General features: G+C 60.3%; 98 protein-coding genes, 1 tRNA gene and 7 pseudogenes (2 of these 106 cut by a window edge). 67 read left to right on the forward strand and 39 right to left on the reverse strand.

Features of this window, described 5'->3' with window-relative positions:
• The 6 genes from ABIB06_RS00765 to ABIB06_RS00790 form a co-directional block, all read left to right on the forward strand.
• Positions 1 to 109, forward strand: the 3' portion of a protein-coding gene (locus tag ABIB06_RS00765; RefSeq protein ID WP_354047481.1) for an amidohydrolase family protein. Its footprint begins 737 nt before the window's first position; the window shows 109 of its 846 coding nt (coding positions 738-846); its start codon lies beyond the left edge, outside the window; it ends in the stop codon at positions 107 to 109.
• Between the two features lie 26 nt (positions 110 to 135).
• Positions 136 to 1,290, forward strand: a complete 1,155-nt coding sequence (locus ABIB06_RS00770) for an ABC transporter substrate-binding protein (protein ID WP_354047479.1) — start codon at positions 136 to 138, stop codon at positions 1,288 to 1,290.
• Between the two features lie 199 nt (positions 1,291 to 1,489).
• Positions 1,490 to 2,005, forward strand: coding sequence for a hypothetical protein (locus ABIB06_RS00775; RefSeq protein ID WP_354047477.1), 516 nt, complete (start codon positions 1,490 to 1,492; stop codon positions 2,003 to 2,005).
• Positions 2,006 to 2,049: 44 nt separating this feature from the next.
• Positions 2,050 to 2,634: a HutD/Ves family protein gene (locus ABIB06_RS00780; RefSeq protein ID WP_354047475.1), complete on the forward strand. Its 585-nt coding sequence runs from the start codon at positions 2,050 to 2,052 to the stop codon at positions 2,632 to 2,634.
• A gap of 114 nt (positions 2,635 to 2,748) precedes the next feature.
• Positions 2,749 to 3,939 carry an adenylate/guanylate cyclase domain-containing protein gene (locus ABIB06_RS00785; protein ID WP_354047473.1) on the forward strand — a complete coding sequence of 397 codons (1,191 nt, stop codon included), beginning with the start codon at positions 2,749 to 2,751 and terminating at the stop codon, positions 3,937 to 3,939.
• 159 nt (positions 3,940 to 4,098) lie between these two features.
• Positions 4,099 to 4,896 carry an adenylate/guanylate cyclase domain-containing protein gene (locus ABIB06_RS00790; protein ID WP_247441111.1) on the forward strand — a complete coding sequence of 266 codons (798 nt, stop codon included), beginning with the start codon at positions 4,099 to 4,101 and terminating at the stop codon, positions 4,894 to 4,896.
• Between the two features lie 22 nt (positions 4,897 to 4,918).
• Here ABIB06_RS00790 and ABIB06_RS00795 read toward each other — a convergent pair whose 3' ends face one another.
• The 3 genes from ABIB06_RS00795 to ABIB06_RS00805 form a co-directional block, all read right to left on the reverse strand.
• Complete coding sequence (locus ABIB06_RS00795) at positions 4,919 to 5,218, reverse strand: hypothetical protein (protein WP_247441109.1); 300 nt, start codon at positions 5,216 to 5,218, stop codon at positions 4,919 to 4,921.
• Positions 5,219 to 5,256: 38 nt separating this feature from the next.
• Entirely contained in the window at positions 5,257 to 5,385 is a 129-nt protein-coding gene (locus ABIB06_RS00800; RefSeq protein ID WP_018455653.1) for a hypothetical protein, read from the reverse strand.
• 78 nt (positions 5,386 to 5,463) lie between these two features.
• Positions 5,464 to 5,925: a universal stress protein gene (locus ABIB06_RS00805; protein ID WP_354047471.1), complete on the reverse strand. Its 462-nt coding sequence runs from the start codon at positions 5,923 to 5,925 to the stop codon at positions 5,464 to 5,466.
• Between the two features lie 326 nt (positions 5,926 to 6,251).
• Between ABIB06_RS00805 and ABIB06_RS00810 the strand changes: the two genes are divergently transcribed.
• From ABIB06_RS00810 to ABIB06_RS00820, 3 genes are all read left to right on the forward strand, one after another.
• Complete coding sequence (locus ABIB06_RS00810) at positions 6,252 to 6,479, forward strand: DUF3551 domain-containing protein (RefSeq protein ID WP_354047470.1); 228 nt, start codon at positions 6,252 to 6,254, stop codon at positions 6,477 to 6,479.
• Positions 6,480 to 6,592: 113 nt separating this feature from the next.
• A complete protein-coding gene (locus tag ABIB06_RS38845; RefSeq protein WP_502918118.1) occupies positions 6,593 to 6,820 on the forward strand; it encodes a glycine zipper domain-containing protein in 228 nt (75 codons plus the stop codon).
• 71 nt (positions 6,821 to 6,891) lie between these two features.
• Positions 6,892 to 7,275: a PLDc N-terminal domain-containing protein gene (locus ABIB06_RS00820; protein WP_247441105.1), complete on the forward strand. Its 384-nt coding sequence runs from the start codon at positions 6,892 to 6,894 to the stop codon at positions 7,273 to 7,275.
• A 487-nt stretch (positions 7,276 to 7,762) separates the two neighbouring features.
• Here ABIB06_RS00820 and ABIB06_RS00825 read toward each other — a convergent pair.
• The 5 genes and pseudogenes from ABIB06_RS00825 to ABIB06_RS00845 form a co-directional block, all read right to left on the reverse strand.
• Positions 7,763 to 7,934: pseudogene (locus tag ABIB06_RS00825) on the reverse strand (SOS response-associated peptidase); the annotation flags it as partial.
• A gap of 251 nt (positions 7,935 to 8,185) precedes the next feature.
• Positions 8,186 to 8,806, reverse strand: a complete 621-nt coding sequence (locus ABIB06_RS00830; RefSeq protein WP_354068809.1) for a cysteine hydrolase family protein — start codon at positions 8,804 to 8,806, stop codon at positions 8,186 to 8,188.
• A 44-nt stretch (positions 8,807 to 8,850) separates the two neighbouring features.
• Positions 8,851 to 10,437, reverse strand: a complete 1,587-nt coding sequence (locus ABIB06_RS00835) for an MFS transporter (RefSeq protein WP_354047466.1) — start codon at positions 10,435 to 10,437, stop codon at positions 8,851 to 8,853.
• Positions 10,438 to 11,529 carry an HlyD family secretion protein gene (locus ABIB06_RS00840; RefSeq protein WP_354047464.1) on the reverse strand — a complete coding sequence of 364 codons (1,092 nt, stop codon included), beginning with the start codon at positions 11,527 to 11,529 and terminating at the stop codon, positions 10,438 to 10,440. It lies immediately after the preceding gene.
• Positions 11,530 to 11,597: 68 nt separating this feature from the next.
• A complete protein-coding gene (locus ABIB06_RS00845; protein WP_354047462.1) occupies positions 11,598 to 12,218 on the reverse strand; it encodes a cysteine hydrolase family protein in 621 nt (206 codons plus the stop codon).
• Positions 12,219 to 12,588: 370 nt separating this feature from the next.
• Here ABIB06_RS00845 and ABIB06_RS00850 point away from each other — a divergent pair, with 370 nt between their 5' ends.
• Entirely contained in the window at positions 12,589 to 13,221 is a 633-nt protein-coding gene (locus ABIB06_RS00850; protein ID WP_354047461.1) for a TetR/AcrR family transcriptional regulator, read from the forward strand.
• A 208-nt stretch (positions 13,222 to 13,429) separates the two neighbouring features.
• Here the strand turns inward: ABIB06_RS00850 and ABIB06_RS00855 are convergent.
• Positions 13,430 to 13,505: transfer RNA gene (locus tag ABIB06_RS00855), tRNA-Ile, on the reverse strand.
• 346 nt (positions 13,506 to 13,851) lie between these two features.
• On the reverse strand, positions 13,852 to 14,829 hold the full coding sequence (locus ABIB06_RS00860) for a Bug family tripartite tricarboxylate transporter substrate binding protein (RefSeq protein WP_354047459.1): 978 nt from the start codon (positions 14,827 to 14,829) through the stop codon (positions 13,852 to 13,854).
• Between the two features lie 107 nt (positions 14,830 to 14,936).
• Here ABIB06_RS00860 and ABIB06_RS00865 point away from each other — a divergent pair, with 107 nt between their 5' ends.
• Positions 14,937 to 15,914 carry a TAXI family TRAP transporter solute-binding subunit gene (locus ABIB06_RS00865; RefSeq protein ID WP_354047457.1) on the forward strand — a complete coding sequence of 326 codons (978 nt, stop codon included), beginning with the start codon at positions 14,937 to 14,939 and terminating at the stop codon, positions 15,912 to 15,914.
• A 55-nt stretch (positions 15,915 to 15,969) separates the two neighbouring features.
• On the opposite strand, the gene ABIB06_RS00870 is transcribed toward ABIB06_RS00865, so the two are convergent.
• The 3 genes and pseudogenes from ABIB06_RS00870 to ABIB06_RS00880 all read right to left on the reverse strand — a co-directional run.
• The gene (locus tag ABIB06_RS00870; protein ID WP_354047703.1) at positions 15,970 to 17,121 is read right to left on the reverse strand and encodes an IS4 family transposase; all 1,152 of its coding nucleotides are present in this window, start codon (positions 17,119 to 17,121) and stop codon (positions 15,970 to 15,972) included.
• Positions 17,122 to 17,317: 196 nt separating this feature from the next.
• Complete coding sequence (locus tag ABIB06_RS00875) at positions 17,318 to 18,547, reverse strand: ABC transporter substrate-binding protein (RefSeq protein ID WP_247441098.1); 1,230 nt, start codon at positions 18,545 to 18,547, stop codon at positions 17,318 to 17,320.
• A gap of 101 nt (positions 18,548 to 18,648) precedes the next feature.
• Positions 18,649 to 19,192 (reverse strand): annotated as a pseudogene (locus ABIB06_RS00880) (substrate-binding domain-containing protein); the annotation flags it as partial.
• Between the two features lie 95 nt (positions 19,193 to 19,287).
• Between ABIB06_RS00880 and ABIB06_RS00885 the strand changes: the two are divergent.
• From ABIB06_RS00885 to ABIB06_RS00895, 3 genes are read left to right on the forward strand one after another with little or no spacing between them, the layout of a single operon-like run.
• Positions 19,288 to 20,121, forward strand: a complete 834-nt coding sequence (locus tag ABIB06_RS00885) for an ABC transporter substrate-binding protein (RefSeq protein ID WP_354047453.1) — start codon at positions 19,288 to 19,290, stop codon at positions 20,119 to 20,121.
• A gap of 54 nt (positions 20,122 to 20,175) precedes the next feature.
• Positions 20,176 to 21,282 (forward strand): molybdopterin-binding protein, encoded by a 1,107-nt coding sequence (locus tag ABIB06_RS00890; protein ID WP_354047452.1) that lies wholly within the window; start codon positions 20,176 to 20,178, stop codon positions 21,280 to 21,282.
• Between the two features lie 13 nt (positions 21,283 to 21,295).
• A complete protein-coding gene (locus ABIB06_RS00895) occupies positions 21,296 to 23,245 on the forward strand; it encodes a molybdopterin biosynthesis protein (protein ID WP_354047450.1) in 1,950 nt (649 codons plus the stop codon).
• A gap of 7 nt (positions 23,246 to 23,252) precedes the next feature.
• Here ABIB06_RS00895 and mobA read toward each other — a convergent pair whose 3' ends face one another.
• Positions 23,253 to 23,888 carry a molybdenum cofactor guanylyltransferase MobA gene (gene mobA, locus ABIB06_RS00900; protein WP_354047448.1) on the reverse strand — a complete coding sequence of 212 codons (636 nt, stop codon included), beginning with the start codon at positions 23,886 to 23,888 and terminating at the stop codon, positions 23,253 to 23,255.
• On the reverse strand, positions 23,875 to 24,765 hold the full coding sequence (gene fdhD, locus ABIB06_RS00905) for a formate dehydrogenase accessory sulfurtransferase FdhD (RefSeq protein WP_354047446.1): 891 nt from the start codon (positions 24,763 to 24,765) through the stop codon (positions 23,875 to 23,877). Before fdhD ends, mobA begins: the two co-directional genes overlap by 14 nt.
• A gap of 204 nt (positions 24,766 to 24,969) precedes the next feature.
• On the opposite strand from fdhD, the gene mobB reads away from it, so the two are divergent.
• The 8 genes from mobB (at position 24,970) to ybaK (ending at position 34,786) form a co-directional block, all read left to right on the forward strand.
• Entirely contained in the window at positions 24,970 to 25,497 is a 528-nt protein-coding gene (mobB, locus tag ABIB06_RS00910) for a molybdopterin-guanine dinucleotide biosynthesis protein B (RefSeq protein WP_354047701.1), read from the forward strand.
• A gap of 9 nt (positions 25,498 to 25,506) precedes the next feature.
• Positions 25,507 to 26,763, forward strand: coding sequence for a molybdopterin molybdotransferase MoeA (locus ABIB06_RS00915; RefSeq protein WP_354047445.1), 1,257 nt, complete (start codon positions 25,507 to 25,509; stop codon positions 26,761 to 26,763).
• Between the two features lie 88 nt (positions 26,764 to 26,851).
• On the forward strand, positions 26,852 to 27,115 hold the full coding sequence (locus tag ABIB06_RS00920) for a sulfurtransferase TusA family protein (RefSeq protein WP_354047443.1): 264 nt from the start codon (positions 26,852 to 26,854) through the stop codon (positions 27,113 to 27,115).
• 317 nt (positions 27,116 to 27,432) lie between these two features.
• Positions 27,433 to 29,085, forward strand: a complete 1,653-nt coding sequence (locus ABIB06_RS00925) for an OFA family MFS transporter (RefSeq protein WP_354047442.1) — start codon at positions 27,433 to 27,435, stop codon at positions 29,083 to 29,085.
• 92 nt (positions 29,086 to 29,177) lie between these two features.
• On the forward strand, positions 29,178 to 29,462 hold the full coding sequence (locus ABIB06_RS00930; protein WP_354047440.1) for a hypothetical protein: 285 nt from the start codon (positions 29,178 to 29,180) through the stop codon (positions 29,460 to 29,462).
• Positions 29,463 to 29,698: 236 nt separating this feature from the next.
• Complete coding sequence (locus tag ABIB06_RS00935) at positions 29,699 to 31,408, forward strand: NADH-ubiquinone oxidoreductase-F iron-sulfur binding region domain-containing protein (protein ID WP_354047438.1); 1,710 nt, start codon at positions 29,699 to 29,701, stop codon at positions 31,406 to 31,408.
• A complete protein-coding gene (gene fdhF, locus ABIB06_RS00940) occupies positions 31,405 to 34,173 on the forward strand; it encodes a formate dehydrogenase subunit alpha (protein ID WP_354047436.1) in 2,769 nt (922 codons plus the stop codon). The genes ABIB06_RS00935 and fdhF overlap by 4 nt, the downstream gene beginning before the upstream one ends.
• A gap of 139 nt (positions 34,174 to 34,312) precedes the next feature.
• Complete coding sequence (ybaK, locus tag ABIB06_RS00945; RefSeq protein WP_354047434.1) at positions 34,313 to 34,786, forward strand: Cys-tRNA(Pro) deacylase; 474 nt, start codon at positions 34,313 to 34,315, stop codon at positions 34,784 to 34,786.
• A gap of 11 nt (positions 34,787 to 34,797) precedes the next feature.
• On the opposite strand, the gene ABIB06_RS00950 is transcribed toward ybaK, so the two are convergent.
• Positions 34,798 to 35,493: a GntR family transcriptional regulator gene (locus tag ABIB06_RS00950; RefSeq protein ID WP_354047432.1), complete on the reverse strand. Its 696-nt coding sequence runs from the start codon at positions 35,491 to 35,493 to the stop codon at positions 34,798 to 34,800.
• Between ABIB06_RS00950 and ABIB06_RS00955 the strand changes: the two genes are divergently transcribed.
• From ABIB06_RS00955 to tcuB, 3 genes are read left to right on the forward strand one after another with little or no spacing between them, the layout of a single operon-like run.
• On the forward strand, positions 35,492 to 35,650 hold the full coding sequence (locus ABIB06_RS00955; protein ID WP_354047430.1) for a hypothetical protein: 159 nt from the start codon (positions 35,492 to 35,494) through the stop codon (positions 35,648 to 35,650). The two genes, ABIB06_RS00950 and ABIB06_RS00955, sit on opposite strands and share 2 nt — an antisense overlap.
• Positions 35,647 to 37,038 carry an FAD-dependent tricarballylate dehydrogenase TcuA gene (gene tcuA, locus ABIB06_RS00960; protein ID WP_354047428.1) on the forward strand — a complete coding sequence of 464 codons (1,392 nt, stop codon included), beginning with the start codon at positions 35,647 to 35,649 and terminating at the stop codon, positions 37,036 to 37,038. The genes ABIB06_RS00955 and tcuA overlap by 4 nt, the downstream gene beginning before the upstream one ends.
• A complete protein-coding gene (gene tcuB / locus ABIB06_RS00965) occupies positions 37,025 to 38,131 on the forward strand; it encodes a tricarballylate utilization 4Fe-4S protein TcuB (RefSeq protein WP_354047426.1) in 1,107 nt (368 codons plus the stop codon). Before tcuA ends, tcuB begins: the two co-directional genes overlap by 14 nt.
• Positions 38,132 to 38,134: 3 nt before the next feature.
• Here tcuB and ABIB06_RS00970 read toward each other — a convergent pair whose 3' ends face one another.
• Positions 38,135 to 38,809 (reverse strand): esterase/lipase family protein, encoded by a 675-nt coding sequence (locus ABIB06_RS00970; protein ID WP_354068804.1) that lies wholly within the window; start codon positions 38,807 to 38,809, stop codon positions 38,135 to 38,137.
• Positions 38,810 to 38,813: 4 nt separating this feature from the next.
• Complete coding sequence (locus ABIB06_RS00975) at positions 38,814 to 42,218, reverse strand: acyl-[ACP]--phospholipid O-acyltransferase (RefSeq protein ID WP_354047422.1); 3,405 nt, start codon at positions 42,216 to 42,218, stop codon at positions 38,814 to 38,816.
• Positions 42,219 to 42,764: 546 nt separating this feature from the next.
• Between ABIB06_RS00975 and ABIB06_RS00985 the strand changes: the two genes are divergently transcribed.
• The gene (locus ABIB06_RS00985; RefSeq protein ID WP_354047699.1) at positions 42,765 to 43,385 is read left to right on the forward strand and encodes a TetR/AcrR family transcriptional regulator; all 621 of its coding nucleotides are present in this window, start codon (positions 42,765 to 42,767) and stop codon (positions 43,383 to 43,385) included.
• A gap of 12 nt (positions 43,386 to 43,397) precedes the next feature.
• Here the strand turns inward: ABIB06_RS00985 and ABIB06_RS00990 are convergent, their stop codons facing one another.
• The 5 genes from ABIB06_RS00990 to ABIB06_RS01010 all read right to left on the reverse strand — a co-directional run bounded on the left by ABIB06_RS00990 (position 43,398) and on the right by ABIB06_RS01010 (position 50,579).
• Complete coding sequence (locus tag ABIB06_RS00990; RefSeq protein WP_354068802.1) at positions 43,398 to 44,705, reverse strand: GGDEF domain-containing protein; 1,308 nt, start codon at positions 44,703 to 44,705, stop codon at positions 43,398 to 43,400.
• A gap of 246 nt (positions 44,706 to 44,951) precedes the next feature.
• Positions 44,952 to 46,256 carry a nicotinate phosphoribosyltransferase gene (pncB, locus tag ABIB06_RS00995; protein ID WP_354047416.1) on the reverse strand — a complete coding sequence of 435 codons (1,305 nt, stop codon included), beginning with the start codon at positions 46,254 to 46,256 and terminating at the stop codon, positions 44,952 to 44,954.
• A 158-nt stretch (positions 46,257 to 46,414) separates the two neighbouring features.
• A complete protein-coding gene (locus ABIB06_RS01000) occupies positions 46,415 to 48,565 on the reverse strand; it encodes a CHASE2 domain-containing protein (RefSeq protein ID WP_354047414.1) in 2,151 nt (716 codons plus the stop codon).
• Between the two features lie 18 nt (positions 48,566 to 48,583).
• Positions 48,584 to 49,252, reverse strand: coding sequence for a hypothetical protein (locus tag ABIB06_RS01005; RefSeq protein WP_354068800.1), 669 nt, complete (start codon positions 49,250 to 49,252; stop codon positions 48,584 to 48,586).
• Between the two features lie 187 nt (positions 49,253 to 49,439).
• The gene (locus ABIB06_RS01010; protein WP_354068798.1) at positions 49,440 to 50,579 is read right to left on the reverse strand and encodes a response regulator; all 1,140 of its coding nucleotides are present in this window, start codon (positions 50,577 to 50,579) and stop codon (positions 49,440 to 49,442) included.
• A gap of 288 nt (positions 50,580 to 50,867) precedes the next feature.
• On the opposite strand from ABIB06_RS01010, the gene ABIB06_RS01015 reads away from it, so the two are divergent.
• The 11 genes from ABIB06_RS01015 (at position 50,868) to ABIB06_RS01065 (ending at position 63,028) form a co-directional block, all read left to right on the forward strand.
• Complete coding sequence (locus ABIB06_RS01015) at positions 50,868 to 51,191, forward strand: STAS domain-containing protein (protein ID WP_247441055.1); 324 nt, start codon at positions 50,868 to 50,870, stop codon at positions 51,189 to 51,191.
• Positions 51,191 to 51,556, forward strand: coding sequence for a response regulator (locus ABIB06_RS01020; protein WP_027562191.1), 366 nt, complete (start codon positions 51,191 to 51,193; stop codon positions 51,554 to 51,556). The genes ABIB06_RS01015 and ABIB06_RS01020 overlap by 1 nt, the downstream gene beginning before the upstream one ends.
• Complete coding sequence (locus ABIB06_RS01025; RefSeq protein ID WP_354068795.1) at positions 51,553 to 53,619, forward strand: chemotaxis protein CheA; 2,067 nt, start codon at positions 51,553 to 51,555, stop codon at positions 53,617 to 53,619. Before ABIB06_RS01020 ends, ABIB06_RS01025 begins: the two co-directional genes overlap by 4 nt.
• Positions 53,619 to 54,080, forward strand: a complete 462-nt coding sequence (locus ABIB06_RS01030; protein WP_354068793.1) for a chemotaxis protein CheW — start codon at positions 53,619 to 53,621, stop codon at positions 54,078 to 54,080. The genes ABIB06_RS01025 and ABIB06_RS01030 overlap by 1 nt, the downstream gene beginning before the upstream one ends.
• 34 nt (positions 54,081 to 54,114) lie before the next feature.
• Positions 54,115 to 55,812, forward strand: a complete 1,698-nt coding sequence (locus tag ABIB06_RS01035) for a methyl-accepting chemotaxis protein (RefSeq protein WP_247441050.1) — start codon at positions 54,115 to 54,117, stop codon at positions 55,810 to 55,812.
• A gap of 64 nt (positions 55,813 to 55,876) precedes the next feature.
• Entirely contained in the window at positions 55,877 to 56,365 is a 489-nt protein-coding gene (locus ABIB06_RS01040; protein WP_247441048.1) for a chemotaxis protein CheW, read from the forward strand.
• 50 nt (positions 56,366 to 56,415) lie between these two features.
• Entirely contained in the window at positions 56,416 to 58,590 is a 2,175-nt protein-coding gene (locus tag ABIB06_RS01045; protein WP_247441046.1) for a methyl-accepting chemotaxis protein, read from the forward strand.
• Between the two features lie 138 nt (positions 58,591 to 58,728).
• Positions 58,729 to 59,583, forward strand: coding sequence for a CheR family methyltransferase (locus ABIB06_RS01050; RefSeq protein ID WP_247441044.1), 855 nt, complete (start codon positions 58,729 to 58,731; stop codon positions 59,581 to 59,583).
• Positions 59,584 to 59,599: 16 nt separating this feature from the next.
• Positions 59,600 to 60,691, forward strand: a complete 1,092-nt coding sequence (locus ABIB06_RS01055) for a protein-glutamate methylesterase/protein-glutamine glutaminase (protein WP_247441042.1) — start codon at positions 59,600 to 59,602, stop codon at positions 60,689 to 60,691.
• A gap of 5 nt (positions 60,692 to 60,696) precedes the next feature.
• Complete coding sequence (locus ABIB06_RS01060) at positions 60,697 to 62,418, forward strand: chemotaxis protein (protein WP_247441040.1); 1,722 nt, start codon at positions 60,697 to 60,699, stop codon at positions 62,416 to 62,418.
• 154 nt (positions 62,419 to 62,572) lie between these two features.
• Positions 62,573 to 63,028 carry a hypothetical protein gene (locus ABIB06_RS01065; protein WP_247441039.1) on the forward strand — a complete coding sequence of 152 codons (456 nt, stop codon included), beginning with the start codon at positions 62,573 to 62,575 and terminating at the stop codon, positions 63,026 to 63,028.
• A 53-nt stretch (positions 63,029 to 63,081) separates the two neighbouring features.
• Here ABIB06_RS01065 and galE read toward each other — a convergent pair whose 3' ends face one another.
• The gene (gene galE, locus ABIB06_RS01070) at positions 63,082 to 64,074 is read right to left on the reverse strand and encodes a UDP-glucose 4-epimerase GalE (protein ID WP_247441037.1); all 993 of its coding nucleotides are present in this window, start codon (positions 64,072 to 64,074) and stop codon (positions 63,082 to 63,084) included.
• Between the two features lie 509 nt (positions 64,075 to 64,583).
• Here galE and ABIB06_RS01075 point away from each other — a divergent pair.
• Positions 64,584 to 64,799, forward strand: a complete 216-nt coding sequence (locus tag ABIB06_RS01075) for a hypothetical protein (protein ID WP_247347300.1) — start codon at positions 64,584 to 64,586, stop codon at positions 64,797 to 64,799.
• 157 nt (positions 64,800 to 64,956) lie between these two features.
• Positions 64,957 to 65,403, forward strand: a complete 447-nt coding sequence (locus ABIB06_RS01080; RefSeq protein ID WP_247441035.1) for a CHRD domain-containing protein — start codon at positions 64,957 to 64,959, stop codon at positions 65,401 to 65,403.
• 42 nt (positions 65,404 to 65,445) lie between these two features.
• Here ABIB06_RS01080 and ABIB06_RS01085 read toward each other — a convergent pair whose 3' ends face one another.
• The 3 genes from ABIB06_RS01085 to ABIB06_RS01095 form a co-directional block, all read right to left on the reverse strand.
• Positions 65,446 to 65,811, reverse strand: a complete 366-nt coding sequence (locus ABIB06_RS01085; RefSeq protein ID WP_345946813.1) for a VanZ family protein — start codon at positions 65,809 to 65,811, stop codon at positions 65,446 to 65,448.
• A 158-nt stretch (positions 65,812 to 65,969) separates the two neighbouring features.
• Complete coding sequence (locus ABIB06_RS01090) at positions 65,970 to 67,562, reverse strand: EAL domain-containing protein (RefSeq protein WP_354068787.1); 1,593 nt, start codon at positions 67,560 to 67,562, stop codon at positions 65,970 to 65,972.
• A gap of 231 nt (positions 67,563 to 67,793) precedes the next feature.
• Positions 67,794 to 67,967 (reverse strand): hypothetical protein, encoded by a 174-nt coding sequence (locus ABIB06_RS01095; protein ID WP_247441029.1) that lies wholly within the window; start codon positions 67,965 to 67,967, stop codon positions 67,794 to 67,796.
• 1,073 nt (positions 67,968 to 69,040) lie between these two features.
• Here ABIB06_RS01095 and ABIB06_RS01100 point away from each other — a divergent pair.
• The 3 genes from ABIB06_RS01100 (at position 69,041) to ABIB06_RS01110 (ending at position 70,272) form a co-directional block, all read left to right on the forward strand.
• Positions 69,041 to 69,328 (forward strand): hypothetical protein, encoded by a 288-nt coding sequence (locus ABIB06_RS01100; protein ID WP_354068784.1) that lies wholly within the window; start codon positions 69,041 to 69,043, stop codon positions 69,326 to 69,328.
• 42 nt (positions 69,329 to 69,370) lie between these two features.
• Positions 69,371 to 69,787, forward strand: a complete 417-nt coding sequence (locus ABIB06_RS01105) for a hypothetical protein (protein ID WP_247347289.1) — start codon at positions 69,371 to 69,373, stop codon at positions 69,785 to 69,787.
• A gap of 134 nt (positions 69,788 to 69,921) precedes the next feature.
• Entirely contained in the window at positions 69,922 to 70,272 is a 351-nt protein-coding gene (locus ABIB06_RS01110; RefSeq protein WP_354068781.1) for a hypothetical protein, read from the forward strand.
• 39 nt (positions 70,273 to 70,311) lie between these two features.
• Here ABIB06_RS01110 and ABIB06_RS01115 read toward each other — a convergent pair whose 3' ends face one another.
• Positions 70,312 to 71,313 (reverse strand): hypothetical protein, encoded by a 1,002-nt coding sequence (locus ABIB06_RS01115; protein ID WP_354125552.1) that lies wholly within the window; start codon positions 71,311 to 71,313, stop codon positions 70,312 to 70,314.
• 1,915 nt (positions 71,314 to 73,228) lie between these two features.
• Between ABIB06_RS01115 and ABIB06_RS01120 the strand changes: the two genes are divergently transcribed.
• On the forward strand, positions 73,229 to 73,708 hold the full coding sequence (locus ABIB06_RS01120) for a hypothetical protein (protein WP_354068779.1): 480 nt from the start codon (positions 73,229 to 73,231) through the stop codon (positions 73,706 to 73,708).
• 46 nt (positions 73,709 to 73,754) lie between these two features.
• Here ABIB06_RS01120 and ABIB06_RS01125 read toward each other — a convergent pair whose 3' ends face one another.
• Together ABIB06_RS01125 and ABIB06_RS01130 are read right to left on the reverse strand one after the other, a co-directional pair.
• Positions 73,755 to 74,417, reverse strand: coding sequence for a hypothetical protein (locus ABIB06_RS01125; RefSeq protein WP_354068777.1), 663 nt, complete (start codon positions 74,415 to 74,417; stop codon positions 73,755 to 73,757).
• 60 nt (positions 74,418 to 74,477) lie between these two features.
• Positions 74,478 to 75,215 (reverse strand): metallophosphoesterase family protein, encoded by a 738-nt coding sequence (locus tag ABIB06_RS01130; protein ID WP_354047385.1) that lies wholly within the window; start codon positions 75,213 to 75,215, stop codon positions 74,478 to 74,480.
• Between the two features lie 193 nt (positions 75,216 to 75,408).
• Between ABIB06_RS01130 and ABIB06_RS01135 the strand changes: the two genes are divergently transcribed.
• Both ABIB06_RS01135 and ABIB06_RS01140 read left to right on the forward strand, forming a co-directional pair.
• Complete coding sequence (locus ABIB06_RS01135; protein ID WP_354068775.1) at positions 75,409 to 76,035, forward strand: transglutaminase-like cysteine peptidase; 627 nt, start codon at positions 75,409 to 75,411, stop codon at positions 76,033 to 76,035.
• Positions 76,036 to 76,431: 396 nt separating this feature from the next.
• Entirely contained in the window at positions 76,432 to 77,049 is a 618-nt protein-coding gene (locus ABIB06_RS01140; protein WP_354068773.1) for a transglutaminase-like cysteine peptidase, read from the forward strand.
• 9 nt (positions 77,050 to 77,058) lie between these two features.
• On the opposite strand, the gene ABIB06_RS01145 is transcribed toward ABIB06_RS01140, so the two are convergent.
• The 3 genes from ABIB06_RS01145 to ABIB06_RS01155 all read right to left on the reverse strand — a co-directional run bounded on the left by ABIB06_RS01145 (position 77,059) and on the right by ABIB06_RS01155 (position 79,290).
• Entirely contained in the window at positions 77,059 to 78,327 is a 1,269-nt protein-coding gene (locus ABIB06_RS01145; protein ID WP_354068771.1) for a hypothetical protein, read from the reverse strand.
• A 151-nt stretch (positions 78,328 to 78,478) separates the two neighbouring features.
• A complete protein-coding gene (locus ABIB06_RS01150; RefSeq protein WP_354068769.1) occupies positions 78,479 to 78,754 on the reverse strand; it encodes a hypothetical protein in 276 nt (91 codons plus the stop codon).
• 74 nt (positions 78,755 to 78,828) lie between these two features.
• A complete protein-coding gene (locus ABIB06_RS01155; protein ID WP_354068767.1) occupies positions 78,829 to 79,290 on the reverse strand; it encodes a hypothetical protein in 462 nt (153 codons plus the stop codon).
• A gap of 372 nt (positions 79,291 to 79,662) precedes the next feature.
• On the opposite strand from ABIB06_RS01155, the gene ABIB06_RS01160 reads away from it, so the two are divergent.
• Positions 79,663 to 80,865 (forward strand): polysaccharide biosynthesis/export family protein, encoded by a 1,203-nt coding sequence (locus ABIB06_RS01160; RefSeq protein WP_354068826.1) that lies wholly within the window; start codon positions 79,663 to 79,665, stop codon positions 80,863 to 80,865.
• Between the two features lie 161 nt (positions 80,866 to 81,026).
• Positions 81,027 to 81,608 (forward strand): hypothetical protein, encoded by a 582-nt coding sequence (locus ABIB06_RS01165; RefSeq protein WP_354068765.1) that lies wholly within the window; start codon positions 81,027 to 81,029, stop codon positions 81,606 to 81,608.
• Between the two features lie 154 nt (positions 81,609 to 81,762).
• On the opposite strand, the gene ABIB06_RS01170 is transcribed toward ABIB06_RS01165, so the two are convergent.
• Complete coding sequence (locus ABIB06_RS01170; RefSeq protein WP_354068575.1) at positions 81,763 to 81,912, reverse strand: hypothetical protein; 150 nt, start codon at positions 81,910 to 81,912, stop codon at positions 81,763 to 81,765.
• 428 nt (positions 81,913 to 82,340) lie between these two features.
• On the opposite strand from ABIB06_RS01170, the gene ABIB06_RS01175 reads away from it, so the two are divergent.
• The 7 genes from ABIB06_RS01175 to ABIB06_RS01205 all read left to right on the forward strand — a co-directional run bounded on the left by ABIB06_RS01175 (position 82,341) and on the right by ABIB06_RS01205 (position 90,840).
• Positions 82,341 to 82,919, forward strand: coding sequence for a hypothetical protein (locus tag ABIB06_RS01175; protein ID WP_354068573.1), 579 nt, complete (start codon positions 82,341 to 82,343; stop codon positions 82,917 to 82,919).
• A 61-nt stretch (positions 82,920 to 82,980) separates the two neighbouring features.
• Positions 82,981 to 84,441, forward strand: coding sequence for an O-antigen ligase family protein (locus tag ABIB06_RS01180; protein WP_354068571.1), 1,461 nt, complete (start codon positions 82,981 to 82,983; stop codon positions 84,439 to 84,441).
• A gap of 166 nt (positions 84,442 to 84,607) precedes the next feature.
• Positions 84,608 to 86,929: a polysaccharide biosynthesis tyrosine autokinase gene (locus ABIB06_RS01185; protein ID WP_354068569.1), complete on the forward strand. Its 2,322-nt coding sequence runs from the start codon at positions 84,608 to 84,610 to the stop codon at positions 86,927 to 86,929.
• Positions 86,930 to 86,985: 56 nt separating this feature from the next.
• A complete protein-coding gene (locus tag ABIB06_RS01190) occupies positions 86,986 to 87,654 on the forward strand; it encodes a hypothetical protein (protein WP_354068567.1) in 669 nt (222 codons plus the stop codon).
• Between the two features lie 115 nt (positions 87,655 to 87,769).
• The gene (locus ABIB06_RS01195) at positions 87,770 to 88,564 is read left to right on the forward strand and encodes a WecB/TagA/CpsF family glycosyltransferase (RefSeq protein WP_354068565.1); all 795 of its coding nucleotides are present in this window, start codon (positions 87,770 to 87,772) and stop codon (positions 88,562 to 88,564) included.
• Between the two features lie 52 nt (positions 88,565 to 88,616).
• Positions 88,617 to 89,576 carry an acyltransferase family protein gene (locus tag ABIB06_RS01200; protein ID WP_354068563.1) on the forward strand — a complete coding sequence of 320 codons (960 nt, stop codon included), beginning with the start codon at positions 88,617 to 88,619 and terminating at the stop codon, positions 89,574 to 89,576.
• 22 nt (positions 89,577 to 89,598) lie between these two features.
• Positions 89,599 to 90,840, forward strand: a complete 1,242-nt coding sequence (locus tag ABIB06_RS01205) for a glycosyltransferase family 4 protein (protein WP_354068561.1) — start codon at positions 89,599 to 89,601, stop codon at positions 90,838 to 90,840.
• Positions 90,841 to 91,779: 939 nt separating this feature from the next.
• Here the strand turns inward: ABIB06_RS01205 and ABIB06_RS01215 are convergent.
• Positions 91,780 to 92,754: a GDP-L-fucose synthase family protein gene (locus ABIB06_RS01215; protein WP_354068559.1), complete on the reverse strand. Its 975-nt coding sequence runs from the start codon at positions 92,752 to 92,754 to the stop codon at positions 91,780 to 91,782.
• Between the two features lie 1,013 nt (positions 92,755 to 93,767).
• Between ABIB06_RS01215 and ABIB06_RS01220 the strand changes: the two genes are divergently transcribed.
• The 3 genes from ABIB06_RS01220 (at position 93,768) to ABIB06_RS01230 (ending at position 97,910) form a co-directional block, all read left to right on the forward strand.
• Positions 93,768 to 94,100, forward strand: coding sequence for a hypothetical protein (locus ABIB06_RS01220; RefSeq protein WP_354068557.1), 333 nt, complete (start codon positions 93,768 to 93,770; stop codon positions 94,098 to 94,100).
• 206 nt (positions 94,101 to 94,306) lie between these two features.
• The gene (locus ABIB06_RS01225) at positions 94,307 to 95,806 is read left to right on the forward strand and encodes an undecaprenyl-phosphate glucose phosphotransferase (protein WP_354068555.1); all 1,500 of its coding nucleotides are present in this window, start codon (positions 94,307 to 94,309) and stop codon (positions 95,804 to 95,806) included.
• A 1,297-nt stretch (positions 95,807 to 97,103) separates the two neighbouring features.
• Positions 97,104 to 97,910: a glycosyltransferase family 4 protein gene (locus tag ABIB06_RS01230; RefSeq protein ID WP_354068553.1), complete on the forward strand. Its 807-nt coding sequence runs from the start codon at positions 97,104 to 97,106 to the stop codon at positions 97,908 to 97,910.
• On the opposite strand, the gene ABIB06_RS01235 is transcribed toward ABIB06_RS01230, so the two are convergent.
• Entirely contained in the window at positions 97,905 to 99,188 is a 1,284-nt protein-coding gene (locus tag ABIB06_RS01235) for an MATE family efflux transporter (RefSeq protein WP_354068551.1), read from the reverse strand. The genes ABIB06_RS01230 and ABIB06_RS01235 overlap by 6 nt on opposite strands.
• Before the next feature lie 12 nt (positions 99,189 to 99,200).
• Entirely contained in the window at positions 99,201 to 100,580 is a 1,380-nt protein-coding gene (locus ABIB06_RS01240; RefSeq protein WP_354068549.1) for an O-antigen ligase family protein, read from the reverse strand.
• A gap of 380 nt (positions 100,581 to 100,960) precedes the next feature.
• On the opposite strand from ABIB06_RS01240, the gene ABIB06_RS01245 reads away from it, so the two are divergent.
• Both ABIB06_RS01245 and ABIB06_RS01250 read left to right on the forward strand, forming a co-directional pair.
• Positions 100,961 to 101,473 (forward strand): acyltransferase, encoded by a 513-nt coding sequence (locus tag ABIB06_RS01245; RefSeq protein WP_354068547.1) that lies wholly within the window; start codon positions 100,961 to 100,963, stop codon positions 101,471 to 101,473.
• 83 nt (positions 101,474 to 101,556) lie between these two features.
• Positions 101,557 to 102,906 (forward strand): hypothetical protein, encoded by a 1,350-nt coding sequence (locus tag ABIB06_RS01250; RefSeq protein ID WP_354068545.1) that lies wholly within the window; start codon positions 101,557 to 101,559, stop codon positions 102,904 to 102,906.
• 115 nt (positions 102,907 to 103,021) lie between these two features.
• Here the strand turns inward: ABIB06_RS01250 and ABIB06_RS01255 are convergent, their stop codons facing one another.
• On the reverse strand, positions 103,022 to 105,649 hold the full coding sequence (locus ABIB06_RS01255) for a carbohydrate-binding domain-containing protein (RefSeq protein ID WP_354068543.1): 2,628 nt from the start codon (positions 105,647 to 105,649) through the stop codon (positions 103,022 to 103,024).
• A gap of 371 nt (positions 105,650 to 106,020) precedes the next feature.
• Here ABIB06_RS01255 and ABIB06_RS01260 point away from each other — a divergent pair.
• A pseudogene (locus ABIB06_RS01260) lies at positions 106,021 to 106,278 on the forward strand (transposase); the annotation flags it as partial.
• Between the two features lie 2 nt (positions 106,279 to 106,280).
• On the opposite strand, the gene ABIB06_RS01265 reads toward ABIB06_RS01260, so the two are convergent.
• Positions 106,281 to 107,663 carry an IS110 family RNA-guided transposase gene (locus ABIB06_RS01265; protein WP_502916517.1) on the reverse strand — a complete coding sequence of 461 codons (1,383 nt, stop codon included), beginning with the start codon at positions 107,661 to 107,663 and terminating at the stop codon, positions 106,281 to 106,283.
• 227 nt (positions 107,664 to 107,890) lie between these two features.
• Here ABIB06_RS01265 and ABIB06_RS01270 point away from each other — a divergent pair.
• From ABIB06_RS01270 to tnpC, 7 genes and pseudogenes are all read left to right on the forward strand, one after another.
• Positions 107,891 to 108,766, forward strand: a pseudogene (locus tag ABIB06_RS01270) (IS3 family transposase); the annotation flags it as partial.
• A 707-nt stretch (positions 108,767 to 109,473) separates the two neighbouring features.
• Positions 109,474 to 109,935, forward strand: a pseudogene (locus tag ABIB06_RS01275) (transposase); the annotation flags it as partial.
• A gap of 951 nt (positions 109,936 to 110,886) precedes the next feature.
• Positions 110,887 to 111,957, forward strand: a complete 1,071-nt coding sequence (gmd, locus tag ABIB06_RS01280; RefSeq protein ID WP_354068539.1) for a GDP-mannose 4,6-dehydratase — start codon at positions 110,887 to 110,889, stop codon at positions 111,955 to 111,957.
• A gap of 603 nt (positions 111,958 to 112,560) precedes the next feature.
• The gene (locus ABIB06_RS01285; protein WP_354068537.1) at positions 112,561 to 113,658 is read left to right on the forward strand and encodes an acyltransferase family protein; all 1,098 of its coding nucleotides are present in this window, start codon (positions 112,561 to 112,563) and stop codon (positions 113,656 to 113,658) included.
• 230 nt (positions 113,659 to 113,888) lie between these two features.
• Positions 113,889 to 114,266, forward strand: a pseudogene (gene tnpA / locus ABIB06_RS38850) (IS66-like element accessory protein TnpA); the annotation flags it as partial.
• Positions 114,267 to 114,282: 16 nt separating this feature from the next.
• The gene (tnpB, locus tag ABIB06_RS01295) at positions 114,283 to 114,750 is read left to right on the forward strand and encodes an IS66 family insertion sequence element accessory protein TnpB (protein ID WP_354068535.1); all 468 of its coding nucleotides are present in this window, start codon (positions 114,283 to 114,285) and stop codon (positions 114,748 to 114,750) included.
• A gap of 14 nt (positions 114,751 to 114,764) precedes the next feature.
• Positions 114,765 to 114,975 (forward strand): annotated as a pseudogene (gene tnpC / locus ABIB06_RS01300) (IS66 family transposase) (it continues 1,314 nt past the right edge of the window).

The raw sequence follows: 114,975 nt of genomic DNA on the forward strand, positions 1-114,975 counted from the left end.
GCTCGCGGTGCTGACAAAACTGTTTCCGGATCCGGACGACCAGCACCGCCTGCTCTGGCGCACGCCGGCAAGGCTGCTCGGCTTCGACGGCGCGGCAGATCAAGCATAACAAGACAACAAAGGGGAGGAGACATCATGAGGCACCTTGCAGGGACGGCCGTCGTGGCGATCGCGGCAGCGCTAGGCGCAAATGGCGCGCAGGCGCAGAGCACGGTCTACATCCCCGATGTCATCGAGCTCTCCGGCCCCGGCGCGGTGTCGGGCACCAACTGGCGCGACGGGGTCGCACTCGCCGTTGACGAGATCAACACTGCCGGCGGCATCCTGGGCCGAAAGATCCAGACCGAGCATCTGGATACCCAGAGCAACCCCGGCGTCTCGCGTGCGCAGGTGCAGAAGGTTTTGGACAGGGATCCCTATGTCGTGCTCGGGCCGATCTATTCCGGCTCGGTCAAGGTCAACATGGCGCTGACGCAACAAGCCGAGATCCCGCAGATCGTCGGCGCCGAGGCGGCCGACATCACCACGCAAGGAAACCCCTGGGTGTTCCGCACCGCCTTCGGCCAGCAATTCTCGATGCCGAAGATCGCCAACTATCTGCACGACAAGCTCAAGGTGAAGACAGTTGCGCTGGTCTGGGTCAACAATGATTTCGGCAAGGGCGGCCACGACAATTTCGCCAAGGAGATGAAGGCGCGCAACATCGAGATCGCGGCCGACATCTCCACCGAGCAGGGCCAGGTCGATTTCGGCTCCGATGTGATCAAGCTCAAGGGCGCCAAGGCCGACGCCGTTTTCGTCTACACCAACGAGGAGGAGAGCGCCCGCTTCCTGATCGAGGCGAAGCGGCAGGGTCTTTCGACCCCGCTGTTCGGCGAGACCACGCTGCTCAGCCAGAAGGTGGTCGAGCTCGCCGGTCCCGCCGCCAACGGCGTGCGCGGCCATGTCGGCCTTTCCGCCGATGCACCGGTGCAGGCGATCGAGGATTTCACCAGGAAGTTCAGCGAGCGCTACAAATACCGGCCCGACCATAACGGCATCAAGGGCTACACCGCCGTCTATCTCGTCAAATACGTGACCGAGAAAGTCGGAAAGTTCGACAGCAAGGCGTTTGGCGCCGCGATGAAGGGCCTGACGCTGGCGCCGGAGAAGGCGCCTGGCATGCTGATGGAGGCAAGCTGGGACCAGAACGGCGACATCGACCGCGCCAGTTTTCTCGCCGAGATCGTCGACGGCAAGCAGAAGATCGTCGAGACGCTGCCGAAGCTGAAGAGCGGAAAGGGCGAGTGAGCAGCCCTCCCGCTGCAATGACGCAAGCCTCGCGCAATCGCGCGATGGGATCAAACTGCCGGGCATTTTTTGCAGCGTTGCACGACGCGGCAACGTCTGCCCGCCAGCTCCGGAGAAGAAAGTCGAGGCAAATCAACTGATCCTTCGCTGGCACAAAAATTGCTGAATGTTTCCGCGCAATGAACACAGGAATGACGACGTGACCAGCGTCAGCTACACCGTCCCGCCGAACTGGACCGCAGGCTCCGACAAATCAGGGGCAAGCAAGAGCAAGAATCCGAACGATCCGAACATGCTGACGACGGGAGCCTATGGCAGCGCGTTCGAGCTGATGCTCGACAGCAAGGCCAATGCCGACGGCACCAGCACGGAGACGCTGACCTACAAGAGCTATTCCGGCAAGACCAACGGCACCTTCTCCGCCACGGCCGAGAGCGGTACGGGAGCCGATCTCGGCAGTGCCTATCAGTCGCTGCTTGCCACGCTTCACGCCAATGGTGAGATGGACGACAAGACCTCCGCGCAGCTCAACGACGCTATGGGCCAGCTCGATGCCAAGTCCGAAGGCGGAGCCAAGGATGCCGCCATCTCCGGCGGCGGCATGCTGGTGCAAGCCGGCGGCCCCGTCTATTTCAGCGGCATCTCGGCCTATCAGAACCAGTTCGTGGATTCGCTCGTCAACGAGCTGAGCAGCAGGCTCGACGCGAAGGCGTGAGACGATTAATGATGTGCGGGTGATCCCCGTCGGACGCCCATACCATGAAAACCACGCTGCTGAAATCCGAAGACTACGCCCGTTCGCCCTGGAAGAACGGCGGCGGCATCTTTACCGATATCGCGGATGCGCATCGCCCAGGCAGCCCGGTGAAGGATTGGGACAGCCTGCTGTGGCGCTTCGCATCCACGCCGATCGTGGCGCCCGGGCCGTTCTCCCATATGTCCGGCATCGACCGCTTGCAGATGGTGATCGGCGGGCGCGGGCTGGTGCTCAAAGCTCCGGGGCGGGAGTTCGACGAGCGCGAGCCGTTCACGACCGTGCGCTTCACCGGCGAGATGGAGATCGTCACCGAGCTCGAGGCCGGCCCGGTCGAGGTCGTCAATCTGATGGCGCGACGCGGTGCGGCGGAGATCGAACTGTTGGCACTCCGGGAGCCCGGTGAGCGGCAACTGCCCGCCGGCACGCATCTCATCCATGCGGTGTCCGGCGATTGCAGCATTCGTCTCGACGGTGTGGGTTTTGCGATTTCGCACGAAAACACGTTGAAGGTCGAACTGACCGGGGCATCGACGCTCGTGCTCGTTTCGGGGCTGGCCGTGCTGGGGTCTATCCGGATCGTCGGTTGAACGGCGATCCTGCCCACCGAGCGATGCGCACAATCCGTGCATCTGGCCAGGTTGACGCCGCAGCGTCGGAGCACGATATCTGGCCTGATGCAGACCGCCGCTGAAGGGCAGGATATGACCGCGCCAGACAAAAACTCCGCCACGCTGTCCGACGGCGTCGTCGACTGGCTGACCAACGGCACGCGCGACCAGCGCTTCATCGACAACATCTTTGCCGAGATGTGCATCCGGCTCCAGCAGGCCGGCATTCCGCTGGCGCGGTCGACGCTTCACGTGCTGATCCAGCACCCGCAATGGCTCGGGGCCCGCTTCATGTGGTCCGACGGCATGCGCGAGGCGGAGATCGCGCGGGTCGACTATGACGTTCGCGAGCGGTCCGAATTTATCGGCAGTCCCGCCAACGAAATGTTCGACGGCGCAACCGAGGTGCGCGAGAATCTCGAACGCGACCCCTCGCTCGGCCGCAAGCACGCCCTCTACGACGAGATGCGCGCGAAAGGCCTGACCGAATACGTGGCTTGGCCGCTCTATCACACGCTCGGCAAGCGCCATCTCGTCACCTTCGCGACCGACCGGCCCGGCGGCTTCGACGCCGCGCATATCGCCGCACTCAATAACATATTGCCGGTGCTGTCGCTCGTCAGCGAAATCCGCGTCAAAAACCGCCTGGCGCGGACGCTGCTCGAGACCTATGTCGGCTCCCACGCCGGCGAGCTCATCCTGGCCGGCGCCACCAGGCGCGGCACCGGCACGACGGTACGCGCCGCGATCATGATCTGCGACCTGCGCGAGTTCACGAAAATCTCCGACAACTGGCCGCGCGACGACGTCATCGATCTGCTCAACGACTATTTCGACGCGATGTCGGAGCCGATCGCGCGGCACGGCGGCGAGATCCTGAAATTCATCGGCGACGGCCTGCTCGCCATCTTCCCGCTCAGCGAGCCCAACGCCTGCGCAAACCTGCTGCATGCCGTGACCGAAGGCCGTCGGGCCATGGTCGCCCTGAACGAACGGAATAACGGGACCGGCCGCGCGCCGCTGAATTACGGCATCGGCGTCCATGTCGGCGACGTCATGTACGGTAATATCGGATCGAGCACCCGGCTCGACTTCACCGTGATCGGCCCCGCCGTCAACATGGCCTCGCGGCTCGAAGCTTTGACCAAGCAATTGGGAAAGACGGTGCTGCTGTCGCGCGACTTCGCCGATCTAGTCGATCGCCAGTTCGATCTGGAGCGCTTGGGCGAGCACGAGGTGCGCGGCTTCAGTGAACCGATCGAGCTGTTTGCGTATCACGGCTGAGGCGGGATGCCCGCGGCCACGCAGGTGTCCCCAATCGCGGGAAGCAAGATTTGCTGGTCTCGCCGCACGCGTCAAGCGCGTCCTGTTGCCAACGCAGGATTGTGTGACTACGCTTGGCGCCAGGCCCGCCCAAGCGTTTGATCGATCGGCCGCACGTTCATGCCAAAATTCCTTCGCATCGGACTCCATCAGTCGAACATATCCGGATACACGTCGAAGGCGTGGTGTGTCCGGCGCGTGGGCACGGCAATCTTCCTGAAATGGGGCGCCGTCGAGGTCCAGGGCGCGGGCGACGGCCGGAAGGTCTACTGGACGCGTCTGCCGCAGGAGAAAACAATTCGCTGCGGCAGCGCGCAGCGTGCCCAGGATTATGCAAAGGCCGCGATCGCGCGGCGCCGCAACCATCGCTATGAGCCGCTGGTTGGCGCGATCGTGCTCCGGCGCCGACCCGCGGGGGGCAACACCGAACTCAAGCAAGCCCTCGCCACAATCCTGATCGTCGATATCGTCGGTTCCACCGCAAAAGCGGCAAAGCTCGGCGATATCCGCTGGACCAAGGTGATGGGCCATTATTACGCGGCGGTCCGCAAGGAGCTGAAGAGTTCGCGCGGCAAGGAAGTCGTGACGACGGGCGACGGCGTGCTGGCGACCTTCAAGAAGCCCGCCGCTGGCATCTCTTGCGCGACCGCGATCCGGAAGGCCGTGCGCACGCTCGGCCTCGAGATCAGGGTTGGTCTGCATGCCGGCGAATACACGGTGAGCGGCACTGAGGCGGTCGGCCTCGCCTTCCACATCGGCACCCGCGTCGCCGCCCAGGCGCGCGCCGGGGAGGTGCTGGTGTCGAGCGCGGTCAAGGAGCTCCTGGTGTCGCAGCCCGAGATCCGCTTCAGGGATCACGGCGTGCACCAGCTCAAGGGCGTGCCGGAGCGGTGGAGGCTGTGGCGGCTGGAAGGGTGAGGAGCTTGCGCGAGGGTCGGCGTCAATCCACTTCAACATGATCGCATTCGACGCACTGATACACACGCTGTCCCGTACTCAGCACGGTCGCGAGGCGCAGTTTCCGCACGGCCTGGAGAATGGAGACCGGAGAAAACCGCTTGTGCAGGAACGTCGCATGGGCGGGCAGGGGACCGGTGAGGCTGCCGGACATGACGAGGATATTGAGTTTCGGCACACGAGCGCCAGCTTCAAATCTCCCGTGCAGATGGCGCCCGCCCGGCGCAGGACCAGCCGCAGCATTTCGAGAGAGCCCGGCCTGGGAGCCCAGGCTATTGGTCAATCGACCTCACCTCGACAGTACAGGCCAGCAACTCAACATCACCGCACCCCCGTGCCCTTGCAGCGCTGGCACTTCACCACCTTGTCGCCCTTCTTGAGCAAGCCTTTGCCCTCGCAATTTTTGCATTTCTGCTTCTTCTTGATGTTCGGGCCTTTTTCATTCGTCATGAAATTCTCCTGCCGCCAGAGGGCGGTGTTGTGCGGCCGTTCAGCGGACCGCTGAGCGGGCTCGGATAAGCCCTACACTCATGCCGGCTTCGGCACCACCAGCACGGGTACGCTTCCGTCCACCAGGACCTCGGATGTCTGGCTGCCCAAAAACAGCTTCCTGAGGCCGCGACGCCCATGGGAGGCCATGACGATCAGGTCGCAGCCCCTGGACTTTGCGGTTTCAATGATCGCAGTCGCCGGGTGCGCATTCGGAACATGCAAGAATTCTGCAGACGTGCCGATCTGCTCCGACATCGCGCGTGCTTCGTCGAGCACCTTGCCCGCACGGGCCTTGCAGGCGGCGTCAAAACTATCGATCTCGTCCCGGCTCGGAATCCATCCCGAGTCGTGCCCGCCGCCATAGTCGACCGGCAGCGCTTCCGTCACGGTGATGATCGTCAGCCTGGCGTTCAAGGCCTTCGCCAGGGTGATGCCATGCTCAACGCCCTTTCTCGCGACGTCCGATCCATCCGTGCTCAAGAGAATGTTGGCGTACATTTGGTGGCTCCCTTGCTCCTCGAACAAAGTGATGCCTGGCCAATATGGTCCGGTACGCGCCGTGGGTCCACGCGCGTTTTCTTTGGCTTGCGCCGGCGATGCCGGGCCTGAATTGCTATTGAAACCTTACAGGCTCAACTTCGCTAGCGCCGCCATCATGCACTTTGCATCGTCCAGGCGCGTCAATTCGCCGGCCGCCGTCGCCCCGAGCACTTTTCGCGCCAAGCAGCATCAATAAACGCCCCAGCGTCTGGCAAGGGGTTTTACTGGCTGGATTGCCCCCGCGTCGCCAGTATATTCATCTTCATCTATCCATGGAGGTCGAGATGCATCGCCTCGTTCCGATGCTGGCGTTACTCACCACCGCTATATCCCTTGCTTTCTTGGAGCCGGTCCGGGCTGCCGAGACAGATCGATACTGCCTGCGAGGTCGCAATTGGGGCTTTCCGGGCAATTGTCAGTTCGCCACCCGCTCGCAATGCCTGGCTGCCGCTTCTGGCACGAACGCATATTGCGGCATCAATCCGCGCTATGCCGCTTCGCGGCGACGCTAATAACCGCTCGGAGCTAAGCCATTCGGCGCTACCGCATGGCAGAAGCGGTCAATCAAGGAAAACCCCCGATGCGAAAGCTTGCACTGTTCGTCATCCTGCTCTCGTTCGCAGGAATGGTTCCTTCCAGCGAGTCATTTGCTCAGAGTGCGCTTCGAGGTGCCGTCATTGGTGGTGCTGTCGGTGGTCGCCGCGGTGCTGCCATAGGAGCTACGGCCGGAGCCATCGCTGGCGCCCACCGGCGACATCAGCATTGGCATCGATATTATTGGAGGAACGGCAGCTGCTGGCATCGCTCGACCAGCGGAAGGTCGCACCGCGTGTCGCATCGGTACTGCCGTTGAGCCAGCGCGGAGTGGGTCGCGCGACTGGCGTGCGGCAAAGATCGAGAACGGCAACTCAATAGGGGATCGCAATGTTCTTCGCTCAGGAAGGATTCACATATCGAAATTTTCTGATGGATATGATTGCCGTATTCGCATTTGTCGTCTGGTTCTGGCTGCTCATCGTCATCTATGGCGACCTGTTCAGGCGCCACGACATTTCCGGATGGGGCAAGGCACTGTGGGTGCTCGCGCTGGTTCTAACCTCCTATCTGGGCATCTTTGCCTACCTCATCACCCAAGGCAGGGGGATGGCGGAACGCAGCGCCGAGCAGGCTCAGCGGGCGCGCGAGGAATTACGGCACGTCGTCGGCTTTAGTGTCGCCGACGAGCTTTCCAAGCTCGATCAGCTCAAACAATCGGGATCCATAACCGATATCGAGTACGGGCGCCTTCGCACCAAGCTGGTCTCTTAACCGTCGGTGCGCGACGCATGCGAAGCGGTGAGGGAAGCACGGAGGCCTGTGATGCTCGCAAAGCCTTTTGGCACCGTTGGAGCTTTTATAGCTGGCTTTGCGATTGCGTGGACTGAAAGCGCGCATGCGGAAATATTCATAACAACCGCCAACATATCGCAGGGCGAGCTGGTCATCGTCGGAAGAGTAAGACGACCCCGCGAGCCCAGCGTGGAGATCAGGATCGGTCCAAGCAAAACCGTGAAAGTCGAGAGCACTCCGACCGGAGGGTTTCGGTGGATTGGACCGGAGTTTCCGTCCACTTGTATCGTAAAGATCACGTCCGGACCGGATACGAGAGACGTGGTGATACAGAACTGCGGCCTCCCCGGACCGGCGGGTCCCCCAGGGCCGGCCGGACCTGCAGGCCCGATCGGACCGCCCGGGCCAAAAGGGAATTAGAAGGCAGATTTTCGTCTTCCAGGTTTGCAGGTTGCCCACCGGATCGCTCTCGCATCGCGAACCAGACGTCCCCGCCCTCGGCCTTGTTGAATTCGCGCAAGCTGTTGAATGGCACCACGCAGCGGTGCTCCGAACCCAGCCAGCGCGTCCAGTTGCTTGCTGTTCACGTTGCAGATGTTGGTCGTGCCGCCGTCGGGCTCCATCCGGAGCAATTGCTTGCGATAGCGCGGTTGAACAGATGGGCACGCATCTGTGGCGGTAACCGAGGCGGTCGATTGCTAAGGGCCGCGGATCTCTAGCCAAATATTTGAAAGCTCTGGTGGGCCCGGCAGGACTCGAACCTGCAACCAGACCGTTATGAGCGATAACGGACGTGGTTGTTGATTTTGCTGGGCGTTCGTTTGAGATCAATCGCATTCGGCGCGCTTTGTCGAGGTCGTTTCTGGTACGAAACGGGTGCGGTACCTGATCACGAAGGCAGCCGTTCCAGTAGCTCCTTCGTCGTCAGGATCGCATGGGCAAACATTGGGGCGTTAGTCTCGGCAGCCTTCATGCCTTCGGCGCTGAATGCGGCTGTCGCATCTTTCACAAGCGTGACGTGATACCCGAGTTCCATGCCGAAGCGGCCGGTCGACTCGATGCAACTATTCGCAATTAGGCCCACGAGGATGATCTTTTGGATTCCATGCTGCTTCAACTGGAGGTCGAGATCCGTATTTGCGAAGCCGCTTTGCGCCCAATGTTCCTTGACAACTACATCTCCTTCCTGGGGGCCAAATTCGGGATTGAACTCTCCGCCCCACGTCCCGGCTTCGAACGCCTTGGTTGGCAAGCCTGCCTTCTGGAACATGTTGATGTGCTCCCAGCCGTTGAAATCGTGCGGATGTGAGCGATGATGCGGCACAATGAAAACCTGGATCTTGGCTGAACGCACTTTAGGCAACAACCTGCGGAGATTTCCGAACATTCCTGACGCGTCGGCAGTTTCCTTGATGGCATTGAAGAGCTTTCCGCCTTCGCTCATGAAGTCGTTATACGGATCGACGACGAGAAGCGCAGTGCGGTCGGCGGCGTAGGTGTGGGTTGTCATATTGTCCTCGTTCTTTCATCATGATTGTTGGTGCGACAGGCTTGCTAGGTGCCCGATTTGGGAGAGAACGGTCCGACGGGCGGCGGATTCATGAAGGCAACGCAGACCAGGGCAAGGATGGCAAACCAGGTCGTGAGCCAGAATGCGTCGATATAGGCCAAGGTGTTGGCCTCCCGCTGCATGGCGGCTGCGAGCGTGCTTGTTGCGCGCGTTGCGGTGGCAGACGCGCCGTGTGAGACGAAGGGGGCTGCCATTTGCGACAGCGTGTGAACAAGGTCCGCGTCTCCGCGGGCAACATTCAAGCCAAGCAGATTGGACGAAACTTGTTCGCGTATCCTCAGCCAGGTCGCCATCAAGGAAACGCCAAATTCGGCACCACAGAGGCGCATCACTTGAATATATGCGGCGAAGGCTGTGGAGCGGTCAGGGTTCGAGTTGGCCAAGGCGAACATGACGGCGGCAAACAGGGCAAAGCACTGCCCAACGGATTGCAGCAACGCCATCGGAATGAAGTCGGCAAGCGACCACTCGTGCGTCAATTGCGTGCCGAGGAGGCCCGCCGCCGCAAACGCAGCAAGCCCGACGATCAAGGTGATCCGCAGGTCGTGTGTCTTGACCAGGTAGACCGACAGGGGCACGAGCACCAGCATTGGCAGCGTCGCGTAGATCAGGAACAGCGGACCTGACTGATCCAGCCGTAGTTGCGTTATGTTTGTGAGGAAGCCGGGCGCCAGGGAGGAATTAGAAAGGCTCGTCAGCGTGAACAGCAGCACCGTCAGCAAGGCGAGCCCGATGTTGCGGGACAAGAGGACGGTGGCGTACGCCCACGGCTTCTCGACGAGCGATTCGTTGACGAAGAATCCGACAGTCAATACGCCACCGCTCACCAGCAGTGAAACGACCGTACCCGAATTGAGCCAATCGAGACGGTTTCCCTGATCGAGACCGGCGAATATCATGGCCGCTCCGCAACCTAGCAGAAGCATTCCGCCCCAATCCGCGTCTTTTACGAGTTCCTCGTTGACGGCCTCGTGTGGGGTGCCCCAATAAGTGAGCAGCGCCATCAAAGGAGCTATCAGCGCGCCTTGCCAATAGATCCATTCCCAGCCGGCGTGCTCCAGATAAAAACCGACTAGCGCAACGCCCGAATTCATTGAGAACCCGACGCGGATACAATAGATCGCCAGCGCCGGCACCCACCATTGGATCGGGAGCGCACGGATGATTACCAGGAGCGTCGCTGGAACGAAGATGCCGAGAAGAAATCCGTGAACAATATTCAACGCCAGAAGCGCGTGAAAGTCGCGGACCAAGGGGATAAGGAGTGACACGACGGCGTAAATCAAGCTCGGAATTCCGAGAACCCGGCGCACGCCGAAGGCTGTCGCCAACCAAGCAACGGCGGGAGCGATCAGGATTTGTGGCGCGGTACCAGCCGTGTTGAACCAGGCGCCTTCGTCGAAGCTCATGGCCATGGCGCCACGGATATCGGGGAGCGCCAGCGAGAACAGCCGGGTGTCGAAGCTTGCGAGAAACGCCCCGAGCATGACAGCCGCAACCGCAACGAGAGGTCTCTGCGAGACGTTTCCGACCGAAATCGGGCCGCTTTCGATGACATTAGTTCGTGACATCTATTCACCGATCCCTTCGATATGGATCCGGGTCGTGGCCGACATGCCAGGCAGCAACCGTGCGAGGAGAGGCTGACCCGCGTCCAGTTCGATCCGCACCGGGATTCTTTGCACTACCTTCGTGAAGTTGCCCGTCGCGTTGTCTGGTGGAAGCAGCGCAAACTGTGATCCGCTTGCCGGCGCGATGCGCTCGACCCGGCCATGCAGGGTCTGGTCTCCGAAGGTGTCCACGATAATGTCGACGTTCTGACCGGCTCGGACCCGCCTGAGCTGGGTCTCCTTGTAATTCGCCATGACGTAGACGTTAGGCAGCGGAACCACGTTGATCAGGCTGCTGCCGATCGTGACGTAATCCCCCGGCTGCACCTGTCGTTCACTGACGACGCCGTCGAAGGGAGCCACGATGGTCGTGTAGCCGAACCGAAGCTTGGCTGCTTCCAGGGCCGCTTGAACTCCGAGCAGGTCGCCCGCGCGCTGCTGCCTGGTTCCTGCCAGCACTTCCAGTTGATGACGCTGGGCGGAGACGAGGGCCGTGCTTGCATTGACGTCGGCTTGGGCCTTGGCATAGGCGGCGATCGCCTGCTCAAGCTTCTGTCGAGTCCCCGAAGATGTCTGCGAGAGGGTCTGCTGACGCTCTTCCTCCTGCTGAGCCGCGAGCTCGAGCGCCTGCAGCGACGCGCGCTGGGCCCCCGCCTGGGCGATGGTCGCATTCTGAAGCTCGACCTGATTGCCGAGATTATCGAGGGCGGCTCTTGCGCTCACGACGGCTGCCTCGGCCTGGGAGACCTGAGCGTCGTAGTCGGCGGGATCAATTCGAATCAAAAGATCGCCAGCCTTCACACGCTGGAAATCGACGACGTCGACCGATTTGACTGCTCCGGCTACCCGGCTACTCAAGCGCGTCATCTCCGCTCTCACATAGGCGTCGTTCGTGGTTTGAAGCGACAGGCTCGCCATCCAGGAATCCCATCGAAGAGTTGCCAGCGCAACAAATCCAGTCGCGACGGCAATCGCTGCCAACGGAATAACCAGACGGCGCCACGTGTGAAGGGCTGGAATTCCTGAACGACCAATGGTGTTTGTCCGGGTCATTTCGTCCACTTGGCTGGACGGCGGCGGAGCGTCGGCGAAAAAGCCGCGCTTCGCCGCCGAGTGACCTTCTAGGCGAGCTCGATGGCCGCGAGGAAGCTGTCGATCGTCGTAACTTCGTGCCCGAAGGTTGGATACGAAAGCTTAAGAGCGGCGTTGTGAGCCTCTTCGGTGAACTCCGCGACCGCATCGGTCAGAAACGTCACGTGAAAGCCTTCCTCCAGGGCGTGGCGACCGGCGCTTTCGACGCAGGTGTGGGACGTCAGGCCCGCAAGCACGACCTTCTCGATCTTTGCCTCCCGTAGCTTGGCCAGCATGTCTGTATTGACGAAGCTGTCGAAACTTCGGTGTCTGCTGACGATCGTGTCGCCGTCACGGGGCGCGAAGGCTTCGTAGAAATCCCCGCCCCACTGGCCCTTCCAGAAGACCTTGTTTTCCATCGCCCACTGCCAGTTCGGATGCACGTGACGGACGTCGTCGAAGCTGTGCTCGTGAAGGCCATGCGGCACGTAGAAGATCTTGACGCCCGCAGCGCGCGCTCCCTTGATGAGGCGCGCGAGATGCGCCTTGAGGTCCGTCTTCCTGAGCATCGGGCCGATACGGCCGGCCAGCTTGCCCTTGTCGTCGAGGAAGTCGTTGAGCAGGTCGACCAGCAGGAGGGCCGTGTCCTTGGTTGAGTAGTTCTCTTTCATGGCAGCTTCTTTCCGATGTTGTGACCGGGGGAGCATTAATCCCGGCACCGGTCACTGAGCGGGATGGGTCGATAGAGTTTAATTTCGATACGTGACGTATTATATTACGAACGTCATTGCAATAGATTCGATACGATACGTAGTGATTTATTTTAGGGCGTTCCTAGGAGCCGGGGCGATGTTGCTCTGGTTCCGTCGGTCAAGAGCAGTGGCGGGGTGCGGCTACGGGGCAACGGACCATGCTGGGCGGCGGTCGACGTTGGGCTCGGGTCAATTCCGAGGACATTTAGTCGGGGGAAAGTCAGTCGCGGCGTGGGCCTGTCTTTCCCTGCGCAGGCAAGGTGTGATAACGATACGGATCGTATCATAAATGACGAGCCTGGACATGGTAAGAAATGGACCGCCTTCCGAGACAGCTTCACCTGGGCGCCCGCGCAGCGAAGCCTCGAGGCTGGCGGTTCTGGAAGCGACAATTTCGCTCTTGAATTCCACGACTGTTCGCGAGCTCACCATTGAAGCTATCGCGCACAAGGCGGGTGTCGGTAAGACAACGATCTACCGATGGTGGCCCAGCAAGACGGCAGTTGCCATTGAGGCCTTCATTGACGTCATGCTTCCAAATACGCCGGTCCCGCACACCAAGAGTGCCGGCGAAGACATCAGCAACCATCTTTCACTTCTGGTGCGACGATATAATGGAAAGCTTGGGCGGATCGTTGCCGAACTGCTCGCGGAAGGACAATCGGAGCCCGAAATGCTCGCAGATTTTCGCCAGCGCTTTTTTGCCGGGCGCCGCGTCGCGATACGCGAAGTCATCGAGCGTGGAATCAAAAGTGGTGAGTTCGACAGCAAGCTTGATGTCGAGATCGCACTGGATACTCTCTATGGCGCGATCTACTTCCGCCTGATTCTAGGTCATTTGCCGCTGGACCAGGAGTTTGGCAAGGCGTTAGCGCGGTTCGCGATGAATATCTTGAAGGCCAAGTCGAAGTCCGGACGGTGAAGTACGCGTTCCTCCAATCTTCGCCGATCTGACGTCTTTGTACGCCACGCTTTCTAATTTTGCGATCCGGGGCAAACAAACCTTTGTCATTTCGCCCATCACATATTGTGTTCCTGGCTAATAAGTGCGGTCAGCGGCACCTCTTCGGATAACTGGTGCGGCGTCCCCACACGGAGGAGGAAGAGAATCGATAAGCGATTGACTTCATTGGTGGGCCCGGCAGGACTCGAACCTGCAACCAGACCGTTATGAGCGGCCGGCTCTAACCATTGAGCTACAGGCCCCGCCGCGAGACGGCCGCGAGAAAGCGTGGCCGGCAACGGTGCGCGGTTCGTTTACAGGGATGGAGCCGGGGGTGCAATGCTGGCTCTGGCGGATGGAAACGTCGGCTCAGCATCGCCGGTAATTTTTGAATACCCGAAACTGCGACGATGCACTTATGCTCCTGTTTTGCCCGACAAGTCAAATTGCCATGCCTAGGGCTCGATTTTTCGCCGCCGTAACCCCTTGTGATCACTTGATCTTTCTACTGTGCATGGGGTTGTTTTCGCGGTTTTTGCTTTGAGGGGGACCAGCGGCTCCCCCTGACGTCTTGCCGGCGGGCTACAGCCCCTTGTCCGCGGGACGGCGCTAATCCACCGACACCCCGGCGAACTCCACCACCTTGCGCCACTTCTCGGTCTCATCGGTGACCAGCTTGCCGAACTCGGCCGGCGTCATTGGCTTGGGGATGCCGCCGGTTTCGGCGAGACGTGCGATCAGCTTCGGGTCCTTCAGCGCTTCGCCGACGGCCTTGTTGAGGATATCGATCACGTCCGGCGGCGTGCCCTTCGGCGCGGAGATGCCGTAAAAGCCGACCGCTTCGAAGCCGGGCACGGTTTCGGCGATCGCGGGCACATCGGGCACGCTCGGCCAGCGCTGCGGCGAGGTCACGCCGAGTGCGCGGACATTGCCGCCCTTGGCCTGCTCCAGCGCGGACGGAAGGTTGTCGAAGATCAGCTGCACCTTGTTGGAGATGATGTCGGGAAAGGCGATCGCCGAGCCGCGATAGGGCACGTGCACCATGTCGCATTTGGTCATCACCTTGAACAACTCGGCCGACATGTGCACCGAGGTGCCGTTGCCGGAGGAGGCGAAGGAGATTTTTCCGGGATTGGCCTTGCAGTAGTCGATGAACTCCTGAACCGTCTTCGCGGGGAACGCGTTGGAGACGACCAGCATGTTGGTGAGCTGCATGATGCTCGCGACCGGCACGGTGTCGCGCAGGAAGTCGAACGGCAGCTTCTTGTACAGCGAGGTCGAGATCGCGTTGTTGGGCGCGACGAACAGCAGCGTATAGCCGTCCGCCGGCGAGCTGATCGCGGCCGCGGCGGCGATGTTGCCGCCCGAGCCGGTGCGGTTCTCGACGATGAACTGCTGGCCGAGACGGTCCGACAGCCATTGCGCCATGATCCGCGCGACGATATCGACCGGGCCGCCGGCGGAGAAGCCGATGATCCAGTGCACGGGACGATCGGGATATCCGGCTGCGGAGGCGGGAGCTGCGGCGCTGAACAGGCCTGAAATGATCGCGAGCCCGAAAACAGCGCTCCGCAAAATTCGCAACATGACGTCTCCCATTGTTCTATTGTCGTTGGGCTGCATGCTTTCACAAAATCAGGGCGTTGCCTACATCGCCGCAAGTCGATGTTGACGCGCCCCCGCCGGGACCGACCATGAGATTCGCAATCACCATTGTTCTCGGCGCGGCGCTGCTTTCAAGCCCCGCCGCTGCTCAAACCGGAGGCAAGGCCATTTCGACCACGACAATCAGCTCTACGATCAGCCTGGGCACCGCGACGCCCGGCGGTGGCTTTCCCCTCTATGGCAACGCCTTCGCGCAAGCGATGAACGCGGCCGATCCGCAAGCCATTATCGTCCCGCGCAACACCAAGGGCAGCAACGAGAACATTCCGCTCTTGGAGAAAGGCGAGCTCGATCTCGCTTTGGTCGCGGGCGAGCCGGCCTATGAAGCCTTTGCCGGCATCGGCCGCGGGCCGGTCCGGCTGAAGATTCTCACTGCGATCTATTCCAACCCCGGCTTGTTCGTGGTGCGCGCGGACAGTCCGTACAAGACGATTCGCGATCTCGTCGGTCAGCCCGTCGCATTCGGCGCAAAAGGCTCGGGCCTGCCGATCCTGGCGCGCTACGTGCTGGATGGGCTCGGCCTGAAGCAGGACGAGGATTTCAAGGCTGTTTATCTCGACCGCGCCGGCGACGGTCCCGCGATGGTCGAGGATGGACGTGTCGCCGCACTCTGGGGCGCCGGCATCGGCTGGCCCGGCTTTGCGGCGGTGGCCTCGAGCGCGTCAGGCGCGCGCTTCATCGCGCCCAGTGCCGAAGAGATCGCGCGCATCCGCGCCAAACATGCGTTCCTGAAGCCGCTGACCGTGCCGGCGGGCAGCTATCCAAAACAGTCCGAGCCGATCGCCTCGCTCGGCTCCTGGAGTTTTGTCCTCACGCGCGAGGATTTGCCTGATGATGTCGCCTACCGGCTGGCGAAGACGCTGCACGGCGTCGAGGCAAATTTCTGCAAGCAGCTTGCACAAGCCTGCGAGACCACGGCCGCGAACACGGTCGCGGCCGCGCCGAAGCCGGAGCTGATCCATCCGGGCGTGATGAAGTATTTTCGCGAGATCGGAGTGGTGAAATAGGGCGCACAGTACACCCACAGCCGTCATGGCCGGGCTTGTCCCACGGCTGTCCGGTTTAGGTTTGAGGAAGACTTAGGCACATTTGCCGCTGATCTTGGATGGTCGGCGGTGGTTCGAGCAAGTTGTCGATACGGCGGCGTTGCATGAGATTGGCGCGGACCAGCCTGGCGAAGACGAGCGGGCTTCGAATGGCTTCCTGGGTGGCCTGAGCGAGGCGCAACAGCAGGAAGGCGATCAGGGCGACGGCAATTTGGACGCGCACGGCATTCTCGGAGGTGCCGACGAATCGGGTGATCTTGAGGGTCTGCTTGACCCAGCGGAAGAACAACTCGATGGCCCAGCGACGGCGGTAAAGATCGGCGATGTCCTCGGCGCGGGCATCGAGATCGTTCGACAGCAGGCGCAGCACCTTTCCTGTCTCGGTGGTGATGCGCACCTCGCGCACCGCATCCTGCAATGGGTTGCGACGGCTTCTGGCCTGGCGTGCCGGGAGAAAGCCGATGCGATCGGTCAGGATGTTGCTGCCTGGGAGGACCGGCAGGTCCTTGACCAGATCGAGCCGAGTGTTGGATTTGAACCGGCTGACAATGCGGCAGCCGGCGGTATCAAGCTCAGCCCACCAGGCATAATCGTAATAGCCGAGATCGAAGACATAGGTCGCGCCCGCCACGATCGGCATCTGGTGGGCAGCGGTGATGTCGTTGACATTGGCGGCACTGACCGCGGCATAGATCGGACGATCGGCGTCAGCATCGTAGATCACGTGCACTTTGGCGCCGCAGACCCCGGACGAGAACCGCGCCCAACCGGCGCTGTGCTCGTTCAACCGCACACTCGTGGAAACAATCAGATAGGTCGTCTCGGCGAGCTTGCGGCGCAACCCGCGATGGGCCTGCTTCATCATGACCTCCAGCAGTTCGCTGAACACCGCAAAAGGCCGCTTGGCGTTGGCATCCGACAGGGTTGACCGGCGCACCGGATCCGCACCCAGATGATAGAGCCGGGCCGCGTGGCTCGAAAGCCCGGTCACGATCTCGCGCAAGCCCGAAGCGCCCCACAGCTGGCCGTAGAGCAACGCCACAAACTGGCCCTTGGTCGAGAGCCGACGCACCCGCGCGTCGGCATCATGATCTTCCACAAGCGCCTCGAACCGATGCCACGGCACAAGCTTCAGCAGATCGCGAAATACTGTATTGTGGTGCGGCATGGCGCTGATCTCCATTCGTGTCCCGGAACGCTTCCAGACGTCCAGGATCGAGTAGAATCAACGCCATGCGCTTCGTCCAATGAATTTAAACCGGACAGCCGTGGGCTTGTCCCGGGCATCCACGTTCTTGGTGCCGTCTGAAAGATCGTGGATGGCCGGGACAAGCCCGGCCATGACGACCTCTCTCACTACACCGTCACTTCTTCACCATCGCACAGGCCGGGTCCGGCGGACCGAACGCCTTGTCGCCGGAGATCGTCGCGAGGATCTTGTAATAGTCCCACGGATATTTGCTCTCCTCCGGCGTCTTCACCTGCACCAGCCAGAGGTCGTGCACCATCAGATTGTCCTCGCGCAGTTTGCCGTTGCGGGCGAAGAAATCCTCGATCGGCTTTTCCCGCATCTTCGCGGCGACTTTGAGCGGATCGTCGGTGCCGGTTTCCTTGATGGCCTTGAGATAGTGCATCACGCTCGAATAGACGCCGGCCTGCCACATCGACGGCATCTTGTTCATCTTGGCGAAGTAGCGCTTCGACCATTCGCGGGTCTTGTCGTCCATGTCCCAATAGAACGACGTCGTCAGTAACAGGCCCTGGGCAGCCTGCAAGCCCAGGCCGTGGATGTCGGTGATCAGCGCCAGCAGCGCCGCCATCTGCTGGCCGCCCTTGAACACGCCGAACTCCGATCCGGTCTTGATCTCGTTCATGTTGTTGGGCGGACCGGCGGCGATGCCGATGATCTTGGCCTTGGAGGCCTGCGCCTGCAGCACGAACGAGGAGAGGTCGGGCGTTGCCAGCGGCGGCTTCACCGAGCCCAGCACCTTGCCGCCGTTGGCGGTCACGACCGCCGAGGCGTCGCGCTCCAGCGAATGGCCGAAGGCGTAGTCGTCGGTGATGAAGAACCAGCTGTCACCGCCGCGCTTGACCACGGCGTCCGCGGTGCCGACCGCGAGCGCGCGGGTGTCGAACACCCACTGGATCGCGTAGGGCGAGCAGAACTTGCCGTGGAAATCCGCGGTGCCGGTGGAGTGGGTGATGAACAGCCGCTTCTTCTCGTTGGCCATGTTCTGCACCGCGAGCCCGACCGCGGAGACCGGCACGTCGACGATCAGATCGACCTGGTCGACGTCGTACCAGCGCCGCGCGATGGCGCCGCCGATGTCGGCCTTGAGCTGGTGGTCGCCGACGACGATGCTGATCGGCTTGCCGAGCACGGTGCCGCCGAAATCGTCGATCGCCATCTGCGCCGCCGTCACCGAACCCTGGCCGGTCGGTGCCGAGGCCGGGCCGTTCATGTCGGTGAGCACGCCGATCTTGACGATGTCGTCGGAAACCTGCGCCATTGCGGCGCCCGGCAGCAGCGTTGCCGCCAGGAACGTCGCTGCAAAGCCGGCAGCGACCGGCAGTCCAAATCTCGTTGGCTTCACGCGTGTCCTCCCCTGATCCGGCGCGTTGGCCGGTGTTGCTTCCCGGGTATGGCCCGGCTGAATTGGTTTCTTTTGCAACTATTTGGGGGCGGGCGTCAACGTCAGGCCGCGAAGCGGATTTGGCCGGCCGGCGAGGGATCGTAGCCGGTCAGCTCCTCGGCGGGCTGCCGCAACCGTTTTTCGCTGAAGAACCGGATCAAGGCCTGCATGGTGGGGCGGAAATAGCTGCGCTGCCGCATCGCGAGGTCAAAATTCTCCCAGAGCAGCGGCACGAAATCGAGGCCGGCCGAGCGCGCCGCGGCACGCGTCGCGATCCGGCGCAAATCGCGCGTCGAGGCGCCGGCGCGCGTCAGCAGCACGTCGAGCAGCATCTGCGCGCCTGTGCCCTGTTGCCGCATCGCCATTCTGGCACCGAGCGCGAGCACGTCCGGAGAGGCCCCGCAGCCGTTTCGGATTGCCCGGCGGCAGCACGAGACGCTGCTCGCGGCGCACGAACGCGACCAGCAATGCATCACGCAGCTCCGGAGCGTCACGCAGCACCGTCGCACCGGCGGCAGCGGCAAGATTGCCGTCGGCATCGAGGCTGTGGAAGTGCATTGCCACGGCCGTCACCTCGTCGCGCTGCAGGCGCTCCAGCCCGCGTGCGCGCAGCGATTGGGCGCCGGAACGAGCAAACGCGTCACGAGTGCGGCGCAATCCATCATCATCATGCTCGCGTCATAGCCAATTGGAACCCGATCATGGCCGTCCGCCGCCTGTCCGTTGCACTCGCGCTTCTCTGCGGCCTCGCCGCGGGCGTTGCGGCCTCATCCGCGGAGGACCGCGCGATCGTGCTGGCCACGACCACGGCGACGCAGGAGTCCGGCCTGCTCGATTATCTGCTGCCGATCTTCCGCGAAAAGACCGGCATCGACGTGACGGTGATCGCGCGGCGCGCCGACGAGGTGCTCGACGGGGCGCGGAGGGGCGAAGTCGACGTCGTGCTGATGCATGCACGGCCGCAGGAGGAGAAATTCGTCGCGGACGGGTTTGCCGTGAAACGCTTTGACGTGATGTACAACGACTATGTGCTGATCGGGCCGAAGAGCGATCCCGCCGGCGTGAAAGGCAAGGACATCGCAACCGCGCTGAAAGCGATCGAGGCCAAGGGTGCGCCGTTCGTGACGCGCGGCGACCGCTCGGGCACGCATGCCGCAGAGCTCGCGCTCTGGATCGTCGCCGGTATCGACATCGCGAGCGTCAAGGGCGCTTGGTATCGCGAGTTCAAGCAGGGCATGATCTCCGCCCTCGACGCAGCGCGCACGGCGAACGCCTATGTACTGTCCGACCGCGGCAGCTGGATCGCATTTCGGGAGCGCGGCGATCTCGACGTCCTCGTCGAAGGCGACAAGCGGCTGCTCAACCAATACGGCGCAATGCTGGTGAACCCCGCGAAGTTTCCGAACGTGAATAAGGAGCTCGGGCAAGACTTCATCGACTGGCTGACCTCGCCGGAGGGGCAGGCGGCGATCGCCGGATACAAGGTCGACGGACAACAGCTGTTCTTCCCCAATGCGGACAAGTCAGGCGGCTGACGTTCGTATCGCCAACGGTTGCCAAACCTGGCGATGCATGGTCCATCATGGCGCATGACCCAGCGCCTGCCGCCATCGCTGACGCCGCTCGACACCGCGCTCGCTGCGTTGCTGAAGGGGCTTGATCCGCTCGCGCCGGTGGAGTTGCCACTGACTGAAGCGGCCGGCTGTATCGCGGCGGGCACGCCGCTGCTTGCGGCCCATCCGCCTCGCGACGTCGCTGCCGCGGACGGCTGGGCATTATGCGCCAATGATCTGGTCGGCGCGTCCTCCTATTCACCGCTGCCTCTCGCAACGGCGCCCGCCTGGGTCGATGCGGGGGACGCGATGCCGGCGGGATGCGACTGTGTGCTCGATGCCGACGCAGTCGAACTGTCCGGTCCGCTCGCCCAGGTGCTGGCGGAGGGCGTGCCGGGGCAGGGCATCAGGCGCGCCGGAGGTGACATCGACGGAGGCACGCCTGCCGCGGCAGAGGGGTATCCGGTCGGTCCTGCCGCTCTGCTGCTCGCGCGCGCCGCCGGACTGGACCGACTGAGCGTGCGCCGCCCGCGGCTGCGCATTGTCAATGTACCAGGCGCAACGGGGACCATGCATCTGATTGCGGACATCGCACGCGCCGCAGGGCTGGATGTGCAAACGCACGCGGCCGGTGCGCGAGATGCGGCATCGATCGCGGAGGCGTTCGTCGCTCCCACCTGCGATCTCCTGCTGACGGTCGGCGGCAGCGGCGTCGGTAGCAAGGATGCAGCTGTCACGGCGCTGGCCCGGCGTGGTGATGTGATCGCGCATGGTCTTGCGCTCCAGCCCGGACGCACCGCCGCGGCCGGGCGGCTCGGACAGGTTCCCGTCGTCGCCTTGCCCGGCTCGGCCGATCAGGCGCTTGCGGTCTGGCTCGCGCTCGCGCTGCCGCTCGTAGACCGGCTGTCGGCGCGGCTGCCGCGCCGACGGATAACCTTGCCGCTCGCGCGAAAAATCGCATCCTGCGTCGGCATCGCCGAAATTGGCCTGCTGGCCGAGGAACATCATGCGTGGGTGCCGCTTGCGGTAGGCGAATGGCCGCTCCAGGCAATTGCCCGCGCCGATGCATGGCTGGTTGTTCCCGCCAGCCACGAGGGATTCGCAGCGGGCGCGCCGGTCGATGCCTATCTGATGCGGGAATGATACGGGCTTTGGCATGACGATGATCCCGCAATCGCAAGTCCGCAGCGCCCTCGAACAGGAGCAGTTCCTCAAAATCCTGTCCCGCGAGGAGGCACTGGCACGCTTCGAGGCCGCGCTGTTCCCGCGCGCGGTCCCAAGCGAAAGCCGCAAGCTTGCCGATGCGCTCGGTGCGGCACTCGCCGAAGACATCACCGCGCCGATCGACGTGCCGCCGTTCGACCGTTCCAATGTCGACGGCTTTGCGGTGCGCTCGGCGGACCTTGCAGCGGCCGGCGAAGGCGCACCGGTTCGCATCGGGTTGAATGGCGAGATCATCCACTGCGGTACCGCACCGGCGCTGCAAGTGGTGGCGGGAACCGCAACGCCGATTGCCACCGGCGGTCCGCTGCCGCGCGGTGCCGATGCCGTCGTCATGGTCGAGCACACCCAGCCGGTGGAATCTGATGCGATCGACGTCCGTCGTGCGGTATCCCCCGGGCAATTCGTATCCTATGCGGGATCCGACATCGCGCGCGGCGAGGCGCTGCTGCGTGCCGGCACAATCATCGGCTCGCGCGAGATCGGCATGCTGGCAGCCTGCGGCATTGCAGATGTGACCGTCGCGCGCAAACCGCGGGTTGCCGTGATCTCCACCGGCGACGAGCTGGTCCAGCCCGGCGAGGTGCTCGCGCCCGCCGCGATCTACGATACCAACGGCGCGATCGTCACCGCTGCGATCGACGAGAACGGCGGCGATGCGGTTTTCCTCGGCGCGATTCCGGACGACGAAGCCAAGCTCGAAGCCGCCATGCGCCGCGCGCTTGCGGATGCCGACATGCTGGTGCTCTCCGGCGGCACGTCGAAAGGCGCGGGCGATCTCTCTCATCGCATCATCGGCCGGCTCGGCCAGCCCGGTATCGTCGCGCACGGTATTGCGCTCAAGCCCGGCAAGCCGTTGTGCCTTGCGGTCTGCGACGGCAAGCCGGTGGTGATCCTGCCGGGTTTTCCGACCTCGGCGATGTTCACCTTCCACGACATGATCGTGCCGGTGTTGCGCAAGATGGCCGGGCTGCCACCACGCTCCGATGCCAAGGTGAACGCGACTGTGCCGGTGCGCATTGCTTCCGAGCTCGGCCGCACCGAATTCGTCATGGTCTCGCTGGTCGAAGGCAAGGACGGCTTGATTGCCTATCCCTCCGGCAAGGGCTCCGGTGCGATCACGTCGTTCGCGCAGGCCGACGGCTTTTTGCGCATCGACGCGCTCGCCGAGCAGATGCCGGCCGGGACCGAGGCCGAGGTGACGCTGTTTACGCCGCATGTGCGGGTGCCCGATCTCGTCATCGTCGGCAGCCATTGCACCGGCCTCGATCTCGTCACCGCGCAACTCGCGCACGCCGGCCTGACCGTGCGCTCGATCGCGGTCGGCAGTCTCGGCGGGCTTGCAGCGGCGCGGCGCGGCGAATGCGATCTGGCGCCGATCCATCTGTTCGACGACAGGAGCGAGACCTACAATACGCCTTACCTCGTCGAAGGACTCGAGCTCGTGCCGGGATGGCGCCGGATGCAGGGCATCGTGTTTCGCCAGGGCGACAAGCGTTTCGAAGGCCTGGACGCGAAGCAGGCCGTCGCCGCCGCGCTCTCCGATCCCGTCTGCATCATGGTCAATCGCAACCAGGGCGCCGGCACGCGCATCCTGATCGACCGGCTGCTCGGTGGTGCGCGCCCGGAAGGGTATTGGAACCAGCCGCGCTCGCACAACGCAGTGGCCGCGGCCGTCGCACAGCACCGCGCCGACTGGGGCATGACCATTGCGCCGGTCGCCCATGCGGTCGGCCTCGGTTTCATTCCGCTCGCGGAAGAGCATTATGATTTCGCGCTGGTGACAGTGCGCAAGCAGCGGCCGGCGGTGCAGGCCTTTCTCGCCGCACTCGGCTCGGACGAGGCGCGCGCCGCGCTGGAGCGGGCCGGTTTCCGGCCAGCTTAGAGCTGGATTAAGACGCCGCATCCAGCGCGGCCAGCCGCTCGGCTTCCGCGATATCCTCGAACGTATTGGCGTTGAAGAACGGATCGAGCGGCTCGGTCGGCCACGTCACCGTCGCGAGCGGGTAGCGCGCGGTCCAGCGGTCGATCTTGCGGAGGTCTTCGACCACCAGCGCGTGACGCAGTTCGTCGCGCAAGCCAACGCGCCACAATCCGATCACCGGATGCGACTGGTCGCCTGACGCCGCAACGGCGAGCTCGGCATTCGCCGCGATGCGCTCTTCATGCAAGCGCGCGACCAGATCGCGCGGCAGGAAGGGGCAGTCGCCGGCGGCGCTGAGCACCCACTCCACCTCAGACCGGTTCGCTGCGGTCCAGTCGAGCGCGGCAAGGATGCCGGCGAGCGGGCCGGGAAAGCCGGGGACATCGTCGGCGACGACCTGCAATCCGAATGAATCAAAGCGGGCGGGATCGCCGTTGGCATTCAGGATCAGTCCGCTGCATTGGGGCGCAAGGCGTGCGATCACCCGCTCCAGGATGGTGCGCCCGCCGATGGTCCGCATCGGCTTGTCGCCGCCGCCCATGCGCCGCGCCAGGCCGCCGGCGAGCAGCACGCCTTGCGTCGTCGGAAAGCTAGTCTCCACCACCTTCACCCTTGCGCTTGTGCTTGGCCGATTCCTCCTCGATGTAAGCGAGGTTCTGGTCGTAGACGATGCGCTCTTCGCCCGCGAGTGCGATGAAGCGTTTTCCGCGCGCGCGTCCGACCAGCGTCAGCCCGACCTGGCGTGCGAGATCGACGCCCCAGGCCGTGAAGCCGGAGCGCGACACCAGGATCGGAATTCCCATGCGTACCGTCTTGATCACCATCTCCGAGGTGAGCCGTCCCGTGGTGTAGAGGATCTTGTCGGATGCATCGACACCGTGGCGGTACATCCAGCCCGCGATCTTGTCGACGGCGTTGTGACGGCCGACGTCCTCGGTGTAGCAGAGCGGTTCGCCCTCCCTGCACAGCACGCAGCCATGGATCGCACCGGCTTCCAGATATAGCGAGGGCATCGTGTTGATGGTCTGGGTCATCTGGTAGAGCCAGGAGGTGCGCAACTCGGCCTTCGGCAGCGCAACGCTCTCGACCGCTTCGAGAAGGTCGCCGAAGGCGGTGCCCTGCGCGCAGCCCGAAGTCTGCGTGCGCTTCTTCAGCTTGGCTTCGAAATTGGTGTGGTGTTCGGTGCGCACCACGACCACCTGGAGGTCGTCGTCGTATTCGACCTCGGTGACCTCGTCATTATATTTCAGCATGTTCTGGTTGAGCAAATAGCCCAGCGCCAGATATTCCGGGTAGTCGCCGATCGTCATCATGGTGACGATTTCCTGCGAATTCAGGTAGAGCGTCAGCGGCCGCTCCATCGGCACCTTGATCTCGATCCTGGCGCCGGACTGGTCGGTCCCGGTCACGGTCTGGGTCAGGCGCGGGTCGTCCGGGTTCGGCGCGATCACGGGCACCGGGGCTTTGTCGATCTTCATCATGGCCGCGAGGTTAGCATGACATTCGGGTCAAGCCGATATAAGCATGGCGGTGGAAAGCGAAAATGTCTCTCTTCTCGTCATTGCGAGCGCAGCGAAGCAATCCAGAATTTATCCGCGGAGGCACTCTGGATTGCTTCGCTGCGCTCGCAATGACGGAACGGGCGGTTCCAGCCGCGTGATACGGCTGGCGGAGATCACGTTGTGATGAAAGTCATCGGCCTTGCAGGCTGGAGCGGTGCGGGCAAGACCACGCTGTTGACGCGGCTGATCCCGCATTTCAACGCGCAGGGCTTGCGCGTCTCGGTCATCAAGCATGCGCATCACCAGTTCGACGTCGACGTGCCCGGCAAGGACTCCTGGCGCCATCGCGAGGCCGGCGCGGCCGAGGTGCTGGTGGCTTCGTCAAATCGCTGGGTCCTGATGCATGAGTTGCGCGGCGCGGCGGAGCCGCGACTGCCGGAACTGTTGAGCAAGCTGTCCGCGGTCGATCTCGTCGTGGTCGAAGGCTTCAAGCGCGAGCCGCATCGCAAGATCGAGGTGCATCGCGCCGCCAACGACAAGCCGTTGCTGTTTCCCGATGATCCCGGAATTTTCGGGATCGCGGCCGATGTCGCCATTGAAACGCGACTGCCCACCGTCCATCTCGATGATATCGAGGCTGCTGCGGCGCTGCTGCTCCGTGCGGCGATGCCGGTCGAGGAAGTGGTCGCGAAAAGCGCTGCGATGCGTTGACGAGGCACCATGGCGCAATTGTCCGACGATTGTTTTGCCTTCGGTGGACCGATGATGTCGGTCGGCGAGGCCGTTGGCCTGATCACGACGCGCGTCAGCGCGATTGCCGATCTCGAAACCGTGGCGCTGGTCGATGCGGACGGGCGTGTGCTGGCGCGCGACATTGCGGCGCCTCTGCCGCTGCCGCCGTTCACCAACTCGGCCGTCGATGGCTACGCCGTGCGCAACGCAGATGTTCCGGACAGCGCGGAACGGGCGCTCCCGCTCGACGGCCGCATCCAGGCCGGCGGCCTTGCGCAGGCGCAGATCAAGGCCGGTCACACCGCGCGCATCTTTACGGGCGCGCCGTTGCCGCCGGATGCCGAAACCGTCTTCATGCAGGAAGATGTCCGCATCGATGATTCCGGCCGGATTGTGCTGCCGCCGGGACTGAAGCCGGGTGCCAATGTCCGCCCTGCGGGCGAGGACATTCCCGAAGGGCACATCGCGCTGCGCGCAGGCCAGCGCTTGCTGCCGCAGCATGTCGCGCTCGCCGCGGCGTTCGGCCTTGTCAGGCTCGACGTCGTCAGGCGCATCCGCGTCGCGGTGTTCTCGACCGGCGACGAGCTGGCTTCGCCCGGCGAGCCGCGCGCGGCCTCGCAGCTCTTCGACTCCAACCGCTTCATGCTGATGGCGATGCTGCGCCGGCTCGGCTGCGAGGTCAGCGATCTCGGCATATTGCGCGACGAGCGCAACGCGCTCGCAAATGGCTTGAAGCAGGTGGCAAGCAGCCACGACCTGATCCTCACCACCGGCGGCGTCTCGACCGGGGAGGAGGATCACGTCAAGGCGGCGGTCGAAAGCGTCGGCTCGCTGGTGTTGTGGCGGATGGCGATCAAGCCGGGACGGCCGGTGGCGATGGGCATCATCGAGGGCACGCCGCTGATCGGATTACCGGGCAATCCCGTCGCGAGTTTCGTGACTTTCGTGCATGTGGTGCGGCCGACGGTGCTGGCGCTCGCGGGCAGCCTGGCCGAGCCGCTGTTGCCGATCCCGGTGCGCGCGGCATTCACGTACAAGAAAAAGATCGGCCGGCGCGAATATGTTCGGGCGTCCTTGCGGCGCGGGCAGGACGGCGCACTCGAGGCTATCAAGTTCCCGCGCGAAGGCGCCGGCCTGTTGTCGTCGCTGGTCGAGACCGACGGTCTCATTGAACTCGGCGAAGACATCACCCAGGTCGAGCCGGGGCAGGGTGTAGGTTTCCTATCCTATGCCGATCTGCTCTGAGGCTTGGCGTTGTCTTGGCGTTGTCTTGGCGTTGTCTTGGCATTGTCTTGGCGTTGACGCCATCAACCCAGCCCTCCATGTTGCGCCCATGACCAGAACGACGCTCGATCTCACCGGGTTGAAATGCCCGCTGCCCGCCCTGAAGACGCGCAAGGCGTTGAAACCCTTGCAGGCGGGCGATCAGCTTGAGGTGTACTGCACGGATCCCTTGTCGGTGATTGACATCCCGAACCTGATCCGCGAGACCGGCGGCACGGTGGAGATCACCGAGCGCAACGACACGCGCATCGTGTTTTTGATAGAGAAGACCGATAGGCCGATAAAAAAAATCAATGGTGCGCCGCCCACTTAGCCAGCGGTCACTCGGTTGATACCTACCTTTTGTCTATCGACATCGCTCATCACTTCTGCCCCAATCGACTTCCTCCGCCGAGACGCGGAGGTCGAGTCTTGCCCGCGATACGCGGAGCAACGGGACATCGCATGAAGCCTGAACGCGGCGTCGGGCATAGATCTCGGGGTTGAGGGGTTAACGTTTGGATGTGCGTGACAATCCTGGCGCGCATCGTGTGATTGTGCGGAGCAGCAGGGACAGGCTGCACCGCAATGGGCTGAGGAACAGGATCTAGCGGCGGGCCGCTCAGAAGGGCGTCCGCAGGGGAGGAACGCATGACGACAATCGAGAGCGCTGGAACGATTTCAGGCGCCGGCGCGGGTTTTCTTGATCGCGAGCGCACGATCGCCAAGGCCGGGTTCAATCGCTGGCTGGTGCCGCCGGCTGCGCTGTGCATCCATCTCTGCATCGGCATGGCCTACGGCTTCTCGGTGTTCTGGCTGCCGCTGTCGCGCGCGATCGGCATCACGGCGCCGAAAGCCTGTCCGGACATGTCGCTGTGGCAGGAGCTCTTCACCACCAGTTGCGACTGGAAGGTCGCAAGCCTTGGCTGGATGTTCACCCTGTTCTTCGTCGTGCTCGGCGTTTCCGCTGCTGTCTGGGGCGGCTGGCTCGAACGGGCTGGTCCGCGCAAGGCCGGTTTCGTCGCGGCGATCTGCTGGTGCGGCGGCCTGTTCCTCGGTGCGATCGGAATCTACACCCACCAGCTCTGGCTGATGTGGCTGGGGTCCGGCGTGATCGGCGGCATCGGCCTTGGCCTCGGCTACATCTCGCCTGTGTCCACGCTGATCAAATGGTTTCCCGATCGCCGCGGCATGGCGACCGGCATGGCGATCATGGGTTTCGGCGGCGGCGCCATGATCGGCGCACCGTTTGCCAACATCCTGATCAACTACTTCAAGACACCGACCGATGTCGGCGTGTGGAAGTCCTTCCTCGTGATGGGCATCGTCTATTTCGTCTTCATGACAATCGGCGCTTTCGCCTACCGCGTGACGCCGGCCGGCTGGAAGCCTGACGGCTGGACGCCGCCGAGCGAGAAGAAGACAATGATCTCCGAGCATCACGTCCATCTCGACAACGCGCACAAGACGCCGCAGTTCTGGCTGATCTGGTGGGTGCTGTGCCTGAACGTGTCGGCCGGCATCGGCGTGATCGGCATGGCCTCTCCGATGCTGCAGGAGATCTTCGCCGGCAAGCTGATCGGCCATCCGGAGCTCGCCTTTGGTCAGCTCTCGGTCGAGCAGAAGACTGTCATCGCCGGGATCGCGGCGGGCTTCGCGGGCCTGCTGTCACTGTTCAACATCGGCGGCCGCTTCGTCTGGGCGTCGTTGTCTGACTATATCGGCCGCAAGAATACGTATTACACGTTCTTTATCCTCGGCATCGTGCTCTACGCACTGGCGCCGACGTTTGCGGCGATGGGCTCGAAGATGCTCTTCGTGCTCGGCTTCGGCGTCATCCTGTCGATGTATGGCGGCGGCTTCTCCACGGTGCCGGCCTATCTGGCCGATATGTTCGGCACTCAGTTCGTCGGCGCGATCCACGGCCGGCTGCTGACGGCGTGGTCCACCGCGGGCATCATCGGCCCCGTTGTCGTGAACTACATCCGCGAGTTCCAGCTCGCAGCGGGCGTGCCGCGTGACCAGCTCTACAACACGACCATGTACATTCTCTGTGCGATGCTGATCGCCGGCATCATCTGCAACTACCTGATCAAGCCGGTCGCCCCGAAATGGTACATGAGCGAAGCCGAAGTCGCGAAGCTGCAGGCGGCGGGCGCCGGCGCCAATACGGTTCAGACGGGCTCGTTCGGGATCGGAACCGGCGGCCTCGATATCAAGGCTGCGCTGTTCTGGCTGTTCGTCGGCGTCCCGCTGGCGTGGGGCGTGTACAAGACGCTCGAGAGCGCGGTTAAGATCCTGTAATCGCAAACCCACATCGTCGCGGGATGCCTGACTGCTCAGCATCCCGCGACGCTCGTCTTTCAAGTCAAGAATGGGATCTAGGGGGATTCTTTATGCTCAGCACTCGTATCTGCCTTGCCGCCATGCTGCTGGCCGCAAGCCTTCATACCGCGTCGGCGCAAACCGCCACGACGCCTGCCACCACAGCGCCCGCCGCGACGACCAATGCCAAGCCGGCTGGCAAGATCAAGCTCTCCATGCAGAAGCTGAAAGACATGAAGGCGAAATGGGCAGCCAACAAGCCGAAGCTCAAGGCCTGCCGCGCCGAGGTAAAGTCCAAGGGCCTCGCTGGCGACGACCGCTGGTTCTACATCGAAGAGTGCATGAGCAAGACCTGAGATCGGGTTCCGCCTGGCATTTGCGTACGGGGCATGGCGGGCGACCGCCCGCCTCCTAAATCATTATAGAGACTTTCTAAATTGTCTTGCATCTGGCATACCAGGAGCTAGAGTTGCGTCGAATTTGGCTTGGTCAGCGGGAACTGGTTTCGCTGATCGAGTCGGAAAATGAAGGCAGATCGCATTGGCGATCTGGCCTAAACTCATCGCGCATTTGAGGAGAACGCGACGTCTCCATGAGCAGCAACGACGACGTTCACAAGGTAAGAGAATTCGAGCATCCGGGCGAGGGACGTCGGCGCGCCAAGTCCACGCCCAAGGGGCGGCAGGTCGATCCTACCGCCGCGCACGAGATCGAGCAGCTGCTCGGCGACAGGCCGCGGCGGCGCGATCTGTTGATCGAATATCTGCATCTGATCCAGGATAAGTACCGCCAGATCTCGGCCGCGCATCTTGCCGCGCTCGCCGACGAGATGAAGCTCGCGTTCGCCGAGGTGTTCGAGACCGCAACGTTCTACGCGCATTTCGACGTGGTGAAGGAAGGCGAGCCTGACATCCCGCCGCTGACGATCCGCGTCTGCGATTCGCTGACCTGCGCGATGCTCGGGGCCGACAAGCTGCTCGCCGATTTGCAAGACGCGTCGGGTCCCGGCATCCGCGTGGTGCGTGCGCCCTGCGTCGGCCGTTGTGACACCGCACCGGCCGCGGAAGTCGGCCACAACTTCGTCGATCACGCGACCGTCGCCAATGTCATGGCGGCCGCGAAGGCCGGCGACACCCACGCGCATCTGCCCAAATATATCGGCTACGAGGCCTATGTTGCGGACGGCGGCTACAAGCTGCTCAACCGCTTGCGCTCGGGCGAACTGCCGACAGACGATCTGTTGAAGGCGCTCGACGACGCCTCGTTGCGCGGTCTCGGCGGCGCCGGCTTCCCGACGGGACGCAAATGGCGCGCAGTCCTCGGCGAGCCCGGCCCGCGACTGATGGCGATCAACGGCGACGAGGGCGAGCCCGGCACGTTCAAGGACCGCTTCTATCTCGAAAGCGATCCGCATCGCTTCCTCGAGGGCATGCTGATCGGCGCGCATGTGGTGCAGGCCTCGGATATCTACATCTACCTGCGCGACGAATATCCGGCATCGCGCGAGATCATCGAGCGCGAGATCGCAAAGCTCCCGCCGGGCGGCCCGACGCTGCACATTCGCCGCGGCGCCGGCGCCTATATCTGCGGTGAGGAATCCTCGCTGCTAGAAAGCATCGAGGGCAAGCGCGGCCTGCCCAGGCACAAACCGCCGTATCCGTTCCAGGTCGGCCTGTTCGGCCTGCCGACGCTGATCAACAACATCGAGACGTTGTGGTGGGTGCGCGACATCGTCGAGAAGGGCGCCGACTGGTGGAAGGGCAACGGTCGCCATGAGCGGCACGGCCTGCGCAGCTTCTCGGTGTCGGGCCGCGTCAAGAACCCCGGCATGAAGCTCGCGCCTGCTGGCATCACCGTGCGCGAGCTGATCGACGAATATTGCGGCGGCATGGCCGACGGCCATCAGTTCTATGCATACCTGCCGGGCGGTGCGTCCGGCGGCATCCTGCCGGCGGCGATGGACGACATCCCGCTCGACTTCGGCACGCTTGAAAAATACGGCTGCTTCATCGGCTCGGCCGCGATCGTGATCCTGTCGCAAAAGGACAGCGTGCGCGCGGCCGCGTTGAACCTCATGAAATTCTTCGAGGACGAGAGCTGCGGCCAGTGCACGCCGTGCCGCGTCGGAACCCAGAAGGCCGTGCAGCTGATGCAGAAACCGGTCTGGAACCGCGCCCTTCTGGAAGAATTGAGCCAGGCGATGCGCGATGCTTCGATCTGCGGTCTCGGTCAGGCGGCATCGAATCCGCTGTCCACCGTGATCAAATATTTCCCTGACGAGTTCAAGGAAGCGGCCGAATGACGAAGATTACGTTCGAGCTCGACGGCAAGCAGGTCGAGGCCAACGCCGGCGAGACGATCTGGCAGGTCGCGAAACGCGGGGGTCGCGAGATTCCGCATCTGTGCTATACGCCGGCGCCGGATTATCGCCCTGACGGCAATTGCCGCGCCTGCATGGTCGAGATCGAGGGCGAGCGCGTGCTTGCGGCGTCCTGCAAGCGCACGCCATCGGTCGGCATGAAGGTGAAGACTGAGAGCGCGCGCGCGGTTTCCGCGCAAAAAATGGTCATGGAGCTGCTGGTCGCCGATCAGCCGGCGCGCGAGACCTCGCACGATCCGGAGTCCAAATTCTGGCACTGGGCCGAGGCCACCGGCGTCACCGAAAGCCGCTTCCCCGCCGCCGAGCGTTGGGCGACCGATGCCAGCCATCCGGCGATGCGCGTCAATCTCGATGCCTGCATCCAGTGCGGCCTGTGCGTGCGTGCCTGCCGCGAGGTCCAGGTCAACGACGTCATCGGCATGGCCTATCGCAACCATGGTTCGAAAATCGTCTTCGACTTCGACGATCCCATGGGCGAGTCCACTTGCGTCGCCTGCGGCGAATGCGTGCAGGCCTGTCCGACCGGGGCTCTGATGCCGGCCGTAATGCTGGACGAGAAGCAGACCCGCGTCACCTATGCGGACAAGAAGGTGGATTCGCTCTGCCCGTTCTGCGGCGTCGGCTGCCAGGTGACCTATGAGGTCAAGGATGAGAAGGTGATCTATGCCGAAGGCCGCGACGGCCCGGCCAACCGCAACCGTCTTTGCGTCAAGGGCCGCTTCGGCTTCGACTACATCCACCATCCGCATCGGCTGACCAAGCCGCTGGTGCGGCTGCCGAACGCGAAGAAGGATTCCAACGACCAGGTTGATCCGGCCAATCCCTTCACGCATTTCCGCGAAGCGAGCTGGGAAGAAGCGCTCGACATCGCGGCCAAGGGCCTGGTCAAGATCCGCGACGAGAAGGGCGTGAAGGCGCTGGCCGGCTTCGGTTCAGCGAAGGGCTCCAACGAGGAGGCCTATCTGTTCCAGAAGCTGGTGCGCACCGGCTTCGGTTCGAACAATGTCGACCATTGCACGCGTCTGTGCCACGCCTCGTCGGTCGCGGCGCTGTTCGAAGGCCTGAGCTCTGGCGCGGTGTCGGCGCCATTCTCGGCGGCGATGGACGCCGAGGTGATCATCGTGATCGGCGCCAATCCGACTGTGAATCATCCGGTCGCCGCAACCTTCATCAAGAATGCGGTCAAGCAGAATGGCGCAAAGCTGATCGTCATGGACCCGCGCCGGCAGTCGCTGTCGCGCCATGCGACTAAGCATTTGCAGTTCAAGCCGGGCTCCGACGTCGCCATGCTGAACGCGATGATCCACACGATCATCACCGAGGGGCTGACCGACGACCAATACATCGCCGGCTACACTGAGGGTTTTGAGGACCTCAAAGAGAAGATCAAGGAGTTCACGCCGGAGAAGATGGAGGCGATCTGCGGCATCTCTGCGCAGACCCTGCGTGAGGTCGCGCGGACCTATGCGCGAGCGAAATCGTCGATCATCTTCTGGGGCATGGGCATCAGCCAGCATGTCCACGGCACCGACAATGCGCGCTGCCTGATTGCGCTGGCGCTGATCACCGGCCAGGTCGGTCGCCCCGGCACCGGCCTGCATCCGCTGCGCGGTCAGAACAACGTGCAGGGTGCCTCCGACGCCGGCCTGATCCCGATGTTCCTGCCGGATTATCAGCCGGTCGATCGTGACGATCTGCGCGTGAACTTCGAGAAGGTCTGGCAGAAGGAGATCGATCCCGTCCGTGGCCTGACCGTGGTCGAGATCATGAACGCGGTCCATGCCGGCGAGATCACGGGCATGTATATCGAGGGCGAGAACCCCGCGATGTCCGATCCGGATCTGCAGCATGCGCGCGGAGCGCTCGCGAAGCTCGATCATCTCGTCGTGCAGGATCTCTTCGTCACGGAGACCGCTTTCCACGCCGACGTCATCCTGCCGGCCTCGGCCTTCGCGGAGAAGGACGGCTCCTTCACCAACACCGATCGCCGCGTGCAGCTGGCGCGCCAGGTGATCAAGCCGCCGGGCGATGCGCGGCAGGATCTCTGGATCATCCAGGAGATCGGCAAGCGCATGGGTCTGCCCTGGAATTACGCCGGTCCCGGCGACGTCTACACCGAGATGGCGGAGCTGATGCCGTCGCTCAAGAACATCAGCTGGGAACGGCTGGTGCGTGAAGGTGCCGTCACCTATCCGGCGGACGATCCGAACAAGCCCGGCAACGAGATCATCTTCACCACGGGCTTCCCGACCGCGAGCGGCCGCGGCAAGATCGTGCCGGCCAAGGTGATCCCGCCGGACGAGCTTCCCGACGCGGAATACCCGATGGTGCTCTCGACCGGCCGTGTGCTCGAGCATTGGCACACCGGCTCGATGACCCGCCGCGCGCAGGTGCTCGACCAGATCGAGCCCGAGGCTGTGGCCTTCATGTCGCCGAAGGACATGCACAGGAAGAAGCTTGCGCCCGGCGATTTCATTCGGCTCGAGACCCGCCGCGGCGCGGTCGAGGTCAAGGTCCGCTCGGACCGCGACGTTCCCGAGAACATGGTCTTCATGCCGTTCTGCTACGCGGAAGCGGCAGCGAATTTGTTGACCAACCCGGCGCTCGATCCGTTCGGCAAGATCCCGGAGTTCAAGTTCTGCGCGGCCAGGGCCGAGCGCGCGGAAATGCGCAACGCGGCGGAGTAAAGCTCCGCCGCGTGTGCGGCGCCTCTGCGTACCCGCACCGTCATTGCGAACGTCGCGAAGTAATCCAGGATCCTTCCCCGGAATGCTCGGGATTGCTTCGTCGCTTCGCTCCTCGCAATGACGGTGGTAAACGTGATCTATGTCCAAAATCACCCCAGCCACGCGCGCGCTTGAAGCTGCCGGCATTGCTTTCACCGTCCACACCTACGACTACCATCCCGATGCCGAGAGCATCGGACTCCAGGCCGCATCGGCGCTCGGCGAGGACCCCGCGCGCGTCCTGAAGACGCTGATGGCGCTGGTCGACGGCAAGCCGGTCTGTGTCATTGTCCCGTCCGACCGCGAAGTCTCGATGAAGAAGCTCGCCGCGGCCGCGAGCGGCAAGTCGGCGCAAATGATGAAGCCGCTCGAAGCCGAGCGAGTCACCGGCTTCAAGGTCGGTGGCATCAGCCCATTCGGGCAGCGGAAGCCCGTGCGCACCGTGATCGAGCAAAGTGCGCTCGTGCATGGTCAGGTTTACATCAACGGCGGTCAGCGCGGATTGCAAGTGCGGCTCAAACCGGATGATGCGCGGGTCGTGTTGAAGGCGGTAGTCGCGGATGTGGTAGCCTGAGCGTCTCGCCGTTACTGCTTTTGCAAAAGCTTCAGCCGGCAGCGCAGCGCTTCGCGGATATGTGCGCGCGCGAGTTGCTCCGACTTATCGCCGTTGCGAGCCGCGATGGCGTCGATGATGGCCTGGTGCTCGCCGTGGCTGGTCGAGGGGCGACCCGATACGGAGAAGGTGGTGGGACCGAGCAGTGCGATCCAGTCCTGCAATTCGCCTGACGCGTTGTCGAGATAGCGGTTGCGCGCTGCGCGGCAGATCGCCTCGTGGAACGCGCGGTTCAGCCTTGCCATTTCTCCTGCCATCTCGGCGGCGTCGGCCGCAGACGCTTGGACAAAAGCCTGTTCGATATCCCTGAGCGCGTCGACCTCGGTCGCTGAGGCGTGCTCCGCGGCCAGGCGCGCGGCGGCGCCTTCCATGATCTCGCGCATGGCATAGAGTTCGAGCACCTCGGAGATGTCGAGGTTGCGCACGATGAGGCCGCGGCCGCCGGCGGGTTCGACGAACCCGCGCGCCGCGAGCCGGCCCAGAGCCTCCCGCACCGGCGTGCGGCTGACCTTCAGCCGCTTGGCGACCTCCTCTTCGCGCAGGCGGTCGCCGGCGCGGTAGCTGCCGGCCTGCAGCGCCTCGCAGAGCGAGCGGAACACCGCTTCGCCCAGCGCGACACCGCCGCCGCGCGCGATCGATCCGCCTGCCTTTGCCGGGCGTCTGGCCATGTTTTCCCTCGCGGCGCATCCTGCCCATGCAGAGATGCCGCTTGCAACGTTGATGTATATCTTTGTATACAAAGGTACGCAATGGCGGCCGGGATTGACCGAGGCGGCCGGCGGGCGGAATGTCTCTAACTTCGTCGGCATCGGGCAGACGGCATGAGCAGTAAATACGACGTGCTGGTGATCGGCGGCGGCAATGCGGCGCTGTGTGCGGCGATCAGCGCCCGGCGTGGCGGCGCCGCCGTCCTCGTGCTGGAGGGCGCGCCAAAGTTCTATCGCGGCGGCAACACCCGCCATACCCGCAACATGCGCTGCGCCCATGATTCCGCGACCGACATCCTGACCGGCCCCTACACCGAGGAAGAGTTCTGGGAGGATCTGCTGCGCGTCACCGGCGGGCAGACCGACGAGGTGCTCGCCCGTCACATGATCCGGGAATCCAAGGACATTTTGAGCTGGATCGTGGAGCAGGGCGTGCGCTGGCAGCCCTCGCTTGGCGGCACGCTGAGCCTCGGCCGCACCAACTCCTTCTTCCTCGGTGGCGGCCGCGCGATGCTCAACGCGCTCTATCTCACTGCCGAGCGGCTCGGCGTCGAGGTCGAATACGACGCCGAGGTCACCGACCTCATGATCGAGGACGGCATGTTTCTCGCCGCGCGCCTCAAGCGGCCGATCAATGGCGAGACCGAGATCCGCGCGACGGCGCTGGTCGCCGCGGCCGGCGGGTTCGAGGCCAACATCGAATGGCTGAAGCAATATTGGGGCGAGGCCGCCGACAATTTCCTGATCCGCGGCACGCCCTATAATCGCGGTTCGATCCTGAAGATGCTGCTCGACAAGGGCGTGCAGGAGGTCGGCGACCCCACGCAGTGCCATGCGGTCGCGATCGACGCCCGCGCGCCGAAGTTCGACGGCGGCATCATCACGCGTCACGACTCGGTCGTATTCGGCATCGTCGTCAACAAGCACGCCCAGCGTTTCTACGACGAGGGCGAGGACATCTGGCCGAAGCGCTACGCTATCTGGGGCCGGCTGGTCGCGGCGCAGCCGGACCAGATCGCCTACATCATCTTCGATTCGACCGTCGTCACCTCATTCATGCCGACACTGTTCCCGCCAATCGCCGGGCAGACCGTGGCTGAGCTCGCCGGAAAGCTCGAGCTCGATCCAGTTGCGCTGGACAAGACCATCACGGAGTTCAATGCCGCAGTGCGGCCCGGCACCTTCGACCATACTGTTCTGGACGATTGCCGCACCGAAGGCATCACACCGCAGAAGACGCATTGGGCGCGGCGGATCGAGGCGCCGCCTTATCTCGCTTATCCGGTGCGGCCCGGCATAACCTTCACCTATCTCGGCACGCGCGTGACCAGGGAGGCGCGGATGCTGATGGCTGACGGCAAGCCGTCGGCCAACATGTTCGCAGCCGGTGAGATCATGGCCGGCAACGTGCTCGGCAAGGGCTATGCCGCCGGCATGGGCATGACCATCGGCAGCGTGTTCGGGCGGATCGCAGGACGGGAAGCGGCGAAACATGCACGGAACTAGGATTCTCGACGAAGCCGACCGCCTGATGACGGTCTGCAATTCCTGCCGCTACTGCGAGGGACTGTGCGCGGTATTTCCCGCCATGGAAATGCGCCGTGCCTTCTCCGACGGCGACCTCAATTATCTCGCCAATCTCTGCCATTCCTGCGGCGCCTGCTACGTCGACTGCCAGTTCTCGCCGCCGCATGAATTCAACGTCAACGTCCCGCAGACGCTGGCGATCGCGCGCGCCGAATCCTATGCCGCCTATGCCTGGCCACAGGCGCTGTCCGGTGCGTTCGCGCGCAACGGCCTCGTCATCAGTGTCATCGCCGCGCTCAGCATGGCCGCCTTCATTCTCGGCTTCGCCGTCCTGAACGACCGCAGCGTGCTGTTCGGCGTGCACACCGGTCCCGGCGCGTTCTACAGACTGATGCCGCACAACGCGATGGCTGCATTATTCAGCGCCGCCTTCCTCTATGCGATCCTCGCGCTGGTCATGAGCGTGCGTGCGTTCTGGCGCGACATCGGCACGCCGATCGGCGGCTGTGCCGATGGGGGCTCGATCTTCCAGGCGATCCGCGATGCGGGCGAGCTGCGCTATCTCCACGGCGGCGGCGTCGGCTGCTACAACGAGGACGAGAAGCCGACCGACCGGCGCAAGCTGTATCATCACCTGACCTTCTACGGCTTCCTGCTCTGCTTCGCCGCGACCTCGATCGCCACGCTGTATCACTATCTGCTCGGCCGCGAGGCGCCGTATCCGTGGTGGGATCTGCCGGTCGTGCTTGGTACGCTTGGCGGCATCGGTCTCATCATCGGGTCGATCGGCCTGTTCGCGGCCAAGATGCGGCGCGATCCGGCGTTGCTCGACGAGCAGCGCTACGGCATGGATGTCGGTTTCATCGCCATGTTGTTCCTGACCGGCTTCACCGGCATGCTGCTTCTGCTCCTGCGCGAGACCGCCGCCATGGGGCCGCTGCTGGCGTTGCATCTCGGCGCGGTATTCGCGCTGTTCATCACGATGCCCTATGGCAAGTTCGTGCACGGCATCTATCGCTTCGCGGCGCTGGTGCGTTACGCGCAGGAGCGGCGCAGCGAAGCCGGCTCTTGAGATTCAGATGGTGCGGAAGCGGCCGTCGCGCAGGAAAGCAATGGTCTGTTCGATCGCAGCGGCGTGACGCGGAAGCCCGGCATGGGACGCCTTGACGACGACATGGTCGGCCATGCCGGCCACCATCGCGCTTTGCACTGAGACCCGTCCGTCATTCGGCTTCGGCAGAACGAAGAGACCTGCGGCGGGATCGATGAAGCGGTTTCCCGCGATCACGCCGACGGGATAATCCACGGCGGGCAGGGCGTCAGACCCGGTCGCAGCCGTGGTGGTGAGCTCGAGCCCGGCCGGGCCGTAGATTGCACGGTAGAGCCGAGATCCGCGCAGGAGATCGGCGACTTCGCTACCGCCGTTTGGCGTACCCAGCATCACCACGCCGGCAAGCCGATCCGGCCGGTATTTTGCGATATAGGCACGCGTCACGAGACCGCCCATTGAATGCGCGACGAAATGCAGCGGCGCATCACGTTCGGCGAACCGGGCGACCTCCGGGTGGATATCGTCCGCGAGCGCTGTGATCGATTTGCGGCGGCTGGCGTAGTCGATGTTCAGCGTCGCGAACCCGGTCGTCTGGAGCGCCCGTTCAAGTCGTTTCAGGGATGCCGAGGTTCGCGCGATGCCGTGAAGCAGAACCACTCCCGGGCATCGCGCCTCGCCTGATTGAGGCGCCTCGTGCATCTCTCTACGCCACCTCGCGCTCCGGCGCGGACGCCTGCTCGCGGGCCATCGTCGTTGCGGTGACGTAGTCGGTCTTGCCGCTGCCGAGCAGCGGCACCTTGTCGACCACCAAGATCGCCGCGGGAACGGTCAGCTCGGACGCGCCGATCGTCTTTGCCTGACCCAGCATCGCGCTACGCTCGGCACCCTTCTCCGTCGTTAGCAGCACAATGCGCTCGCCCTTGCGCGGATCCGGGATCGACACGGCAACCGATGCGGCCTGCGGCCACAGCGTCGTCGCGATGCTCTCGACCGCTGACAGCGAGACCATTTCGCCCGCGATCTTGGCAAAGCGCTTGGCGCGGCCCTTGATGGTGATAAAGCCGGCGGCGTCGATCGCCACGATGTCGCCGGTGTCGTGCCAGCCCTCGGCGAGCGGTTCGAGCACGCCGGGATTTTCGGCCCGCAAGTATCCAAGCATCACGTTCGGTCCGCGCACCGAGAGGCGTCCACCTTCCTCGATGCCGGGGACCGGGTCGAGGCGGCTTTCCATCAGCGGCGACAGGCGGCCGACGGTGCCGGGACGATTGGCCATCGGCGTGTTCATCGCCAGCACCGGCGCGGTCTCGGTGACTCCATAGCCTTCGAGGATGCGGATGCCGTAGCGCTCCATGAACACCTGGCGTGTCCGATCCTTGACCGCCTCGGCGCCGGCGATCACCAGGCGCAGCGTACGGAAGTCGTAGGCATGCGCCGAGCGCGCGTAGCCGGTGAGGAACGTGTCGGTGCCGAACAGGATCGTGGCGCCGGTCTGGTAGATCAGCTCCGGCACGATCCGATAGTGCAGCGGCGAGGGGTACATGTAGATCGGAATGCCCGCGAGCAGCGGCATTATCATTCCGCCGGTCAGTCCGAAGGAGTGGAACACCGGCAGCACGTTGAACACCTTGTCATTGGCGTTGGCATCGACCCGCGCCAGCGCCTGCGCGGCGTTGGCAAGGATATTGCGGTGGGACAGCACGACGCCCTTGGGCGTGCCTTCCGAGCCCGATGTGAACAGCACGACGGCCGGATCATTCGCCTGGCGCGTGACGCGCGGCGCGGTGCCGGCGAGCAGGCCCTTGATCTTGTCGGCCGTGCCGATCGAGGCGCGGACATCCTCGAGATAGACGACGCGGACTTGCGCGGAGATCGCCGCCATCAGCTTGTCGAGCTTGCCCTTCTCGATGAAGGCCTTCGACGTCAGCACCGTCTTGACCTGCGCGGCCTTCATGGCGGCGAGCACGTTGACCGGGCCCGCGGAGAAGTTGAGCATCGCCGGCACCCGGCCGATGTTTTGCAGCGCCATGAAGACGACGGCGACGCCTGCGGAATTCGGCAGCAGCACGCCGACATTCTCACCGACGGCGGTGCCGCTCTCCAGCTTCCGACTCAAGACCTGCGCGCCCAGGATCAGCTTGCGATAGGTCAGCTTGGTGCCGAGCGCGTCCTCGACGATGACCTTGCCGGTGTCGCGGTCGCGATAGGCGTGTCCGAGCGCTTCGAACAGCGTGTGATCGAGCATGGCGTTCTTCACCATGGCGTCAATCATCACGTCCTGAAGCGCTGCGCCCGCAGCGTTGCGGCGCGCCTTGCCCTTCAGCGACGGATCGACCGGAAGCTTGACCGGCGGCAGGATGGTGACGGTCACCCGCGGAAACCACGAGCGCTTGATCTGGCTGCCGTTGAGATAGCTGAGATGCGAGCGTTGCGCGCCTTCGATGCGGATCGGGACGACGACCGCATCGGCCTTGTCCGCGATCATCGCGGTGCCGTCATAGACCTTCATCAGCGACCCGGAGACGGTGATGCGTCCCTCCGGGAAAATCACGACCGGCTCGCCGGCGGCGACAAGCCTGATCAGGTCGCGCGCGGCCAGCGGCTTGCTGGGGTCCATGGTGTAGTGCTTGACCACGCGCAGGAACGGCTTGGCCCACCAGGCCTTGGAGATGCCGGTATCGACCGCGAAGCTCGCGTCGATCGGCAGCACGGCGTGCAGCAGCGGGCCGTCGATCAGGCTGACATGGTTGGGCGCGATCAGCATGCGCGTGCCGGCGGGCGGCAGATTCTCGAGCCCACGGATTTCCGTGCGGAACAATGCGCGGAACAGCAGCCCACCGAAATCGCGCACGCCTTCCTTGCCCCACTTCGTCAGCACGAACCAGACTGCGCCGAAGCTTGCGATGCCGAGGCCGAAGAAGATCCAGCCGACATGCAATCCGGCCGCCTGCAGCAGCGCGACGAACAGCGAGCCCGCTACCATGAAAGCGGCCTGCAGCACATTGCCGGCGGCGATGATGCGGGCACGCTCGGACGGTGCCGACCAGGCCTGGACGGCAGCGAAGGACGGCACGACGAACAAGCCGCCGCCGAATGCGAAGGCGACGAAGTCGATCAACATGCGCAGGCCGGCGAACGACGTCGCGAAGTCGACCGCGGCGATGTCCTGACCCTTGCTGGTCGCGCCGATCGCCCAGGCGAGATCGAGGCCGGCAAACCCCATGATGATGGCGCCGATCGGCACCAGCGCGAGGTTCGGGCGAACGTGGCTCAGGCTAGCGGCGAACAGCGAGCCGATGGCAATGCCGATTGCGAAGACCGCGAGACACAGCGTTACCACGCCCTCGGTGCCACCGACGACGTCCTTGACCAGCGCCGGCAGCAGCGAGAGCACGATGGCGCCCACCAGCCAGAACCAGGAGACGATCACGGTGCCGTCCCACAGCCGGTGGTCGGCGTGCAGCGTCTTCAACAGGCCGAGCGTCGAGGTCCAGGGATTGGCGTTGACGGACAGATCGGGTGCAGAGGGCGTTGTTGCCGGAATGCGGGAGGCGACGGCCCAGGACAGCAGGGCCAGCACGACCACGGCCGATGCGACCCAGCCCATATGCGCGGAGCCGGCCACGAACTGGCCGCCGGCGACGGTGCCGAGCAGGATCGCCATGAAGGTCGCGCCTTCGACCAGCGCGTTGCCCGTCGCGAGCTCGCCGAGCGCGAGCTGGTCCGGCAGCATCGAATATTTCACGGGGCCGAACAGGGCGGCGATGACGCCAAACAGTGCGAGCGCTGCGAACAGCAGCGGCACCGAATGCAGCAAGAAGCCGGCGGCGGCAAAGCCCGCGGCGAAGATCTCGGCGAATTTGAGCCGCCTCGCGACGACGGATTTGACGTATTTGTCGGCGAGCTGCCCGCCGAGCCCGGACAGAATGAAATAGGGGAAGATGAAGACGGCGCCCGCGATCGTCACCAGCGCATCTCCGCTGGCGGTCGCGACACTGTAAAGCAGGATGATGACGAGTGCGTTCTTGAGCACGTTGTCGTTCAGCGCCGAGAAGAATTGCGCCCAGAACAGGGGCGCAAAGCGGCGTGACGACATCAAATCCCTGATCATGACTAGTCCTGTTTTGGAAACGCTGTCTGAGGTTGTTTCATTGTCGGTTGGGCGTCGGGACCGGAGGAGATGCGACGGGCAATTGCGGGTTGACGACGATCGTCCCGGCCTGCGCTGCGCCTTGGCATTCCGATCCTGTTGGTCTCCGCGTAGCGACGTTTGGTTCGCAAATGGTTTGGTCGCGGCCCTATCAAGCTCTCGCAGGGAGGCGTGCCGGCTGCGCCCGCCTCAGGTGAGGTGGGCAAGGCGGCGAAAGGGCGAGAAGCGGCCGAGCAGGCTGAAGCGGCGGCCCTCATCACGGGCACGCGCGCGGTTGGCTCGCCACATCCGGAAGGTCGCGCGGCGCTCGGTCAGGACGCCGGCGATGTCGCAGGCATTTGCGATGCGATCGATCGGCGCCATCGCGAACCGCAGGAGCGCGCGGCCAATTCCGGCAACGAGAGCGGTGGCGTCATCGATGAAGGTGGAGGCGATATCAACAGCGAGGGTTTGCATTTTGCAGGTCTCCGAGATAGCTTGAACATTGTTCAAATGAGTATCCTGAAAATGAACAATGTTCAAGACGAATCGCTACGAGATCAAAAAAAAGGTCGCCGACGGTTTCAGATCCTGGAGATCGCCCGTCGTATTATTGCGACTAAGGGTTTGAGATCGCTAAAGGTTCGGGATGTTGCCGAAGCCGCCGGCTGCTCGATCGGAAGTGTCTATAACGAGTTCGGCGACTTCGACGGGGTCATTTTGACCGTGAATCGGGAGACCGTTCAGGCGCTGACCGTGCGACTTGGCGGAGTTCCCGCCGCGGATCCCGTTCGCCAGCTCTATGGGCTTGCCGCGACCTATCTCGAGTTCTTCGCGGAGCACGCCAACCTGCTGCGCGCGCTGTTCGAGCATCGGATGGAGGACGATCGTCCTTACCCCGATGACATCCTTCAGCTGGTGATGGACGCGTTCGCGCTGATGCATCCACCCCTGGTGCGGCTGCTTCCGAATGCAGACGACGTGCAGATCGCGTTGCTGTCACGCACCCTGTTTTCCGCCGTGCACGGGATCATCTCGCTTGGCCTGGAAGAGCGCATGGTGGCCGTGCCGCCGCAGATGCTGCGCCAGCAGGTTGAACAGTTCCTCGACGCACATCTCGCCGGTCTCGGGATTTTGCCCGTACGCTGACGGGCGCCGTCGTCACGCGCGCGCAGCTTCGCGTCGTCGCGAGGCTACGAGGACGGCGTCCGGCCGCACGCTGTCGACCTGAACCCGGTTGCGTCCCTTCTCCTTGGCGCAGTAGCAGGCCGCATCCGCACGCCGCATCGCGCCTTCGAGCGTGGTGCAGCGATCGGCAATACAGGTCACGCCGATGCTGGCGGTTACCGCGAAGCAACGATCGTCCCAGGTGAAGCTGAACAATTCGAGCGATCGTCGCAGCCGTTCGGCGATATCGACGGCGCCTGAAGGCGAGCATTGCGGCAAGATCAGGCCGAATTCATCGCCGCCGAGCCGCGCCACCAGATCGTGCGGCCGCCGTTCCTGCTGCAACAGTTGTGCGACCTGGCAGAGCAGGCGGTCGCCCGCGAGATGGCCGCAGCTGTCGTTAACGTTCTTGAACTGGTCGAGGTCGAGCAGGATCAGGCCGAGCGAACCTGTCGCGATGTTGTCGAGCTCGCTTTGCAGGCGCGCCTCGAAGGCGCGGCGGTTGGACAAGCCGGTCAGCCAGTCATGTGATGCCTGCCAGGCCAGGCGCTCCTTCTCGGCATGCAAGGCATCCTCGAACGCCTGTCGTTGCAGCACCAATCGCCGCGTGTGCCAGATCAGGAGCAGGATCAACGTCAAGGCGGTGACGATATTGACGCAAGTCAGCGTCATCTTGATGGCGCGGGAGCCTTCGCCTAGGACGGTGGAGAACCGGTTGGCGTGCACCGTGAACTGAGCGTTGAGCTCCGAGAGCCGCGACGACAATAATTGCAGGCGGTTGCCGTCCTGAACGGGCCCGTTCTCCAGTTCTGACCGGATGACCTCGCCGAACACGTTCAGCTCCAGCAGCATGGGGTCGGTGGCGGCCCATTCGCGGATCGCTTCCTTGAGAAAGCTGACCTGTTTGAAGTAGCGGAAAAGCCAGATCAATCCCGGCACGTCATCGGGATGGTTGCCGCCTTGCAGAAAGCCGATGCGGACGACCTCGACGTCGACCGGATCGCGCTCGAGCGCCCAGCGTGCGAACTCGTCGCCGATGGGAACAGCCAGCGAGGTCTGGTATTGCGCGAACTGGCTGGCACCTCCCGAATGCAGATAGAGATTGAGGAAATAGACGGCGTTTTTCTGCGAGCGCGACCACATCGCCTCGCCCGCGACGTAAGCTCGGACCGAGGACATCACCTCCAGGCTGAATCCGGCGATCGCCGCCTGCAGCACGACGACCATGACGAAAGGCGAGACGAGCTTGATGACATGAAGGAAACTGCGTCCCTTCGTCGACGTCGTTGTTCTGCGAAACACTTTGCGTTCCCCAAGTCACTCGACGGCCCCAGCGGAGTGATCCGCTCATAACGCGGATTACGCGTGAGGGGTTCTAAACTCGACTTGAAAATGCCGGGAGACTGCGTCGCAGAGTGAAGACGTTGTGAAACGGATGTTCGCAGATCGTTGCAAATGCCGTCGAACCGGAACTGACGCGGCATCGACGAGCCGATGTCTTGCATTCGACTTGCGCGGTTTACTCGATCGAGAGAGTTTGCGCTGGCGCTACACCAACACCGGCTTGCGTACCCGACCGGCGTCGCCGAAAACCCGCAAATAACGCTCGATCTCCGAGGGCAGGCCGGTCGCTTTCTCGGGATTGTCAGAGAGCTTGACGGCCGGATGTCCGTCGACCGACGACACCTTGCAGACCAGGGAGATCGGATCGAGATTGAACGAGCCGTCCGGCGGGCAGCCGACGAAATCGTTGGTGAGGTTGGTGCCCCAGCCGAAGGAGAGCCGCACGCGGCCGGTGAAGTGATGATAGGTCTCCTCGATCGAGCCGACGTCCATGGCGTCGGAGAACACGAGCAACTTGTCCCTGGGATTGCGGCCCTTCTTCTCCCACCAGGCGACGATCTCCTCGCCGGCCTCGATCGGCGGCGCACTGTCGGGGCGGAAGCCGGTCCAGTCGGCGACCCATTCCGGCGCATCGCGCAGGAAGGCCTTGGTGCCGAAGGCGTCGGGCAGAGCGATCAGGAGGTTGCCGCCATAGGTCTGGCGCCACTGGTCGAGGATGCGATAGGGCGCCCAGCGCAATTCCTCGTCGTCCTTGGCGAGCCCGGCGGCGACCATCGGCAGCTCATGGGCGTTGGTGCCGATGGCTTCGAGATCATTGTCCATCGCGAGCAGGACGTTGGATGTGCCGATGAAGGACGGGCCCAGGCCTTCCTTCACCGCCTCCACGCACCAGCGCTGCCAGAGGAATCCGTGGCGGCGGCGGGTGCCGAAATCGGAGAGCCGGAGGTTCTCCAGCTTGCGCAGCCGCTCCACCTTGGTCCACAGCTTGGCCTTGGCGCGGGCATAGAGCACGTCGAGCTCGAAGCGGCCGCGGCCCTTGATCGCCGCGCGCGAGCGCAATTCGTTGAGGATGGCGAGCGCGGGAATCTCCCACATCGTGGTGTGGCTCCACGGCCCATGGAAATGCAGCTCGTACTGGCCTTCGACCTTGCGCAGCTCGTATTCGGGCAGCCGGAATTCGGCCAGCCAGCGGATGAAGTCCGCCGAGAACATGTGGGTCTTGCCGTAGAAGGTGTTACCGGCAAGCCAGATCAACTCTTTCTTGGTGAAGCGGATGGTACGGGCGTGGTCGAGCTGGGCGCGCAGCTCGCCCTCGTCGATGATCTCGGCGAGCCGGACATGGCGCGAACGGTTGATGACCGAGAATGTTACCTTCTGATCCGGGTAAGATTCCCGAATCATTTGTAACATCAACAGCTTGTAGAAATCGGTATCGAGCAGGCTGCGGATGATGGGATCCAGCCGCCAGCTGTGATTGTAGGTCCGGCTCGCAATGTCGGTCACTGTCATGGGGGAATTCTAGCGTGGCTGCGGCGACGCAACCAGTGGATTTGGGGAGGGGCAGGCCACCGCCCGGCACCGGTCGCGGGGCAGCCGCAGGGCGGGTCAAGTCAGGGGAAATAGTCCCTGGTCCAGCGCAGTAGCGCCGGTATCTTTGGCTGACGCCGCTACTTCCCTTCTAACGTATTGACCGGCGTCCACTCGTTCGGCGGTGGATTTGCCGCGAGCCTTCTGGCGCGTTTCGCGAACAGCGCTGATGCCAGATCGCTCGCTGCCGCGTCCTCGAACGCCTCGACTGCCTTCGCAAACTCGCGCACCCGCCAACACGCGAGCCCTTCCGCATACGCCGTCGCCGCCTTAGTCTGATCGACGCTCTCCGCGCCCTTATCGGCCAGCGGCTCGAATACCTTGATCGCCTCACCGCGCCCTAACACCCTGATCGCATCGAGCTCGCGCCAGGCGAAGCTGTCGCCGGTCTGCGTGACCGTCGCTTCCGAGGCCATGATCGCGGTGCCGTAATATTTGTTGGCGCCTTCGAGTCGCGAGGCGACGTTCACGGTGTCGCTCATCACAGTGTAGTTGAAGCGGCGGCGGGAGCCGATATTGCCGACCACGGCTTCACCACTGTTGAGCCCAATGCGATGCGACAGGCCGCGGCCGGCGAAGGCGGCACTGCCGGCGTTGAGCTCTGCCAGCTTTTCGTGGCATTTCAGCGCGGCGTGGACGGCGTTGCGCGCGTGCGCGGGATCATCGGCTGGCGCACCGAACATCGCGACGATGGAATCGCCGATATATTTGTCGACATAGCCGCGGTGGCTTTCGATGATGTCGGTCATGGCGGAGAGATATTCGTTCATCAGCGTCACCAGCTCGCCCGGCGTCATCGTCTCGGCGATGGAGGAGAAGCCGCTGAGGTCGGAGAAGAACATGGTGACGTTGCGCATCTCGCCGCCGAGTGCCGGCATCTTGCCGGAGGTCACCATGGTGTCGATCACTTCAGGGGCGAGATAGAACGCAAAGCTCTTGCGCAGGAAACGCTCGTCACGATCGGCCAGCACGAAACGGTAGCCGACCATCATCGCGAGCGCGGCAAGGCTCGCGAGTGCTGGCTCCGTCAAGGGCAGCGCCAGCGCGTGAACGAACGCGCCGACGGTCACGGCGGCATAAGCGGCGGTGAGAATGATCCAGGCGATCACGGCGCCACCCGGTGCGAGCATGCAGGCCGCGCAGGCGATGATCGCTGCGAAGGCGATCGTGAGAATGGTCCGCGCTGGAAAGCCCAGTTCTGTCACGGCATCGTGCTCGATCAGATTGCGGGCGGCGGTGGCATGCACGAAGACACCGGCGACGTCGCTGCGGGCCTTTTGTGCGGTGCTTGCCGGGGCGGGCAGGGCGCATCGTGGCCCGGGCGTTCCGTCATATCCGCCGGACAGTCGCATCGAGGTGAGCTTGCGGTCCTCGAAATTCAGGGCGGTGCCGAGCAGCACGACCTTGCCGTCGAAGGCGCGGCGGAAGAAATCGCGGTCGCCTTTTTCGACGCAGGCGCGCAGATCGGCGAAGGAGAAGGTCGGAACATCGCGGCCCAGCCCGCGAAAATTGAGCGTCAGTGTATTCGGAACCGCGCTCGGAATTGCATAACCGGACAATTCGGTCGTACCGGACGGTGCATTCCCGGGCTTTCCGCCGAGCGCGCGCGCGGCGAGCTCGATCGCCATCGTGGCGACCGGCTTGCTGTCGATGGAAAAGCTCAACGGCATCCGCCGGATCACGTCGTCGGTGTCGGTGTGGACGTTGAGGGCGCGGATATTGTTTCTCACCGCCAATTGCTGCGCGCGGTCGGGCCTTTCCTGATGGTCGTCGCTCAGGATCTCGCCGAGCACCAGTTTTCCGTTGTCGGAGAGTTGCCGCAGCGCGATCAGGTAGTCCCGGTCAAACCCCCTCATGCGCGTGCCGAGCGGCGCATCGCCAAACGGGATTTGCGATTGCTCGATCGAGCTTGGAAAGATCACGTCGAAGCCGATCACCTTGGCGCCGCCGTCGGAGATGCTCCCAAGCACCCGGCCGATCTCGCGCGTCCAGGTCTGCGTCGGCGAGCCCTTGAACGGCGGCGTGTCGTAGGTCTCACCGTCGATCGCCACGACGACGACCGGCGATGTCGCGGGATCGCGGTGGTCGCCGACGAGCTTGCCGCGCAGCGCCGTGAGGATGTCGAGTGAAAGGCCTTGCAGCGTACCAAGCGGCGGGGACGTGAAGACCGCGCCCGCAACGAGCGCGATCAGGATCGCTGCAACGATGTCCCGCCTGCCGATCCGCCGCATCGCCCCGTCGCTAGCTGCCTATTCGAGCCGCAGCAGGCGGCCGACGATCGGCGTCGACGACGACGTGGCGCTGGCATCGACCTGGAAGGCGTAGCGCTTGGCGCCGAGAATGGCCAGATAGCTGCCGCCCGGGGTCAGCGACTTTCCGGCCTTGGCGAAGTCGTAGAATTTGCCGCCGATCATGTTGTCATTCCTCAGCGGGATGCTGATCGTGGGTTCCTTGCCGTCGGTGCGTTCGATCACCAGCGTGCTGCCGCTCTTGGCCTGCACCAGCGGCGCGACGCCGTAGAGCGTCGGCAGCTTGGCCGGCGCGCCCTTGGCGTCCGAGCGCATGGTGCGGAAGGTCGTAGCCGCACTTTGGTTCGCCTCGCGCTCGGACAGTTTGGCCGCATTGGTATCGCAGGGTACTTTTTCCCGCTTGACCTCGCCGAGCTGCACGGTGCTCTGCTCGGCGCCGACCAGGACGACGCCTTCGCTGATGGTCTCGCGCTGGCAGGATTTGAGATAGCTGAGCGTAATGCTCGCCTTCGGCCCGAGCTTGATGATCTTGCCCGGCGCGACATAGTCCATGAACGCGATGCCATCGACCTTGCCTTGCACGTCCTCGACGATGGCGGCGGGGGTCTCCGCCAGGGCGGGGGCGGCAAGACAGAACGCGCCGACAAATGCGCCGATGAGGCTTTTCATGGGAATTCTCATTCGCTTCGACCGATGGATGACCGGTCCCATCCTGGGCCGATGCTTAGCAGAGCAGCGCCCAGGCAAGTGTGACCAGAATCACTCTTAGATATTGGTGCCACTTTAGCAGGAACCGGTTCAAACCGGCGACCGGAGAAAGCAGAGCCCAGGCAAGCTGTTGGCCGGATGGATAATGTCAGGCGGCCGGGACCGCCTCAAGTGAATGGTTCTCGACCGGATGGCTCTCCGCCGCAGCCTCTATAATGGGAGCCAGCGTGGCCTCGGTCTTCTGATACGGCGTCGTCTGCTGACCGGCGGCGATCTCCACGACCTCGTCCCAGCGCGACAGGAAGGCCTCGACACAGGCCGGGTCGAACTGCCGGCCCTGGTTCTCGACCAGATAGTTGCGCGCCACGTCCAGCGGCATCGGCTCTTTATATGGCCGCCGCGTCGTCAGGGCGTCGAAGACGTCGGCGACCGCGACCACGCGCGCGGCGACGGGAATCTCGTCCGCCCTGAGGCCGTTCGGATAGCCCGCGCCGTCCCAGCGCTCATGATGACCTGCGGCAATTTGCGCACCGAGCTGGATCAGCTCGCAACTGGAGTCGGCCAGGATTTTCTCGCCGATCGTCGCGTGGGTGCGGATCACCGCCATCTCCTGGTCGGTCAGCTTGCCGGGCTTGAGCAGGATGTTGTCGGGAATGGCGACCTTGCCGACATCGTGCAGCGGCGCGGCCAGATAAATGTCGCGGCAGAGCCGGGCGGGCAGGCCGAGCTGCTCGGCGATGATGCGGCTGTAGCGGGCGACCCGCAACGTGTGCTCGCCGGTGTCGTTATCGCGGTACTCGACTGCAAGCGCGAGCCGCAGGATGATCTCCTCCTCGCGCTCGCCGAGCTTTCTTGTTGCCGCCGCGACTTCGCTGGCTAGATGCGCGGCACGATCGCTGAGCTTGCGTCCGGCTGCACCAAGCTGAATCAAATTCCGCAGGCGCACCGTCATTTCGACGTTCTGCGGCTGCTTGGGCAGGAAATCGGTCGCGCCGGCCTGCAGCGCTTCCATCTTGATGTCATCGGTCTGTCGCGAAGTGATCATCGCGATCGGGATGTCGGAGCAGCCGGGCAGGGTGCGGAAGGTGCGGATGAAGCTGATGCCGTCCATATGCGGCATCTCGTAGTCGACCAGCACGAGGTCGAAGACGCGCTCCCGCGCGCAAACCAGCGCGTCCACGGGATCGAGGAAGGTGGTGGCCTCGACCAGACCTTCGGCCTCGATGTGATGTTTCAGGAAGTTGAGGACGGAGCGGCTGTCATCAACCAGGAGCGCTTGGGTCAGCATCGGCGGCCGGGGCTCGTGCGGATGGCGGGGCGTGACTTCTACACATAGGCTCTGCGATTTAACGTGAAGCAAATGCCAGGACGGCGACGAACTGCCTTGAGACTGCGCGGGACGCATGAGATTTGGCCGCGCCATGCACGTCTGCATGCACACGCGAAGTTCTTCGGATTGTGACCCGTAGTTGTACGGACTCCCTCATTAGGAGTTTGAATACTCTCCGTTGCGAATAGTTGTCGCGCGGGATTCTCGCGATGCGTGCGGCGAATCCTGAGGAAATTTGGGGGACGAATGTCGTCTGATGTCACCGAGCCGAAATGGTCCCTTCGGCTGCCAGCTGATTGCAGCATCGCTGGGATCCGCAACGTCTATGACCTCATTCGCGAGGCGTTCGGCCGCCAGGAGCGGCTCGAGATCGACTGTTCGAGCGTCGACAAGGCCGATGTGACCTCGATCCAGCTTCTGCTGTCCACCGCCAAGACCGGTGAGGCCCAGGGTCGGCCTGTGGTCCTGACCTCCTTCTCGCAGTCTCTGCGCAACACCCTTCGTCGCGCCGGCTTCGCCAGCGACGCGATGATCGATCAGCACTTCCCGCAAAAGAAAGATGGCGCCTAATGGCCACGATTCTCACGGTCGACGATTCCCCCAGCATCCGGCAGATGATCAAGGTCGTGCTCGAGCCGGCCGGCCATAACGTGATCGAGGCCGGCGACGGCGCGCAAGGGCTCGCCAAGGCCCAGGCCGGCAAGCTCGACCTCGTCATCACCGACCTCAATATGCCCGTCATGAACGGGTTGGAGCTGATCCGGGCGCTCCGCAAGCTTCCGAGCGCGGTCGGCATGCCTATCGTGTTCCTGACGACCGAATCCAACGACGCGGTGAAGCAGGAAGCCAAGAGCGCCGGCGCCACCGGCTGGATCACCAAGCCCTTCAAGCCCGAGCAGTTGCTCGCCGTCGTCGGCAAGCTGGTGCGTGCATGAGCGCGATGGACCCGACCGAGGTCTTTCGTCAGGAAGCCAGCGAGCTCTTCGAAGTTCTTGAAGGGGCCCTGCTCGATCTCGGCCTGCGTCCTGACGATCGCGAACTGGTCGATTCCGCCTTCCGCGCCCTGCATACGATCAAGGGTTCGGGGGCCATGTTCGGCTTCGACAAGGTCGCCTCCTTCATCCACGAATTCGAGACCGCGTTCGACCGCGTCCGCAAAGGCGAGATCAAGCCGACGCAGGACCTGATCTCGGTCGCGCTCGCTGCCAAGGACTACATCCGCGCGCTGATCGAGGATCCGCAGTCGACCGACGACGTCATCGGCGAAGCCATTCTCGACGATCTCAAGCGCTACGTGTTTCCCGACCAGGCCACCACTGCGGCCGCTGAGATCATCGAGGCGCCGCTGGCACCGGCCGAGAGCAAGCAGGCCGGCTGGCATCTCTATCTGGAATTCGAATCCCACGTCCTGCGCAACGGCTCCAATCCACTCGACCTGCTGGAAGACCTCTGCAAGCTCGGCCCCTGCTTCGTCGTGCCTGTGACCGACGGCATTCCGTTCCTCGACGAGATGGAGCCGGAAGATTGCTATCTGAAGTGGGACGTCAAGCTGCACGCGGCCTGCGACAAGGACGCGATCGACGACGTCTTCATGTTCGTCTCGGACGAGATGAAGCTGACGCTCTCGCCGCTGGAGCAAGTCGAGGCGCCCGCGCCGATGCCGCTGTTCCAGCTGCTCGACGAGGAGCCGGCAGAGGTGGCCGAAATGCCTGCGCCGGTGGTCGAGGCTGCTGCGCCCGTCGCCGCGCCGCCCGCCGCAAAGACGGAACCCAAATCTCAATCGAAGCCGGAGCCGAAGTCCGAGGCCAAGCGCGACGATCGCGGCATCGCCACCGTCCGCGTTCAGGCCGAGCGTCTCGACGAACTGATGGACCGGGTTGGCGAGCTCGTCATCGCCCAGGCACGGTTGACCCAGCTCGCCGCTTCCGGCTCGGACCTCTCGATCAAGATGATCGCTGAGGAAATCGAACGCCTTGCCTCTTCCTTGCGCGACACCACGATGGGCGCGCGCATGGTGCCGATCGGTTCGCTGTTTGGCCGTTTCCGCCGCCTGATCCATGACCTGTCGCGCGATCTCTCAAAACCAGTCGAGTTCGTCACCACGGGCGAGGATACCGAGCTCGACAAGACCATGATCGAGTGCCTTGCCGATCCCTTGGTGCATTTTATTCGCAACGCCATCGATCACGGCATCGAGGACACAGTCACCCGCTCGGCCAACGGCAAGACCGAGCAGGGCCAGATCGAGCTCGCCGCCGTTCATTCCGGCGCGCAGGTGCTCGTCACCGTGAAGGACAATGGCGGCGGCCTCAACACCGCGCGCATCCGTGCGAAAGCGGAAGAGCAGGGGCTGATCGCTTCCGGCGCTGTGCTGACCGATCACGAAATCCATCAGTTCCTGTTCCATCCAGGCTTTTCGACCGCGCAGACCATCTCGGCGCTGTCCGGCCGCGGTGTCGGCATGGACGTGGTCAAGCGCACCATCGAGAACATGCGCGGCACGATCGATTTGTCCACCAGGCCGGGCCAAGGCACCACCGTGACGCTACGCCTGCCCCTGACGCTTGCGATCATCGAAGGTCTTTTGATCCGCGTCGGCGAAGGCCGCTACATCATTCCGCTGTCGGCGGTTGAGGAATGCATCGAGCTGACGGCCGAGGACGAGCGTTCACGCGGCCGCGACTTCCTCAATGTGCGCGGCAATCTCGTGCCCTTCCTCAGGCTGCGCGGGATCATGACCGCCTCGGGCATGCCCGATCGGCACCAGAAGACGATCATCATCTCGACCGGCGAGACTCACGTCGGTCTTGTCGCGGACCAGATCATCGGCAACCACCAGACCGTGATCAAATCGCTCTCCAAGCTGCATTCCGACGTCACGATCTTCTCGGGCGCGACGATCTTGGGTGACGGTACGGCGGCGCTGATCCTCGACGTCGCGCAGCTCGTCGCGCTGGCGCAGTCGAAGGTCGAGAAGCATATCAGCGAGGCTGCGTGATGGACGAGACGCATACGGGCGAACATCAGGTCGACGCGATGCAGGTTGTGATGATCGGTCTCGGCGAGGAAAAGTTCGCGCTCGACGCAGGCCTCGTGCGCGAGATCATCGATCCCGTGCCCGTGACCAAGGTGGCAGGCGCGAGGGCCTTCGTTCCCAGCGTAATCAATGTTCGCGGCAACGTCATTCCACTGGCGGACCTGCGCATCCGCTTCGGCATGCCGCAGCCGGAGGATTCGGCCGACACGCGCATCGTCGTGATCGAGCTGGAGCTAGATGGCGAGCCGGTGCTGGTCGGCGTCACCGCCGACAAGGTCTACGAGGTCACGGAGATTTCGCAGACCGACGTGCAGCAGACACCGCGCGTCGGCATGCACTGGAAGCCGGAGTTCATTCGCTTCATCGCCAAATGGCGTGAAGAGTTCGTCATCGTTCCGAACATGGAACGCATTCTGAATTGAGAAGTCTCGGGCGAGACTGGGGTAGGGGCTGGAAATGAGATTTACCGTCAAGGCAAAGCTTGCCAGTGCATTCGGCGTGATCATCGTTCTGTCCGGGGTTGCGGGCGGTGTGGCTTACATGAAGCTCGGCGACATGATGGCGACCGCGGACAGCATGGTCCTCCGTGCCAAGCGCATGGAAAGGGCGACTGAAGTCGAGAAGGACATTCTCATCCAGCTTCGCGCGGAAAAGAACGCCATTATTGGCAACGAGAGCGAAGTCGAGCAGGCTGCGACCGACGCTGCCAAGCGTCGCGAGTCAGCCCTGAAGACCAAGGACGAAGTCTACGCGTTGGCGAGCCAGGCCGGCAGGAAGTTGCTCGACGGCTTTGACGTGTCCTACGCCAAGATGAATGCTTATCAGGAAGAAACGATCCGGATCGCGAAGACCGACAAGGCCAAGGCGACCGAACGCTCGAGCAACGAGGGCCGCAAGATTGTGAACGAAGCGCTCGAGTCTATGGGCGCCTATGTCGAGAACACCAAAAAACAAATGACTGAGCAGGCCGTTCAGTCGAAGGAAGAGGGACACCAGGCGCAGTTCCTGCTGATGATGCTCCTCGGTATCTCGTTGATCGTTGCGATCGGCGCGGCCCTCTGGATTTCGATCTCAATCAGCCGTTCGCTCGGCCGCGCGGTCAGCCTCGCAGGTGCCGTGGCTGACGGTGATCTCAATCAGACCATTCCTTCCGCCAGCAATGACGAGATCGGCGATCTCATGAAGTCGCTGAACGTGATGGTCGAGAAGCTCCGGCAGATCGTCGCCGAGGCGCTCACGGCCGCGCGGAACGTTTCCGCCGGCAGTCAGGAGCTTTCCGCCAGCGCCGAGCAGCTTTCTCAAGGCGCGACCGAGCAGGCCTCGTCCGCCGAAGAAGCTTCGTCCTCGATGGAGGAGATGGCCTCGAACGTGAAGCAGAACGCCGACAACGCCAACCAGACCGAGAAGATCGCCGCGCAGTCGGCCAAGGATGCCGAAGCCAGCGGCGTCGCGGTGGGCCGTGCCGTCAATGCGATGCAGACCATCGCCGAGAAGATCACCATCGTGCAGGAAATCGCGCGGCAGACGGATCTGCTGGCTCTCAACGCAGCGGTCGAGGCCGCGCGCGCCGGTGAGCACGGCAAGGGCTTTGCAGTGGTTGCATCCGAGGTGCGCAAGCTGGCCGAGCGCAGTCAGGCCGCTGCCGCGGAGATCGGTACGCTGTCGACAGAAAGCGTGAAAGTTGCCCAGGAAGCCGGCGGCATGCTGTCGAAGCTCGTCCCCGACATCAAGAAGACTGCCGAGCTGGTGCAGGAGATCACCGCCGCCTGCCGTGAGCAGGACGTCGGTTCGGCCCAGATCAACCAAGCGATCCAGCAGCTCGACAAGGTGGGCCAGCAGAACGCCAGCGCCTCCGAGCAGGTCTCGTCCACATCGGAAGAGCTCGCCTCGCAGGCCGAGCAGCTTCAGTCGACGATCTCCTTCTTCCGGATCGAGCACGCCATTCGCAATGAAAGAGCCGCGCCCGCGCCGATCGACCGCGCAGTGGGCCAGCTGCGTGCCAAGGCCGCAACCATGGCGGCGGCCGATCGTGGCCCGAAGAAGCCCGCTCCGGTCCGGAAGCCGGTTCGTGCACTGAAGGCGGCGAACGGCGGCGGCTTCGCCTTCGACATGCATGACGGCGAAGACGACCGCGACGCCGATTTCCAACGCTGATCGATCGGTCCGGCCTCGTGCCGGACCGTGCTCATTCGTAAACTTGGGATTCCTGGACTGCATCATGGCCGCAACCTCGCAATATCTGACGCTCGGGCTCGCCGGCGAGACGTTCGGCATCAGCATCCGCAATGTCCGTGAAATCCTTGACATGCGGCCGATCTCGCGCCTGCCGCACGCGCCGAACTTCCTGCTCGGCATGATCGACGTGCGCGGCAGCGGCTATCCGATCGTCGACCTCCGCTCCAAGCTCGGCCTGCCGGTCGCGGAGGCGACCGAGGCGACCCGCATCATCATCCTCGATGTGCCGATGAAGGATCGTCTGGTCGGCGTCGGTTTCGTTGCCGATTGCGTGTTCGAGGTTACCGACATCGACGAGCAAGGGATCGAGCCGATCCCCCAGGTCGGCGGCAAATGGCAGTCCAACTATGCTGCCGGCATCGGCCGCAAGGGCGAAAAATTCGTCGTGATCTTCGATCTCGCCAAGCTGATGGCGAACGACGAGATCTCGGAAGGACATAGCGTGGTCGCGGATTCACCGCGCGCCGCATGAGTAGAGCGTGATCAGGCGTAAGCACCCCAATTCGAACCGACGAGACTGAAATGAGATTTACGGTAAAAGCTAAGCTGGCCTCGGCATTCGGCGCGGTCATTCTTCTCTCGATGATCACGGGAGGTGTCGCCTATAACAGTCTCTCCAGCTTGACCGCGCAGCAGGAACGGATCGTCGGCCAGGCCACCCGTACCAAGCTCGCCGCGGATGTGATGGACGCGATCCAGGGGCAGCAACGCGCCGAGACCCGGATGATCCAGGCAGTATCGGACAAGGAGACCCAGGACAATCACAACGCAATGCTGGTGCGTCGCGAGAAGACGCTCAAGCTCTACAACGACCTGCATGGGCAGGCGAGCGACAACGGCAAACGCATGCTCGACCAGGCTTCCGGGCCCATGAAGCGCATGAATGAGTTCGAGGATCAGACCGGAAAGTTCGCGCTGCTCAACTCGAACAACAAGGCTGCCGAACTCTGGAAGAACGAGGGTCAGGCCGCGGCCAAGGATCTCGACCTGATGTTCGACGCCGCTGTCGCCGAGCTGAGCAAGGGTGCATCCGAAAACCAGCGGGTGGTCACGGCGATGTTGACCGCGCATGCGGACATTGCGCGTCTGTCCCGCGCCATCGTGACGGCTTATTCCGCCACAAGCACGCAGGAACTCGAGGTGGACGTCAAGGAGGCCACGCAACGGTTAAATGACGTCAAGGCAGCGGCGGCGCAGGCGGGCCAGGCCGGCGCAGCAGCGGGAATCAATGCGCAGTCGGAGCGCCTCGCGAAGGCCGTCGATAACGTCACGCGCCTGGCCCTCGAAGCTGGGAACATGAAGGCGGCGGCCATCGCAAACGGCGAAGGCCGCAAGGTCTTCAATGAGACGCTGGGCGCAATCGAACAGTACGCCAAGCTGAACGAGAAGCAGATGGCGGAGGTCGTGGAGGAGGGCGCCAGGGAGGCAGCCCTCGCCAAGACGTTGTTGATCAGCATGATCATTGGTGCTCTCCTGATCGCGGTGGCTTCCGCGACCTGGATCGCCCTCAACATCAGCCGCGGACTCGGCCGGGCGGTCGATCTCGCCAAGGCGGTGGCGGTAGGCGACCTCAGTCAGAAGATTTCAGTGTCGAGCAACGACGAGGTCGGCGACCTTGTATCGGCTCTCAATGCGATGACGACCAATCTGAGCGCAACCGCCGCGGTGGCTAGCGAGATCGCACAGGGCAATCTCACCGTCGAAGCCAAGCCGCTGTCGGACAAGGACACGCTCGGTCTCGCGCTCGAGCGCATGGTGGAAAAGCTCCGGCAGATCGTGTCCGAGGCCCTGACCGCCGCGCGGAACGTTTCCGCCGGCAGCCAGGAGCTCTCCGCGAGCGCCGAGCAGCTCTCGCAGGGCGCGACCGAGCAGGCTTCGTCCGCCGAGGAAGCTTCCTCCTCGATGGAAGAGATGGCGTCGAACGTGAAGCAGAACGCCGACAATGCCAACCAGACCGAGAAGATCGCCGCGCAGTCGGCCAAGGATGCGGAAGCCAGCGGCGCCGCGGTCGGTCGCGCCGTCAACGCGATGCAGACTATCGCCGAAAAAATCACGATCGTGCAGGAGATTGCACGCCAGACGGATCTGCTGGCTCTCAACGCGGCAGTCGAGGCCGCGCGCGCCGGCGAGCATGGCAAGGGCTTCGCGGTGGTCGCATCCGAAGTGCGCAAGCTCGCCGAACGTAGCCAGGCGGCCGCGGCCGAGATCGGCACGCTGTCGATCGAAACCGTCAAGGTGGCGCAGGAAGCCGGCAATATGCTTTCCAAGCTCGTGCCTGACATCAAGAGGACGGCAGAGCTCGTCGAGGAGATCACCGCCGCCTGCCGCGAGCAGGACGTCGGTTCGGCCCAGATCAACCAGGCGATCCAGCAGCTCGACAAGGTCGGCCAGCAGAACGCCAGCGCGTCCGAGCAGGTGTCCTCGACCTCCGAAGAACTCGCCTCGCAGGCCGAGCAGCTTCAGTCCACCATCGCTTATTTCCGTATCGAGCAAGGCGGAAAGGGCCACGCGCCAGCACCGATCGAACGGGCAGTCAACCAGCTGCGCGCCAAGGCGGCCACGATGGCGGCCGTCGAGCGTCCGGCCAAGAAGCCGCAGGCCAAGCCGGCGCGCGCCGTGAAGGCGGCCGGCGGCGGCGGCTTCGCCTTCGACATGAACGACGGCGATGACGATAGGGACGCCGATTTCCAGCGCTGAGACCCGTCAAGAGATCGGTCCATCCTTCACCGGTGGGCCGATCCGCCACCAGTGATTGCGTGAACGTGTGGGATTCATGATGGCCCGAACGGCCCGACATTCAGTGCAGATGGCCCTCTCGGATGGGGGCAGGCAGCGATGATGCCCGCCATGCAGAATACGGCCGTCCATCTGTCGGACCGCCACTTCCGGACCATCGCCGAATTGATCGAGGGCCAGGTCGGCATCAAGCTGCCGCAGGGCAAGCGGCTGATGCTCGAGGGGCGGCTGCACAAGCGGGTGCGCGCGCTGAACTTTTCCGACCTCAACGAGTATGTCGATAATCTGTTCGAGGCGGATCATTTCGACACCGAGCTCACCCATCTCATCGACGTGGTGACGACCAACAAGACCGACTTCTTCCGCGAGCCGCAGCACTTTACCTTCATGCGGGAGGTCGCGATCCCGGCCCTGCTCAAATCGCACGGACGGAAGAACGCGAACCTGAAGGTCTGGAGCTCGGCGAGCTCCACCGGGATGGAAGCCTACACCACCGCCATGGTGCTGGATGACATGACGCGGAACGGCTCGCGGTTTCAGTACCGCATCCTCGGGACCGACATCTCGACCGCGGTGTTGCGCCTCGCCAAGGCCGCGATCTACGCCCGCGACGTGCTTGCCCCGGTGCCGGAACAGTTTGTGAAGCGATATTTCTTGTCGTCGCGGGACAAGTCGCGCGACGAGGTGCGGGTGGCACCGGAGCTGCGGCGTATGGTGCAGTTCATGCGGATGAACCTCATGGATGCGTCCTATCCCGTCGATCGCGACGTCGACATCATCTTCTGCCGCAATGTCCTGATCTATTTCGAGCGCGAGACGCAGCGCAAGGTGATCGAGCAATTGTGCAGCCATTTGCGGCCCGGTGGCTATCTGCTGGTCGGGCATTCGGAATCGATGATTCACAGTGCAGTGCCGGGTTTGAAGCAAGTTCAGCCAACCATTTTCAAGGTCTAGCCGGAGCGCAACCAAAATGCCGAGGGAGAAGGTTCGCGTATTGATCGTGGACGATTCGGCGTCGGTGCGCCAAATCCTGCAAACGATCCTCAATGAGGATCCCGATATCGAGGTGATGGGGACGGCATCCGATCCGTTCGCTGCGGCGCGACGTCTCCAGAGCGAAATTCCCGATGTCATGATCCTCGACCTGGAAATGCCGCGGATGGACGGCATGACCTTCCTGCGCAAGATCATGGCGCAGCGTCCGATTCCCGTGATCATCTGTTCCTCGCTTACCGAAGAAGGCTCGAACGTGATGTTCGAGGCGTTCGAGGCAGGCGCGGTCGACATCGTGCCCAAGCCGAAGATCGACACGCGGCAGGCGCTGCTCGAATGCTCCACGCGGTTGCGCGAGGCCGTGAAGTCGGCGGCGCAGGCGCGGGTGCGCCCTCGTTCCGAGCGGCGGATGATCGAGAAGAAGCTCACCGCCGACGCCATCATTCCACCCCCGGTGCAGGGCAAGGTCCGGCCGACGACGGAGCGCCTCGTGTGCGTCGGTGCCTCGACCGGAGGGACCGAAGCGCTCAACGACGTCCTGGAGATGCTGCCGCCGCACTGTCCGCCCATCGTCATCGTCCAGCACATGCCGGCAGGCTTCACGGCGGCCTTCGCCAAGCGTCTCGACAGCGTCTGCCAGATCCGGGTCAAGGAAGCAGAGGACGGCGAGCCGGTGCTGCCGGGCTGCGCCTATATCGCGCCCGGCGCCCGTCACATGCTGCTCCAGCGCATCGGTCTGCGCTACCAGATCGCCATCAAGGACGGCCCGCCGGTGTCGCGGCATCGCCCGTCGGTGGACGTGCTGTTTCGCTCGGCCGCCCAGCATGCGGGCGCCAACGCGCTCGGTGTGATCATGACCGGCATGGGCGACGACGGCGCGCGGGGAATGCTGGAGATGCGCAAGCTCGGCGCCTCGACGCGGGCGCAGGATGAAGAGAGTTGCGTGGTGTTCGGCATGCCCAAGGAAGCCATCGCCCATGGCGGTGTCGAGAAAATCGTTTCGTTGCACCATATCCCGCGCGAGATCATGCTCTGGTACCAGGCCGGGCATACGGCGCTGACAGGTTGATTGCAATGTCTGCCATTCCGGCCAATACACTCGCTGAGGCGACCGCCGCAATTGAGGACGTCTCGTCGCGGATCGAGGAGGTCTTTGCGCGGGTCGGCCAAGAGCTTGGGCGCGGCCACCTCATCTTCAAGGAGCTGAACCAGGGCCTCGCGACGCTCTCCGAGGAACTCGCGGGCGCCGAGATCGAGGGGGCGGCGACGGCGCTACAGGAGATCGCCGCGCGGCTCAGCGAGCTTGCGCAGGCACTCCCGGGTGAGAGCGCCCTGCTTGCGACGATCGGTACGAGCACCGCGGAGGCGTCTGCGCTGCTCAAGCCGCTGTTCAAGCACATCCAGATGATCACCATCATCGCGCGCAGTGCACGGATCGAGGCCGCCTCGCTCGAAGGCGATCGCGAGGGCTTTCTGGCCTTCACGCAGGAGGCCTACGATCTCGGCAAGGCCGTGCAGCGTTCGATCGAAGGCTGCGCGCGGGATCAGCAACGCCTGTCGGAAGCGGTCGCCACCGCGTCCGGCCGGCAGAAGGAGTTCGAGAGCCGCTACGGCAATCAATTGGTGTCGGAGAGCACCGAGCTCGGAGCGGCCTATTCGGGATTACGCGACCAGCGCCGCAACAGCAGCCAGCTCGCCGTTCTTGCCAGCAGCAGCACCAAAAAGATCGCTGAGGCGGTCGGCAGCGCCATCATTTCCCTGCAGGCGGGTGACAGCACGCGCCAGCGTCTCGAGCACGTCTCTCACGGCCTCGGCCTCGTGTCGGGCTCCGCCCCGAATCTCGTTCCCCAACCAGCTGCGAGCGACGACGGCGCGCGCGCGATCTGCCAGTTGCAGGCGGCCCTGCTCAGGGACGCCCAGCGCGAGTTCGGCGGCGACATCGGCCAGATCGTTCGCGCGCTGACGGCCATCCTGCACGATGCGGGAAGCGTCGTCGGCCACGGCCGCACGCTGTTCGGCGGCGGAGATGGCAGCTCGTCGTCGTTCCTGGCGCGCATCAAGCAGACGCTGGCGCACGCCTCGAACCTGATCGCCACCTGCGAGGGTGCCGGCCGTTCGGTCGACGAGGCGCTCGCGATCGTCGAGGACACGCTGACAAAATTTCGCCAGGCTATCGCTGGTCTCGCCGAGGCGACCGTCGACATCACGCTGATCGGAATGAACGCCGGCCTCAAGGCAAGCCATCTCGGCAGCCGCGGCAGCGCCTTCGTTGTCATCGCTAACGAGCTCAAGGCGACCGCCGACCAGGTCTCGGCGGGCGCAGGGCGCTTGCGCCCCGTGCTCGACGGCATCGAGCGGTCGGCCGGGGAGTTGAAGAAGTTTCGCGTGCAGGGCGATCCCACGCAGCTCTCCAAGCTCGAGCCGCAGATCCTTCAGGCGCTGCGCGAGGTCGAGGCCGGCAACGAACGGCTCGACAAGCTGATGAGCCGGCTCGTCGACGAAGGCGCGGAGTTCGAGCGGCTGATGAATTCGGCGCAAGCCCTGATGACCAAGCTCGGCGAAGGTTCCGCGGCATTGCCCTCGGTCGCCGCGCGCCTCGAGACTGCGAGCGCGGGCGCACGGCGGCCGCAGCCACAGGACGAGGCTGTGCTCGACGATCTGTTCGCGCACTACACGATGGAGCGCGAGCGGGACGTCCACCGGGAATTCCTTCAAACGCTCGGGTTGGCGTCGATCGCCGCTGCGCGCCGGGTCGAGGCGGTCGAGACCGCCGATGACGGCATAGAATTGTTTTGACCTTGCTGCCGGCGTCGCTTCGCGTGTCGGCAGCAATTTGACCGGTTGGCTTTGCAGGGCGTTAACCGTGGCGGAATGCTTGCCGCATCGGTCATTGTCGCGCCCTAGAGTTGGTCGCACATAGGGGTGAATGAATTTCAGGACGGATGTTTTCATGCTGAAGGACGGCAAATACGCTGCTTGGTTCAGGACCCCGCGCGGTCAGGGCACCGGTGTCGTGCATCTGGCGGAGGGACGAATCTCCGGCAGCGACAGCTTCTTCACCTACGACGGCTCTTATCGAATTGAGGAGCAGCGCTTCACGGCGGTTCTGACCACGCGGCGACATGCCGAGGGGCCGCCGACCGTGTTCGGGCCTGACGAGGTCGAGCTCAAGCTCTCGGGCGTGTGCAGCGGTGCGATGGCGACCTGCTCGGGAACGGCCAGAGAAGCGCCCGATGTGACGTTCGAGGCGACGCTGATCTACAGCCGGGAGGATGCTCCGGTTAGCGATGCCCGATGCGCGGTCGTGAAGCTCAATGACAAATTGCCCAAGGGCCTCGACAGCCGTTCACGGCCGCGCCGTCCGTTCACGCCGGGATCGCACGGACCAGAGCGGAATCGTCCGTAGATTGCCTTTTCACCTGCTGCGACTGGCTTTTGACGGCGGCCGACCGAAGCATGTCAGGACTGTTTAAGCGGATGGGCCTTTTGGTGCCAGGCCCAGGCAGTGCGGATCACGGTGGACAGGTCGGAGTGACGCGGCAAGAAGTTTAGAACTTTTCGCGCAGCAGAGGGGTCCGCGACGAGATAGGTGGGATCGCCAGCGCGGCGCGGCTTGACGGTGTGAGGCACCTCGCGCCCGGTCTCCTGCCTGATCGCAGTCAAGATCTCTCGCACCGAGAATCCGGACCCGGTGCCGAGATTGAAGCTGCTACCGGCGTGCCCTTCTTCCAGCAGCTTCAGCGCCGCGACATGCGCCGCCGCGAGGTCGGTAACGTGGATGTAGTCGCGGATCGCGGTGCCGTCGGGCGTGTCGTAGTCGTCGCCGAACAATGCGAAGTCGGCATGGCCCTGGAGCGCCATCATGGCGCGCGGAATGAGATGGGTCTCGTTGTCACGCAGCTCGCCGATGCCGCCCGCTGGATCGGCGCCGCTGGCGTTGAAATAGCGCAGGCAGAACGCGCCGAAGCCGTAAGCCGACCGGTAATCGGCGAGCATGCGCTCGATCATCCATTTCGATGCACCGTAGGGATTGATCGGCGCGCAGGGAAAATCCTCCGGCAGCTCCTTGGAATCTGCGTTACCGTAGACGGCGCCGGTCGAGGAGAACACGATGCGGCGGCAGCCTGCGTTGCGCATAGCCTGCAACAGCGACAGCGTGCCCTGGACATTGTTGATGTAATATTTCTGCGGGTCCGTCATGGACTCGCCGACGAGACTCGCGGCCGCGAAGTGCATCACTGCCGCGATCTTATGCTCGGCAAAGGCGCGCGCCAGCGCCGCTCCGTCGAGCAGGTCTCCGATGACCATTGGGCCGGCAACGAAGCTGCGATGACCTGTCGACAGATTGTCATAAACGACGGGTTGATAGCCGGCCGCAGTCAGTGCGCGGCAAGCATGCGAGCCGATATAGCCCGCGCCTCCTGTAACGAGGATGGTCGGTCTGTCGGTCATGCCTGGTACCTCAAAGCGAACTCAACCAACATCCAGACGACCGTCGCCAGCAACGAATCCGCACAACGCACGAGCAGCGCAATTGTGAGCCATTCGGGGCCTCCCGGCGAAATCGGCCCATACGTCGTCGGCCAAAAGTGGTGGAGAAGACCAGAGGATACCGAGTGGTTCCCCCGGAACTGACGTGACCCAGGGAAGGGCTATCGAAGTGATCTGGCCCAATACCATCGGCCCTCGTTTTGATGGTGGATCAATCAGATGAGCATAGAGCGATATTCGCTGTATGCAACCCGGTGGTAGCTTCGGCATTCTTGCCGTTCTTCGTCTTAGCCTAGCGTTGACTCTATCATTGCGAAATGCGGCCGGTGACCGCAACGCGGCAACATTACTTTTAGGCACGAAAACTAGATTGTTGCTTGTGCAAAAAGACGGACGGAACCATGCCACAAATATGGATGACATATAGCGAACTCGCGGCACTTAGTGGGTGCACGCCCGCCGAAGCCCGAATGCGGGCCATTCATTTGTCGCTCGACCGTCGCAAAAGCCGCGATGGCACAACACGCGTCAAACTCGATCTGGCGCTGACGGCCAAGTTCTTCGCGTCTGTGCGCGAGTCCGATTTTGATCTCGACAGCGCCATTGAGGCGCTCCAGGCCACGCATCGCCAGATGGCCGAGCTCCTGGTGCCGAACGAGGTCCTCGGCAGGCGTGGGGCAGCTTGAACCGCCGGACACTGCCCCCTATCAGGATAGGCTATGTGACCGGGAGCCGAGATTCCTGCGATGGTTATCTCGAATCAGGCATAAATCTGCATCTGGACTTTCCGGCTGGGGCCGGTGTTCCAACTGCGACGGGCCAAAGAGCCCGCAGGAGGGGGCGATGAGGAAAGCCAACTATCGGGTCTGCGTGACACTGTTGGGGACGGCAATGCTGGGTGGGCTGGTCATCTCGATGGCCACATCGGCAAATGCAGAGGTCGTGAAGCTGCAGGCCGATCTCAAAGGCAGCAATGAGGTGCCTCCGAACACCTCGTCCGGCTCGGGCAAGGCAGAAGCGACCTACGATACCGAGGCGAAAACTCTGACTTATGCGGTCACCTATGCCGGCCTGACGGGTCCGGCGATGGGAGCTCATTTCCACGGTCCCGTGGAGGCGGGCAAGAACGCCGGCATCGTGCTGCCGTTCAAGACGGTGCAAAGCCCCATCCAAGGCAGCGCCACTCTCACCGACGCGCAGGCCGCAGATTTGCTGGCCGGAAGGTGGTACGCCAACATCCACACGGCGGCGAACCCGGGCGGCGAGTTGCGCGGCCAGATGACGAAGTAAGTTCAGCTGGCGCGTCTCACCGGTCGTCTTGGTCGAGCGATGCTAGGACGGCGGTCTGGGCAAGAACGCCAAGATCATCTGGGCGAGCATAACCCCGACGGTGCCTCCTGCCGCTTTTTGCAGCACGTCAAGGAAGCCGGGATCCCGGTCGGGTGTGAACGCTTGCAAGAGCTCCAGCCCCATGGCGACCGTGATAACCAGAGAGCAGGCCAAAGCGAATCGGCCCGGTAGCAGGAAGGAAAGCAGAAATCCGAGCAGCCCATAGGCGCTGAAGCGCTCGATCACGACGACCCAATAAGCCTCGTGATGCCCCATGAGCGCGGGTCTTCCCGCGAGCCTCGCCAGGGTGGCGTAGACGATGAGCGCAAGGCAGATGCTTGCGGCTGCAAAGAGGTGGTTCCTGCGCATCACGCCAACATACAAGGTTGGTCGTCCGTCTGGTTCGAAAGCCAGAAATATCGTTAAATTCCCTGCCGCCATCGAGCCGCGGCTGGCGCAGGAATGTTTAGAGGAGACGCTTGGAAGCCAAACATTATGTCGAGGAAGGAGAAATGCTTCCGCAACAGTCAGGCCACCATAGCCGCGTCGTCGGAGAGCGTCGCGCCTGCCTGCGCCGCGCGACGGGACTCGACCAGGTTGCTAAACCTCGCAAAGGGCAGGGGCGCCGCAACGAGATAACCTTGTCCTTCCTCTACGCCGGCGGAGACCAGCGCGCGGAGCTGCTCCTCCGTCTCGATGCCTTCTGCGACCACGGACATATTGAGGTCCCTCGCGAGCGCTACCAGCATTTCCACGATCGTTGCCGTTGACGCGTCCACGGTGATCGTGTCCACGAAGAACTTGTCGATCTTGATCGTGTTGGCGCCAAGGCCCTTCAGTCGGGACAATCCGCTATGGCCAACGCCGACGTCGTCGATGGCGACGCGAAAGCCGTGCTCCCGCAGTTCGGCTACGACGGCCGCGGCGCGCGCGAGATCGTCAAGCTCGCCGCGTTCGGTGATTTCGACCATGATCTGGCGCGCGGAGACCTTTGCCGTCAGGACCGTACGGCGCAGCGTTTCAACAAAGCCTGTATCCAGGAGGTGCTTGGGCACGACGTTCAGGGACAGCTTGAAATTCTTGTCCGCCGTCAGCAATGGTTGAAGGTCGGCGAGCGCCGATCGCAAGATATGCCAGGTCATCGCCTGGATGCGTCCACTGGATTCGGCGAGTGGAATGAAGTTCATCGGCGGGACCACCGAACCATCTCGGCGCAGCCAGCGAGCCAGGATTTCGCAGCCGTTGATCCGACCGGTCCTGAGGTCGAAGATCGGCTGATAATATGGTGTGAATTCGCCAGCTGCCAGTGCCCGATCGAGATCGGCGACAGGTCCTTCCATGCGGCGGCTTCGTGCCAGTAAGACGCCAAAGATGGCGCCAAGTCCAAGGGCAACAGCGAGGGTCGGCCAGTAAGCCTCGTTGTTCCAGCTCGAAAGGACCGCGTGATCGAGCCGGATCGTGGTATGGAACGGAAATTGGGTGGAATTCCTCTCGAAACTGATCGGTTGCGGCAGGGCGCTGCCGGCGTCGGTCTGGAATTTGCCGAGTTTTTCGCCGTTGCTCAAGGCGAGGACGACTTCACTGTGCGCGCGCAGTTCGGTGGGCATGATGTCGAACAGGCTGGCATTGATGCCGACAATGGCGACCAGGGCTGAGCTGCCATTGATGTCCCTGAGCACTCCCAATGCGTCGCCGCCGAACTGCTCAACGCGAAACAGCTTGAGCTTCTTATCGCGGGAAGACAGCATGTCGCGGCGATCCACCCATCCCTTGTCGAACTCTAGCGTCTCGGAATAGGCCGAGCAGATCACCGAGCCATCCGGATTGACGAGCCGGACGTCCTTGATCGCAGAGCGCTGGTAGACGTGGAGCCGGATCGCCTGCAATGCCCCGGATTCGCAGCTGGCAAGCTCCCGCCTCGCGAGCTCGTCCAGGCTGTCAACGGCAAAATCGACCGCAGCTTCGGAGCGCCGCAGAACGACCTCGGTCAACTCGTTGAGCTGATGCGCTTGCTGGTGGCCAATGACGACCTCAGCAGCGAAATGGCCCGCCAGCCCAAACGTCAACGTGCTCGCAAGCACGAGCGCCGCAAACGGGAGGTTCGGTCGCTGCAATCTCATCCGGTTCAGACGGAATCCAGGAGGGTTAGAGGCTCGATCCTAGCTAGCGCGGGCTAAGATAGGGTTTAACGGTACTTTGCGGCTCGGCGATGAATATAAACGATTAGCTAATGAGCGATCGCGACCAGCAAGGGAACAGGACACCCAGCTACTTGGCGCGAAGACGTAGTCGAGGAGCCAGGCGTAGAGGTCGGCTCGGTCCCGTCGAAAGAACATCGCCTGCTTCCGAGGCTAGACCTTCTTGCCTGACTTCGGCTTCAACGAAAGACCAAGCCGCAAAGCCATCCGCTTGACTGCGTCAGGCGTGCGCCCGAGCTGTTTCGCCGCCTCTTCCAGCGAAGTCGAAGACTTAGCCAACTCCATCAACCGGCGGTCCTCTTTGAACGACCAGGGCTTGCGCGCCATAACCGAAATCATCCTCTCGTCGACACAAAGACAAAGCCGCCAAGCGGACCCATGTTCGCTCGGCGGCTTTGCTTGGGTGGGGCCGGGCTTGGGGAGCCCGGTGAGGCGATGGATAAGCAATTGGTGAGACTTCGCAACAAACTCTGCGGGTTAAGCTAACCGCTCAACCTTACCGCGATAAAAATCGGCGCGCGCCGCACCGTATAACCACGGGGCTTTCGCTTAACAAAGCCGCGATCGTAAGTAGCGGGCGATATCTTCCAGCGGATCGATGAACCCGATCCACTACAGATGGTCCGTCACTATACTGAAGGCATAGACAGGGCGACGGCGCGATGCGCGAAAGCAGTCCCGGATTGGACTCCCTGAGGTGAACCGGGGTTGACATCATCGTTGCATCAAGTTCGGGCAACATCAGCTATCCCTCACGGCCTGAGCCCGTTTCTCTCAGGTGACGATCAATCTTCAAGCAACACGTTGCACAAACTTCATCTTCGTCTGGCAAAACTTTCAGCGGCGCCGACCTTGATGTCGTCACAACGACAAGCTGAAATACTCAGGGAGGAACGTTCCAGAAAAACGTGGGAATATTCCAAATGGCAGCGATCCTGGTTTTGGCTTCGATTTTTGCAGCAGGTTTTTGCTGTGGTTACGGTGTGCGGGCCTGGCGCTCCCGCAAGCGATCAGCGCGGTATCGTCTGTATGCGCCCTATACTCCGGCCTCGATAGGAGTTGGCCGAAGCCAGCGCCCGTCGTGATGGCAGGGACCGGCGCGATATCTCGGCGATGGATCGATCTGACTTGGTCTCGATCACTGCGGCGCACGAAATAACCATGTGCGGTTAGGTTAATTTTTCGCAGTCCTTGTGAGCTTTGGAGCAGTCGCTTAGAAATGGGCCAATTGATTGCGAGAGTTCAGCTGCCGCGATTTGCGGGGTAGGCGTAGATGGCGTATCTGATTGCGTTGCTGGGCATGACAATTTGCGTCCTGCTCTTGATTGCTTTTGTTCGTACCTATAGTCGGCGGCTCACAAATCTTCGAGGTCCTTGGATCCTCAGTGAGGGCCGTCGCAATGATTGATCAAGGGCGCAATGCGCCACGCAGGTATTTTGTCGATCGGCAAGGGCATCGTGTTCTGATCGGCCTTTCGCTCGACGAGACGGCGGAATTTGAAGCGCTGGACCTTCCATCGATGAATGCTGATCATTCGGTGATCGAGCATGGGAGCGCAGAGGCCGTCGCAACCGGCGAAATGCGATGGCTTGAGCTTTATTCCAGGCACGAAGGGGCCTGGCGGGTGTGGATAGCGCAGAGCCGGGCAGAGCAGGCGGAAAATTCAGCCTTTGTTAACTACGTCTGACCGATGGTAGCGGCTTAGAAAGCCAGAAGTGGGATGGCCCAAATGTTCCAGCTGTTCCTGAGGGCACGCGCACACAATCTTCTCAACCTCCGCCGCGAGGACAAGGGCTTCAAGGCCCGCTCCACCGAGCGTGACGCCGCGACCGATCGCGTGCGGATCGATGCGGTGATAACTGCGCTCGATGCCGCTCTGCAGGAGGCTGAAAGGGAGCAGGCCGGCCTCAACCGGCGCGTCGACGATGCGCTCGCGCGTGCGTCCGTCACCTTCGGAAACGGCACCGATGAATATCTGGAGCGGGAGCCGCTCGACAACTACCATCAGGATCTGTTTGCCGCGGATATCTCGAACGGCCAGCGGCGGCTCAAGGAGCTGGCGAGCACGATCTCGCACCTGAAATTCGTCAAGGCCGCGATGCTCACTCGCTTTCCTGATTTCAAGCCGCCGCAGCTCAACAGCTAGCAACCGGTGGTTCCGCAACGGCGTCGTGCCCCGGTTCAGGATCTCGGCGGCACGAAGCCAGGGCAGATTCCTCAGGTCGACTGCTCTGCGGCCCGGGAAGTGAATCCAAGCATGGGTCCAATCGGCTCTGTTTGATGTTTGGCTCCTCTGTCCTTTTTGATATGGTTCCCACCAGCGTTCTCGGACGGATTGAAGGAGCGAGCCAGGTGCCCCTCGGAAATTTGCAGAAGTTGATTGGATTGGCATTTGTATTGGCTTTTGCCGCGCCGGTAGCGGCTTCGGCCGTTACCGTTGAAGTGGCGCGCGCATGTGATGCTGCATTGATCAAGGCCTTTCCGCCAAAACAGATTGGCAATCCCGCTGCAGGTAGCAGCAAGGGGACGGCCAAGGAGCGGCGCGACTATTTCAGCAAATGCGTCGCGAACAATGGCAAGGTCGACGACGGTCCAGCGGACACGCCGAAGGACAACAAAGCCAATAAATAAACGGAGACGCGATGATGATTCATCCAATCCCGTCGCGCTTTAACGTCGTGGCGGGCAAGGTGAGTAGAACGCGCCGTTCGTTGCGTTAATGCGTTCGACGCATTGGTTGGGATCAGTCGGCGTCCCGGCCACGGTGAAGTCATAGCCCATACCTTTGACCACCACGACGTAGCGACCCGGCGAAAGCGTAAAGCCGTCCTGCTCCGGCTGCAGCGATAGCATTCTCGGCTGGTCCTCGACCGGACCTACTTTGTAAGGGTAGGACATGCTGCGAATGACCCAGGTGTCGCCGGCGGTGACCATGGCCGCTTTCCCGGTTGCATCGACGCCCATCGCTCGGGAGACTTTTGCGACCACCCGAACCTCGGTCCCGGTTGCATCGACACCACCGTCGGACCTGAACACAATGAAGCTGACATCTCCGCTTGTCAGCGTCGTCGCGCTCGGCGTGTTGATTGCGGCTGAGATCGCGACACGGCGGTCCGGGATCTTTCCCGGGACCGGCTTGAGCTCCTGGAGCTGGCCGTCGCTCAGGGCGTAGACGCCGAAGGTCGTCGGCAACGGCATTGAGGGTTGCGCAGCCGTCGCCGGCTCCTTCGGTTGATCCGGTGTCCGTTCGACGTTCTCACTGCTAGATGGAGTCACCGCGACGGTGGGTTGAGGCTCGGAGCTTGTCGAGGTGCGCTTGGACAGCGTCGCGGACTGCCACAATGCGACGAATTGTGTCCTCAACCGCGGCCAATAAGTAACTGCAGCGCTGGCGCCGGCAATGATGACCAGGATGGCAACTAATCGGATGAGGGAGTTGATGATGCCGCTTCGCGAGGACTGGTCGGGCGGTCTTGGCGGTGCGACAGAACCGGGCCATGTTTCCGCAAGCTTCTGAACGGGCGCCAGATTCGTAACGGGAGTCGGGGGACTGAGCGGCGACTGATGCGAAGCGACGTCTAGCGCCGACTCCGGCATTGCGGACAGCGCGTCGCGCTCAGGAGCGCCGCGTTCAAATGAAAGCTCAACCTCCCGAATGGCGCGTTCCAGCACTTGCTGGACCTCGCGGGATTCCCGTGCGTCGCCATGGGTGAATTGTTCCAGGAGCTTGATGCGGGCCTGCTCGTACACGATCTCGCGGATCTGCCGCGGGTCGCGGGATATGTCGCGAATCCGCCCGGACAGTAGACGCACAAACCCGGCCTTGATAGCGTGCGTATTTGGAGCGCCGGCGGCAGTGTCGCTGGGGTCAGTCATCAAGGCCGATCAAGTAACCCGGAATAGGCAGTTTCGCTAGGCTTTTCCGCGTCAAATCCATCGCTGCGAAAGCCGCTCTGATCGCCAGCTTGCAAGAGCCCTTGTCGCACCAGCTTCGGGGGCTTGCTTTTAGGCAGAAAGCTGTGACAGTTCGACGAGTTCCTCTTTCCGGTATTTTGATCATGCGCGACGGTCTCATAGCACTCACGTTTGTGGCTCTTCTGGTGCAACCTTCTTTTGCACAAGGGACCAAGGACAAGGCCAATTTGACGAGCACCAGCATCGTGACCTTACCTCCGAAGAAGACCCAAACGGCCCAGAGCGCCTCACGACCGACAGCCGTCCGGAACCTGGCGCCAGGCACGCTGCCGAGCGGGACGGCGGCGCAGGGGGTCTGGAGGGACGGCAAATTGATCGCAGTGCCTCGGCAATGACGACCCAAGCAACCGTGAAGGAACGGTGATCGCCTCTCCGACGTTCTCGCTCGGGAGATATCTCATGAAACGATTAGTCTTGACCACAGTTGCCCTTCTTGTGACCGCGAGCACGTGGGCCCCAAGCGCCCGGGCCCAGGGGGTCAATGATCCGTCTACGCCCAATCGCAACGTGATTATCGTCAATCCGTCGCAGCCTTCGCCGAGCACGGCCACGCGAAACATTCCGAGCCAGATTCAGGCGCCCCGGACCAACGGAGGGCGTGCTCGCCCCTATTACGGGAGCAGGACCCGGGGCAGCGGGTCGAGCCGGCGATAATCGAAGCATAAGCCGACTATGGGGGATTTACCTCGACCTCCAGCATCGACGTTCCGGCATCACGACGGTTCTTGCCCGAGATCAGAAGGGTGAATCTATCGGTGCCCGGCGTTTCGGCTTTCGCCGAATATCGAAAGCCGGAACGTTGAAGATTTGCATATACGACCAACGCAGTCCCTGGATGCAGTCCGCGCCAGGCTGGACCGTCATCATCCACTTCACCGTATCCTCTGATAGAGCAAACGGCGTCCGCTCCTTGACGCAAAGCGGACTCGCTTGAGCCGCAGCTGCGATGCAGGCACCCAGCAGCAACATTGGTCTCTGGCACATTCTCGGCAACCCCGTGAGCGGAGTGTTCGAGATTAATATCGATGAGCTGATGAGGTCTTAGACCTAAGGGCTTGCCAGACGGCCATCGACCCTGCGCCGGCGGACGCCTGCAATCATCGCTGTGACGCAGCCTCAGCGGCCGGCTGGCACTGCCTGCTGGGCGTCATCCCACCGCCGGTGGGGAAGTTGCTGGATTTGAGGGTCATTCCGCTGACGCGGAAGCGGACATTTCCCGCCAAGTGCAAATAGTCCGAGGCTGGTGCTGCTGACCGTCCGCACCTCGACATAGGTTAGCGTGATCGAACCGACGCTCGGGGTAACCTGGGTGATATCGACAAACCGGGCTCCCGGGAAAAGCTTCTGGTCGAGGCCATAGAAAATCTTTTCACGCTCGGACCACAGAACGAAGTGACCACCGGCTTTCTGATCGACTGCTTCGTATTGCGTATGGATGACTTGCGGGTATTCGATCGGACCTGCAGACGCAGACTGAGTCCCTAACCAGATGACGAGAGCCAGAAGGCAATGCTGCGGACCACGGGCTGAAATCCTCGCGAGCTAAAGCACAAAGGTTGCCTGTGAATTGGCTGTCTTGCAATCGGCAAAGGTATAGACTGCAGGGGAGGAGATGGTCTTTTACCCGGTCTTTGGAGTTATTGGTGTGCGAGCCGTTCGGCGTGACCACTCACTGACTTACGCAAGGCAGTTTGTGTCGCTGTCTCGAGCGGCCATCATTGCTGGTGGACTCGCCCTTTGCCTAACCGGTGCGCACTCCTCTCTTGCTCAGACACAGCCCGAGCCCTCACTCAATGACTACCTTCCGCCAAGTGAGCTCGAACTGACGCGCGACGAATGGCGGCAGCGGCTCGAAGACGGACGACGACGGGCCAAAGAGGTCTCGCGCGAGCGGCGGGAGCACCCGGAAGTGTACAAGCCGGTCCCGGAAGATCCGGAGATCCTCGCAACCGAACGCATCCTCAACGACGAGAGCCTGCAGCGAGGCGACATCATCGCCACCAAGAAGGGCATGTTCGTCTACCAGGGGCGATCGGATCAACCGCGTGGCGAACAGGATTTTGTGCCAGTTAATCCGAAATCGGTGCGCTGAGGAGCGTCTGGCAGCCTAAGCCAAGCCGCGCAAGGGCGCCCTCGATTTAATACCGCCGCAAGATCTCATTGAACTTAGGATCGGTTACCTGCGTGGCCTCCAGAAGCAGCGATTTGCCTTGTGGCGTTGCCTGTACGTAGGCCGCGATCAGGAGCGGCTCGTAACTAGAGCGGTGGGCCAGCGCCGAGCGAATGTCCGATTGCGCCAGCAGCTTGATCTCATCGTCGGCTGCGGCCGCGCTCGACGTTACGGTTTGGACCCGGGAGAAGGCAACGGCTATCGGCACGGCTCCGGCCAGGTAAGACATTTTCACTGCAGGCGTTACCGGCTCGCCGGATTGAGCTTTCAACGTGCCTAGCGTGAGCCATAGCGCGGGACGGATCGGCGATACTTTCAAGGCTGCAACCACAGCGCCTTGGGCCGCCTTGTTCTCGGTCGCTCGGCCGTTCGCATCGGCTGAGGGATGGTGAAGAATGTCCGCGGCTTTCGCTGCGGCGTAGTTCGCGAGCAAGTCGCCATCGAACGAAAAGGTCGCCAGTACCCCCGACGTCGCTACAATGGCCTTGTCGGGCGGAATCTCGCCAAAGAATAAATCGCTCGCCCGAAAGTTCGGTCGCGTGAGATCGCCATAGGATCCCAATCCTGCATGAAGCAGCAAGAGCACTGCGGCGCAGAAGCCGATGACACGAAGCAGGAACATGCGGTTCATGATTGACTTCGAAATATTCGGGTGAGGCGGACCGAGTGGGCCGACAGCTCTACGATCGTCTTAAATTGCCAGCAGACTATCGCCTTGGATCGTGAGGAGCGTCAAGTTGCCGGTCGCATAAGCGCCGGTGTCGATGTTGATCCGGTTGGGGCGGATATCGGGAGCACTAACCGGGGTATGACCGTGGACGACATATTTACCGAAGCGTCGCTCGGACTCGAGAAATTCCTCGCGGATCCAGAGCAGATCCTCTTCCTTTTGACGATCGAGGGCTATGCCCGGCTTGACGCCGGCGTGAACAAAAAAGAAATCACCGCACACAAAGGAGGTGCGGAGCTGCTGAAGAAATGAAAGATGCTCCGGCGGAAGCGCACGCCTCAACCCTTCGATCAACTCAATTTGCTCCTCAGCCGTCGGATTCATCGTCGGGTTAATGCCGTAGGAAACAAGGGTCAGCAGGCCTCCATAGTGGCGCCACTCCTGCAGGCGTGCCGGGTCCTTGAGGACCTCGAGCAGGAAGACCTCGTGGTTGCCTTTGAGGCAAACGGTCTCGTGCGACTTCGAGCGCTCGATCAGGAGGTCAAGCACGGCGCGTGAGTCCGGGCCCCGGTCGACGTAATCGCCAAGAAACACCTGGATGGCTCGTTGGGGAGCAGAGCGCGCAAGGTCGGCGTCAATGACGGTTAAGAGGGACTGAAGCAAGTCGGCCCGCCCATGCACGTCTGCGATGGCATAGATACGAACGCCATCGGGAAGCCGCGGCTTAATATTTTTACGAAAGCGTTTGGAAAGGCCCATCAGGTCGGTCGAATCGCATCTGCCGTCACGAGCGGAACGTCGTGATCGCTCTTAGCAGAACAAGTCACATATCGGTATTCTTAATTGTTTCTGACAGAAACGCGGCTGCTTTGATTAAAGGATCGCTCGGCCTTTGAGCCGTATTTCAAGACGTCTCGCGTAGTGTCTCCTCAACAAGAACGGGGAGCGCGTCATGCGCAAAGTTGTAAAGTTCCTGGCGGCCGTGGCCGCTGTGGTGGTGGCCGTTGGGGTCCAGCAGAGCGCGAAGGCGGCCTTCGTTGGTGCGCCGTTGGGGCTGCGTGGTGCCATGCAATACATCAAGTTCGACCAGCCGACGCTGGCGCCGATGGCGTTCACGATCTTTTGCTTGAAGTACAAGGACGAGTGTAAGCCGCGACCGCAGCACATCGTGTTCAGGGGCGGGCGTCTGAAACTCACGGCGGAGCGTATGGCCCAGCTTCAGGAGGTCAATCATCAGGTCAACAGCGCGATCCGGCCAGAGCCCAATCTGGAAGGGCTGCGCGGAGAGAAATGGCTGCTTCATCCTACGAGCGGCGACTGCAACGATTACGCTGTGACAAAACGCCACGATCTGATCGCCAAGGGTTTCCCGGCGCGGTCGGTGCTGCTCGGCGAGGTCGTGGTGCCTTGGGGTGAGCATCATCTCGTGGTCGTGGTGCGGACCTCCTCCGGCGATCTCGTGCTCGATAACCTGACCGGGCACATCCTGCCGTGGTCGAAGAAGTCCTATCGCTGGGTTCGCATTCAGACACCCAAGAACCCGACTTACTGGGCCTCACTCGGTGATCGCAACGCCTGATGACGGCATTACGGCTGGCAGATTTCTGCCAGCTGTGGTCTGCCATCGCGCTCAGCTCCACAGAAGCGGCGGACCATGGCAAGGCCCGTTTCGCGAAATCTTCTGACCCGCCAGGATTGGTGCGCTCACTCCGCTCAATGTCGTCTGCACGCTTCGTCCTCGCCAGCTTTCCGTACGCGACTGCGGGCGCCAGCACATCGGCGACCGCAGAAAGCAGGAACCTCAGCCGCTAATTCCCGGCCGCTTGGCCGGTCGTAGGATGATCTACGTGCGGGCGAGTTCGACAACCAGGGAACTAATGCATCCGAAGGTTGTTGTTGTTTGACATTCAGCCGGTGAGCCATACTTTGAAAGGTGTTTTGTGAATTTCCCCTCCACACGAACGGGGAGCACAAGATGCGCAAGGCTGCGAGATTCCTGGCGATCGTCTCGATCGTATCGATTTGGGCTCCATACGGTGCGGAGGCGGACTTGATAACCGCGCCGATGGAACTGCGCGGCGCAATTCAATACATCACGTTCGACGCGCCGACGCTGCCGCCTATGGCGTTCACGATCTTCTGTCTCAGATACAAGAAGGAGTGCAGGCCTCACCGGATACCGTTCAGGGGCGGACGGCTCAAGCTGACGCCTCAGCGCTGGACCGAACTCAACCAGGTCAACCGTCAGGTGAATCTTGCGATCCAACCCGAACCGAATCTGGAGGGCTTGGCAGGAGAGAAGTGGCTTCTGCATCCTGCGAGTGGGGACTGCAACGACTATGCCGTAACAAAACGCCACGATTTGATCGCGAAGGGCTTTCCGGCGCGCTCGGTGCTGCTCAGCGAGGTCGTGGTGCCTTCGGGTGAGCATCATCTCTTAGTCGTGGTGCGCACCTTCTCCGGCGATCTCGTGCTGGACAGTCTCACCGGGAGCATCCTGCCCTGGTCGAAGAAGCCCTATCGCTGGGTCCGCATTCAGACGCCGAAGAACCCGAATTACTGGGCGTCACTCGGCGGCGATCGCGACGCCTGATGACTCGCACTATCGTAAGGACCGGCTGACGCTCTGCGACAGTCCCAGTCCGACGATCACTGAAAGGCACAGGATTGCCGCCGGGTACAGCAGTCCTGGACCGGCGAAGCCCTGAATCAGCGCGAAGAGAAGGCAGGCCGCGGCCGTCGCAGGGAAGAACGAGTCGCGTCCGCGCTGCAAAGCGCCCAAGAAAAGTCGCGCCAGAGCTGTCACGCCCACCAGCAGCGCGGCAGCCAGGCCAATCCATCCCGTGTCCGTAAAGATCGCCATCGCGGCTGATGGCGCCGTTAAAGTCGTACCGGAATTGCTCTGGTAGATCCTGCCTAGGGCCGAAAAGGTCCCTGCGCCCGCACCGAACCATCGGGTGTCGGCCAACATTCGTTCAAGCGCGGCTCTTGTTTCAGCACCTATATCCGGGACAAGCCGCAAGAGGATGGAGCCGGAACTCTTCTCGAAGAGGAAGGTCAGGACGATGGTCGCTCCGATCAATGCGGCAACGGACAGCGCGCCTGCAGCCAGGGGCGACAGGTCAAGCCGGCGAATGACAAGGATCAGCAAGATCAGCACAACACCGAAGCTTGCCGCGATCGCGCTGTTCGTGCCGGACAAGCCAAAGATCGCAACAGCCCCTGCGAGAGCGCCCACGAGACCGCAAAGGCCGATCGCAATCGAGCGAACGAGCGAGTGACGCGTTTCGGCCCGCTCAGCGGCCAACTGCATGACGGCCAAATTCAGCATAGTGCCGAGGCCGGCAAAGGTTGTCGCCAGGTCGAAGGGGGCGGTGGCCACAAGTCCCGGCGAGAGCCGATTCAGACCCAAAGCCAGGGCGCAGACTGTGGCTATTCCGCTCAAGACGAATAGAACCAGCTCGGCGCGGCCACGGTCGCGGACCACGACAATCGTAACCCCGACCAGAGAGAGAGCAGCAAGCGCCAAGAACAGCGCGTTCAGCGTCAATCCGATGTCGGCCGTGACCGGCCCAAATGGCAGGCCACCCAAGGCCTCCTGCACACTCGCCCAGATCGGATGCGCCCAGCGGAGCCAAAGCGGCACCAACTGGGCTGCGATACCAAGCGGAATGGCGATCAGAACCCAGTGGCCCCACCCCGTGGCACGCAGATAGTGCTGGTAGTCGGCCTTTCGTGCGCTGAAGGCTGCTGCCAATAGGCTCAGCGCCGCAGCCATCATCCCGAGCTGCGCGCCGAATTTGGCGCCGGCAATGTCGAGAGCGGATGCAGAGACAAGGCAAACGATGAGGGCAAAATAAGCGAAGGACAAACGTGCGCCTGGAAGGAATCCTGAAAGGGTCAGGCCACCATACAAGCCGGAGGCAAGTTTTCAAACAGAGCGCTGCAGCCCACGCAGCTCCTAGCCCATATCAACGAAGCGTCGCCTGCGGGACAGACGGATTGATGCGCCACAAAGGAGGTCAGCGGGCGGTCTTGAGCGGACGGGCAAACACGCGGGCGGCACGACCAGCGGCGAGAGCAAAGCGGGCGGCCGAGCCAGAGAGATAACCGGCCTGGAGCGCGATAGCCGCGAGCACTACGCCCTTCAGGCCATCGAGAAAGCCCAGATTGGCCATCCAGCCGACCGGGATCGCGGCGAGCAGCATGACGAACGTCAGCGGCAGGAGCACCAGGACGCGAAAGCGTTGGCCCAGAACTGCGCCCACCAGAAAGCTGAAGATCAAAAGCTCGGTCATCCGAAACACTCCGTGCTCCGGACCTTAGGTTCCGCACCCTAAAAAGACCCTTAAGTCGTATGGCTAAATTTTGTCTATTGGCCGCAATTTGCCAGCAGGGAGTTATACGCTTCCCGGAGCCCGTTCAGGGCCACCACGCCTTTAATTTCGGTGTCGCTTTCCTTCACGAGGACGGACAACGAGGGCGTCGTCTGCCACTTTCCGGCGGCAAAGGCGGAGACCTCGTCGGGCAGGAGGACGGCGGCACCGGCCGCCGCAATGCTGGCCTCGACCGTCACAGCACCTCCTGTGGTGGAAGTGATCGTGACCTTGGGGTGGCTCTTGGGCGGGAAGGGGCGGATTAGGGCCACCAGCACCTCCGTCCTACCTTTTGGCGCGCAGCGAACAATCAGGCCGGCAAAATCGGGATCAGATTGCATGGTCTCGGCTGTTTTGGTGATGGCGGCAAAACTCTCCCCCTCCTTGGGGCCTTGGGTGCGGGAGAATCTCCAGGCGGACGTCGGGGCAGGACTGGCGACCTGGACGAGACAGATCAACTCAGGCCGTGCTCGCAAGCCTACGCAACCGCCTTCTGATGAGGCAGCTGCAACCATAGGCCCGAGCAGACCTAAAAGCGCGATAGCGAAAACAGGCACGTAAGGACCCCCATTTCTGGAGTACTTCCAGAGTTCAATAGCAGGAGAGCCCCATCACAAAAACGGCCTCTTCCAGGCACATTGCCTTGGCAACACGCACCAAAAATACCCCAAATGTTCACAATGGGTTAACTCGCCGGCCAATCTGTGACTGGAACGCAACAGTTGTCCTCGGATCGTAGGGGCAACCGGCCTGTTTGCCCGGGCAAGTCTTGTCGCACTGCCCGCAACCCCGTACGAATTGAGTCAATTGGGGAACCACTAGGCGCCTTCATGCATCCATTTGCGACGACTCGTGTTTTGACGCTGGCGCTTTTGAGCGTGGGCTTGGCGCTTGGGGGATGTTCGACCAATCCAGGCTCGGGACCCCTAACCGACGACGTCAACAACCACACCCAGACTGACAGCGCACCAGCTTACGAGCTGGTCCCTCTCAATCCGGCTACGGTGAATATCCTGCACACCCACGAGCCGAAAGGGCTCGCTGGCGTATTTACCGACCGTCGCCCGCCGGCAAGCATCGTGTTCGGCATTGGCGATGTCGTCAGCGTCACCATCTTCGAGGCGGCCGCGGGCGGTCTGTTCATTCCAGCGGAAGCCGGCGTTCGCCCCGGTAACTTCGTGACGATCCCAGACCAGGCCGTCGACAATGACGGCTTTATCACGGTGCCGTATGCCGGCCAGGTGAAGGCGGCGGGCCTCACTGCCGTGCAAATTCAGCGCGCTGTCGTTGACAAGATCGCCAACCGCGCCATTGAGCCGCAGGTCGTGGTTGCGATGTCCTCGCAGCGGACCCAGCTCATCAGCGTGCTCGGCGAAGTCAATGCGCCTGCGCGTTATCCGGCGAGTGCGGCGGGTGCAAAGGACAAGGTGCTTGACGCAATTACGCGCGCAGGCGGTATCAAGGGCCAGGGCTTCGAAACTTGGGTCATGCTGGAGCGCGCCGGCAAGCGGGCGACCGTGCCGTTTGAGAATCTGGTCATGAGCCCGGAGAACAATATCTACGTTCGTCCGGACGACAGCGTCTACGTCTATCGCGAGCAGCAGAAGTTCCTGGCGTTCGGCGCCAGTGGTCAGAGCGGCGAATTCAACTTTGATGCCTGGCGCATCAATCTCGGCGAAGCTGTCGGCAAGGCTGGTGGTCTTCTGGATGGTCAGGCTGATCCGGCTTCGGTCTACCTGTATCGCCGTGAGCCGCGTGAGGTTGCTGCCCAGCTCGGCATCGATGTCAGCAGGTACACAAGCGAGACGATCCCGGTCATCTTCAACGTGAACTTCCGCGATCCGGGTGGCTTCTTCCTCGCCACCAAGGTGATGATGAAGAACCAGGACATCATTTACGTATCGAACTCGCGCAACGTCGAAGTCGCCAAGTTCTTGACCTACCTGCGTGTGATCATGGCGACCGGCAACGATGCTGTGAATCTCGGCAACAATGCGCTGATCTTCCGCAACAACATCAAGTTGGCGCCGTAGGGCGGGGCCAACCTGATCCACGACATCCGATGGCACCGGGGCTTTGTCCCGGTGCCATTTTCGTTTAGCAATCAAGGCGGCCCTTTTCGGGTTATGGATCAAGGCACCACTGAGCAAGGCGTGCCGATCATCGGTCACCCCGCAGTGTTGCGAGGGGCGTCATGCGGTTTGGACGGCAGACATTCTGGTGTTTTCTGACCCTCATCATCGGGTGGCCTGTTCTGTTCGAGCAGGCTGCCGGTGCGGCGGGGGAGTTCGGAGTACGCCACCGGATCGATGTAGTGGTCTCTGCCGAGCCCGACGCGCCGATCTTTCAGCGCCTTCGGGGTGCCAAGGGCGAAGTTTCATTCACAGTCCGCCTGTCGGCGAATTCCAAGGAGAGCCGGTTCTTCGGGATGCTGCACCCGTCCTTTCCGGATATCGTTGTGCCCGAGGGAACGGGCAAACCTCTCGTCCAACAAACAAAGCTATGGGAGGAGGAGGTCTGCCATCAGCGGCGGGGCCTGCCCAAGGTGACGGTCACTCAACTCGCCGGGCATTTCGGCGAGGGGGTGGGGCGTATCGAGATATCCGGCATTAACCGTCACATAGGCAATCTGGTCCCGCCGGATGAATTAACCCCCGGAATAAAACTCGAGTCGGGGAGTGATAACCTTGGGCTATTCTACGGCTTTCGGGCGCAGACCCGGATCAGCCGCTTGAACGTGGATCTGAAGATCTATCCGATCGATTGCTTCCTCTAGACTCAAGCAAAGCACGCAAGAACGACGGTGCGCATTTGGCCTCCCAGCATGGACTGATTCAGGAGTCGTTGATCGTGGAGCTTGCCCGCTACCTTTATCCTGTTCTTCGTGCTGGCCGGCGCCGCTGTTTCCGTTCGGCTCGACCAATGATCTGTCAATCGCGTTCTGGTGCCTGTGCCTCAGGATCGCGGTAATCTTCGCAAGGACGCGCGATCTGCGCTGACCGCGCCTGTGGCTGCTCGCTGGCATCGGCGTGATCGTTGCCGCTCACGCCCTCGAACTGGATGAGCAGGTCTCCGGTCATTCGTGCTTGCGCCGTTCCAGCTGATCTGGAGGCAGACGTCGGATCTCCTTGGCTTAGCACTCGGTGGCCGCTCGCCAATTCCCTCGCCATCGCAAGCCGAGGGCTCGCGCTAGCCTTTCGCTACCGCCCGTGGGTGTTGGCCGCTTGGCAGGCTATCCCGTTCCATTCGTTATCATTTTTGTCGTGAATCTAGTCGTGCTCGGCGGACAAAAAAAGCTACAGTAAGACCGGCACGTTCTGAAGGAACGACATGCGGGAATTCGATTGGGGCAGCTACATATTAACAATCTTATCGGATTCGATGGACAGCTTGTTATCGTTTGGATAAGGATTGGGTACTGCATCTTTCAACGATGGTTGGTTAAAAAATGATTTGGGGCGGCTCATTTCGGAGGGGCTCTATGCGCGCAATAAGGCCTGCGCTGGGGATGTTCTACGCTGCGGCTTTGGCCGCCTCGGTCGTCGCTACAGCCAATGCTGCGATTTACCCCGCGAACCGGCAGCTTTCGGCTCAACTGATCTCTGATTTCAAGGCCTCGCCGGCTGCGCTTTTGCAGCAATTTTCCTCGGGCGGCGCACAGTTGATTTCCCGGGTTCGCGATCTTGGTGCCTCCGATCCAACCACAGTGCCGGTCCTGATTGCGCTCGTAAAAGATGCGGCCACTACAAGGGACCAAATGCGCGCGATCGTGGCTGGGCTAGCGCAGCTTGCGCGTATGGCGGCGCAGCAAGATCAAGCATTCGCCAATGAAATTCAGAGTGCGATCGCGGGCACGGCAAATCCAGATGTGATCGCAGCGTATCAGGCTGCAACAGGCGACGTGACGATCGCCGCGACGGGCGGCGGCGGCACCGGTAGCGGCGGAGCAACCGGAAATGCTGGTCTTGCGTCAGGAGGGGCGAATGGTGGTGGAGTCCCAGCGGGCGGACTTCGCTTTCCGAATTCGGGATCAAGCACGACGACGGGATCAGTCGGCAGCGCGGCGACCAGTGTGAGCGATCGTTGACTCGCGTACCCGAAAAATTCCAAGGGGCACTCTGAGATCGGTTAAGCGACAGCGGATTGCTATGCCTTTTTCAGTGCGCGCGGGCTTGCGTCACGAAATGGACTATGTGCGATCTGCGTCAAGCCGGATCACGCGAGAAAGCAGCGGCGTCTGGAGCGATCGGGCGGCGGCTGCAATTTTATATGTTTCGCTCGCGGCGCCACCCTTTTTGTTCGGTTCTCGCGAGCCAACCACAGTAGCCTTCTGGTGTGTCTTGCTAAGTTGCGGGGGCATCCTTGCTTCGCCCCGCCATCTGCGCCGCCCCCATCTCGGTGTATTAATTGGCATTTGTTTTGTATGTGTTTGTTTTCTGTTTGTCTTGCACGAACAACTGGCTGAACGTCCGTGGATCGCGTCCTATCATCCGATCTGGGCTAAGGCGTCTCAAGCCCTGGGCCGGCCGATCAAGCCTTTCGTTTCCATTGTTCGTGAAGAACCATACTTTTCGTTGGGAGTGCCCTTTGCCAACATTGCTGCGCTGCTGTTGGGTCTGGTACTTGGTGTTGACCTTCGACGTTCTCGGGCTGGGCTTCGTGTTATGGCTTGGGCCGGAGCCGCCTATGCTGCCTACGGCATCTTCGCTCTTGTTTTTGAGCCCACTGTGGTTCTTTGGCGGGAGAAGACTGCCTACGTCGGCAGTCTCACCTCTACATTCATTAACCGCAATACTGCCGCTACGTACTTCGGCTCGTGCAGCGTGGTCTGGCTGGGATTATTGCTTGAGAGCGTTCGGCGCCATCTTCCAAGGGGGGAAATTCGCTGGCTCCAAGTGCCGAGCCAGCTCCTTTCTAATTCGTCAAAGATCCTTTTGATCCGCTTGGCGATGTTGTCGCTCTGCATCACGGCAATGTTTATGACGGGTTCGCGAGGCGGGGTATTGATCTCGATGTCTCTCCTCCTTGTTACGTTTACGATCTATTTCCGTGGAGATCTGCCACGTGGCAAATCTCTGGTAGTTGTCGCACCGATAATTGGTCTCATCGTTTTGGCGCTTCTAGCGATCGTGGGAGGCAGTGTTACGAGCCGAATCGAGCTCTATGGCCTTTGGGACACAGCCAGAATTGCCGCCTGGCGGTCGACATTGGAAATTATCACGGACAATATCTGGTTCGGTACCGGTCTTGGCACTTTTGAGTGGGCTTTCCCCGCCTATCGCTCAAGCGATGTCTCAATGTGGGGGGTCTGGGATGCTGCGCATTCGACACCCCTTGAAATGGCGGCAGAGCTCGGCCTCCCGCTGACAATGGTCATCAGCCTCGCTTGGATTGGCGGTCTCGTCATTTTAGTGCGCGGACTGTGGGGGAGTCGTCGACGCTCGTTAGTCCCACTAATATCGCTCTCCGTTTCGCTGATTGCTCTTTTGCATTCTATGTTTGATTTTTCATTGCAGGTCGCCGGGTTCTCCATTGTCGTGTTTGCTCTCCTGGGTATCGGCATATCACAAGCTTTGCAGAGGGATGAGCTTTCGAAAGGCGTCAAATGACGGTGGTCTGACCGTCGCCGTTTGTCGGAAACGATCTAAATTCCTTGGATCCTTAGCTCGTTAAGCAAGTGCAAGTTTGGCTGTGCTGGGCGGCCCCACCTAGCTTTGATCGTCGCTCTGACCATGTTAAGAAGCCGCTGAAAACCCTTTGGAAAAGCTAAAAATCATGAACGCGCCCGTTTCCTTGCGCAAGCAAGATCAAGATTATTATTCTGATCCGCCGGGACAAAACGATTTTTTCTCCTTTTCAGAAATTATGGAAAATCTCTGGAGAATAGCTCGTCGGCAGTACTTGGTCTTTTTATTCATCATCCCCTTTTCGCTTATCCTAAGTTTCGCTTACCTCATCACCGCGCCTGCGAAATATGCTTCTCATGCGATGTTACTAATCGATTCGAGTAAGGTCAGAATTTTGCAGCAGCAAAGCCAGTCTCCAATGGGAGATGTGCCGATCGACACAGCCCAGGTGGAGACGCAGGTTGAAATCCTTAAGTCAGAAAATATGGGGTTATCAGTACTCAGGGAAGGCAAGCTGATCAATGATCCGGAATTTTCCGGCGCCGGTCGCGGCCTTCTAGCGCCCCTATTTAGCTGGCGCTCTTCGTCGGAGCGATCGGAAGATAAGCTTTCGCGCGAGGCGTTAGCCACATTTCTGGCGAGGCGCACAATATCGCGAGTCGGTCGAACATATGTGTTAGATATCGGCTACACTTCGCTCGATCCAAACAGGGCTGCACTTGTGGCCAATGCAATCGCCGATGCATACATCGTTGATCAGCTAGATGCGAAGTATCAAGCAACGCGTCGCGCAAGTGGGTGGTTGCAGGATCGCATTCGTGAGCTGCGAGCGCAAGTGTCGACAGCGGATCGGGCAGTTCTCGACTACAAAGAGAGCAACAATATCGTCGACGTTGGTGCAGCGGGCGCCTCTACGGGAGCGAGGTTGTTGGGAGAACAGCAGCTTGGCGAACTCAATTCTCAAGTTGGCACCGCGCGTGCTGCAACAGCCGAAGCCAAAGCTCGCCTTGAGCGCATTCAGGACATGTTGAGGCAAGAAGTACCCGATGCCGCGGTAGCGGATTCTCTTCGCAACGAAGTAATCACCAAGCTACGTACACAATATCTGGAAATGGCAAATCGCGAGGCGGTTTGGTCGTTGCGCTACGGTCGGGATCATCTTGCTGCTGTCAATCTGCGAACTCAGATGCAGGAGATCAGACGATCGATAGTTGATGAGCTTAGGCGCATTGGCGAGAGCTATATGAGTGATTATAAGATTGCAAAAGCTCGAGAAGAAGCTGTCGAGAAGGATCTGGTTCGGTTAGTCGCAGATTCGCAAAGCACAAATCGCGACAGACTTGGATTGCGCGACCTCGAGAGTACTGCTCAAGTATACCACAACATCTACGACAATTTTCTTCAGCGATACATGGAGGCACTTCAGCAGCAGTCATTTCCGATCACGGAAGCACGCGTCATTAGCGCCGCCGCTCCACCATCGCAGAAAAGCAGTCCTGTGCCAGCAATGGTAGTCAGCATTGCTGGCACGATTGGCTTGCTACTCAGCTTTGCTGTCGCGGCCGTACGAGAAGCGACAGACAGGGTATTCAGGACGGCCCGTCAAGTCGAAGGTACTTTGAACCTAAGTTGCTTAGCTGTTTTGCCGCTTCTCGCGGAAGACGACACAGATAAGTCTGTCGACCATCGTGAGGGCCGCCGAATGCGAAAGGAAATCGACCTCGGTCAACGCCAGGCGCTAATCGAGCGCTGGTCTGTTCGTCACGTGATTGATGATCCTTTATCGCCTTTTGCAGAGGCGTTGCGTTCGATCAAGGTGGCGGTGGATATCAGCGGTAGAATTCAAGCAACAAAGGTGATTGGGATAACTTCGACTTTGCCGAAGGAAGGCAAATCCACCGTTTCATCGAACTTCGCGCAGTTGATCGCGCATGCAGGTAAGTCGGTGGTGCTCGTCGATGGAGATCTGCGCAACCCTACTTTGACCCGTTCACTGTCGCCGGAAGCGGTTTCTGGCGTTCTCCAAGTGCTCGATGGAAGCGTGTCGATTGAGAGCGCGATGCATCATGATGAACAAACGAGTCTGAGTTTTTTGCCCGCCGTTATCAATTCGCGCATTGTGCATAGTAACGAAGTCCTATCATCCGCGGCATTTGGCAAACTTATCGAAAGACTTAGGGGTATGTACGAGTACGTCATAATCGACTTTCCCCCGCTTGCCCCGGTTGTAGATGTCCGCGCTGCCTCTGGCGTAGTCGACTATTTTCTCTTCGTCGTAGAATGGGGCCAAACTCGCACCAGCTTGGTTCAGCATCAGTTGCAATCAGCGCCTGAGATTAAGGAAAAGACGCTGGGAGTCGTATTGAATAAAGTAAATGCTAACGTGCTTTCCCGCTACGAAAGCTACTATGAAAAGAGTTACTATGGGGCAGACTATGGAGCTGCATCAGTACGTAGCATGAGCGGTTAGAAGTGATCTGCTGGGTCTGGAGAATCGCAACCATCGTTATTGGACTGTGCGGAATAATGTGGGCGACAGATGTTGTTCCTTACTTCGAGGCGGACAGTTCGATCAGACAGTTCTCCGGAGTGATTAAGCGCGGGGAGCGACCGAGTTCAAACGCATCTGAGATTGCTGATGTGATACACCGGCTAGAAGAGCGCAGACCAACACTCTACCATGAGCTTACCGTCCTTCAAACATGGTTGGTGGAGAACAAAGGTAGTGTCGGAGACGAAGCAGCCGAGCTTTATCGGAGTGCGTCCGAGGCGATGGATTTTCTACCGACAGATGCCTTCCTTTGGCTGGTGATCGCATACATTGGCCCGAAGCATGGCTTATCGCCGGGCGGGGTGTCAGCATGCCTCGCGTTCTCCTACGAGCTGGCTCCAAATGAGGGGTGGCTCGCTTCCATGAGAAATCCGATCTTCCTGGATCGCGCGCAGGATCTTGAACCCGCAGTGCAAGAGGCGCTGTTTTTCGAGTTCGTGGCGCTAGTGCGATCAGGATTGTATGATGCGGCTGTGACGACGCTTCAGCGGTCATCACCTTCGGCCCGATCAAACTTGATCGGAAGATTGTCTGAGTTGTCGCAGGACCGCAAATCAGACTTCGCGAGGATTTTGAGAGAAAGGAATGTGGATGACATAAGAATCCCAGGTATCGAGCTTTCGCCTCGTCGACGTTGGGAATGATCAGCCGCGCGCGGATCTGCTTGAGCGGAAGCTTGCTTTTTAGTTTCTTCAGATGATCGAAGCCCCCTTTTTGCGATCGTTCTAATAACTTCGAATCAATGACTCAGAAGGCATTATGCAAACGAAAATTGGTCGAGTTAGCGTGCTCGGCGTTCCCGTAAGCTTGGTGAATTTGACGCGAGCGAGCGAACAAATAATGATGTGGGCGGAGGACCGTCTGAATGCTTACTCTGTGTTTGTACGGGACGTGCCCAGTCTCATGCAGGCTGTAAAGCAGACGGAGCTTTTTGACCTCCATAGGGATGCTGATCTCATTGTTGCGGATGGGACGCCGTTAGTCTGGGTCGCACAGGTGAAGGGTTTCAGAGATAGCATCGGCCGGGTGCCCGGTGCTGATCTCGTGGATGCGGTATGCCGGCTTTCGTTGTCGACTGGACAAAGCCACTTCTTCTACGGTGGTAAGCCAGGCGTTGCTCAACGAATGGCTGAAACTCTTAGTCAAAGATATCCAGGGCTGCGAGTCGCGGGCATCTATAGTCCCCCGATGCTAAATATCGGGCCCGATTTTGATGTCTTGGAACTCTGTCGAGAGGACATGGAAGTAATCCGCGCGAGCAATGCCGGCATAGTTTGGGTCGGCATATCAAGTCCTAAGCAAGAGTATTGGATAGCAAAGGCTGCGCACGCAGTTGGCCGCGGGGTATTTATCGGTGTTGGAGCTGCGTTCGATTTTCACTCCGGCGACATTCAGAGGGCGCCGGCTTGGATGCGAAACAATGGCCTTGAGTGGCTCTATAGGCTAATCAGGGAGCCGCGCCGACTTTGGCGTAGATATTTAATACTTGCCCCGATGTTCGTGCTTAGGGTTACCGCGGAATTACTTTTGCGCTCCTCGCGGCGCATTGGATAGTTTGCCTGCGTCGGTGATGACATGGAATGTCACCGACATGGAGCTTCAATTTATGATCGCCATCGATGCAATTAAAGCCTTTGCTATTCTCCTGGTTACGCAGTCGCATCTAAAACCGTTCTATCCCATTCGCGAGCTCGCTACGGGAGGCCTTCTCGGGAATTGCCTCTTCTTTTTCGCGTCGAGCTATATCATCGGGCTTGGATTGATTGGTCGTCCTGAACATTTCGGCGCATGGTACGTCAGAAGAATCGCGCGCATCTACGTTCCGCTATGGACCGTAATGATTGTTCTCGTCGCTTTCCGTCTCGTAACTGTGGAGACTGTTTGGGAGGCGATATCCGCCTTTCTGTTCCCCGGCATGTATTGGTTTTTGCCTTCTATCGCTGTGCTATATGTTCCCTGCTACGTATTGATCCGTTATGGCACGGAGCGCGCACTGCTCGTTTCCGCAATTGCGACGACCTTAGCCTATGCGGTTACCTATCTTGCAGTGGTCGATTTCGATAGATGGAGCGCTGAGGATCATGTTGTACTCAAAACGTTCTTTTACTTTGGAATAATGATAGTAGGAATTTACTTGGCGAAGTTTGACCCGCCGAAGTCTACCAGGCTGGGTCTCCGGAGCCTTTTTGGTTTAACCGTCGCGTACTTTCTATTTTTGGCGGTCCTGAGAGCTTCAGGCCTTTATGCTCTTCAAGCGGGAGCTAACGTGCTTGCTTGCCTCTGGGTGATCGCTGTTTACAACACGCTTCGAGATTCTAAGGTTGAGGCGGTGATCAAGAAATATCTTGCGTCGCCGGTGAAGATCCTTAGCAAGCTCACGCTACATATTTACCTGGTACAAGTCCCTCTTATTGCGAGTTTCGGGTTAGAGGGGGTGGCCTTCCCCTTTAACATTCTGGTTTTCGTTTTGATCTTATTCGGTGCGGCAAGCGTCTTGTATCGGGCGACTTCATTCTTCTCGGCCAAGCTTCCCCTAGCCCGGCGCGACGTTACAAGCGCATTGTAGACAGTCTTAAGGGCGGCAGGAAATGGCTCGCACAACCAGCACCAAGCCAGCGCTACTTCTATCGGCATTTGCCTGCGATCCAATGACGGGTTCTGAACCCTACGTCGGCTGGAATTGGGCAAAGATGCTTTCGCGAGAGTTTGATGTTCACGTATTGACGCGACGCTACAGTAAGGCACTCATCGGGAATGATCGCTTAGCTGAGAATGTCACATTTCACTACTTCGATCTCCCCCTAACAGTTCAGCGAAATCACCACTGGAGATTCATTAAGCTCTACTATTTGCTGTGGCAGATCTTTGTTCTTCCGCGCGTTTTATTTCTTCATTGGCAGAATCGTTTCAAAATCATTCAGCATGTCACATACAACAACATCGATGTGCCAGGATTTCTCTGGTTATGTCCATTTACGTCATTTGTGTGGGGACCCGTGGGAGGCGGACAAGTTGCACCTCCTTCCTTGCAGGCGGTTTATGGTTCTTCGTGGTGGAAAGAGCGCCTGCGAAGTGTGCTGAAGCAGGCCGCACGCTACAATCCCGCGGTCGTCTTGGCTATTTGGAGAGCGCGCCTAGTCTTCTTTGCTAACGAAGAAACGGCAAATAGAATCAAGATAGATTCCCGAAAGTCAATGTTTTTGCTGGAAACAGCCATTGATGACGAGCCTCAAGCGCCGATGGCTTGCAAGAAGAAAAACAGCGCAGAAATTCGGATCCTGTGGCTTAGTCACGTATTTAGAAGGAAAGGTTTGGGTTTGGCTATCGAGGCGTTCCGTATGGCCGCCGATCGGTGCGCTCCTCATGTGGTATTGAGGTTGGATATAGTTGGGGATGGTCCAGCCCTCGCAGAGGAACAGAGGAAAGCTGAAATGCTGCCCCGAGCCAATCAGATTCAGTTTCACGGCGGTATCCCTTATGCTCGGGTACAGGAGCATATGGCAAATGCCGATATTTTTCTTTTTACCAGCGTGCAAGATACATCAGGAAATGTCCTACTTGAAGCTATGCGCAATGCTTTGCCGATAGTTGCGTTGGACCATCAAGGAGCAAGGGCGATACTCTCAAAGAGAGGGGGAAAACTGGTGTCCATCGACACATACCGCAAAACGGTGGAATCTATCTCTCACGCCATCGTCGAGTTAGCTCTTGATGCTAATATGCGTGCCTTGATCGGGCGCGAAGCAAGAGATGAGGTATTAGAGAATCACACTTGGAGTTCAAAGCAAGCTCACGTTCTTAAGGCATACGCGCGAATTCTCGCGGGCTGATGAGTTGCTCCAGGCTGCCGTGAGATGGGGGGTATTGATCTGAGCCCCTCGCTTCATCAAAGCATATCGTTTGGCGGCGTTGAACGAGAGGCGGAGTGGCTCGTCCTCCCAGAAGCAGTGTGAAGCTCAAACAACGCTTGAAGATGTAGTTGAACGCCTTGACTAGGTCATGGCTGCGAGACAAATTGGCGAGCTCTTCGCGCATATAGACTCTGCGGGACTTCGACCAGGAGTCGGTTCAGCGTCTGTCACGCTTAACGCGCTTCGGGATTCTTGCCACTGATGGAGCGTTTGATGTCGAACAACCGCCCAAATTTACGCTCCGCCGCTTGTTTGTCAGGCAGATCTGCGTCATCGATGAAGCGAGCAAAGCGGTCCTAGGGCCGGCAGCAATGTTTTCGATTAATGCATCGCGGCGTCCATCGGTCAGCGCCGAAAGGGCTGCGGTCAGCGCTTCTCGTCAACCCGGCCCGTGATCGGCATCCGAGCTCCGGCCGCGAATTCGATCTCTATTCTATAATCGGTTCTGAAGAGCGTCGTCAACGATTGCCCGTTTGGCGATGAAGACTGCGCGAAACAGATTCATCATCCAGCCGCATGGCCCAGCCGCGCAGGCCATCAAACCTGCTTGCCTCAGAGAGCTTTGCGCGAGTTGGGTCTCAGTCGCCGGACGCAGGTTTCTCACGACCACCTCTTGCACGCGTTGCACATTGATCGCTTCCACGCCATACCTGCGTTGTCACAAAGCGCGGTCGGACACCACTGTAGGAGTCTAGAAGACGAGAAGAGGAGTATGGAACTCACGAGCACGGGAAGGCCTCTCTAGGACATCCTCTATTCTAAACCGCGTGCAACTGGCGCGAGAACGCAATTAGTTATGATGTCTGAAGCTACTATGTCGCCAGCAAATAGCCTGGCGATTTAGCGCAGATAACGAGCTCAGTTGGTTGCCGTGATCTCTAGGTGGCGCCCGCAGCCATTCCGAAAATCATTGTATGCGGCAGCCAATCCGGACAACAGCAAGGTATTCGGCCTCCAACCAAGAGCTCGAATCCGAGAACTGTCGAGCAGCTTTCGTGGGGTACCATCAGGTTTGGAGTTATCGAAAATTAACTTGCCTTCGTAACCCACAACGTCCGCTACAGCGGCTGCGAATTCAGCAATTGACAACTCCTCGCCACTGCCAACATTGATCGGAAGATCACTTGAATAGTTCTTCAGAAGGAAGACGCAGGCATCGGCAAAATCCTCGACGTTGAGAAATTCGCGAAGTGGCGTGCCAGTGCCCCATACGGAGACGCTCAAGGCATTAGCAATTTTCGCTTCGTGGAAGCGCCGGATCAGCGCAGCTGGTACGTGACTATGGTCCGGATGATAATTGTCGCCACGGCCGTAAAGATTTGTAGGCATGACAGAGATAAAATCATCACCATATTGCCGACGATAAGCTTGGCACATCTTAAGGCCAGCAATCTTGGCGATTGCGTACCACTCGTTGGTTGGTTCAAGTGGCCCAGTGAGTAGTTCGTTTTCGGCGATCGGCTGCTTGGCGTGCTTAGGATAGATGCAGGACGAGCCAAGGAACAGCAGGCGCTGCACGCCAACTGCGTGACTTGCGCGAATCAAGTTCAATTCAAGCGCGAGATTTTCGCAGAGAAAGTCGACCGGGAAATTGTTGTTGGCAGCGATACCGCCAACCTTTGCCGCGGCGTGAACGACGACCTGGGGACGATTGGTCTCCAGCCATTTCAGCGTGGGCTCTTCCTTTGTGAGGTCTAGCTCACGCCGATCGGCAACCAGCACTGTGCAATTTTCTGATGCAAGCCTGCGGACGACAGCTGATCCGACCATGCCCCGGTGACCCGCGACAAAGACACGTTTGCCCACGAGATCATAGGTTGAAACCCCTGTCATTGTATCCTCTATCAGCGTCCGTTTGGCCGGATCACCACTCCAGGAGATCCATTCACCGCCAGCTTACGCAATCACGCAGCTGATGCAGCCCACGCCAAGCTAGTAACACAATCTTCACCATGCGACAGCCTGTCCCGTCTGACATAGATACTTATGGTGAACCTGCGCTATGCGCGCAAAGAAGTAGCATTTTTGCGAAACGAAATAACCAAGGCAGCCGGCTCAGCCGTGCGGCTGCCTCAAATGATCTTCGCGAACGGGCGGCGGCCGCCCGATCAGTTGAACCTCAATACGCGCGACGCAGAACAGGTCCGGCTGGCGCGCAAACCCGATCCATGTACCAGCCATAGGGAGTCTCGACCCGCACCAGGGGGCAACGGCGAACCGGCACATAGCGGTATGGGTACGGCTGTGCCCAGAATGTAACTGGCGTCCTCTGGCTCTCACCAGTGAGCAGGGTCACAGGAGCCGGGCTCGGTATCGCCGCGCTAACTCCGCTCGCTGCGCCAAGCGAAACAGTTAGGGCCAAAGTGCTTGTTCGCATCCACGTCTTAACCATCCCGAAAAGCTCCTCCCTCCTGGCCGTGTGATCCCGGCTCGCGCCCCTCAGATCCCCTCCACCGGCGGCACAGATCCCAGAGTCGTTCCGCAACTCGCCTAAATAGCGAACCGAACTTTACCAGCGGTGCCGGCAGAAAAGCAACCGACGTCGCAGCTTCCGAGGGGCTTTAAAGGTCGATATCGCGCCAGTGTGGCATCTTGATCTGTTTTTCTCGATCAGGCACCTCGGCACGAGTTGAGTAAGGAAAGACATATCAGCGGAAATAGTGGCTAACGCCTAAGCTAGGCGCGTCATTGTCGCCAATTCGACCGCCGCCGGCAGTACCAGCGGGACTACTGTCGCAGCTCGAACCTAAGTAGACGGGTTCAATCGACCCGGCCAGAGCTGGTAAGAACGGGCGCGCTGCTTGCGTGGCCCTCATACGCGAATTGCCACCCTTGCCGAAGGACCCTTGGGTGAGCACGAGATTGGTGCGGATTCAGTCACGCGTGATATCGACTCGGCCAGGGACGTCGATCCTGTCGTCTTCGGGCTGGACGACGCTCAGCTCCACGAACGCTGGCCGGATCTGCTGATCGAACGCAGCGACGAGCGCGCTGCTGCCCTCAAAGTTTTGAAACCGTCGTGGTCGGGAAGGCGCAGCTGCGCCATTGTGACGAAAAAGCTTGCATCTCGGATCGCAGACCGGCCTCCCGACGAACTCGGCCAGCCGGAGCAACCCCAAACTGCCTACCGAGCGTCAGAAATTTGGACGGAGCTGCCAAAGCTTGTAAGCCGGCACTAGAGAGGCGCCACGAGCTCGCCAGTAAGGTCTGTGACCAGTCATCGCACCAACGGTAAAAAATTGATGTAGCAGGCAGGACGAGATAGGCTACAATGCAGGTTGTGGGATAAGGTTAATTTTTCCTTCGTCTTGTTTTTAACAGCGATTTTAGCCGATAGCAGACCCGCGTTCGGGATGATGAATTTTTCGTTGTCGGATTTTGCAGAATGACAGTTCTTCCTAGTCGGCCGGTGCCCGTCCCTGATCCTGCGCCAGAAATTCGCATAGTCGAGCAATCCGGAACGATCCCCAAGGGCTTTTCGTCAAACTGGCTGCGCCCATTGATTGTCGAACGGCTGATCGCTGTGGTCGATGTTGCGCTAATCTTGATGAGCGGGATTGGTTGCGCGGCGGGCTATCATATCGTCACTATCGGTACGCTTGGCAAGGCAGATGTCTATGCGGCGGCCAGCGCGCTGGTTGCAATCAACTTCGCACTTCTAACAACCTTGCAACAGGGCTACCGGCTGAAGGCCATCACCGACTTAGCCAGCACGATCCGGTTGACGCTGACGACATGGACCGGCCTATTCGGTGCGCTGCTGGCGTTTGCTTTCACATTGAAGGTCAGCGACGAGTTCTCTCGCGGCACCACGATCTCGTTCTATCTGATAGGAATCCTTATTTTGTTAGCCTGGAAAGCCGCCGCAGCGCGCTGGACCGCGCGGGCCTTGCGCGCCGGTGCGTTTGCCAATGGGCGGGCGGTCCTCATCGCAGAATTCGGCCTCGCCACCTCCTCCAAAGCAGTCGACGACCTCAGCCAGCATGGCTACCGCTTAATGCGAGTGATGGAGATCCCTAATAAGGCTCTGGCTTCGCCGCTGCTGCTTTCCTCGCTGGCGCCGCGCCTCGAGGAACTGATAGCTTTTGCGCGCCAGAACCGGATTGAGCACGTCTTTCTGCTGATGAACTGGAGCCGTCAGCATGCGATTGACAGCATTCTGGACGCGCTGAAGATTCTCCCCATCCCCGTGCATCTGGTGCCGGACGCCAACGCCGCGCGGTTCTTGCGCTATCCGCTCGTGAGTGCCGGCGGCACCTTTACCGCCGAGCTGCGCCGCTCGCCGCTGACCGTTCGCGAACGCGCGCTCAAGCGCGCGCTCGACCTTATCGGGGCGAGCCTTGCGCTCGTCGTATTCGTACCCGTTATGCTGATGGCTGCGATCCTAATCAAGCTAACGTCAAGGGGGCCGGTGTTCTTCTGCCAGACGCGCCACGGCTTCGGCGGGCGAGCGTTCAAGATCTTCAAGTTTCGTACCATGCGCGTGCTCGAGGACGGCCCGACGATCGTGCAGGCGCAGAAGAACGACCTGCGTGTCACGCCGATCGGCAAATGGCTGCGCAAAACGTCGATCGACGAGCTGCCGCAACTCCTCAACGTGCTCAAGGGCGAAATGTCGCTGGTGGGCCCACGCCCGCATGCTGTCGCCCACAACATCGAATATGAGCAGATCATAGGCAACTACGCCTTCCGCCACCATGCTAAACCTGGCATCACTGGTTGGGCCCAGGTAAACGGGCTTCGTGGAGAAACGAAGCAAGTGCAATATATGGAAAAACGGGTCGAGCTAGATTTATGGTACATTAATAACTGGAGCATTTGGCTGGATTTGAAAGTTATCGTTCTTACGATGCTCGTGGTTTTTCGACAGAGTGAGGCCTATTGACTGCACTTTCATTCACGTCCTTAGGGAAGCCGTTGCAAGCGATCTTCAACGTTGTGCGGTGGAATTGGCTTCGTCCTCCGTCGATCCGCTGTTTGACCTCAGCCAATATTATCTGGCCTCTTTTGGCCGCTGAGGAGGCTGGTGCCGAACGAGCGCAATACTGCAGTGAATACGCTCCGGCTTGGACTTCGGACTCCTTCTTGCCCTAAGTTCGATTCCAGCTTTGAGGTCGCTCGAAGCGTTGGATTGCCGAGTTGGACGGTGGTAGCAGGTGATCTTCCCCCAAGTTTCTATCCGCTTCTGAGTTCGCCCTTGCTGTTGGATTTGCCCTCCTAGGCGGTGGAAGGACGGGAGTTGGCGCGGAGCTTTCAGCATAACGCAGTGCTAGATCCGGTGAGGTGGCAGGTCATGGCGAACTCGGATGCTTCATCCGAGCTGCGAGCGTGGTCGTCTGTCGTTGTAATAAAGCCATGCGCAATGCCTTGCCAGTAGTCGCCCTCGATCATTAAATGAGCTACAGCAGTTCATTCAAAAGAAAGGTGGAAAGTTGGTTTCGATCGGTACATATCGGCAAACGGTCGCGTCCATCTCGCAAGCTCTCGTCAAGTTAGCTCTAGCTGCCAATAAGCGCGCTAAAATTGGCATGGTGCTGAGAAGAGGTGCTGACAAATCACACTTGGGACGCAAAGCAAACACGCAAGAGTCCTTTCGCTTTGAAAATTGGACCGCAAGCCCTCATGGGAAAACACTGATTGTGTTCCTAACGGCTAATCATCGGACGCTAGGAAATTAGAGGGGGGCTCAGGTCAAGGGATGTTGTTTGATTGTGGAGAATTCGGGCGGGATGTCTACTCTTCGCTTCAGTCACACGACCTAGGACGGATTCTTCGCGCCAAGTGCATCAATGTGATCTTTAGAGTGAACGGCTTGCTACTTGATTTCGTCGAGGTCGGCGCTGCTCTCTAAGCAACGCATGCGTTGGCCCTGACGATTCTTTAACTATCGTAAGAGGGGGATGATCAGCATTCCCGGGTTCTGGTTGGAGGAGCCAGCGATGCGCAACAAGTATCTATTTGTAAGCTTTCCAGTCGACTACGGAAACCTTGTGCTTGCGCGGAATCTACTTGTCGCGCTCCGAAGCCAGTTTGACACCACCCACTTTGAGTTCGACTCGGGGAGTACGTTGGACACATCGGCGGCAAGCAAGGTTGGTGTGTTAAGGCGGACGGGCCGACGACTGAGGCGATCTGTCGCTTTGCAGATAGCTCTCAGGACGGCCGAGCAGGAGGGGCGCATAGTGCTGTTTCAGCAAATAGCACCAGCAGCTTTCGCCATGCCGGCTCGGCTCCAATCGAGCTCCTTTATATTGCTCGATTGGACCCGAAAGCTTTATGAGCAGATCTTAAAGCAGAAGTTGTCCAACAGCCTGGACGCTTTTGTTCATTGGAAGGCTATGTCTCGGGTAACGGGTGTGATGGCCTTTACTGAAGCGGCAGCGCGGTCCGTAATAAGCGATTACGGGGTCAAAGCCGATCGCGTATCCCGCATCCCAATGCCCTTCGACGTCGCTAGATATCAGATGGCTCCCTCTCGCAAGGGCAAGGCGAGGCTGCTTTTTGTTGGTGCAGATTTTCATAGGAAAGGCGGGGATGTTGTCCTGGACTGGTTCCGCGCGGCTGGTCATTTGAGTGCAGAGCTCACCATGGTAACGCAGAGCAACATAAGTGCGGACGGCGTAAAGATAATCAAGAACAAGCCGGGTGAAGATATGGCCCCCGTCTATGCGGCGAACGATGTTCTTGTTCTGCCTACACGCTGTGATGCTTACCCGCAGGTCATCGGGGAGGCGGCTTGCGCGGGACTTGCCCTGGCTACTACAGATACTGCACTTGGCGCGCCTGAGATCATTGTGCCGGGATGGAATGGATTCATCGCCTCGGCTGACAATTTTCAGGGCGAACTCGATGCATTGGTCTCAGACCCTTCGCGGATTGAAAAATTCAAACGTAACTCACGAGAGAAGATGGACGAATTCACGTTCGAGAAGGTCGCCTGCGCGATCGACACTATTGTCAATACTACGCGGAGAGGCTTGTCTTTATAGAGGCGCGTCGCGCGCGGTCGATTTTGACGTGCTATGCTTATCCGCCATCGGTTGCTGCTTAAGCACGAGGTAGATAGTAGCAGCCATTGCACAGGCCCATCCGATAGTTTGAATTGAGAGTGCGCCGACGATGCCATGAGTTGCTATGAGGGGTGTCAGAAAAATCATTACTAATATGGCAATCAGATGAACGGCAAGTACTAGGGATGATCGTTCGATCGCTCGAAGGACAACAAGCAGAGTTTGGGCTGTGACGAAGAATGTCACCCCGGCGCCGGCTAACCATATCCAACCCAAATCCAAAGAATACTCGTTACCAAAAATCAGTAGTAGCAAATGAGGACCCGCTACCGAAACGGCGATAGTGTAAATGCAAGCTGCAAGGAAAAGAAAGCTGGCTTGGACTGCAAATTCTCGATTTGTCTGTGCGGACCTATTGCTAGTGATTTTTCGCAAGTACAGAGTATTTAGAGCAGCCGTAATTTGCTGCAGTGGCATGAATAACAAGTTCAAAACGCGGAATGTTGCCGAGGCGGTCAGCCCGAACCACAGTGGTAATATCAAAAGAGGGCCATTCGCGATAAGCCAGTTTACAACTTCGCTGCCGAAAGCCCAGCGACCGTAGCGCACATGTTGATAGAGCATATCGGGAGGCGAACTCTCTGCTGACAGTGGACGTTTAAGCAGAAGGGCTATCGTGGCGGCTGCGAGCATTGCCGCTATTCCTGATAAAGCAATTCCAACTGAAGAAGAGAAAATCGATAGCTTCCAGGCCAAGCCCAACCCTGACATCAGGGCGATTCCGTAAACCATCCCTCCTAGGACAGCCAAATCGAGTCGTCCTAGGACGAAGGCCATTCTGCGAAGTAGCCAAAAATATAGAAGCACGGGTGAGGTGAGACTGAATGCAACGAGGGATTGAGATAGTGGGAGGGGGGACTGTAATACGATGGCGATAAGCGCCAAAGTAAGACCGGTAGCGGCAACGCCGGCTCCAAACGCAATAGACCATCCTTGAATTAACCGACGATGATAGCTTGCAATCTGAACCCGAAATCGCTGCGCGCTGAAGACAAACATTGGTTCAACGATGCACGTTTGGTGAATGACAGCTGCTGCTAGGAAGAATGTCGAGCTAACAGCAAATGCTCCAAGTTCCTCGGGAGGAGAAAATCTCGCAATTCCGATCTGTAGCATCAAGTTAGTGGCAGCATAAATAGCTTGGTCCAGTATGGCAGCAAGTGCGGACGATCTAATTGCATTAGTATTCAGCTTCATTCAGCTAACCGATCACACCGACGACTGTTTTGATGGACATGGTCGATCGCGGATCATCCAGAGCCTCAATTGCTGATGGAAAGAAAACACGACTCCTGCCATGAAGTAGTAAGGAACTGCTACGTAGCTAACCTCGAATCCACCCTCAACTAGGCTGAACACCAGGTTCATTAGCAGAAAACACAGGATCGTTTGGCCGAGAATGCGGTAGCGCGCGTTATTCGCTCGTGTCGCACGAAGCACCAGAGCTGCACATGTCCAATAGATTCGGATCTGGATCGAGAGAAAAAGAACAAACCCCACCAAGCCGAGGCGTCCGTAAACGGACAGAAACGAGTTGTGGGGTTCTCGCACAATATCGCCATCCGGTCCCTCGAATGGCGTGAGAGCCTCGCCATACCCTAATCCAAATAGGCTAGTAATTGGATCGCGATTCACCATCTCCAAGACACGTTCGAACCAATATAATCTGAGGTCCACACCGTCAGCCGCAGCTTTGACCGAATCGTCCCCGCCTCCCCAAATAGCGGCGACGTGATTTATGAGAAAATCCCAAGAGAAGCTTTGTCCCAGGCGTCCAGGGACATCAATTCCGAGAGTAAGGACTGCGGCTGCGGAAGCGACTCCGAAAAGTGCCATCACGGCAAGTTTCGAGAGACGTTGAGGCTTAAATAGTGACAAAAGAAGAACTACGATTGCAATCTGAATATAGACCACGCGAGCTTGTACAAGCGCAATCAGCACGAAAAGAACGGCGCCGGCGACTAGGGTCGACAGAGGTCTAGACCGTTCAGATATGAGGATGCGAAACACGCCGGTCATAGCCGCCGACGAAGCATTTAAGTACGAAAAGAACAATGATACCGTATATCCCGAGACAGACGAAATTTGAGGGGTGATGTCTGCTAATTGATTCCGAAAAGGGTACGCCAGCGACATGCATGTCGCAGCTGAAAGGGCTCGTGAGAAAAACCGTTCGAATATAGTCGCGAACTTGGGTGTTGAGGCTGCACAAAAGCCGATCCAAATATAGGATGTCTCTATGTGGTGCCCGGCATCGCGCACTGCCCAGAAGCCGTACTGTGGCACCTCAAGCGTCAAATGCGCAAGCGCGAGTACCCACAAAGCTGACAGCAAGACTAGCGGTGTGGAACGTGCGAATGCGTTAAATAGATGAGAGTCACGTACGAATGAAACAGCATAGACAGCTATAACGAGTTCAGCGATGGGCAACCCTGGGCCGATAGGAGGAATTCGGAGCAATGAGAATCCAATATTGAAAACAATATATGCTCCTACGAGCAGCAAGACAAATTTCGTCCGCCAAGCTGCAAAGCCAACAGGAGAACCAGAAGCACGAGGCGCTGTAAGTGCTTTGCCAGGGAGGTTCATTCAAAATGCCCAGAGATCGGGAGCCGCCCTCAACGCTCTGGAGGACCGTTCATGGAAACTTCACGCCGACCTAAACTCTAGCTTCGATGGGAGGCCGGCTTGCCAATGCGGAATCTGAGGATCTACTAAACAATCGCGCCGGTACACACAGGCTTATCCGTGGCACGGTGTTGTCCCCTTAAAAACTTTCTTCAGTCGCATCCTTTTCACTCAGGAGAAGGGTTGCGGCATCACGATACTAAAGATTCTTCCAGTAAATATCAACACCAGCGAGCCTGTCTGGCAGACCCGGTCGTTCCCACGCCTCACGGCAGTCCTTTTGCGTGCTCTAGAATCTAGGTAAGATGGCAGGCATCTGAAGACAGGGGGGGCTGCCCAAGATGCTTTATGCGTATCTCAAAAGAATGCTTGCACTTCGTGGAAATGTAAGGGTGGGCGACAACTTTCATGTCGGCATCGGTACTTTCATTTGGGCTCCTGTTGGTCTGACCATAGGTGAAAATGTCTACGTCGGAAGATTTTGCACTATCGAGTGCAGTGGAAGTATCGGAAACGGTGTACTGATAGCGAACCAAGTGGGCATCGTCGGCAGAAGAGACCATGATTATCGCGCGCTGGGGGTGTTTGTTCGCGATGCTCCATGGATCGGAAGCGATCGAAGATTGGCTGAAGATCCGAAAAGTCATATTCGGATAGAAGACGATGTGTGGATAGGATATGGTGCGATCATATTGAGCGGCGTTAAAGTGGGGAGGGGGGCGATTGTTGCGGCGGGGGCCGTCGTAGTGAACGACGTCGAGCCGTATTCGGTCGTTTCTGGCAATCCTGCCATCGCTATCAAGAAGCGTATGAGCCCTGAAGAAATCGGCCGTCACGAAGTTTTGCTTGGCTAGTTTCATTTCCTATCAATCGGGAAGATAGTTGTGAAATGCGTCGTCCTATAACCAGACGCTCGATCACTTGCGGCGCTGCGTCGTTGATGGCGCTAACGGCTTGGTCGGCTCCGGTTCGTTCAAGCGAAGCAACCGTTACAGTAACAATCGGATCATTTCCTGCTCAAAAATTTGCAGGTTTCGGGGTTTCTCAGCCTTCAGATATTCCTGAACTAACTCGTATAGAGCCGTCTGTCCTGCATAGGATGCTGGATCTAATTTACCGGGACCTCAACGTTGACATCCTTCGCCTGTGGGTCGGCTCGTTCGAAGATTGGGACGTCAAAAGGATGAAGGTTCAGTTCCGAAGATCATATCTCAACCATAACCTGCTTGATTTGGTGCGTTCCCGTTGCAACGCGCGCATCTTGCTCGCGCCAGGGCGTCGAGAAAGCGTTCCACGTGAGCGTATGGAGGTATATGGCGAGAAGATCGCCGACTTCATCAACGATGTGCAGAACGAAGATGGAGTTGCTTTCTACTGCACAGGGGTTGCCAATGAACCCGAGGGATTCACGTCGCAACAAATGGTTGCCGCTGTTGTGGCCCTTCGCAGAAGGCTCGACCGACTGGGCTTGGTGAACATCGGAATTGTGGCTCCCGAATCAGCGAGTGCAAGTCACATATCGGCAGCTTTCGTGCGAGATCTACAGGCTAATAAAGAGGCTTGGTCAGGTCTACGTGCGATCTCGACTCATTCGTATAATATGGCTGCTGATGATGTGATGGCGGGGCTCGCAGCCGATAAGGAGTATTGGATTACAGAGGTCGGCCCTTGCTTTTCAGAAGACCCACCAGTCGATGAGGAGCCTGGAGATGATCGAGATGCTATTACCGTGGCAGGTCGATTTCTTGCAGATATGAATCACCGTGCTACCCATTGGATCTGGTTCATCGGGGTGGGGGCTTGGTCCACTTTTCCAAATGGAGGCGGCGGCTCCGCGTTGGTGCGGCCCGACGGGAAAGGTGGCATAAAGGTACTCTTGAAATATTTCTACCTGAAGCACCTGTTAGCTGCATTCGATCGCGGAGCTTTATTCTATCCATGCAGGAGTTCGATAGGCGGATCTATGGCATGGGGGTATGGCCCAAAACCGCCGGTGACAGCGGCTGCGGCTGTAAATCCCGATGGAACGTGGAGTGTCGGAATTGCTAACGCGACTGGCATTCTCAATAGTCCGATTGCTTGGTATTCCCCCGAATCGGACTATCTTGTCACTCTTAGACTTCCTTGGCCGTACGCCGGACCAATCCAGATTGCTCGGACCCAGCGAAATGGTGCGGCATCAATCGACAAGTTTGCGCTTTCCTTTAAATCAGAATCGACCTTGCAGGTGCGGGTGAGACCTCGTGAACTTGTAACCATCCGATCACTCCTCCCCAGTGCCAACTAGCACTCCAGGATCCGTTGTGGCTCGCCGCAAACATCTGCCAATCGGTCCGGCACCGTCAACTCGGCATCGGCTGACGCGCATTGCAATTGTTTCTCGTGCTCGAGGCTCGCCAGTTCTAAAGAACATCGAAATGTGCAATTGCCAGATTTAGGGCCGGATTGGTAGCACTTTCAGGCAGATCGAATACAACTGAGCCGTTTGCTGCGAGAAGAAGTCCGCTATTTGTTGTTTCGGCGCGACCTTGATTTGCTAGCGTTGCAGCTATCCCATTTACGCTTACGCTCTCCACGTAGAGATTCCGATCAGCGCCCGGCCCGTCCCAGGAGTCGTTCTGGAACGTGATTGCAACTACTGGAGAGTCGATGCCAAAATTCCCATGGATCACGATGTCTTCCCACTCTCCGGCAGCGTGAGACGCGAGTGTCGTGAAATTGTAAATTGTCTTGTCGTTGACAGTCACTGCAAATTGTGGCGCCCCCTTGTATGCGTCGCCAGAAACGCGGACCACGACAGTGTCGGGATCAGCACTGGTATCAAACGTAACGACGCCGTTTGTGACAAGAGGCGCGCCTTCCACGTTAGTCCATCCTGCAGTGGTCTGGGCAGTGCTGGCGTCAAACAAGCTGCCATTCACTGATACGCTGTGCACATACAAGTTCCTATCGAGTGCCTCGCTGCCACCCCAAGCATCATTGAGAAACTCTACAGAGATCGCTTTTGGTGCCCCGAAGTTGCCGTGAAGCGTTATATCCTGCCATTCACCAGCGCCATGAGAGGCATTTGTGCTCAATCCCTCAAACTTTTGTCCATCGATCGCAATTGAAAATTTCGGATCTCCATCGAAGGTGTCGCCGGATACGCGTAGAACAATGGTATCAGGACCGCTTCCGAGTTCAACCATACTGTCTTCGCTCGGCGGATCTTTAGCAACGTCGATGGTTGCCACACTGGTCGAAGAAAGTGCGAATTCGTTGGTCGATCGAAACTCGAAGCTGTCCACTCCAGAAAAGCCCGCGTCGGGTTGATAGTAAAATGAACCGTCCTTGTTTAGCATCACAGAGCCATGTACCGGCGCATGAATAAGCGTGAACATCAAGCCGTCTTGATCTATACTATCGATGGACCCTGTAATGGGGTCGTCTTCGGAGGTCTGAAAAGACATCGGCGCAACGTTCGGAACGCTGACATCAAAGTTGGGGAACCCGGAATTCAAAAAGGCAAACGAAACGCCCACCTTTGCAGAATACTCGAAGCTTCCGTTGGCCTCGATAGGCATGTGGCTCCTATCCTGCGCCCAATAGCCTCGATCTATCCAAGTGTACCATAACGATTTCGCATCATCAGATTTGTACGTATTGTGATCCCAAGCTATATTGCCCCACGAGCTTTCGGTGCCGGTTGCTAGAAACCCGTTCTGTCCTGGAGTGAGCATTACGACTGTGTTTGAACTCACCCTGTCATTGAAAGTATCGTGAGCTCCATACGCGCCGGGGTCACGATCAGTTTGCTCGAGCCCGATCCCCTGCCCGATATCTGAAACGATGTAGTTATTCTGAATACTTACATTCGATGAATTCGTTACGTGAACATCCGCGCCCCAATAGCCGGTGATATAGCCATTCCTATTATTAAAGCTAATGTTATTACCTGAGATTGTGGCGCTATAGGACGCCTCATAAAAAAGACCAGCACTATCGTTTCGCTCAATCCAATTATTTTGGATCACTACGTCTTTGTTGTCCCAATCAAGCCAAAGGCCGACGCCAGCATTTTCGGAAATGTGGGAATTCTGTATCGTAACATGGTCAGATGTCAGTATCTTGATTCCACCAGCATCCCAAGTTTCCGAAAACCCAGCGTAGTTGTTGTTGGAGGCTACGATGCCGTCAATCACTAGATCCGTCGTGTCCCAAGCGTGGATTCCAACTTGGCCATTGTTGCTGTAAACGCCCCCTAAAATTTTCATCCCGTCACCGGCCGCAACGCCCGCACCGTGATTCAGCTCGGCATTGACGTCAACGAGCGTCCAATCCTGAGTGTTATGGCCCTCTATGGCACCGTGTTGCGCCATGGAAGCATATTTCTCAATGGTGATGTTCGCTATCGCAACCCCTTGCGTTGTCCCGCCGGCAAAGGCGGTAGTTGTAGATGATGCTTCCGTATGCCTGCCAGTGGGGTCATCGGCGATGTAAACTTGCCCATCAGCGTAGTAGAATGTGCCGGTCTTAAGATCCGACAAACTCGCGACCCGGACATATGGTTTGTCGTCTACGAAGAGATCTTCGACATATTGCGCCATTCCATCGCGGCCTTCGCCATGTGAGTAACTCGGCCCGGGGAAGCCATTTGCGGTCCAAACTCCGTCAGTAGAAATCCATTCCGACAGCTCAACGGCGCCGCTCATCACCGCGCCATCCTCCCCCACAAAGCTTTGGAAGTTCTTGGGCTCGATAGTAACATTATGGTACAGGCCGTTTGTTAAAATGAACAGCGTACCTTCAGTGCTGGCATCAACAATCGACTGAATATCGTCGCTTGGCGCTAAGTAAACTATCGGTCTGATGGAGAGTTGGTCGTCGCTCATCTGCGCTTTAATCCCCTCTTTTGAGGTTCTTATGGCAGAATGTTTTTTCGCTCTCGTTTCGGTATCTTTTACATTTTTAGCAAGTCGCGAAGGGGTTGGGCCGTATCTTACTGTCTTTCTTGCTTGTTTGAGTAACTGGACAACTTGGTCGACTTTCACTTCGTCTCGCTAGGTTGCAGTTGTGCGGTGCCTTTCACTGGCGTGAGAAGCTGAGAGCGGCAGGGAGTAGTTTGATAGATAACAAGCGGTAAAGGATATTGCCCGATTGCCGCTGCTGGTTTGGTCGGTATCACGACGTTCAACCGGCTAAACAATGATAGAAAGCTAATCTGTCGATCGGTATGCTCGCGACGACGACGCGATCGCTGGCCGAGTGCAGGTATAAGATTGACTGAATGCGGCTGAGTCGCAACCGGTCCACGTGTAGTTCGAGCGGTGGACAAGAGAGAGCCGGCTTCGCAAATTTGAACAGGTCGCTAAGTGGAGTTTCTGCCTGAAGGCGGCGATAATCGCCGTGAACAGGAGAGACTATGAGCAGACGAGCACGCCGGAACCACACACCGGCCTTCAAGGCGAAGGTGGCACTGGCGACCCTCAAGGGTGATCGGACGATAGCCCAACTGGCCGAGCATTTCGACGTCCACCCCAATCAGATCACGGCCTGGAAGTCACAGCTCGAGGGGAGCGCTTCGGAGGTTTTCGGACCGGGAGGCCGAGCGCCGGAGATCCCGGCGATCGATGTGAAGTCGCTCCACGCCATAATCGGAGAGCTGACGCTGGAGAACGATTCCTAAGAAACGGCAGCACCTTCTTTTGGCTCCAAGGGTTGAAGAACAAAACCGAATGCCTTGGCACGCCGATGCAAATTGTCGACCACTCGCGTCCGGTAACGCGCCTCGTAGGACGAGGCCCCCGGATCAACATAGTCCATTCCGTATCGCACGGCATTGTAGAACAGAACTGCGATCTTGCGGGCCGTGGCGGTCACGGCCTTGGCCTTGCCGATGCGCGCTGAAAGCCGTCTATAAAAGGCGCCGAGCGCGGTGTCAGTACGACCCACGGTCACGGCAGCAAGGCGCAGAAGTGCTGCCGCCCTGCCGCCGGATCGGCGCGTTCGGGACGAGAGCATTTTGCCGCCGGAGATCTTGTTGCTGGGCGCCAGTCCCAGCCAGGAGGTAAAATGCTTTGCACTTGGCCACGAGGAGAGGTCGTCGCCGCATTCAGCGATCAGCTTCAGCGAGAGGTAAGGACCGAGGCCGTCGATGGTGGTGACGTCCTTTCCAAGCAGCCCAAACAACGACGCGCGGACATCGAACGCCAGAGCGTTCGCCTGATCGGTTCGATTCCGACGCCGCGAGACCGGCGGCGCTGATCCGTTATCATGACCCCTATGGATAATGAGTTCCTTCAATACAGCCTCGATCCGGGCGTCGCAGGCAGATGCCTTCTCGTGGTAGGCGTCGTAAAGCGCAAGTGCCTGCTCGAGCGCAAACAGATGCTCGGCGCGGTAGCTTCCGGTGAGCGCCTTCGCGATCGTCTCGGCGCTGGAGTGGCAGCTGTAATGGCGCAAGCACGCCAGCGCCTCAGGATCGCGCTCGCCGGCAAGGATCGCGCGTATGATACGCAGGCCGGTCGCACCGGTGATGTCGGCGACGACGTGGTGCAGCTGAAGATTCATCTCCGTCAAGGCCTTCTGCATATGCTGGATGTGTGAGGCCGCGTACTCTAGCAGGCGCTCGCGTTGACGCACGTAGGCTCGCAGCTCGGCAATCTGCCCTTTTGGCCGAAAGCTGGCCCGCAGCAACCCGAATGAATGGAGCCGCTGCAGCCATTGCGCATCGCTGACATCGGTCTTGCGCCCCGGTACGTGCTTGGCATCGCGCGCGTTGACAAGAAACACAGTAAATCCCCGGGCATCGAGAAGCTCGAAAATCGGAATCCAGTAGACGCTGGTTGATTCCATGACGACGGTCTCGACGCCGCATTCGGTAAACCAGTCGACCAGCCGATGCAGATCGGCCGTGAAGGTACCGAAGCTGCGGACCGGCTCGGGTGCGCGATCGGCCCTGACGGCAGCCATGTGCATAGTCGCTCCGACGTCGATGGCAGCCGCGTTCGGGTGCACCATCGGCATGTTACCATCGCTCCTCGACTTCGATCTTTTGGGGTTCATCTCCAATCCTCCTGCTGACGGCGGCTGAAGGGCTGGGCTGCGCTATTGGTCAGATTCCTAAACGGGATCGCCGGATGGCGTCACCACTCTCAAGTGCGCAACAACCCATGGACCAGGTTTTTTAACGGGGTCACGTGCCACCAAAATCGTATCGGCCGCTCCCTTCCGGTCGGCAATCTAGCGCCGGCCGTTTCTATCCCACAGGGGGCGCGCAGCGCCGCGCCTAGTTTTTTAGAAAGCGCGCTCACCAAGGCGGGATTGCTGAGCGCAAAGCGATGATAGACCGCGAGCACGATCTGTCGATCACCAGGCAAGCGGAAGTTTTGCAGATCAGCCGCGGCAGCGTTTATTACCTGCCGCGGCCGGTGCCGGACGGCGATCTGGCGATGATGCGGCGTCTCGACCGGCTGCATCTGGAGTTTCCCTTCGCCGGTTCGCGGATGTTGAGAGGCCTGCTGGCTGCCGAGGGGTGTAAGATCGGCCGCCGGCATGTCAAGACGCTGATGCGGCGGATGGGGATAGAGGCGCTCTATCGCCGGCCGCGCACCACGAAGCCCGAACCCGGCCACAAGATCTATCCGTATCTGCTGCGCGACCTGGAAATTACGCGACCAAACCACGTCTGGGCCATGGACATCACGTACATCCCGATGGCGCGTGGCTTCGTCTATCTCGCTGTGGTGTTGGACTGGGCGACCCGCCGGGTTCTGTCGTGGCGACTGTCGATCACGATGGAGGCGGCCTTCTGCGTCGAGACGCTCGAGGATGCTCTGGCACGTCACGGCAAGCCGGAGATATTCAACACCGATCAAGGCTCGCAGTTCACCGACACGGACTTTACCGGCCTACTCGCCAGCAACGGCATTGCCATCAGCATGGATGGCAAAGGCGCCTGGCGTGACAACGTGTTCGTTGAGCGATTGTGGCGCAGCGTCAAATACGAGGAGGTATACCTGAGGGCCTACAACAACGTCAGCGAGGCTCGTGCCTCGATCGGCCGATACCTCGATTTCTACAACGGCCGCCGGCCGCACCAGAGCCTTGACGACGTCACACCGGATCAAGCCTACTTCAACCAGCCGCCATTCCGCTTGGCGGTCTAACCCCGGCAGAAGCTCCACTTATCGAGGCGGAGATTCTGTTCAGACAAACGGGACCAGCTCAGAGATCATTGCGTCGCGGGTGGGTGCGGCGTGAAAAGTCTGTCAGATAGGCGTCGAGGAACTCCGCGCTGCTGTCCATCCGGCCACGTTTCAGAGTTCTGCGAGAACCACGTAACACCTAGTAAGCAGTTTTTTGCCACAGTGTTACCGTGAAGGTCCGCGCCCACTATCTTAAAATCGGGCCACAGAATCCATGTACCAGTGATCGTGTTCGATGCGTGGGCTTCACTTTAGACCGCTACCTGCAGACGCTGTCGCGATCGAAATAAAATCAACGATCGCAAGGGCTGTTTCGGAGGCGGGTAATAGACAAGTTCAGCATCATTTATCCCTTTGTACTGCTGGCAAGCGTGAGTTCGGCCTTTTCGCTTGGCCCGATTATGCGATCTGAGTCTGTCCAAGCGGACGTCCACGATGTCCCGTTTTTCGTCTGGCTGTACCCGCACTGATATGCGGGTGAAGTCCTTGCATTCGCTATGTTGAGGTCCTGCCGACCGGGTCGTGTCCTAAGTGATGCTGTAACTCGGTAGAGCAAAGCCGCCCGGACGCGCGCCTTCAATACCGCCGAAGCGGGCGGGCGGCTTTGCGAGAGTCATCGGCAGTTCTCCGGTAGAATCGGATTGCGAAATGCCAACGCAACCGAGGACCACAGCGACGATCGGCGTGAGGTTCTGGGCATGGATATTGGACGTCCGAGGCCGAGACATTCTGGACTGCGTTCCCGCGCAGGCTCGCCGGCCGCGGCCTGCGCGGCCGTCCCGCTCGTCGTCTCCAACGCACGCGAAGGCATCAAGGCCAAATGTGGCCAAGGTGCTCAATGTGAGCTGCCAGCGCTGCCACGTGGACTTCATGCGCAATGTACTGGCCCATGCCGGCAAGAGCGGCCACCGCGTCGTCTCCGCCTTCATCGCCACCGCGAGGCCGCGAGGACGCAATGGCGCAAGGTCGCCGATCAGCCGGCCAAAGCTGCCGAAGCTTGCCGGCTTCCTCAACGGGGCCGAACCGAGGTCCTTGCTTACGTGACGTTCCCACCTCAACGTCGGAGCAAGCCGCACTCCACCAATCCGATGAACCTCCGGAACAGAGATGACCCTCAGCTCACTCGCTTGGCGCAGGCCTAAATTGCCCGATGGCTAGACGATTGCTCGCACGTATGCGAGTCTCTAGGCTGCAAGCGGCCGGATCCTTTGCACATCGTTCGCTGATCGGCAGATCCCGACAGCCGGCCCATTTACCTTGGGGGCGACTGTGGACTGGACTTCGCCTTGGGCCCAGCGCGGCGCAACCGAATATTCTCCTTCCTTGCTAGATATTCCGAGGCGCGACCGCGCTATCAATGAAGGGCGGTGTCCGTGACACGGTCGCTCCCCCGACCGGGACGAGCAGACCAATTCCCAACTTCTACCGTTAATGCCCGACGGGCGTCAGCGGGTCGTGAAGGCTTCGGCCGATATATCGAAATCCGCATCGAAATCAGCAGCTCCTGTTGTTTACAGCCCCCAGTTTTGGTGGGGGCCGCGTCCGGCCTCGCAAGATTGCAAATCCTGTTAGTCAACCATCCAAAGCCGACTCCTACAACAATGCCCTGATGGACAGCTTTTTCATACCCTGAAGACCGAGCTCGTCCATCATTGCCAATATGGGAACCTGAGCCGAGACCCAACGCGACATCTTCGCCCTCATCAGGGCTTCTACAATTGAACCCGGCTCCATGCCGCCATCGGAATTTCGCCCCGTCGAAATGGAGCTTACAAGCCTCTAAACCCCTCCATGTTTTCGGGAAAGATCACAGTCGAAGTCGCGGCCTTGCGGTCGGCGGCGAAGGTGGTTGTGGCGACGCGTAACGGGTAACTCCGCAAAATTCGCTATGCGCGGTGACGCGCCTCGCAAAGCCTGCTAGATTCACCTTAACGTTCAAAAACCAATCCTTGCTTCGACGAGATGGTTGACCCAAGTGGACAATATGCCCAAGAAGCTAGCTTATTAGTTTTGCGCTAGGACCCTCCAGAACAAGCCCACGTCGGATAGATTCACCAATTCTCGGTAGGAAAAGTCATCTCATGAACGAGCGGGTTGCTCTGATAACGGGCGTCACTGGACAGGATGGCGCCTATCTCGCCGAACATCTATTGTCGCTTGGTTATACTGTTCACGGCGTCAAGCGACGCTCGTCCTCGTTCAACACCGCTCGTGTAGATCATTTGTATAAGGATCCGCATCTGGGGGATGTGCCCTTCCTGATGCACTATGGAGATATGACCGACTCTACGAACCTGATCCGACTGATACAGCAGATCCGGCCAACCGAAATCTACAATCTTGCGGCGCAGAGTCATGTCGGCGTCAGCTTTGAAAGTCCGGAATACACTGCAAACGCGGATGCGATCGGCGTGCTACGACTGCTCGAAGCGATCCGCATCCTCGGTATGGAGAAGCACACGCGGTTCTACCAGGCCTCGACCTCCGAACTCTACGGCCTTGTACAGGAGATCCCGCAGAGGGAAACCACAGGCTTCTATCCGCGTTCGCCATATGCCGTCGCAAAGCTGTATGGGTATTGGATTACGGTGAACTACCGAGAGGCCTATGGAATTTTTGCTTCGAACGGTATCCTTTTCAACCATGAGAGCCCGATCCGCGGTGAGACCTTCGTCACTCGCAAGATTACCCGCGGCGTCTCTCGCATCGAGGTTGGCCTTGAAGATACGCTTTACCTTGGCAATATCAATGCCAAGCGCGACTGGGGCCACGCTAAGGATTACGTTGAAGGCATGCACCTAATGCTTCAGGCCGCGCAACCCGATGACTTCGTACTTGCAACCGGTGAGACGCGCTCAGTACGTGAAATGGTCGAGCTTTCGTTCGGGCACGTCGATCGTCGTATCGAGTGGCACGGCAGGGATGCCGATGAAGTTGGGATTGATATAAAATCTGGCAAGGTCGTGGTTAGAATTGATCCGACCTATTTCCGACCAACCGAGGTCGAACTTCTCATCGGCGATTCCAGCAAGGCGCGCGATAAACTTGGTTGGAAGCCGAAACGGTCATTTACGCAGCTCGTCGAAGAGATGATGGCGAGCGATTTGGCGGAAGCGCGACGGGACGCGGCGCATGGCAAGCGCTCCAGTTGAGCTGAAGGCAAGAGCGTCTGCGTCGCTAGCATCGTTGGCATTGGGCATGGTTGGCAGCGCGATCGTGGGCCGACTTGGACGAGGGGACGCTCGTCTCTTCTGGTAGAGCGGAGCCAGGTTGGCCTCTGCTGCCAAGCAACCGCGTTCGACTGGTGTGCCCAGGTGCGCCCTAAGGTAGTCTCCCGGCTGCTGCCAAGGTCGGTGGTGTTGTTACCACACGCTTCGAGTCAAATTGTCCTGCGACAACACGCGTTTGGGCAGAGCGCGGTCCAGACAGTGCATTTAGCGTTCAGGCCGAATGCAATTTAGTAATCACTCCGCGTTTGTTGTAGAGATCCTCTTCGCCCTCGATCGCAATGGATCGGGTTGAGTTTTCGTCACTACACCACCGAGCGCGGCATTCAAAAGCCGCAAGGGGCAGATCAAGTTTTTATCAAGCCGGGAAGCAAATTGCTTAAAGCCGGCCAAATTGATTAAGGTTGATAGGTTTTGTTAATCCGAAGAAGCGTTCGAATGTTCAGCGGTGTAATGATATCCATCCTGGTCCCACTGAGCGGGTGGGGTGACTAAGCTTAGTGCCTCCAATCAGCGAGATGCATCGAGATGCCGGTCCTTGGATGCGACTCTTCGCTTGGCGGTAAAGGCTCAGTTCGTGGGCCGAACGCGATGACAAACAGATTGCGATCAATCGACGTCCTGCGCGGTGTCGCTGCCGCGGCAGTCATGGCCTTTCATTACGAAGGGATGCTATCGCTCGAGTGGTCGAACTATTGGTCTGATCTCAAAGCAGAACATTTTCACCTCGGTTTGATGGGGGTGGAGCTCTTTTTCATACTCAGCGGGTTCGTCATACTGCTCACGCTGGAAAAAACTTATGATCTGTATCGCTTCGTAGTCGGTCGAATAGCGCGACTTTATCCCGCCTATATCGTTTCGGTCCTATTATCCGCTGCGTTTCTTCTGAGTATTGATGCTGCCACACCTTTGCAAGCTGTTGTGAACATAACGATGCTGCAAAAGTTTGTTGGGTTCCAAAACCTGATCAGTCCTTATTGGACGCTAACTTATGAACTGTTATTCTACGCGGTCATGGGGATCATTTTTCAGCTCGGCTTCGTGAACAAGATTGAATACCTGTCGATTATCTGGTTGCTAGCGGCCCATTTCACCCGGATGATCAACATCGAGCTCAGTGCTTGGCAGAGTTTCGCCTCGATGATTAATTTCGGGCATTTATTCATTGCTGGAATGATGATTTTTCGTTTGGTTTCCGGGCATCGAAGCCTGGTGACGCTCAGTGCATTGATGCTTGCTGTTTCTTACTCTTCATTTGGACGCAATGATTGGGCTCAAATTCCTCCAGCAACTTATTTTTGCGTTAATGCAGCGTTCATAGCAATCGTCTGGTGGGCTGCGGCGGCCTCTGCGCGTCAATCGACATGCCTTGTTAGCATCGGGGAGCTATCCTACTCACTCTACCTTCTTCATGTGCCGGTTTGCCTTATGCTCATATGGTCAGCCGATTTACTGTTACTCTGGCGCAGTTTCGCCATCTCCCTCGCAGTGCCCGTGTCGTTCGGTTTGGCATACTTGTCCAGACGGTTTATCGAAATTCCCGGTCGAATCTACATTGCTGAAGTGGTCTTCGGAGGACTGCGCCACGCGTGGGCTTCGATAGAGCGCGGCAAGGACAATCAATGATCTATTTGAAATTTGTTTCAGAGACATTTGGATCGGTGGTTCATGTCTAACAATTCCGAGCCTTTGGTATCCGTGCGGGAGCGGAAAGATCGATGTCAGAAATTGCGCTAGCTTAGCGGTGTTACACATAAGAATTTGTAGCGAGTAGCTCCAGCAAACCGCGCGTTCTTGCGTATGCTTCCGGTGAGGGCCGCCTTGCCGAATGAGGCGTGTTGTTGAGAACTGTCCTTATGGACAGTGATAGGCGCAGTGCCCAAGTCGAATGGCTCGAAGTAGTGGACACAGGCCGGCGGCGGCGCTGGTCCGAGGATGAGAAGCTCAAGATCGTCCTGGAGAGCTTACAAGCGCCGCGCCAGGTCGCTGCGACGGCGCGGCGATATGGCGTTTCGCGCTCACTGCTGCTGCGATGGCGACGGTCGTTTCGGCCTGAGCCGAAGGATGCCGCCCATCAACCTGGCTTCGTACCGGCGATGGTGGTGGCGGAATCAGGTCCGGCGCCCTGTCCAGTCGCGCCGGCCAGCAGCGGCGGGACGATCGAGATCGAGTTTGCTGCCGGGGCTCGGATGAGGATCACGGGTACGGGCGACGCGGCCACGCTGAAGGCCGCAGTGGCGGCGCTGGCAGATGGACGCCTACGTGATCCCTATTGCGTCAGGCGTGCGGGTGTGGATTGCGACCGGCCACACCGATATGCCTCGGGGCATGAACTCGCCGGGCTCACTGGTGCAGGAAGCCTTCAGGCGAGACCCGCACGGCGGCGACCTCTATGTGTTCCGTGGCAAAAGCGGCAAGCTGATCAAGATCCTTTGGCACGATGGGCTGGGCATGTCGCTTTATGCCAAGCGGCTGGAGCGCGGCCGCTTCCTGTGGCCATCGCCGGCTGATGGCGTCGTGACAATTACCCCAGCTCAGCTTGGCTACCTGCTGGAGGGCATCGACTGGCGGATGCCGCAACATACCTGGCGACCGCAGGCGGCTGGCCGATCGCTGAGATTTGAATCGCCGTCGCGACCAGCAGTTCGGACAGAGACCGCGTCTTGTGATTCTCTAGTCGGCGATGGGGCACTGATGGTTCTCTTCCCGACGATGTGACTACCCTGCAGGCGATGCTGCGCGTCGAGCGAGCGGCCCGGTTGAACGCGGAAGCCGAGGCCCAGGCGGGGACCTTGCTGATCGAGAAGCTCAAGCTCACGATCAAGAAGCTGCGGCACGAGCAGTTCGGACAGTCCTCCGAGCGAGGCGCCTTGCTGGACCAGCTCGAGCTACAGCTCGCCGATCTGGAGGAGAACGCGGCGCAAGCTGAGACCGCGGCGCAGA

The organism is Bradyrhizobium sp. LB8.2 (genome assembly GCF_040548035.1).
Classification (GTDB): Bacteria; Pseudomonadota; Alphaproteobacteria; order Rhizobiales; family Xanthobacteraceae; genus Bradyrhizobium.

Bases quoted from the DNA above. Each gene is read 5' to 3' on its own strand.
- ABIB06_RS00770 (WP_354047479.1), top strand. From the start codon at position 136: ATGAGGCACCTTGCAGGGACGGCCGTCGTGGCGATCGCGGCAGCGCTA.
- ABIB06_RS00780 (WP_354047475.1), top strand. From the start codon at position 2,050: ATGAAAACCACGCTGCTGAAATCCGAAGACTACGCCCGTTCGCCCTGG.
- ABIB06_RS00785 (WP_354047473.1), top strand. From the start codon at position 2,749: ATGACCGCGCCAGACAAAAACTCCGCCACGCTGTCCGACGGCGTCGTC.
- ABIB06_RS00790 (WP_247441111.1), top strand. From the start codon at position 4,099: ATGCCAAAATTCCTTCGCATCGGACTCCATCAGTCGAACATATCCGGA.
- ABIB06_RS00800 (WP_018455653.1), bottom strand. From the start codon at position 5,385: ATGACGAATGAAAAAGGCCCGAACATCAAGAAGAAGCAGAAATGCAAA.
- ABIB06_RS00805 (WP_354047471.1), bottom strand. From the start codon at position 5,925: ATGTACGCCAACATTCTCTTGAGCACGGATGGATCGGACGTCGCGAGA.
- ABIB06_RS00810 (WP_354047470.1), top strand. From the start codon at position 6,252: ATGCATCGCCTCGTTCCGATGCTGGCGTTACTCACCACCGCTATATCC.
- ABIB06_RS38845 (WP_502918118.1), top strand. From the start codon at position 6,593: ATGGTTCCTTCCAGCGAGTCATTTGCTCAGAGTGCGCTTCGAGGTGCC.
- ABIB06_RS00820 (WP_247441105.1), top strand. From the start codon at position 6,892: ATGTTCTTCGCTCAGGAAGGATTCACATATCGAAATTTTCTGATGGAT.
- ABIB06_RS00830 (WP_354068809.1), bottom strand. From the start codon at position 8,806: ATGACAACCCACACCTACGCCGCCGACCGCACTGCGCTTCTCGTCGTC.
- ABIB06_RS00835 (WP_354047466.1), bottom strand. From the start codon at position 10,437: ATGTCACGAACTAATGTCATCGAAAGCGGCCCGATTTCGGTCGGAAAC.
- ABIB06_RS00840 (WP_354047464.1), bottom strand. From the start codon at position 11,529: ATGACCCGGACAAACACCATTGGTCGTTCAGGAATTCCAGCCCTTCAC.
- ABIB06_RS00845 (WP_354047462.1), bottom strand. From the start codon at position 12,218: ATGAAAGAGAACTACTCAACCAAGGACACGGCCCTCCTGCTGGTCGAC.
- ABIB06_RS00850 (WP_354047461.1), top strand. From the start codon at position 12,589: ATGACGAGCCTGGACATGGTAAGAAATGGACCGCCTTCCGAGACAGCT.
- ABIB06_RS00860 (WP_354047459.1), bottom strand. From the start codon at position 14,829: ATGTTGCGAATTTTGCGGAGCGCTGTTTTCGGGCTCGCGATCATTTCA.
- ABIB06_RS00865 (WP_354047457.1), top strand. From the start codon at position 14,937: ATGAGATTCGCAATCACCATTGTTCTCGGCGCGGCGCTGCTTTCAAGC.
- ABIB06_RS00870 (WP_354047703.1), bottom strand. From the start codon at position 17,121: ATGCCGCACCACAATACAGTATTTCGCGATCTGCTGAAGCTTGTGCCG.
- ABIB06_RS00885 (WP_354047453.1), top strand. From the start codon at position 19,288: ATGGCCGTCCGCCGCCTGTCCGTTGCACTCGCGCTTCTCTGCGGCCTC.
- ABIB06_RS00890 (WP_354047452.1), top strand. From the start codon at position 20,176: ATGACCCAGCGCCTGCCGCCATCGCTGACGCCGCTCGACACCGCGCTC.
- ABIB06_RS00895 (WP_354047450.1), top strand. From the start codon at position 21,296: ATGACGATGATCCCGCAATCGCAAGTCCGCAGCGCCCTCGAACAGGAG.
- fdhD (WP_354047446.1), bottom strand. From the start codon at position 24,765: ATGATGAAGATCGACAAAGCCCCGGTGCCCGTGATCGCGCCGAACCCG.
- mobB (WP_354047701.1), top strand. From the start codon at position 24,970: ATGAAAGTCATCGGCCTTGCAGGCTGGAGCGGTGCGGGCAAGACCACG.
- ABIB06_RS00915 (WP_354047445.1), top strand. From the start codon at position 25,507: ATGGCGCAATTGTCCGACGATTGTTTTGCCTTCGGTGGACCGATGATG.
- ABIB06_RS00920 (WP_354047443.1), top strand. From the start codon at position 26,852: ATGACCAGAACGACGCTCGATCTCACCGGGTTGAAATGCCCGCTGCCC.
- ABIB06_RS00925 (WP_354047442.1), top strand. From the start codon at position 27,433: ATGACGACAATCGAGAGCGCTGGAACGATTTCAGGCGCCGGCGCGGGT.
- ABIB06_RS00930 (WP_354047440.1), top strand. From the start codon at position 29,178: ATGCTCAGCACTCGTATCTGCCTTGCCGCCATGCTGCTGGCCGCAAGC.
- ABIB06_RS00935 (WP_354047438.1), top strand. From the start codon at position 29,699: ATGAGCAGCAACGACGACGTTCACAAGGTAAGAGAATTCGAGCATCCG.
- fdhF (WP_354047436.1), top strand. From the start codon at position 31,405: ATGACGAAGATTACGTTCGAGCTCGACGGCAAGCAGGTCGAGGCCAAC.
- ybaK (WP_354047434.1), top strand. From the start codon at position 34,313: ATGTCCAAAATCACCCCAGCCACGCGCGCGCTTGAAGCTGCCGGCATT.
- ABIB06_RS00955 (WP_354047430.1), top strand. From the start codon at position 35,492: ATGTTTTCCCTCGCGGCGCATCCTGCCCATGCAGAGATGCCGCTTGCA.
- ABIB06_RS00950 (WP_354047432.1), bottom strand. From the start codon at position 35,493: ATGGCCAGACGCCCGGCAAAGGCAGGCGGATCGATCGCGCGCGGCGGC.
- tcuA (WP_354047428.1), top strand. From the start codon at position 35,647: ATGAGCAGTAAATACGACGTGCTGGTGATCGGCGGCGGCAATGCGGCG.
- tcuB (WP_354047426.1), top strand. From the start codon at position 37,025: ATGCACGGAACTAGGATTCTCGACGAAGCCGACCGCCTGATGACGGTC.
- ABIB06_RS00970 (WP_354068804.1), bottom strand. From the start codon at position 38,809: ATGCACGAGGCGCCTCAATCAGGCGAGGCGCGATGCCCGGGAGTGGTT.
- ABIB06_RS00975 (WP_354047422.1), bottom strand. From the start codon at position 42,218: ATGATCAGGGATTTGATGTCGTCACGCCGCTTTGCGCCCCTGTTCTGG.
- ABIB06_RS00985 (WP_354047699.1), top strand. From the start codon at position 42,765: ATGAACAATGTTCAAGACGAATCGCTACGAGATCAAAAAAAAGGTCGC.
- pncB (WP_354047416.1), bottom strand. From the start codon at position 46,256: ATGACAGTGACCGACATTGCGAGCCGGACCTACAATCACAGCTGGCGG.
- ABIB06_RS01000 (WP_354047414.1), bottom strand. From the start codon at position 48,565: ATGCGGCGGATCGGCAGGCGGGACATCGTTGCAGCGATCCTGATCGCG.
- ABIB06_RS01005 (WP_354068800.1), bottom strand. From the start codon at position 49,252: ATGAAAAGCCTCATCGGCGCATTTGTCGGCGCGTTCTGTCTTGCCGCC.
- ABIB06_RS01010 (WP_354068798.1), bottom strand. From the start codon at position 50,579: ATGCTGACCCAAGCGCTCCTGGTTGATGACAGCCGCTCCGTCCTCAAC.
- ABIB06_RS01015 (WP_247441055.1), top strand. From the start codon at position 50,868: ATGTCGTCTGATGTCACCGAGCCGAAATGGTCCCTTCGGCTGCCAGCT.
- ABIB06_RS01020 (WP_027562191.1), top strand. From the start codon at position 51,191: ATGGCCACGATTCTCACGGTCGACGATTCCCCCAGCATCCGGCAGATG.
- ABIB06_RS01025 (WP_354068795.1), top strand. From the start codon at position 51,553: ATGAGCGCGATGGACCCGACCGAGGTCTTTCGTCAGGAAGCCAGCGAG.
- ABIB06_RS01030 (WP_354068793.1), top strand. From the start codon at position 53,619: ATGGACGAGACGCATACGGGCGAACATCAGGTCGACGCGATGCAGGTT.
- ABIB06_RS01035 (WP_247441050.1), top strand. From the start codon at position 54,115: ATGAGATTTACCGTCAAGGCAAAGCTTGCCAGTGCATTCGGCGTGATC.
- ABIB06_RS01040 (WP_247441048.1), top strand. From the start codon at position 55,877: ATGGCCGCAACCTCGCAATATCTGACGCTCGGGCTCGCCGGCGAGACG.
- ABIB06_RS01045 (WP_247441046.1), top strand. From the start codon at position 56,416: ATGAGATTTACGGTAAAAGCTAAGCTGGCCTCGGCATTCGGCGCGGTC.
- ABIB06_RS01050 (WP_247441044.1), top strand. From the start codon at position 58,729: ATGATGCCCGCCATGCAGAATACGGCCGTCCATCTGTCGGACCGCCAC.
- ABIB06_RS01055 (WP_247441042.1), top strand. From the start codon at position 59,600: ATGCCGAGGGAGAAGGTTCGCGTATTGATCGTGGACGATTCGGCGTCG.
- ABIB06_RS01060 (WP_247441040.1), top strand. From the start codon at position 60,697: ATGTCTGCCATTCCGGCCAATACACTCGCTGAGGCGACCGCCGCAATT.
- ABIB06_RS01065 (WP_247441039.1), top strand. From the start codon at position 62,573: ATGCTGAAGGACGGCAAATACGCTGCTTGGTTCAGGACCCCGCGCGGT.
- galE (WP_247441037.1), bottom strand. From the start codon at position 64,074: ATGACCGACAGACCGACCATCCTCGTTACAGGAGGCGCGGGCTATATC.
- ABIB06_RS01075 (WP_247347300.1), top strand. From the start codon at position 64,584: ATGCGGGCCATTCATTTGTCGCTCGACCGTCGCAAAAGCCGCGATGGC.
- ABIB06_RS01080 (WP_247441035.1), top strand. From the start codon at position 64,957: ATGAGGAAAGCCAACTATCGGGTCTGCGTGACACTGTTGGGGACGGCA.
- ABIB06_RS01085 (WP_345946813.1), bottom strand. From the start codon at position 65,811: ATGCGCAGGAACCACCTCTTTGCAGCCGCAAGCATCTGCCTTGCGCTC.
- ABIB06_RS01090 (WP_354068787.1), bottom strand. From the start codon at position 67,562: ATGAGATTGCAGCGACCGAACCTCCCGTTTGCGGCGCTCGTGCTTGCG.
- ABIB06_RS01095 (WP_247441029.1), bottom strand. From the start codon at position 67,967: ATGGCGCGCAAGCCCTGGTCGTTCAAAGAGGACCGCCGGTTGATGGAG.
- ABIB06_RS01100 (WP_354068784.1), top strand. From the start codon at position 69,041: ATGATTGATCAAGGGCGCAATGCGCCACGCAGGTATTTTGTCGATCGG.
- ABIB06_RS01105 (WP_247347289.1), top strand. From the start codon at position 69,371: ATGTTCCAGCTGTTCCTGAGGGCACGCGCACACAATCTTCTCAACCTC.
- ABIB06_RS01110 (WP_354068781.1), top strand. From the start codon at position 69,922: ATGTTTGGCTCCTCTGTCCTTTTTGATATGGTTCCCACCAGCGTTCTC.
- ABIB06_RS01120 (WP_354068779.1), top strand. From the start codon at position 73,229: ATGGTCTTTTACCCGGTCTTTGGAGTTATTGGTGTGCGAGCCGTTCGG.
- ABIB06_RS01125 (WP_354068777.1), bottom strand. From the start codon at position 74,417: ATGAACCGCATGTTCCTGCTTCGTGTCATCGGCTTCTGCGCCGCAGTG.
- ABIB06_RS01130 (WP_354047385.1), bottom strand. From the start codon at position 75,215: ATGGGCCTTTCCAAACGCTTTCGTAAAAATATTAAGCCGCGGCTTCCC.
- ABIB06_RS01135 (WP_354068775.1), top strand. From the start codon at position 75,409: ATGCGCAAAGTTGTAAAGTTCCTGGCGGCCGTGGCCGCTGTGGTGGTG.
- ABIB06_RS01140 (WP_354068773.1), top strand. From the start codon at position 76,432: ATGCGCAAGGCTGCGAGATTCCTGGCGATCGTCTCGATCGTATCGATT.
- ABIB06_RS01150 (WP_354068769.1), bottom strand. From the start codon at position 78,754: ATGACCGAGCTTTTGATCTTCAGCTTTCTGGTGGGCGCAGTTCTGGGC.
- ABIB06_RS01160 (WP_354068826.1), top strand. From the start codon at position 79,663: ATGCATCCATTTGCGACGACTCGTGTTTTGACGCTGGCGCTTTTGAGC.
- ABIB06_RS01165 (WP_354068765.1), top strand. From the start codon at position 81,027: ATGCGGTTTGGACGGCAGACATTCTGGTGTTTTCTGACCCTCATCATC.
- ABIB06_RS01170 (WP_354068575.1), bottom strand. From the start codon at position 81,912: ATGACCGGAGACCTGCTCATCCAGTTCGAGGGCGTGAGCGGCAACGAT.
- ABIB06_RS01175 (WP_354068573.1), top strand. From the start codon at position 82,341: ATGTTCTACGCTGCGGCTTTGGCCGCCTCGGTCGTCGCTACAGCCAAT.
- ABIB06_RS01180 (WP_354068571.1), top strand. From the start codon at position 82,981: ATGCCTTTTTCAGTGCGCGCGGGCTTGCGTCACGAAATGGACTATGTG.
- ABIB06_RS01185 (WP_354068569.1), top strand. From the start codon at position 84,608: ATGAACGCGCCCGTTTCCTTGCGCAAGCAAGATCAAGATTATTATTCT.
- ABIB06_RS01190 (WP_354068567.1), top strand. From the start codon at position 86,986: ATGTGGGCGACAGATGTTGTTCCTTACTTCGAGGCGGACAGTTCGATC.
- ABIB06_RS01195 (WP_354068565.1), top strand. From the start codon at position 87,770: ATGCAAACGAAAATTGGTCGAGTTAGCGTGCTCGGCGTTCCCGTAAGC.
- ABIB06_RS01200 (WP_354068563.1), top strand. From the start codon at position 88,617: ATGATCGCCATCGATGCAATTAAAGCCTTTGCTATTCTCCTGGTTACG.
- ABIB06_RS01205 (WP_354068561.1), top strand. From the start codon at position 89,599: ATGGCTCGCACAACCAGCACCAAGCCAGCGCTACTTCTATCGGCATTT.
- ABIB06_RS01215 (WP_354068559.1), bottom strand. From the start codon at position 92,754: ATGACAGGGGTTTCAACCTATGATCTCGTGGGCAAACGTGTCTTTGTC.
- ABIB06_RS01225 (WP_354068555.1), top strand. From the start codon at position 94,307: ATGACAGTTCTTCCTAGTCGGCCGGTGCCCGTCCCTGATCCTGCGCCA.
- ABIB06_RS01235 (WP_354068551.1), bottom strand. From the start codon at position 99,188: ATGAAGCTGAATACTAATGCAATTAGATCGTCCGCACTTGCTGCCATA.
- ABIB06_RS01240 (WP_354068549.1), bottom strand. From the start codon at position 100,580: ATGAACCTCCCTGGCAAAGCACTTACAGCGCCTCGTGCTTCTGGTTCT.
- ABIB06_RS01245 (WP_354068547.1), top strand. From the start codon at position 100,961: ATGCTTTATGCGTATCTCAAAAGAATGCTTGCACTTCGTGGAAATGTA.
- ABIB06_RS01265 (WP_502916517.1), bottom strand. From the start codon at position 107,663: ATGAACCCCAAAAGATCGAAGTCGAGGAGCGATGGTAACATGCCGATG.
- gmd (WP_354068539.1), top strand. From the start codon at position 110,887: ATGAACGAGCGGGTTGCTCTGATAACGGGCGTCACTGGACAGGATGGC.
- ABIB06_RS01285 (WP_354068537.1), top strand. From the start codon at position 112,561: ATGCCGGTCCTTGGATGCGACTCTTCGCTTGGCGGTAAAGGCTCAGTT.
- tnpB (WP_354068535.1), top strand. From the start codon at position 114,283: ATGGACGCCTACGTGATCCCTATTGCGTCAGGCGTGCGGGTGTGGATT.